Source organism: Psychrobacter sp. M13 (assembly GCF_030718935.1).
Taxonomy (GTDB): domain Bacteria; phylum Pseudomonadota; class Gammaproteobacteria; order Pseudomonadales; family Moraxellaceae; genus Psychrobacter; species Psychrobacter immobilis_G.
In genome coordinates this window covers 806,475-921,817 of sequence record NZ_CP132194.1, presented here as the reverse complement: position 1 = coordinate 921,817, position 115,343 = coordinate 806,475, and the positions used below count along the sequence as shown (strand labels likewise).

The 115,343-nt window shown below is 42.1% G+C and carries 99 protein-coding genes and 1 other RNA gene (2 of these 100 cut by a window edge); 35 read left to right on the top strand and 65 right to left on the bottom strand.

Features of this window, described 5'->3' with window-relative positions:
- Positions 1-101 carry the start of a peptide-methionine (R)-S-oxide reductase MsrB gene (msrB, locus tag Q9G97_RS04010; RefSeq protein WP_305899807.1) on the bottom strand. 325 nt of this gene lie to the left of the window's left edge, so the window shows 101 of its 426 coding nt (coding positions 1-101); its start codon is at positions 99-101; the stop codon falls past the left edge of the window.
- Between the two features lie 583 nt (positions 102-684).
- Here msrB and Q9G97_RS04005 point away from each other — a divergent pair.
- Positions 685-2,394, top strand: a complete 1,710-nt coding sequence (locus Q9G97_RS04005) for an aminotransferase class I/II-fold pyridoxal phosphate-dependent enzyme (RefSeq protein WP_305899806.1) — start codon at positions 685-687, stop codon at positions 2,392-2,394.
- A 120-nt stretch (positions 2,395-2,514) separates the two neighbouring features.
- Here Q9G97_RS04005 and Q9G97_RS04000 read toward each other — a convergent pair whose 3' ends face one another.
- Positions 2,515-4,122: an inorganic phosphate transporter gene (locus Q9G97_RS04000; RefSeq protein ID WP_305899805.1), complete on the bottom strand. Its 1,608-nt coding sequence runs from the start codon at positions 4,120-4,122 to the stop codon at positions 2,515-2,517.
- A 360-nt stretch (positions 4,123-4,482) separates the two neighbouring features.
- Positions 4,483-6,117 carry an ATPase gene (locus tag Q9G97_RS03995; RefSeq protein ID WP_305899804.1) on the bottom strand — a complete coding sequence of 545 codons (1,635 nt, stop codon included), beginning with the start codon at positions 6,115-6,117 and terminating at the stop codon, positions 4,483-4,485.
- A gap of 403 nt (positions 6,118-6,520) precedes the next feature.
- Between Q9G97_RS03995 and Q9G97_RS03990 the strand changes: the two genes are divergently transcribed.
- From Q9G97_RS03990 to Q9G97_RS03970, 5 genes are all read left to right on the top strand, one after another.
- Complete coding sequence (locus Q9G97_RS03990) at positions 6,521-7,231, top strand: hypothetical protein (RefSeq protein ID WP_305899803.1); 711 nt, start codon at positions 6,521-6,523, stop codon at positions 7,229-7,231.
- A gap of 54 nt (positions 7,232-7,285) precedes the next feature.
- The gene (locus tag Q9G97_RS03985; RefSeq protein WP_305899802.1) at positions 7,286-7,996 is read left to right on the top strand and encodes a hypothetical protein; all 711 of its coding nucleotides are present in this window, start codon (positions 7,286-7,288) and stop codon (positions 7,994-7,996) included.
- 344 nt (positions 7,997-8,340) lie between these two features.
- The gene (gene ubiE, locus Q9G97_RS03980; protein ID WP_371747926.1) at positions 8,341-9,225 is read left to right on the top strand and encodes a bifunctional demethylmenaquinone methyltransferase/2-methoxy-6-polyprenyl-1,4-benzoquinol methylase UbiE; all 885 of its coding nucleotides are present in this window, start codon (positions 8,341-8,343) and stop codon (positions 9,223-9,225) included.
- 133 nt (positions 9,226-9,358) lie between these two features.
- Positions 9,359-10,075, top strand: a complete 717-nt coding sequence (locus Q9G97_RS03975) for an SCP2 domain-containing protein (protein WP_305899800.1) — start codon at positions 9,359-9,361, stop codon at positions 10,073-10,075.
- A 195-nt stretch (positions 10,076-10,270) separates the two neighbouring features.
- The gene (locus tag Q9G97_RS03970) at positions 10,271-11,929 is read left to right on the top strand and encodes an AarF/ABC1/UbiB kinase family protein (RefSeq protein WP_305899799.1); all 1,659 of its coding nucleotides are present in this window, start codon (positions 10,271-10,273) and stop codon (positions 11,927-11,929) included.
- 259 nt (positions 11,930-12,188) lie between these two features.
- Here Q9G97_RS03970 and ruvB read toward each other — a convergent pair whose 3' ends face one another.
- The 5 genes from ruvB to Q9G97_RS03945 all read right to left on the bottom strand — a co-directional run bounded on the left by ruvB (position 12,189) and on the right by Q9G97_RS03945 (position 17,325).
- On the bottom strand, positions 12,189-13,169 hold the full coding sequence (gene ruvB, locus Q9G97_RS03965; RefSeq protein WP_201573740.1) for a Holliday junction branch migration DNA helicase RuvB: 981 nt from the start codon (positions 13,167-13,169) through the stop codon (positions 12,189-12,191).
- A gap of 163 nt (positions 13,170-13,332) precedes the next feature.
- The gene (ruvA, locus tag Q9G97_RS03960) at positions 13,333-13,953 is read right to left on the bottom strand and encodes a Holliday junction branch migration protein RuvA (protein WP_201572537.1); all 621 of its coding nucleotides are present in this window, start codon (positions 13,951-13,953) and stop codon (positions 13,333-13,335) included.
- Between the two features lie 98 nt (positions 13,954-14,051).
- Complete coding sequence (gene fba, locus Q9G97_RS03955) at positions 14,052-15,089, bottom strand: class II fructose-bisphosphate aldolase (RefSeq protein ID WP_305899798.1); 1,038 nt, start codon at positions 15,087-15,089, stop codon at positions 14,052-14,054.
- 373 nt (positions 15,090-15,462) lie between these two features.
- On the bottom strand, positions 15,463-15,867 hold the full coding sequence (locus Q9G97_RS03950; protein ID WP_305899797.1) for a hypothetical protein: 405 nt from the start codon (positions 15,865-15,867) through the stop codon (positions 15,463-15,465).
- A 249-nt stretch (positions 15,868-16,116) separates the two neighbouring features.
- Positions 16,117-17,325, bottom strand: coding sequence for a phosphoglycerate kinase (locus tag Q9G97_RS03945; protein ID WP_305899796.1), 1,209 nt, complete (start codon positions 17,323-17,325; stop codon positions 16,117-16,119).
- Positions 17,326-17,626: 301 nt separating this feature from the next.
- Between Q9G97_RS03945 and Q9G97_RS03940 the strand changes: the two genes are divergently transcribed.
- Entirely contained in the window at positions 17,627-17,956 is a 330-nt protein-coding gene (locus Q9G97_RS03940; RefSeq protein WP_305899795.1) for a TraR/DksA C4-type zinc finger protein, read from the top strand.
- Between the two features lie 45 nt (positions 17,957-18,001).
- Here Q9G97_RS03940 and Q9G97_RS03935 read toward each other — a convergent pair whose 3' ends face one another.
- Positions 18,002-18,661, bottom strand: a complete 660-nt coding sequence (locus Q9G97_RS03935; protein ID WP_305899794.1) for a thiamine phosphate synthase — start codon at positions 18,659-18,661, stop codon at positions 18,002-18,004.
- A gap of 141 nt (positions 18,662-18,802) precedes the next feature.
- Positions 18,803-19,867: a serine hydrolase gene (locus Q9G97_RS03930; protein WP_305899793.1), complete on the bottom strand. Its 1,065-nt coding sequence runs from the start codon at positions 19,865-19,867 to the stop codon at positions 18,803-18,805.
- A gap of 473 nt (positions 19,868-20,340) precedes the next feature.
- On the opposite strand from Q9G97_RS03930, the gene Q9G97_RS03925 reads away from it, so the two are divergent.
- The 3 genes from Q9G97_RS03925 (at position 20,341) to Q9G97_RS03915 (ending at position 24,614) form a co-directional block, all read left to right on the top strand.
- Positions 20,341-20,976: a response regulator gene (locus Q9G97_RS03925; RefSeq protein WP_305899792.1), complete on the top strand. Its 636-nt coding sequence runs from the start codon at positions 20,341-20,343 to the stop codon at positions 20,974-20,976.
- A gap of 86 nt (positions 20,977-21,062) precedes the next feature.
- A complete protein-coding gene (locus tag Q9G97_RS03920; RefSeq protein ID WP_305899791.1) occupies positions 21,063-22,841 on the top strand; it encodes a PAS domain-containing sensor histidine kinase in 1,779 nt (592 codons plus the stop codon).
- A 69-nt stretch (positions 22,842-22,910) separates the two neighbouring features.
- The gene (locus tag Q9G97_RS03915) at positions 22,911-24,614 is read left to right on the top strand and encodes a sigma-54 dependent transcriptional regulator (protein ID WP_305899790.1); all 1,704 of its coding nucleotides are present in this window, start codon (positions 22,911-22,913) and stop codon (positions 24,612-24,614) included.
- Between the two features lie 34 nt (positions 24,615-24,648).
- On the opposite strand, the gene Q9G97_RS03910 is transcribed toward Q9G97_RS03915, so the two are convergent.
- Positions 24,649-26,157, bottom strand: a complete 1,509-nt coding sequence (locus tag Q9G97_RS03910) for a S41 family peptidase (RefSeq protein ID WP_305899789.1) — start codon at positions 26,155-26,157, stop codon at positions 24,649-24,651.
- Between the two features lie 243 nt (positions 26,158-26,400).
- On the bottom strand, positions 26,401-28,035 hold the full coding sequence (gpmI, locus tag Q9G97_RS03905) for a 2,3-bisphosphoglycerate-independent phosphoglycerate mutase (protein WP_305899788.1): 1,635 nt from the start codon (positions 28,033-28,035) through the stop codon (positions 26,401-26,403).
- 430 nt (positions 28,036-28,465) lie between these two features.
- Between gpmI and ssrS the strand changes: the two genes are divergently transcribed.
- Positions 28,466-28,661: non-coding RNA, 6S RNA (ssrS, locus tag Q9G97_RS03900), on the top strand.
- Positions 28,662-28,769: 108 nt separating this feature from the next.
- Here ssrS and Q9G97_RS03895 read toward each other — a convergent pair.
- Complete coding sequence (locus tag Q9G97_RS03895) at positions 28,770-29,444, bottom strand: FxsA family protein (RefSeq protein ID WP_305899787.1); 675 nt, start codon at positions 29,442-29,444, stop codon at positions 28,770-28,772.
- Between the two features lie 190 nt (positions 29,445-29,634).
- On the opposite strand from Q9G97_RS03895, the gene ruvC reads away from it, so the two are divergent.
- Entirely contained in the window at positions 29,635-30,219 is a 585-nt protein-coding gene (gene ruvC / locus Q9G97_RS03890; RefSeq protein WP_305899786.1) for a crossover junction endodeoxyribonuclease RuvC, read from the top strand.
- A 154-nt stretch (positions 30,220-30,373) separates the two neighbouring features.
- Here ruvC and Q9G97_RS03885 read toward each other — a convergent pair whose 3' ends face one another.
- The 5 genes from Q9G97_RS03885 to Q9G97_RS03865 all read right to left on the bottom strand — a co-directional run bounded on the left by Q9G97_RS03885 (position 30,374) and on the right by Q9G97_RS03865 (position 35,724).
- A complete protein-coding gene (locus Q9G97_RS03885) occupies positions 30,374-31,270 on the bottom strand; it encodes an META domain-containing protein (RefSeq protein ID WP_305899785.1) in 897 nt (298 codons plus the stop codon).
- A 68-nt stretch (positions 31,271-31,338) separates the two neighbouring features.
- Entirely contained in the window at positions 31,339-31,995 is a 657-nt protein-coding gene (locus Q9G97_RS03880) for a glutathione S-transferase family protein (protein ID WP_305899784.1), read from the bottom strand.
- A gap of 255 nt (positions 31,996-32,250) precedes the next feature.
- Positions 32,251-32,889 carry a peroxiredoxin gene (locus tag Q9G97_RS03875; protein WP_201572504.1) on the bottom strand — a complete coding sequence of 213 codons (639 nt, stop codon included), beginning with the start codon at positions 32,887-32,889 and terminating at the stop codon, positions 32,251-32,253.
- A 197-nt stretch (positions 32,890-33,086) separates the two neighbouring features.
- Entirely contained in the window at positions 33,087-33,833 is a 747-nt protein-coding gene (locus Q9G97_RS03870) for a phospholipase D family protein (RefSeq protein ID WP_305899783.1), read from the bottom strand.
- Positions 33,834-33,981: 148 nt separating this feature from the next.
- Positions 33,982-35,724 carry a glutamine--tRNA ligase/YqeY domain fusion protein gene (locus tag Q9G97_RS03865; protein WP_305899782.1) on the bottom strand — a complete coding sequence of 581 codons (1,743 nt, stop codon included), beginning with the start codon at positions 35,722-35,724 and terminating at the stop codon, positions 33,982-33,984.
- A gap of 376 nt (positions 35,725-36,100) precedes the next feature.
- Here Q9G97_RS03865 and Q9G97_RS03860 point away from each other — a divergent pair, with 376 nt between their 5' ends.
- Both Q9G97_RS03860 and Q9G97_RS03855 read left to right on the top strand, forming a co-directional pair.
- Positions 36,101-36,613 (top strand): peptidylprolyl isomerase, encoded by a 513-nt coding sequence (locus tag Q9G97_RS03860; RefSeq protein ID WP_201573739.1) that lies wholly within the window; start codon positions 36,101-36,103, stop codon positions 36,611-36,613.
- A 57-nt stretch (positions 36,614-36,670) separates the two neighbouring features.
- Positions 36,671-37,528 (top strand): UDP-2,3-diacylglucosamine diphosphatase, encoded by an 858-nt coding sequence (locus Q9G97_RS03855; protein WP_305899781.1) that lies wholly within the window; start codon positions 36,671-36,673, stop codon positions 37,526-37,528.
- Positions 37,529-37,618: 90 nt separating this feature from the next.
- Here the strand turns inward: Q9G97_RS03855 and orn are convergent, their stop codons facing one another.
- Positions 37,619-38,209 (bottom strand): oligoribonuclease, encoded by a 591-nt coding sequence (gene orn / locus Q9G97_RS03850; RefSeq protein ID WP_305899780.1) that lies wholly within the window; start codon positions 38,207-38,209, stop codon positions 37,619-37,621.
- Between the two features lie 151 nt (positions 38,210-38,360).
- On the opposite strand from orn, the gene rsgA reads away from it, so the two are divergent.
- The 4 genes from rsgA (at position 38,361) to secB (ending at position 41,259) form a co-directional block, all read left to right on the top strand.
- Positions 38,361-39,461: a ribosome small subunit-dependent GTPase A gene (gene rsgA / locus Q9G97_RS03845; protein WP_305899779.1), complete on the top strand. Its 1,101-nt coding sequence runs from the start codon at positions 38,361-38,363 to the stop codon at positions 39,459-39,461.
- Between the two features lie 158 nt (positions 39,462-39,619).
- Complete coding sequence (locus Q9G97_RS03840; RefSeq protein ID WP_201572493.1) at positions 39,620-40,072, top strand: rhodanese-like domain-containing protein; 453 nt, start codon at positions 39,620-39,622, stop codon at positions 40,070-40,072.
- 319 nt (positions 40,073-40,391) lie between these two features.
- Positions 40,392-40,655, top strand: coding sequence for a glutaredoxin 3 (grxC, locus tag Q9G97_RS03835; RefSeq protein WP_305899778.1), 264 nt, complete (start codon positions 40,392-40,394; stop codon positions 40,653-40,655).
- A gap of 133 nt (positions 40,656-40,788) precedes the next feature.
- On the top strand, positions 40,789-41,259 hold the full coding sequence (gene secB, locus Q9G97_RS03830) for a protein-export chaperone SecB (RefSeq protein WP_305899777.1): 471 nt from the start codon (positions 40,789-40,791) through the stop codon (positions 41,257-41,259).
- A gap of 141 nt (positions 41,260-41,400) precedes the next feature.
- Here the strand turns inward: secB and adk are convergent, their stop codons facing one another.
- From adk to Q9G97_RS03800, 6 genes are all read right to left on the bottom strand, one after another.
- Positions 41,401-42,054, bottom strand: a complete 654-nt coding sequence (adk, locus tag Q9G97_RS03825; protein WP_305900260.1) for an adenylate kinase — start codon at positions 42,052-42,054, stop codon at positions 41,401-41,403.
- Positions 42,055-42,322: 268 nt separating this feature from the next.
- Positions 42,323-43,606 (bottom strand): c-type cytochrome biogenesis protein CcmI, encoded by a 1,284-nt coding sequence (gene ccmI / locus Q9G97_RS03820; RefSeq protein WP_305899776.1) that lies wholly within the window; start codon positions 43,604-43,606, stop codon positions 42,323-42,325.
- Positions 43,606-44,250: a cytochrome c-type biogenesis protein gene (locus tag Q9G97_RS03815; RefSeq protein WP_371747925.1), complete on the bottom strand. Its 645-nt coding sequence runs from the start codon at positions 44,248-44,250 to the stop codon at positions 43,606-43,608. The genes ccmI and Q9G97_RS03815 overlap by 1 nt, the downstream gene beginning before the upstream one ends.
- Positions 44,247-44,894: a DsbE family thiol:disulfide interchange protein gene (locus tag Q9G97_RS03810; protein ID WP_305899774.1), complete on the bottom strand. Its 648-nt coding sequence runs from the start codon at positions 44,892-44,894 to the stop codon at positions 44,247-44,249. Before Q9G97_RS03810 ends, Q9G97_RS03815 begins: the two co-directional genes overlap by 4 nt.
- Complete coding sequence (locus Q9G97_RS03805) at positions 44,895-46,937, bottom strand: heme lyase CcmF/NrfE family subunit (RefSeq protein WP_305899773.1); 2,043 nt, start codon at positions 46,935-46,937, stop codon at positions 44,895-44,897.
- 381 nt (positions 46,938-47,318) lie between these two features.
- A complete protein-coding gene (locus Q9G97_RS03800; protein WP_201572481.1) occupies positions 47,319-48,653 on the bottom strand; it encodes a hypothetical protein in 1,335 nt (444 codons plus the stop codon).
- Positions 48,654-49,200: 547 nt separating this feature from the next.
- Here Q9G97_RS03800 and mrdA point away from each other — a divergent pair.
- The 8 genes from mrdA (at position 49,201) to scpB (ending at position 57,514) form a co-directional block, all read left to right on the top strand.
- The gene (gene mrdA / locus Q9G97_RS03795) at positions 49,201-51,207 is read left to right on the top strand and encodes a penicillin-binding protein 2 (RefSeq protein ID WP_305899772.1); all 2,007 of its coding nucleotides are present in this window, start codon (positions 49,201-49,203) and stop codon (positions 51,205-51,207) included.
- Between the two features lie 100 nt (positions 51,208-51,307).
- Positions 51,308-51,979, top strand: a complete 672-nt coding sequence (rsmD, locus tag Q9G97_RS03790) for a 16S rRNA (guanine(966)-N(2))-methyltransferase RsmD (RefSeq protein ID WP_305899771.1) — start codon at positions 51,308-51,310, stop codon at positions 51,977-51,979.
- Between the two features lie 195 nt (positions 51,980-52,174).
- On the top strand, positions 52,175-52,603 hold the full coding sequence (rplM, locus tag Q9G97_RS03785; RefSeq protein WP_201572475.1) for a 50S ribosomal protein L13: 429 nt from the start codon (positions 52,175-52,177) through the stop codon (positions 52,601-52,603).
- 9 nt (positions 52,604-52,612) lie between these two features.
- Complete coding sequence (rpsI, locus tag Q9G97_RS03780) at positions 52,613-52,999, top strand: 30S ribosomal protein S9 (protein WP_201572473.1); 387 nt, start codon at positions 52,613-52,615, stop codon at positions 52,997-52,999.
- Positions 53,000-53,612: 613 nt separating this feature from the next.
- The gene (locus Q9G97_RS03775) at positions 53,613-54,707 is read left to right on the top strand and encodes a lipid A biosynthesis acyltransferase (RefSeq protein ID WP_305899770.1); all 1,095 of its coding nucleotides are present in this window, start codon (positions 53,613-53,615) and stop codon (positions 54,705-54,707) included.
- A gap of 116 nt (positions 54,708-54,823) precedes the next feature.
- Positions 54,824-55,915: a tryptophan--tRNA ligase gene (locus tag Q9G97_RS03770; RefSeq protein ID WP_305899769.1), complete on the top strand. Its 1,092-nt coding sequence runs from the start codon at positions 54,824-54,826 to the stop codon at positions 55,913-55,915.
- Positions 55,916-55,950: 35 nt separating this feature from the next.
- Positions 55,951-56,808: a ScpA family protein gene (locus tag Q9G97_RS03765; RefSeq protein ID WP_305899768.1), complete on the top strand. Its 858-nt coding sequence runs from the start codon at positions 55,951-55,953 to the stop codon at positions 56,806-56,808.
- A gap of 163 nt (positions 56,809-56,971) precedes the next feature.
- Positions 56,972-57,514, top strand: a complete 543-nt coding sequence (gene scpB, locus Q9G97_RS03760) for an SMC-Scp complex subunit ScpB (RefSeq protein ID WP_305899767.1) — start codon at positions 56,972-56,974, stop codon at positions 57,512-57,514.
- A gap of 175 nt (positions 57,515-57,689) precedes the next feature.
- On the opposite strand, the gene Q9G97_RS03755 is transcribed toward scpB, so the two are convergent.
- The 20 genes from Q9G97_RS03755 to Q9G97_RS03660 all read right to left on the bottom strand — a co-directional run bounded on the left by Q9G97_RS03755 (position 57,690) and on the right by Q9G97_RS03660 (position 81,860).
- On the bottom strand, positions 57,690-59,150 hold the full coding sequence (locus Q9G97_RS03755) for a capsule assembly Wzi family protein (protein ID WP_305899766.1): 1,461 nt from the start codon (positions 59,148-59,150) through the stop codon (positions 57,690-57,692).
- 68 nt (positions 59,151-59,218) lie between these two features.
- Entirely contained in the window at positions 59,219-60,424 is a 1,206-nt protein-coding gene (locus Q9G97_RS03750; RefSeq protein ID WP_305899765.1) for a DegT/DnrJ/EryC1/StrS aminotransferase family protein, read from the bottom strand.
- A gap of 76 nt (positions 60,425-60,500) precedes the next feature.
- Positions 60,501-61,760 carry a hypothetical protein gene (locus Q9G97_RS03745; RefSeq protein WP_305899764.1) on the bottom strand — a complete coding sequence of 420 codons (1,260 nt, stop codon included), beginning with the start codon at positions 61,758-61,760 and terminating at the stop codon, positions 60,501-60,503.
- A gap of 9 nt (positions 61,761-61,769) precedes the next feature.
- Positions 61,770-62,384 carry an acetyltransferase gene (locus tag Q9G97_RS03740; protein WP_305899763.1) on the bottom strand — a complete coding sequence of 205 codons (615 nt, stop codon included), beginning with the start codon at positions 62,382-62,384 and terminating at the stop codon, positions 61,770-61,772.
- Between the two features lies 1 nt (position 62,385).
- Complete coding sequence (locus tag Q9G97_RS03735) at positions 62,386-62,982, bottom strand: sugar transferase (RefSeq protein WP_305899762.1); 597 nt, start codon at positions 62,980-62,982, stop codon at positions 62,386-62,388.
- Positions 62,983-63,001: 19 nt separating this feature from the next.
- Complete coding sequence (locus tag Q9G97_RS03730; RefSeq protein ID WP_305899761.1) at positions 63,002-64,138, bottom strand: glycosyltransferase family 4 protein; 1,137 nt, start codon at positions 64,136-64,138, stop codon at positions 63,002-63,004.
- Positions 64,139-64,143: 5 nt separating this feature from the next.
- Positions 64,144-65,289 carry a hypothetical protein gene (locus Q9G97_RS03725; protein WP_305899760.1) on the bottom strand — a complete coding sequence of 382 codons (1,146 nt, stop codon included), beginning with the start codon at positions 65,287-65,289 and terminating at the stop codon, positions 64,144-64,146.
- Positions 65,290-65,457: 168 nt separating this feature from the next.
- Positions 65,458-66,807: a phenylacetate--CoA ligase family protein gene (locus Q9G97_RS03720; protein WP_305899759.1), complete on the bottom strand. Its 1,350-nt coding sequence runs from the start codon at positions 66,805-66,807 to the stop codon at positions 65,458-65,460.
- A gap of 30 nt (positions 66,808-66,837) precedes the next feature.
- Positions 66,838-67,962 carry a glycosyltransferase gene (locus Q9G97_RS03715; protein ID WP_305899758.1) on the bottom strand — a complete coding sequence of 375 codons (1,125 nt, stop codon included), beginning with the start codon at positions 67,960-67,962 and terminating at the stop codon, positions 66,838-66,840.
- Between the two features lie 33 nt (positions 67,963-67,995).
- On the bottom strand, positions 67,996-69,018 hold the full coding sequence (locus Q9G97_RS03710; RefSeq protein WP_305899757.1) for an NAD-dependent epimerase: 1,023 nt from the start codon (positions 69,016-69,018) through the stop codon (positions 67,996-67,998).
- The gene (locus tag Q9G97_RS03705; protein WP_305899756.1) at positions 69,015-70,184 is read right to left on the bottom strand and encodes a nucleotide sugar dehydrogenase; all 1,170 of its coding nucleotides are present in this window, start codon (positions 70,182-70,184) and stop codon (positions 69,015-69,017) included. The genes Q9G97_RS03710 and Q9G97_RS03705 overlap by 4 nt, the downstream gene beginning before the upstream one ends.
- A gap of 62 nt (positions 70,185-70,246) precedes the next feature.
- Complete coding sequence (locus tag Q9G97_RS03700) at positions 70,247-71,371, bottom strand: RimK family alpha-L-glutamate ligase (RefSeq protein ID WP_305899755.1); 1,125 nt, start codon at positions 71,369-71,371, stop codon at positions 70,247-70,249.
- A 2-nt stretch (positions 71,372-71,373) separates the two neighbouring features.
- The gene (locus Q9G97_RS03695; protein ID WP_305899754.1) at positions 71,374-72,327 is read right to left on the bottom strand and encodes a N(5)-(carboxyethyl)ornithine synthase; all 954 of its coding nucleotides are present in this window, start codon (positions 72,325-72,327) and stop codon (positions 71,374-71,376) included.
- A 10-nt stretch (positions 72,328-72,337) separates the two neighbouring features.
- Entirely contained in the window at positions 72,338-73,606 is a 1,269-nt protein-coding gene (locus Q9G97_RS03690) for an oligosaccharide flippase family protein (protein WP_305899753.1), read from the bottom strand.
- 12 nt (positions 73,607-73,618) lie between these two features.
- Complete coding sequence (locus tag Q9G97_RS03685) at positions 73,619-74,650, bottom strand: NAD-dependent epimerase/dehydratase family protein (protein WP_305899752.1); 1,032 nt, start codon at positions 74,648-74,650, stop codon at positions 73,619-73,621.
- A gap of 24 nt (positions 74,651-74,674) precedes the next feature.
- A complete protein-coding gene (gene tviB, locus Q9G97_RS03680; protein WP_305900259.1) occupies positions 74,675-75,949 on the bottom strand; it encodes a Vi polysaccharide biosynthesis UDP-N-acetylglucosamine C-6 dehydrogenase TviB in 1,275 nt (424 codons plus the stop codon).
- A 12-nt stretch (positions 75,950-75,961) separates the two neighbouring features.
- A complete protein-coding gene (locus Q9G97_RS03675) occupies positions 75,962-77,992 on the bottom strand; it encodes a nucleoside-diphosphate sugar epimerase/dehydratase (RefSeq protein ID WP_305899751.1) in 2,031 nt (676 codons plus the stop codon).
- A 68-nt stretch (positions 77,993-78,060) separates the two neighbouring features.
- Positions 78,061-80,268, bottom strand: coding sequence for a polysaccharide biosynthesis tyrosine autokinase (locus Q9G97_RS03670; RefSeq protein ID WP_305899750.1), 2,208 nt, complete (start codon positions 80,266-80,268; stop codon positions 78,061-78,063).
- A gap of 73 nt (positions 80,269-80,341) precedes the next feature.
- Positions 80,342-80,773, bottom strand: coding sequence for a low molecular weight protein-tyrosine-phosphatase (locus Q9G97_RS03665; protein ID WP_305899749.1), 432 nt, complete (start codon positions 80,771-80,773; stop codon positions 80,342-80,344).
- A gap of 13 nt (positions 80,774-80,786) precedes the next feature.
- Complete coding sequence (locus tag Q9G97_RS03660) at positions 80,787-81,860, bottom strand: polysaccharide biosynthesis/export family protein (protein WP_305899748.1); 1,074 nt, start codon at positions 81,858-81,860, stop codon at positions 80,787-80,789.
- Positions 81,861-82,228: 368 nt separating this feature from the next.
- Between Q9G97_RS03660 and rluB the strand changes: the two genes are divergently transcribed.
- Complete coding sequence (rluB, locus tag Q9G97_RS03655) at positions 82,229-83,152, top strand: 23S rRNA pseudouridine(2605) synthase RluB (RefSeq protein WP_305899747.1); 924 nt, start codon at positions 82,229-82,231, stop codon at positions 83,150-83,152.
- Positions 83,153-83,213: 61 nt separating this feature from the next.
- On the opposite strand, the gene Q9G97_RS03650 is transcribed toward rluB, so the two are convergent.
- Genes Q9G97_RS03650 through Q9G97_RS03640 form a run of 3 tightly spaced genes read right to left on the bottom strand, consistent with a single transcriptional unit; the run spans position 83,214 to position 85,151 of the window.
- Positions 83,214-83,753 carry a hypothetical protein gene (locus Q9G97_RS03650; protein ID WP_305899746.1) on the bottom strand — a complete coding sequence of 180 codons (540 nt, stop codon included), beginning with the start codon at positions 83,751-83,753 and terminating at the stop codon, positions 83,214-83,216.
- A gap of 9 nt (positions 83,754-83,762) precedes the next feature.
- On the bottom strand, positions 83,763-84,410 hold the full coding sequence (locus Q9G97_RS03645; RefSeq protein WP_305899745.1) for a hypothetical protein: 648 nt from the start codon (positions 84,408-84,410) through the stop codon (positions 83,763-83,765).
- A 12-nt stretch (positions 84,411-84,422) separates the two neighbouring features.
- A complete protein-coding gene (locus Q9G97_RS03640; protein ID WP_305899744.1) occupies positions 84,423-85,151 on the bottom strand; it encodes a hypothetical protein in 729 nt (242 codons plus the stop codon).
- 281 nt (positions 85,152-85,432) lie between these two features.
- Between Q9G97_RS03640 and Q9G97_RS03635 the strand changes: the two genes are divergently transcribed.
- On the top strand, positions 85,433-86,035 hold the full coding sequence (locus tag Q9G97_RS03635; RefSeq protein WP_305899743.1) for a LysE/ArgO family amino acid transporter: 603 nt from the start codon (positions 85,433-85,435) through the stop codon (positions 86,033-86,035).
- 108 nt (positions 86,036-86,143) lie between these two features.
- On the opposite strand, the gene Q9G97_RS03630 is transcribed toward Q9G97_RS03635, so the two are convergent.
- From Q9G97_RS03630 to Q9G97_RS03615, 4 genes are all read right to left on the bottom strand, one after another.
- The gene (locus Q9G97_RS03630) at positions 86,144-87,526 is read right to left on the bottom strand and encodes an NAD(P)-binding domain-containing protein (protein ID WP_305899742.1); all 1,383 of its coding nucleotides are present in this window, start codon (positions 87,524-87,526) and stop codon (positions 86,144-86,146) included.
- Between the two features lie 126 nt (positions 87,527-87,652).
- Positions 87,653-88,294 carry a MarC family protein gene (locus Q9G97_RS03625; RefSeq protein WP_305899741.1) on the bottom strand — a complete coding sequence of 214 codons (642 nt, stop codon included), beginning with the start codon at positions 88,292-88,294 and terminating at the stop codon, positions 87,653-87,655.
- 441 nt (positions 88,295-88,735) lie between these two features.
- Complete coding sequence (nadC, locus tag Q9G97_RS03620) at positions 88,736-89,632, bottom strand: carboxylating nicotinate-nucleotide diphosphorylase (protein ID WP_305899740.1); 897 nt, start codon at positions 89,630-89,632, stop codon at positions 88,736-88,738.
- A 362-nt stretch (positions 89,633-89,994) separates the two neighbouring features.
- Entirely contained in the window at positions 89,995-90,951 is a 957-nt protein-coding gene (locus Q9G97_RS03615; RefSeq protein ID WP_305899739.1) for a hypothetical protein, read from the bottom strand.
- A gap of 260 nt (positions 90,952-91,211) precedes the next feature.
- Here Q9G97_RS03615 and nadA point away from each other — a divergent pair, with 260 nt between their 5' ends.
- The 3 genes from nadA to Q9G97_RS03600 all read left to right on the top strand — a co-directional run bounded on the left by nadA (position 91,212) and on the right by Q9G97_RS03600 (position 95,296).
- Positions 91,212-92,351, top strand: coding sequence for a quinolinate synthase NadA (gene nadA, locus Q9G97_RS03610; RefSeq protein ID WP_305899738.1), 1,140 nt, complete (start codon positions 91,212-91,214; stop codon positions 92,349-92,351).
- A gap of 1 nt (position 92,352) precedes the next feature.
- Positions 92,353-94,248 (top strand): L-aspartate oxidase, encoded by a 1,896-nt coding sequence (gene nadB, locus Q9G97_RS03605; protein WP_305899737.1) that lies wholly within the window; start codon positions 92,353-92,355, stop codon positions 94,246-94,248.
- Between the two features lie 94 nt (positions 94,249-94,342).
- Complete coding sequence (locus Q9G97_RS03600; protein WP_305899736.1) at positions 94,343-95,296, top strand: phosphatidate cytidylyltransferase; 954 nt, start codon at positions 94,343-94,345, stop codon at positions 95,294-95,296.
- 11 nt (positions 95,297-95,307) lie between these two features.
- Here Q9G97_RS03600 and Q9G97_RS03595 read toward each other — a convergent pair whose 3' ends face one another.
- From Q9G97_RS03595 to Q9G97_RS03585, 3 genes are read right to left on the bottom strand one after another with little or no spacing between them, the layout of a single operon-like run.
- Complete coding sequence (locus Q9G97_RS03595; protein ID WP_305899735.1) at positions 95,308-96,111, bottom strand: SDR family oxidoreductase; 804 nt, start codon at positions 96,109-96,111, stop codon at positions 95,308-95,310.
- Positions 96,112-96,120: 9 nt separating this feature from the next.
- Positions 96,121-97,308, bottom strand: coding sequence for a patatin-like phospholipase family protein (locus Q9G97_RS03590; RefSeq protein ID WP_305899734.1), 1,188 nt, complete (start codon positions 97,306-97,308; stop codon positions 96,121-96,123).
- The gene (locus tag Q9G97_RS03585; protein ID WP_305899733.1) at positions 97,305-99,917 is read right to left on the bottom strand and encodes an alpha/beta fold hydrolase; all 2,613 of its coding nucleotides are present in this window, start codon (positions 99,915-99,917) and stop codon (positions 97,305-97,307) included. Before Q9G97_RS03585 ends, Q9G97_RS03590 begins: the two co-directional genes overlap by 4 nt.
- Positions 99,918-100,159: 242 nt before the next feature.
- On the opposite strand from Q9G97_RS03585, the gene Q9G97_RS03580 reads away from it, so the two are divergent.
- Complete coding sequence (locus Q9G97_RS03580) at positions 100,160-101,071, top strand: lysine exporter LysO family protein (protein ID WP_305899732.1); 912 nt, start codon at positions 100,160-100,162, stop codon at positions 101,069-101,071.
- Between the two features lie 43 nt (positions 101,072-101,114).
- On the opposite strand, the gene Q9G97_RS03575 is transcribed toward Q9G97_RS03580, so the two are convergent.
- The 5 genes from Q9G97_RS03575 to Q9G97_RS03555 form a co-directional block, all read right to left on the bottom strand.
- On the bottom strand, positions 101,115-101,735 hold the full coding sequence (locus tag Q9G97_RS03575) for an OmpA family protein (protein WP_305899731.1): 621 nt from the start codon (positions 101,733-101,735) through the stop codon (positions 101,115-101,117).
- 70 nt (positions 101,736-101,805) lie between these two features.
- Positions 101,806-103,083, bottom strand: a complete 1,278-nt coding sequence (locus tag Q9G97_RS03570; protein WP_305899730.1) for a hypothetical protein — start codon at positions 103,081-103,083, stop codon at positions 101,806-101,808.
- A gap of 30 nt (positions 103,084-103,113) precedes the next feature.
- Complete coding sequence (locus tag Q9G97_RS03565) at positions 103,114-103,755, bottom strand: PIN domain-containing protein (protein ID WP_305899729.1); 642 nt, start codon at positions 103,753-103,755, stop codon at positions 103,114-103,116.
- 37 nt (positions 103,756-103,792) lie between these two features.
- Positions 103,793-105,052, bottom strand: coding sequence for an FAD-dependent oxidoreductase (locus Q9G97_RS03560; protein WP_305899728.1), 1,260 nt, complete (start codon positions 105,050-105,052; stop codon positions 103,793-103,795).
- 37 nt (positions 105,053-105,089) lie between these two features.
- Positions 105,090-106,337, bottom strand: a complete 1,248-nt coding sequence (locus Q9G97_RS03555; protein WP_371747924.1) for an FAD-dependent monooxygenase — start codon at positions 106,335-106,337, stop codon at positions 105,090-105,092.
- 451 nt (positions 106,338-106,788) lie between these two features.
- Between Q9G97_RS03555 and Q9G97_RS03550 the strand changes: the two genes are divergently transcribed.
- Positions 106,789-107,931 carry a PhoH family protein gene (locus Q9G97_RS03550; RefSeq protein ID WP_305900258.1) on the top strand — a complete coding sequence of 381 codons (1,143 nt, stop codon included), beginning with the start codon at positions 106,789-106,791 and terminating at the stop codon, positions 107,929-107,931.
- 147 nt (positions 107,932-108,078) lie between these two features.
- Positions 108,079-108,636: an rRNA maturation RNase YbeY gene (ybeY, locus tag Q9G97_RS03545; RefSeq protein ID WP_305899726.1), complete on the top strand. Its 558-nt coding sequence runs from the start codon at positions 108,079-108,081 to the stop codon at positions 108,634-108,636.
- 28 nt (positions 108,637-108,664) lie between these two features.
- On the opposite strand, the gene Q9G97_RS03540 is transcribed toward ybeY, so the two are convergent.
- Positions 108,665-109,549: a mechanosensitive ion channel family protein gene (locus tag Q9G97_RS03540; RefSeq protein ID WP_305899725.1), complete on the bottom strand. Its 885-nt coding sequence runs from the start codon at positions 109,547-109,549 to the stop codon at positions 108,665-108,667.
- 351 nt (positions 109,550-109,900) lie between these two features.
- Here Q9G97_RS03540 and Q9G97_RS03535 point away from each other — a divergent pair, with 351 nt between their 5' ends.
- Positions 109,901-110,842, top strand: coding sequence for a hypothetical protein (locus Q9G97_RS03535; RefSeq protein WP_371747903.1), 942 nt, complete (start codon positions 109,901-109,903; stop codon positions 110,840-110,842).
- A gap of 122 nt (positions 110,843-110,964) precedes the next feature.
- On the opposite strand, the gene Q9G97_RS03530 is transcribed toward Q9G97_RS03535, so the two are convergent.
- The 4 genes from Q9G97_RS03530 to nuoL form a co-directional block, all read right to left on the bottom strand.
- Positions 110,965-111,786 (bottom strand): ferredoxin--NADP reductase, encoded by an 822-nt coding sequence (locus Q9G97_RS03530; RefSeq protein ID WP_305899724.1) that lies wholly within the window; start codon positions 111,784-111,786, stop codon positions 110,965-110,967.
- A gap of 211 nt (positions 111,787-111,997) precedes the next feature.
- Positions 111,998-113,476, bottom strand: a complete 1,479-nt coding sequence (locus Q9G97_RS03525; protein WP_201572386.1) for an NADH-quinone oxidoreductase subunit N — start codon at positions 113,474-113,476, stop codon at positions 111,998-112,000.
- A 3-nt stretch (positions 113,477-113,479) separates the two neighbouring features.
- Positions 113,480-115,108, bottom strand: coding sequence for an NADH-quinone oxidoreductase subunit M (nuoM, locus tag Q9G97_RS03520; RefSeq protein WP_305899723.1), 1,629 nt, complete (start codon positions 115,106-115,108; stop codon positions 113,480-113,482).
- A 1-nt stretch (position 115,109) separates the two neighbouring features.
- On the bottom strand, positions 115,110-115,343 hold the 3' end of the coding sequence (gene nuoL / locus Q9G97_RS03515) for an NADH-quinone oxidoreductase subunit L (protein WP_305899722.1). 1,641 nt of this gene lie beyond the right edge of the window; 234 of the gene's 1,875 nt are visible here — the last part of the coding sequence; its start codon lies off the right edge, out of view; it ends in the stop codon at positions 115,110-115,112.

Genomic DNA, 115,343 nt, shown 5'->3' with positions numbered 1-115,343 from the left:
TTCTCTCGCATCACATGATACTCATCACTCGTTAAACGCTGCTTCCAATCGGCTTCCGTTAACTGCGCGATTTCGTCTTTGTTAAGTTGCTTGTCTTGCATGAGTTATCCTTATATTATCGTTTACCTAAGAGCTTAATATTTGAAAGCTTGTTATCTAAAAAGCTTAACTTGTCTAAGATATGGTAGTTATGGTCTGTGTTACAAGATGAGATCAGTTATTTTTACCAAACTTAAACGCAATTAATATTTATTTTTTGGGAATTATAATCGAGTTGTATCAGCAGAAAATCACTATTCAATAGCCCAAAACAACAGTGACGCTTTGTGTAAGTTAGGTTATAGCCTCCGTTATCATAAAGCTTTACTTTAGCGAGGTTTTCAATACAATTCTTAATAGGATAAATGCAAGTAAATCTTGCAATTTTATTATAATAAACCGCTTGCATACTTATCGGAAATGCAATAATATCTTGCATTATGTGCTGAATGAAGTTTAGGTATTTATATCGGCTTTAGATATAGAGTGAGCTACTGAGCTTGTTTTTGGACTAAAAATTATAATAAGTTAGTTATACAATAAGAAATCAGAGTATGTCCTAAATCTAAGTATGTCTTAAAAATAAAGTACGCAGTATGTTCTATTCAGTCTTTAGATCAATGGTTTAAAAAGGGTGAGATGATAATGAAAGACAGTCAAGATAAGTCAGCCCAAGCTGAGCGTTTGGTAGCACTGCGCCGTGCTAAGGGCTTAACAGCAGCGCAGTTAGCAAAAGAGATGACAGACGCTGGCGCTAAAGTGAGCCGCGGTGCTATCTCTAACTGGGAGCGTGGCACTAACGGTATCGTATCATCGAAGCTGCCTACCTTGGCTCGACTATTAGGCTGTAGTGAAGGCTATCTACTACGTGGCGATATCAACGATAACCCTGATAATCTCTATAACTCGCATGCTGACATTAGTAACGATAACGATCAATCAGCGACCAATGTAACCTTAGCGGTTCCTACTGATACTCAACCACAAGATCAGTCTCAATCTGAGCAAACAACCAATAATAATGTTAAAAATTCACAGTATAAAGCTATGGAAGGTAAAACTATGAGCATTCTCAAAAAATCCGATAAACTACAGAACGTTTGCTATGACATTCGTGGTCCACTACTCAAAGCGGCCAATCAGATGGAGGCAGACGGTCAACGTATCCTTAAATTAAACATTGGCAATCCTGCGCCGTTCGGCTTTACAGCGCCGCATGAGATCATACGAGATGTGGCAATGAACCTGACGGAAGCCATTGGCTATTCAGACTCACAGGGTATCTTTTCAGCGCGCAAAGCGGTATTACAATACTATCAAGCTAAAGGGTTTTTATCGGCGGTTGACGTTCGTGATATCTATTTAGGCAATGGGGTGTCTGAGCTTATCGTGATGACAATGCAGGCATTGATGAGCGATGGTGATGAAGTGTTGATTCCTAAGCCTGATTATCCGCTATGGACAGCAGCGGCTAACCTTGCGGGCGGCAAAGCGGTACATTATCGCTGTAACGAAGAGGATAACTGGCAGCCTGATATCGAAGATATCAAATCTAAGATCACTAGCAAAACTAAGGGCATCGTTATTATTAACCCTAACAACCCTACTGGTGCCTTGTATACTGACGAAGTACTCAAACAGCTCGTTGAGGTCGCAGTAGAGCATGATTTAGTAATCATGGCTGATGAGATTTATGATCGCGTTCTTTATGATGATGCGACGCATACCCCTATGTGTACTTTGACCGATCAAGCGCTAGTTTTATCCTACAGTGGGCTGTCAAAATCGCATCGTATCGCAGGTTTCCGTGCCGGATGGATGATGGTTTCTGGTCAGAAAAGCCATGCTACCGATTTTATTGAAGGCTTAGATATGTTAGCCTCTATGCGTCTATGCTCAAACGTACCAGGCCAATATGCTATTCAAACAGCGATGGGCGGCTATCAAAGCATGAAAGAGCTGACCTCTCCTAAAGGACGCTTGACTAAACAGCGTGATCTAACGACCTCTCGCCTAAATGCTATTCCAGGTATCTCTTGTACTAAGCCTCAAGGTGCATTTTACTGCTTCCCTAAAATGGATCCTGCCATTTATCCTATCGAAGATGATATGCAATTTATGATGGATTTATTGGTCGACGAAAAAGTATTAATGGTACAAGGTACGGGCTTTAATTGGGATACGCCTGATCATTTCCGTGTAGTATTCATGCCGAATTTAGATGAGCTTGAGAATGCTATGGATCGCTTAGATCGCTTCTTCGCCAAAAAACGTAAGCAGTATGGTACGGACAAAGTGGTCAATGATCAGGCGAAAGACTCTAAAACTTCTAAACCTGAAACCGCAGATGCTTAAGGCTTAATGGCTACTTGATAGGCATGTTATATGGATTAAAAAAACGCTTAGCGATACATTATCGCTAAGCGTTTTTTATTCGGCACTATTTTCTTAACGGACAACGATACTAAAACTGACCTAAAAAATCTGTATTAAAATCACAAAGCTAAGTGCTGACATAATAGCTGCCGCCGGTAGAGTGATAACCCATGCTAAGCCAATAGGTTTCATCAATGCCCAATTGGTATCTCTATTAACGATACCGATACCTAACACAGCACCTACTAAGGTATGAGTGCTCGATACTGGTAAGCCCATAGTGGACGCACCCATAACCACAGCAGCAGCCGCAAGCTCCGCTGAAAATCCAGAAGCAGGATGCATTTTAGCCAAATTAGTACCGACGGTCTGAATGACTTCTTTACCAATGAACCAAAGACCGACGATAAGCGCGACACCAAAGGTTAGCATGACCGCAGGAGGTACAGCTGCTTCTGATGCAATACTATTAGTACGGATGACATCCATAATCGCCGCAAAAGGCCCAACTGCATTGGCAATGTCGTTAGAGCCATGACTAAAGGCAAACGCCGACGCGGTGAATACCTGCATCCAGCTAAACATAATAAAGGTCGCTTTGGTCAGGTCTTCTTTGTGCTTACCACGAATACTCTTGGTATAAACAAAAGTCGCCAGCCATACCATCGCAGCGACCATACCCATGATTAAAAAGCCTTGCAAAGTCGTCATATTATTATTGACGTTTTTGAGACCTTTGAATATCACCAATGAGGACATAACTGCCCCGCCTGCAGCAGCAATGATAGGTACCCATTGCTTAATGGCTTTTAAGGTATCTAAATTACTACGCTCATTCTCAATCTTATAGAGGCTCTTGTAATAGTCAGTCTCTAAATCTTCAACGACACAATCATCGTCTTTATAGATTTCTTGGTCACGAAGCATAGCTGAGGTATAAGCCAATTGCTCAGACTCTGTCATAGCCTCCAAAAATACTTTGTGCTCTTGCTTTAGAGCCTTTTTATTATCTTTTAAAGTGACAAGATAAGCCTCTGTTCTATCATTATACTCAATGATGTTTTTCTTAATCTGACTATATAATAAATAAGAGATCAAGCCGCCAAGCAGTGGCGATAGCACCCAAGAGATAGCAATAGTGCCGATAGTGCCCCAATTCACTGTTGAGAGCGCCATTTCGGTACCCCCTAAAGTGATACCTAGCACAATAGAGCTACCGACTACCCCGCCGATGATGGCATGGGTCGTTGAAACAGGCAAACCCTTACGAGTTGCAAATAGTAGCCAAAACGCAGCAGCGATCAAAGCTGAGAGCATGACATATATGAACTGATTGGGACTGACGGCCAAACCGTCCAAATCAACAATACCGCTACGGATGGTATCGGTTACTTCACTGCCTGCTAGTACCGCTCCAGACACCTCAAATATCGCAGCTATTCCCAATGCTTGGGGGATCGTTAAGGTCCCAGCGCCCACTGAGGTACCAAAAGAGTTGGCGACGTCATTACCGCCAATATTGAATGCCATAAAGACACCAAAAGCAGTAGCAGCAAGAAACAATGAGGTCTGCTGATGCATGGTGTAGTCAAGGCCCCACCATAAAAAATAGCCCGTCATACCAATTAACAGTATGGCAAAGAATATATTGATTCTCATGGAGCCGACATCTTTGGTTGATGCGTTAGAACTGCTACTATTACCCATAGATTAACACGCCTTGCGTAAGCTGAATGATGGCTCTACGATTGATGCCGTTACCTTGCTATTTATACGATAATTTTAATAAATACAAAACATAAATAGCAGCGTAACGTAATGATATTTGAGATAAAAAAGTGAAGTATAATGCAGGCCATCTTAACTATGCCCAAGCAAAAACTTCGGGCATATTATAAAGCTTATTGCCGTAATAATGTTTTATTTAAGACTTCACTAGGATTATTTTTCTATAAAGTGATTTATTACAAAAATAGGGCCTGTCTGAACCTTCGACCCTATTATGTTTATTTTAAGACCGTTGTCAAAGTAATTGTATGACCCAGCAAACGCGCCTTAATAAAAACCTTAAGCTTTTATCATCGCTTCAAGCTGCTTGATGGCGTGATCCAACACTTGCAAACGCGCACTACGCTTATCGTTAGTTGCAATAATGCACCAAGGCGCAGCTTCAGTGTCAGTACGTGCCAGCATATCAGCTGCCGCTTGCACGTAGTTGCTCCAGTTATCACGATTGCGCCAATCATCATCGGTGAGCTTAAACTGCTTGTGCGGCGTATCGGCGCGAGCCTCAAAGCGCTCTAATTGCTCCTCCTTATCAATCGCCAGCCAGTATTTGATCACCAGCGTTCCTGCATCGGCCAAGTCAGCCTCAAAGCGATTGATTTCATCATAAGCGCGCTGCCACTCATGCCCCTCGGCAAACGCTTCAATACGCTCAACCAATACTCGCCCATACCAAGTACGATCAAAGATGGCGATACGGCTAATGCGATCGGTTTGCTCATTGGGCAGTCGCGTCCAAAACCGCCATAAATAAGGATGCTGTAGCTCATAAAGCATCGGTGCACCAATGTTATAGATTTGATATTCGCGTGGATCAAGTGGCGCTACCATGCGCTTGATAGCGCCGCCTTTGCCAGCTGCATCCATACCTTCAAAAGCAAACACCACATGACGACCATCTCGAGCGCGTATGAGCTTGGCAAATTTGGCTTGTTTGTCTGCTAGCTGCTTTTGATAGTCTGACTTGTCCAAATCAGGGTCTTTCATCTTGGTTAACGGCTTGGGAATATCAGCAGCCATAAACGTATTAGTATGGCTGGTAGATTCAGCTGGCTCGTCAGCCAACGGTTCAGAATCAGATTCACGACTACTCGCTAAGGCTCTTTGCATCGCTTGCAATACCTCGTGACAAAAGCTAGTAGTGGCTTGCTCTTTATCGCTACCATCTATGATGATCCAATCGCCCTGCTCGCGTAATAACGCGGTGGCAACCTTATTGAACTGCTCGACTATCTCAGTATCATTCCAGTCAATCTGATACAAAAACTGCGGGTCTACGTCATCATCATTTAGTCTCTCTTTTAGGGTTTCGGCATCGATATGAAACCAGCATTTTAATACTTTGGTTTGATTAACCGCCAAGTCGCGCTCAAAAGCGTCGAGCTGATCCAGCTGTTGCTGTAGATAGTTTTGCCACTCAGTGATAGGTAGCGCTGATAAATTAGCTGAGCTTTCGCTCTTTTTATCTTCACTTTCACTTATCATGCGCATGATGTTATATAGCAGATCGGCATACCAGTTACCAAAATACACCATCACATCGCCGTGGCGCGGCATAGCTTGCGTATGTGCTTGCCAAATAGGTTGATAATCTTGTGGTGGATAGCCGATAGTCGCCTCGACTTTTAAGAGGCGCGGATCGACCCACTGGCGTAATTGCTTGACCGCACTACCTTTGCCTGCCTGCTCCATGCCATTGACTAACACCAGTAATCCTGTGGGCTTATTGGTTGATGACGGCGTTTGCTGGCGAGTGGCACGCAGCGCAAATTGAGCGGTGACTAGCGCCAGCCTTAGCTCATCTTTATCTAAGGAGAACTCGCTCAAGGGATTGGGCGTTAGTCGCTCATTGACGACTTGTGAGTCAACCTGATCATGGGTTGCTGAAACTATTTGCTTGGACTTATTCTTCGGCATAGTTAGACTCCTTATATAATTAAGCTCTTTATAATAGTTAGGCATTGATATAAGTGGGCACTCATTTGCATAAGTAGGCAGTTATAGGCTCAACCTACTTTTATGCTTCAGACTTAATAATAGCATTCACCTTATCCTTATAAAATTGTGCTATGTAACAGTTTGGCATTTGTATTAGCCACGCTTTTCTTTTACTGTTACTTATACAGAATATCCATAATAAATATTTATACCTATTCTTATACTTATAGTTACTTTTAGATAGTTGATTGCTTACTTTTAGAGCTGACGTTTTTATAGCTAAAGATTTATTGTGGTTTATTATTTATGTTTTATAGCTTAGCGTTCTACGGTTAAATGATTTGAGGGTTTAACGGTTTAAAATTATATAGGACTGGCTGTCATGACTGCTTTTGTAGAGTTACAACAACACTTAAAGCGTTACTGGGCGTTGCCTTATCATGATGATCCCAAGCTTAATACGGTACTCAATGAAGTACAAGCGTTGCAGCGTCTACGCATTCAGCATACGCATAGCGAATTATTTGCGCATCCTAACCATCAGCTGATGGCAAACTACTTTTTGACTCAATTATATGGTGGTAAAGAGTTTAAATTACTTGCCATCCAACTAGCGCGGGTTTTGCCCAAAGCCAAAAAGCTTGAAAGTTTAATAAAAGAGTCTGCTTTAACCACAGGTAGCATGGCGATTGAAGCGGCTGTTTTGGCGGTTGAGTTGGATTTAAATTTAGCCCAGTGGCTCATTTCTCATGATCTACCGGCTAATGAGCACAACATTATGCTCGCTTATAGTACGCTTGATGAGTCCGATGCGCGTCGTAACCAGATCAATAATCTAAAAGAGGTCTGCTACCGTACCGATAAATACTTAAATTCGTTCTTTTTGCATAAAGCCTTTCAGCTCGCTAAGAGCACGGTTTACAGACTTAATTATCAGCTGCTCTACGACTTTGTCGAGGCAGGATTTGACGCTATGAAACCATTGGATAGCGTTAGTAGTTTTATTGACCCATTTTGTGCGCGCGAGATGATGATTATTGATAGAATACAGCAGGATAAAGACGGCAAGATTAATCCGTTTACTGTATTATAGACGGTTTCATTTCAAAGTTTTTCACATTCAATAAAAGCAATAGGATTATCAATTATGGCCGCTCTAAAAGAACTACAACGTCACTTAACGCATTATTGGGCACTGCCTTATCATGAAGATCAAGCACTTAATGATAAGCTCAATGAAGTACAGGCTTGGCAGCGTGCCCGTATCCAAGCCACGCATCGTGAACTGTTTGAACAGCCAAAAAATAAGCCTATGGCCGATTACTTTATTACTCAGCTTTATGGCGGTGATGACTTTAAACTATTGGCTAAGCAGCTAGAGCGTATCTTGCCAAAAGCCAAAAAGCTTGAGCGTTTGGCTAAAGAGTCTGCCTTGGAGACGGGCAGTTTGGCTATTCAGGCAGCTATATTAGCCATTGAGTTGGATATGCATTTAGCACAGTGGCTAATCGCTAATGATTTATCAGTGAATGAGGATAATATGCTCGCCGCTTATCGCGGTGTTGATGAAGCCGATGAGCGCCGTACTCAGATCAACACTCTAAAAGACGTCTGCTATCGTACTGATAAGTATTTAAATTCATTCGTGCTGCGTAAAGCGTTTGGATTAGCCAAGAGCACCGCCTATCGCCATAATTATCAGCCTTTATATGACTTTATGGATGCAGGTTTTGCGGCGATGAAACCCCTTAAAAGTGTTGGCAGCTTTATTGATCCGTTTTGCAAGCGTGAACTTGAGATCATTGATCAGGTTCATGCCACTGATAATGACGGCAAGATAGCAGCGTTTGAGGTATGATAGCCTGACCCTAATAAGAAAAATCTATTTAATCAAAACTAGCCGCAATATACAGCTGGTTTTGGTTAAAAAACTATACTTTAAAACCCATACTTTATATTACCCATTCTTTGTATTATAAGTGAAGAGATAACTTTATGAGCGACCCTATCAATACGAACGCTACAGATACTAGAACTACTTCTCAAAGTCAGATCCAAGACAAACTTATCAAAGATAGCATAGCTCAGCAGCAGAATATCAGCGCGCAAGCCCAAGCGCGTCAAAGCCCTTTACCTACTGCGGATAGCTTTACCCAAGTGGCAGACTTGCCCCTTGGCGCGCCTCAGGGTCAACAAACAACGATGCCTGACAGTGAAAACAGTAATCATAAAAAGGCGCCAAGCAGTAAAGATGGCGCACCTATTGCGAATAAAGCCGCTACCCAGCAAACACTCTTCAATCAGCGTGATGATATTAACAATCCGCATACTGCTGACACTGACGGCGCTGAGCAAACTCATTTTGGCTACAAAACAGTCAATAAAGCGGAAAAGCAAGCTCGCGTCGCCGATGTGTTCACCTCAGTTGCCAAAAAATACGACATTATGAATGACTTGATGTCATTTGGTATTCATCGCCTGTGGAAGCGCTACGCTATTAGCTTATCAGGCGTTCGTGCAGGTCAGCACGTCTTAGATATCGCTGGTGGTACGGGTGATTTGGCTAAAGTATTCAGCCGTGAGGTCGGTCGTAATGGTCATGTAGTGTTGTCTGATATTAATGCGGCGATGTTAGAAGTGGGTCGCGAGCGCTTGATTAATGCAGGCTGCAATAACGTCGACTTTGTACTGGCTAATGCTGAAACGCTTGCGCCTTTTGAGGATGAAAGCTTCGATTTAGTCACCATCAGCTTTGGTCTGCGCAACGTCACCGACAAAGACGCTGCCTTAAAATCTATGTATCGTGTCCTCAAGCCAGGCGGTCGTTTATTGATTTTGGAATTCTCAAAGCCTATTTTTGAGCCTTTATCTAAAGCCTATGATCTATACTCATTTACCGCGCTGCCGATAATGGGCAAAATCATCGCCAATGATTCTGAGAGTTATCAGTACTTGGCGGAGTCTATCCGTATGCATCCTGATCAGCAGACACTTAAGCAAATGATGGAACAGGCTGGGTTTGATAATTGTGATTATCATAATTTAACCGCAGGTATTGTAGCGGTGCATCGTGGCTTTAAAGCTTAATAGCTTTGTAATATAAAAGCCTTACAAGCTAAAAGCGTGAGGGTTTGATAATTAGAAAACGTAATGACAGCTAAAAAACCCAAACGCTAAGCTGAGTTTGTAAGATCAATTTAATTTAATAGGTGAGAGTCTTATGATTACGGTATTCTTATTGGCTGGTGCCGAAAAGCTCATTAATATCGCTATTGCTAGTGATGAAATCACCAAAGCTGGGCTGGTACCTTTGGCAGGTAAAGTACTACGTTTAGATATGGCGCTGCCTGAAATTCATTTGGATATTTTATTCAATCATGATCGTCTGCGTTTTGAGCCTGTGACGACGGTTAGTGTATTTGAGCCGCGTGGTGGCAAGAATGTTGATGATGCCGACTCTTACGATGAGCGCGCCCGTGCCGATGCTGAGCTGGCGCGTATCGGTCATAGTAGCCCTGACTGTACTATTACCGTTGATAATCCTGCGCAGCTCCTGAACTTAATCCGTGGTGCTGAGGGTAATCTGCCTATTGCAGGAGATTACACAGTACTGATGCAGTTAAAACAGCTGATAGCAGGTTTTGATCCTGATGTTGCAGGTCAGCTTGAGCCTATCATTGGTAAGCCTATGGCCAGTCAATTGCAACTGCTTATCAAACAGCTGAAGTGGAGCTTACGTCATACCGCCAAACGTGCATTCGACGATGTGAGTATCTGGGCTAATGAGGTCGCTGGTACTAATGAGCCTGATCCTAATGATAAAGCTGAGGTCAATGATCTTAAACAGCAACTGCTAAAACTTCGCGCTGATATTGAGCGTGAAGAAGCAAGATTAATGGCGATCAAGATTGAGCAGGCAAAACTTAGAAACAGTTAGATTTTAGTAGTTCATTTTAAGTGCGAACTAGAATCTTATATGAATTTTTTATAATAATAAGTTTTGCGTAGGGTGGGTTAGCTCAAGCGTAACCCACCAAATCAACCTAGCTATGATTTGCTAAAATAGCGTATGAAAACCCTATTTAGCTAACCGTCATCTATAGAAAGTACTTATTTAGAGTAATCAATACCCATGCTTTTATCCTATCAAAAACGTCTCCGCGAGCTATTACACATTGCAGCGAAATATCGCATTGATACTCATATTTCAATCGAGGACGCGCCGCAGTTACGACCGATAGCGCGCTTAATCCGTATGCATCCTGCTGCTTGGGGTAAGAAGCATCAGCCTAATGGCATTAAGTATGCATTAGAAGACATGGGCACGCTGTTCCTTAAATTAGGTCAATTGCTCTCGACTCGTCGTGATTTAGTGCCACCTAATATCATCGATCAACTGGTACAGCTGCAAGACAAGGTTAAATCCTTTGACCCCAATATTGCTATCGCGCAAATTCAAGATCCAAAGCATGGTTTGGGTCAGTCTATCGAGACTTTATTTGCTCGCTTTGATGTCAAGCCTTTAGCTGCTGCTTCTATCGCGCAAGTCCATAGCGCCGCCCTACACGATCAGCGTGAAGTAGTGGTCAAAGTAGTGCGCCCTGATATACGTGACACTATTATTACTGATTTTGAGCTGTTGCGCGAGCTTGCCAGCTGGGTATCTGCACGGGTTGAAGCGGCACGGGCTATCCATATTATTGACTTAGTCGAGGACTATCGGCAGGTCATGCTCAATGAGCTGGACTTGACGCTAGAGGCTGATAATACCACTAAGATGCGCAATAACTTTTTAGACTCAGCGCTGATGTACGTACCCGAGGTCTATGCTGCCGCCAAAAACGTCATCGTTATGGAGCGTATTCAAGGTGTGCCGATCTCACAAGTTGAGCTATTTGATAAGCTAGGTTATGACCGCGCTATCTTAGCGAAAAAAGGCTTAACGATATTCTTTACCCAAGTGTTTCGTGATAACTTTTTTCATGCTGATATGCACCCAGGCAATGTCTTTGTAGAGACACCACCTGTTAGCCTCTTAGGCAATGATGCGCAGCCTGCCAGCTTGGGCTATGAGCCACGCTACATCGGTCTTGATTGCGCTATTATGGGTACATTATCGAAGGATGATCAGCTGATCGTTGCCCGTATGTTACTCGCGGTTATGAATAATAACTTTACCGCAGTAGTCGATATTGTGAGCCGTGCAGGCTGGATACCGCCCAGTGCTGACAAACACGCTTTGATGCGTGATATGAGTCGCACGGTTGGCCCTATGCTGTCAAAATCTATCAATGAGATTGATTTTGCTGGCGTCTTGATGCAGATATTAGATATCGCGCGTCGCCACCATATGAGCATTCCACCGCAGCTGATGCTACTACTCAAAACCTTGGTACATGTTGAGGGATTAGGTCGCGAGTTATATCCCGATCTGGATATTTGGTCACTTGCGAAGCCTATCTTGAGTGGTTGGATTAAAGAGCAGCTCGATCCTGTGCGTAATTTACAACAATTACGTCAGCAGTTACCAGAGATTTTATTATCCGCCACTGACATACCTAAACTGCTAGATCAAGGCTTGCAAAGTCTAGCATCGCAAGGCTCAAGGCAAGACAGTCAACTGCGTGAAATCCAACAAATCCGCGCTGATATGCTCAACGATCGTCGCCGTGATTGGATCGCCTTGGCAGGCTTTGGAATAAATATTGCCATCGCCACCCAAGTGGAATGGTTTGCACCGATATTTTATATCTTGGCCGTATTATTTGTTATTTGGCGTATCTTGGCTTAGTGTTATTGAGATAGAGATTAATCTAAAAATATGTATTGTACTGTTTGCAAAAATAGAGTGGGTGTAGGGTGCATTTTATGCACCGGTGGTTCGTGATAGCGTCATTATCGGTGCGATGGAGTGCACCCTGCAAAAGCTACAAAACACATATGACGAAATGCCTTAAAAAACACTAAGATGTCATTACATAACAAAGCGCCTACTTCAATTATATAAAGTAGGCGATTTTTCATAAATAAGAACACTTTTTAAATACGTATTACAGCATCTGATCGATAGCCATTTGCGTTAATACCCGACCACGAGCAGTGCGTAGTACGTAACCTTGCTGAATCAGATAAGGCTCAATTACATCCTCTAATGTTCCGCGATCCTCAGCCATCGCTGCCGCCACCGCCTCAACCCCAGCAGGCCCTCCATCGAAGCGCTCATGCAAAATCTCGATGTAGCGACGATCTAGATGATCAAGGCCGCGCCGATCAACTGCCAGCATATCAAGCGCACTACCAGCGATAGCACCATTGATACTACCGTCACCTCGAACCTCAGCATAGTCGCGGACACGGCGTAGCAATCTATTGGCAATCCTAGGTGTCCCACGGGCGCGGCGCGCAATCTCAACGGCGCCATCTTGGCTCATAGGGACTTTCATTAGCCGAGCGGCACGACTGACGATAGTCGTCAAATCCTCGATATTATAAAACTCTAAACGCTGAACGATACCAAAGCGATCACGCAACGGTGAGGTCAATAGCCCTGCTCTTGTGGTCGCAGCAACTAATGTAAAGGGTGGCAAATCAAGCTTGATAGAACGCGCCGCTGGCCCTTCACCTATCATAATATCCAGCTGAAAGTCTTCCATCGCAGGATAGAGTATTTCTTCAATGACCGAGCTCAAGCGATGGATCTCATCGATAAATAGCACGTCACCCTCTTCTAGATTGGTTAACATCGCTGCCAAATCACCTGGACGCTCAAGGACAGGTCCCGAGGTTGAGCGCAAATTGCCACCCATTTCACGAGCAATAATATTAGCAAGCGTAGTCTTACCTAATCCTGGCGGACCAAAAATAAGGGTATGATCCAGCGGCTCATTGCGGCCACGGGCAGCACCGATAAATACTTCCATCTGCTCACGCACTACAGGCTGACCAATGTACTCAGCCAGTAAGGCTGGTCGAATATTAGAATCAGGCGCATCGCTCGCGTCTGATAATGGATTGATCAAGCGGTCTTGCATCATAGTATTTATCATCGTGTGTAAATAGATTATAAAAGAATATCAATCAGCATAACTAAAGCTTGCTTGTAAGTCATGCAAAACATCATAAAATCAGAGCTAGAATAAAAATAAGCGACAATTAGTGTCGCTTATAGCTGAATCAAGGCTTAAGTAGCAGATATCAAAAGCGAGAGAGTTGTTTTAAAGTCGCTTTTAACAAACTTTGAGTATCTGTAAAGGTTTCGCCGTCATTTTTGGCCGCTTTGATGGCTTGCTGAGCTTCGCGCTCTTTATACCCTAAGCTAATCAGCGCGCCTTCCACCTCAGCGATGATACTGCCCTCATTAGAGATTGGCGTAATTTGAACATCAAACTCCGAATTGCTATCGTCAACTTCGATATTTTTAAGCTTGTCTTTGAGCTCAATAAGCAGACGTTGAGCGGTCTTTTTGCCGATACCTGGAATACGCATGAGCGCGGTTTCCGAGTCTTGGTCGACATGCATTTTGAGCTCAGCCGCTGACATCGCTGATAACATAGCCAATGCCATTTTGGCACCGACCCCATTAATCTTAATCAACTGGCGAAAGACATCACGCTCTTTGCGATCAATAAAGCCAAACAGCAGCTGCGCATCTTCACGCACATGAAAATGCGTCCAAATACTAGCTTGTTGATCCAATTGTAATTGACAAAACGACGGCAACGGCAGCTCGATATCATAGCCAACGCCTGACGCCGTCATAACGCAGGCCATCGGTGCCATCAAATGCTGCACTTGTCCGCTGATAAGTCCTATCATAATCTGACACCTATTATATTTATCACTCAATATCAACCATGCGCTAAAAACAACCTAATGAAAAATAATATCGCACGTTTACGCTAAAGCGCTTAACTCTATTGATAAAAGTTAACCATACCTTCTAGATTTATTGGGCGAATTTTGTGCGCTTGTCCTGCTGAACCAAAGGCTTCAAAACGATTAGTACAGATATCTGACATCGCAACCATAGACGCTTTAAAGTATTTACGCGGATCAAATTCACTTGGGTTTTCTACAAGGAATTTGCGGATAGCACCCGTTGATGCGAGACGTAAATCAGTATCGATATTGACTTTACGGACACCATGCTTGATCGCTTCAACGATTTGCTCAACAGGTACACCATAAGTCTCACCAATATTACCCCCATTTTCATTGATGACTTTTAGCCATTCTTGCGGTACAGACGATGAGCCGTGCATAACCAAATGGGTATTAGGAATACGGGCATGAATCTCTTTCACCCTCTCAATCGATAGGATATCGCCTGTCGGTGGACGAGTAAATTTATACGCGCCATGACTAGTACCGATGGCAATTGCTAGTGCATCGACGTTAGTGTCTTTGACAAACTGCTCAGCTTCATCAGCACTAGTTAATAGTTGCTCATGATCCAGCACGCCTTCTGCGCCAGAACCATCTTCTTCACCTGCCATACCCGTCTCAAGGCTACCCAAGCAACCAATCTCGCCTTCGACTGATACGCCACACGCATGTGACATTTTGACAACTTCACGGGTCACGCTAGCATTATAGTCATAATCCATTGGCGTCTTACCATCTTCGCCAAGTGAGCCATCCATCATCACTGATGAAAAGCCGAGCTGGATTGAGCGTTGGCATATAGCAGGCGACATACCATGGTCTTGATGCATCACCACTGGAATATGTGGCCACTCTTCAATAGCTGCGGTAATCAAGTGGCGCAAAAAAGCGGAACCTGCATAACCGCGTGCACCCGCGCTCGCTTGTACAATAACAGGTGAGTCGCAGGCGTCAGCTGCCATCATGATAGCGCGCATTTGCTCTAAATTATTGACATTAAAAGCAGGAACACCGTAGTTGTGCTCAGCAGCATGATCTAAAAGTTGACGTAAGGATATTAAAGCCATATAACGCTCTCTATTTGATTTTGACGACTGATATGAAAGTGTGGTTTTGATAAATAGTTCTGAGTGGTATTTTGACGGTTTATGGGATAACCGACTCTACCTTTATTAGCGCGGTTAATTATAGCAAAATTTAGCCCTCACTCGTAGTGGATACGCCTGTATTTTACTATCTACTGAGTTTTAGATGATCAATGCTCAATGATAAGTTGAACCCACAACATATCGGCTATAAAATATTGAGTTATAAAGTTATGAACATAAAAAAGCCTTGGAATATCCCAAGGCCTTTTTAGTACTATTTTATTTTATAAACTGCTATCACAAAAAGAGCCGTCAAATAACTACATCTAACATCAGATAGCTATTGCTAAAATTAGTACTGTTGATCAGTTGGCGCATTGCCTTCTGCATCAGCTTCGATATCAGATGCACCATTAGCAACTGAGCTTGCGCCATCAGCAACAGCTCCAGCAGTCGCTGCAACCGCTTTGTTAGTACCTTCAGTAATAGCTTCGCCAGCATTAGCAACAGCGTCCGTAGCTGCTGCACCCGCAGTATCAGCGCCATCAGCAATCTCAGCACCTGTATTTTGAGCAGCAATCTCAGCTTCAGTTGCAGCGGCTTCAGTGTTAGCAGCGATATCATCGCCAGCTGAGTCAGCAGTATCTACCGCTTCAGCAGCAGTCGCTTCTGCTTCATTTTCTGTTTGTTGGCTACAGGCAGTAACTGCAAAAGTACCAGCAAATATAGTGGCAAGTAATAAATGACGTTTTAACATAGTAAACCTTCAAGATAAATAAATAAATAATAATGCATTCGAGCATCGGTAATGGCGCTATTCTATAACTAGCAAATAAGACATGCAATAACAATATTAAATGTAGTAACAATATGAGAACAAATAAATACTACTTAATAATCATTATCAATTAGTTGTATTATATTAGGCACTTAAACCAGCAGCACTGCTATATGGCAGGTATGGTAGCTAATCTTAACTACCAAAGTGCTATCGATATTTTTAGCTTTAGAGCTCTAAAGCTGCTACTGCTGGCAGAGTTTTACCCTCGACAAACTCTAAGAAAGCACCGCCACCTGTCGACATATAGCTGACGCCATCAGCAACTTGATACTTGTCAATAGCGGCTAAGGTATCGCCGCCACCAGCGATTGAAAATCCTGCGCTGTCTTGTACCGCTTGCGCTAGTATTTGTGTCCCTGCACCATAGGCATCGACCTCAAATACGCCAACAGGGCCATTCCACAAGATAGTCTTAGCCTTGGTAATAGCGACTGCTAATTGCTTGGCGCTTTGCGGTGCAATATCCAATATCATATCATCAGCATCAATAGCATGAACCGCTTTTATAGTCGCAGTAGCTTTTTCTAATGACCCTGTAAAGTCGGCAAAATCAATATCACATTTATCCGCCACGACTACATATTCAGGCAATAAAATTTCAGTCTTGGTCATAATATCTCGGGCGGTATCGAGCAGATCTGGCTCATACAAAGAGGCACCAACGCTATGACCTTGCGCGGCCAAAAAGGTATTGGCAATACCGCCACCAACGATAATCTGGCTACATAACGTAGCCAAACTATGCAGTACCTCAAGCTTAGTCGATACTTTTGATCCACCTACTATGGCAAGCATAGGCTGAGCGGGTGTCTGTAGCGCTTGGCTCAATGCATCAAGCTCAGCGGCTAGTAATGGCCCTGCACATACCGTCTTGCCCGTTGCACGCATCGCCTGAGTGACGCCTTCTGTTGAGGCCTGAGCACGGTGCGCGGTACCAAAAGCGTCCATGACAAACACATCACAAAGACTAGCATAACGCTTCGCTAATGTAGCATCGTTTTTCTTCTCGCCTGCATTAAAGCGCACGTTTTCTAGTAATATGACTTCCCCTGCCTTAATAGCGACTTCTTCATTGAGATAATCACTATTGAGCGCGACTGGCTGACTCAGTTGATCGCCTAATTTTTCGGTTAGATAGTCGGCAACAGGTGCTAGTGAGTAAGCAGCTTCAAACTTGTCTTCGGTTGGACGACCTAAGTGCGAACAAACAATCACCGCAGCGCCTTTGTCTAAAGCCATTTTTATCGTCGGTAGGCTCGCTTGCAATCGGGCGTCGCTCGCCACTTTACCAGCTTTAATAGGGACATTTAAATCCTCACGAATCAAAACGATTTTATCGGTTAAATTCAGCTCACTCATACGTAAAAAATTCATTACAGCTCCTATTGATTCAGTTTTATAATAATAGATATATGGGGAGTATCTTAATGGCGTGTAGTGTAAGCTTGAGTCGGCTATAGCGTCAACTGATGCGAAAAAAATTATCTTAATGACAATTTATCTCTTTTATATTGAATTCACTGTAGATGTTTTTTCTCAAAGCTGTTTTTGAGGCATAGTGATAAAGTAGAGAAATTGATCGCAGTAACATTTCGTGGTGGTAGTCTCTTAAAGGCGCCTTTATGATAGTGCTGTAAACAATAACAACTACGAGCGCCATTTTTAGGAGAATCATATGAGTACAGATTTTGATCAGGCCAAACAAAAACTACTACAGCTTAAAGAAGAGTACCAGACTCGTATCGATACCATAAAGGATCATATCCAAAATCCGCAAGATGAGCTTAATAAAGATTGGGGAGATCAAGCAATCTCTATCCGTCAGAATGATACGCGTCAGCTCCTAGCGGCAGAAGCACACCAAAACCTCATCTATATTGAAAATGCTTTGAGCCGTATCGAAAACGGTACTTACGGAGAATGTGAAGTATGCGGTGAGGAGATACAGGAACAACGCTTAAAAGCTGTGCCTTATGCTACGTTATGTATGGATCACGCTGAATAAAAATGAGTGTCCCATAGAACTAAGCCTATAAAGCTGAGTAAGAAGTTAAGCAAGCGTTTGCCAGATACTAAGCGCTTGCTGCCACTGCTGACAACGCTGCGCTATCTGCTCTACTGTTAAGTCCATAATATCCCCGACTACCGCAATATAAGTCAATGGCAAGCCTGCCAGCTGACCAATATTTTCTGCGCTAAGTCCACCAATCACACATATATTTAGCGGTTTATCTAAGCTTAGCTGACAGCCAGCATTGAGCTGCTCGCGACTAATAATACTCGCTTGAGGTTTAGTCATTGAGGCAAATACGGCACCCATCGCCGCATAATCTGCGCCATCCTCTAGTGCTTGCTTTACGAGTTGACTATCACCATGGCAAGTACGACCAATGATTTGATCGGCTGCTATTAACTGTTTCGCTGTGCTTATGTCACCATCGCCTTGACCTAAATGTACCCCTACACCCAGCTTAGCGGCTAGAGCGGTATCGTCATTAATAACGACGGCAACCTTGTATTGCTGGGCTAAAGCAATAATTTCTAGCGCTTCATCGTAGAGCTGCTGCGAGCCATTAGGCTGTGCTAGTACTTGCTTGCGTCTTATTTGCACTACAGCAATAAGATTAGTTGCAAATGCGGTTTTAAGTTTGGTTAACAGTAAGCTGATGTCGTCATCGTTAGTCAGCAGGTATAGTTTAGGGATTATCATTGGTGATGTTTTCCTAGCCATTAAGCGAGCTTTAGTACGTTCTTTAACACTTTTTTATAAGAGTACATTTTCAACAAAAAATTTAAGCAAAAAAAAGGCGGTTATAATGATAACTGCCTTTTTTATAAAAGAGCTACTATTCTATACCGTACGACGTGACGCCAAACTGTTTAAGATATTCTTAGCATCACCCCATCGTGTTGCTGAGCTATTGGCACCCAAAATGACGATAATAGCAGGACGGTTATTGACTCGGGTCTCCATCACTACGCAGCGACCTGCTTCATTAATAAAGCCTGTTTTGGATATACCGATTGGGTAATCGCCTGAACGTACTAAACTACTGGTATTATTCGCTGAATAAGTACGATTACCGCTTGAATAATTAGAGACATAGAAGTCATAGCTCTTAGTAGTAGAAAAACGACGAATCACATCGTAGTTGCCAGCCGCACGCACTAACTTAACGAGATCATTCGATGAGGCGACATTACGCTTATCAAGACCCGTTGGATCACCAAAATAAGCGGTCGTCATACCTAAATCTTGTGCTTTGCGGTTCATCGCTCGTATAAAGGCATTGTAACCACCAGGATAGTTACGCGCTAAGCTCTTAGCCGCTGGGTTTTCTGACTTCATTAGTGACATCAGCAACATCTCAGCGCGATTCATACGATCGCCTGATTTGAGCCGTGAGCTGGCACGTTTGGGTCCTATAAAGTCCTCTGGATCGAGAATAAGCTCTTCACGCATATCGAGCCCAGCATCTAGTACGACCATCGCAGTCATAACCTTAGTGATACTAGCCATAGGACGCGCGATATCCGCGTTTTTCTCGTAGATCGACTCACCAGTCTCAGCATCGATGACTGCTACACTGCGCGAGTCCGTACTGATAGGCAACATATCGCTGCTGCCAAAGCTGCCACGGTAGGTTGTATTGTAACTGTTATTACGGCTACCATAACTATTCGCATTAGTGATATTAGTTGTACCATAGCCATTATTGACTTTTTTGATAGCGGAGCTGTTGTTTGAGCTGTACATGATATTGCGTGCTTCAGATAAGCTATCAGCCCCGCCCCAGCTAACACGCGCACTAGACTCATTACCATTAATGGTTAATGCCGCTTGCGCAGCGCCTCCCAAACTCAATGAAATCATAGCAACTAGTATTTGCTGTTTGGTTAATGGTAAATTTGTCATTCTTCCTCCAAATAGGAATAGCGCTCTAGTAATATAGACCATAGCGTAGATGATATACGTAGCTATTATAAAAACGAAAATGTTTCGATAATTACCCTTAAGCCTTACAAAAATGGTAATCGCTATCAAAATATTACAACGTAGCTATAATGACTCACAATGATAGTAAAAGCCTTAATACGATGCTTTTGTATTTTTAGTGTATCATGGTTTATATTTAAGTTTACTATTATGAGCTAACTTGATGAATTTTTTATGGTTGTTGTTAAATTTTATTACAGTTTCTTTAGCTATTAGCAATATTGATTAACATTTCGGTAATAAATTCCATTTTAAAGAGTTATAGTCAATAATTAGGAGTAGGCTATCTTGAGCTGCAAAATTTGATTGATTAGTATCTATTGTTTAGGATTAAAGTTTGATAACTTATAATTAGTAATAAATTATAGTAATAACATAATACGAGTAACAATATGATTCGAGTGTTAGTAGTAGATGATCATGATTTAGTTCGTATGGGTATCAGCCGTATGTTAGCTGATAGTCCAGATATCGAAGTCGTTGGTGAAGCAGATAGCGGTGATATGGCTATAAAGCTTGCTAAACAGCTTATCCCTAACGTCATTCTTTTGGACGTTAATATGCCTAATATTGGTGGGCTTGAGGCTACCAAACGCTTAGTACAATTGAACATAGGCATCAGAATATTGGCAGTTAGTAGTATGGCTACTCAGCCTTATCCATCGATGCTACTCAAGGCAGGCGCTCATGGCTATATCACTAAAGGCACACCACTTGATGAGATGATACGCGCGATCAAAAAACTCAATCAAGGCGGTCGTTATTTCAGTCATGATGTAGCAGATCAGCTGGCTGAAGTGTTGTTATCCGATAAGGCCGCTTCACCTTTTGACTTATTAAGCGACCGTGAAAAGCAAGTAGCTATGATGGTCGTTAACTGTCAAAGCCCTCAGCAAATCGCTGATCAGTTATTTGTCAGTGTAAAGACTATTAATACTTATCGTTATCGTATTTATGAAAAAGTAGGTGTTGATAGTGATGTTAAGCTTACCCATATGGCAATTCGCCATGGACTTATTCAGCCTTAATCAAGCTCTTAAAAAGGTTGCTCAAGCTTAGAATTATTATCGTGATGTGACCTCTTTACTGACTTATTTTTTATTTTGGCTATTTTATGAAACCTGCTTCTACAGTCATAGCTTTTGTCATCACTTATTTGCAGCAAGGCGAGACGCTACCCTCAGCACAACTGCGCCGACTAGGCATGGTATATAATAGTTATCGACTCATCGTTAGCCTATTTTTACTGTTGATGATTTATGTGACGACGCAAGCCGATAACAGCATCATGCTGCCCAGCCTCTTACAGTTAACGATACTTATTTTTTATGTCTTGTTTAGCCTTATATTATTTGGCTTATTCTCAGTAGTCCCTCAGCAGCCACGGCGTCAGCTATTGCTAGGGCTGTTTATGGACGTAGTCGTTTTAAGCTTACTACTCTATACCAATGGCGCGCCTGATTTGCAACTGACTATGCTGTACATGGTAGTGGTAGCAGCAAGCTTTATGTTATTGACAGGTACTCAGGCGCTGATCATTACCTTACTGGCTATCATTTTTATTATTTATCAGCAGTTTTTCCATGCGATTGCTAATAGTATGAATTTAGCCGATCTAGGAGATGCCTTACTGATATCAGCCAGCTTTTTGGCAGTAGGGTTTTTGAGTTGGTCGGTCTCTCAGCGCTTAGTTCATGTAGAGGGTATGGCCTTGCAGCAGGCACTAGAAGTGGCTCATCTCAATGCCATTAACCAAGAAGTCGTCAGTCAGATGATTAATGGCATAATAGTTGTTGATAAAAAACGTATCGTGCTGGCAAACTTGGCCGCTTATCAGCTCTTAGGTATAGAATCCGATCCAGCCGCCAAACCTACCTTTAGTTTCCGTCTTAATCAAAATGTAAGCACGACAACTAAGCCATTTAATAATAATAAAAAGCGTATTATAAAAGCTTATGACCCCTTAATAGACTTTCAAAAAAAACTAACTCATGAGCATAAATCTTTGGTTGAGAATTATATAAATTTAGCAAACAATCAGTTGCGTACCTTTATCTATGATCTGCCAAAAAGCATTAGTGCTACTAATGCTAACAAATTACGTATTCAAATCATCCCTTTAAAAGATAACAGTCAGTTGATGCTATTAGAGGACTTGCGCCGTGAGCAAACCAGTGCTCAACAATTAAAACTGGCCTCCTTAGGACAGCTTACGGCTAGCATTGCTCACGAAATACGCAATCCTTTAGCGGCTATCTCACAGGCCAGCCAGCTGTTAATAGAAGACATCGATGAAAACTATGGTTCAGATGACACCGAGTCGTCAATGACAACGGATAATACAGGCAATCATGAGCTCTATAAGATGATATTTGCCCAAACCAAACGCGTCGATCGTATCATTGAGGATGTGTTGAAATTATCGCGCCAGCAGCAGCCACAACGTCAAACCATAGAACTTATCGAATGGATGCCGCAATTTTTGGATAATCACTTTCGCAACCATGATATTACACTGAATGTTCGTACCACTATTGTTATCCAGTTTGATACGCATCAGTTAGAGCAGATTTTTATTAATCTAATTAATAATGGATTGCGCTATAGCAGTCGAGCTCATACGCAAGCTGATGTTACGGTTGAGATCTACGATAGGCAGAACGATGTTATAATCGATGTTTTAGATACAGGAATAGGTATCGATAATACTAGTGCAGAACATCTATTTGAGCCATTTTTTACTACGGATAAAGCAGGAACGGGCTTGGGTTTGTATTTATCTCAAGCTTTTAGTGAGGCCAATTATGCTCAGCTTATCCATGTTCCAGAGCATGCAAAAACTTGTTTTCGCTTGATAGTACCTGCCGCTGTTTCTATTGTTGAAATTGCCTAACTGCTAAAACTGTGTTGAAAGTCGTGCGTTTTAATCATCCTAATTGTTTATATCTATATGAGGTTATACATGACAGCAACTGCCTTAATTGTTGATGATGAAGTGGATCTATGCCGATTGATGCAAATTACGCTCACCAAGATGGGCATACAGTGTGATGTCGCCTATACGCTGACCCAAGCTCAAGATTATTGGAAAGATAATAGCTATGACTTTTGCTTAACAGATCTCAAGCTTCCTGATGGCTCAGGGCTAGATTTGGTTAAGCAGATCAGCAATAGCTCCACTACCCCAGTCGCTGTTATCACTGCTTTTGGCAGTATGGATTTGGCTATTGAAGCGTTGAAACTAGGCGCTTTTGATTTTGTTAATAAGCCCCTTGAGCTGCCACGGCTACGTCAGTTGGTAGAAAATGCTTTAAAGGTTTCTCGTCAAGACAATGATATCCAAAGCCAGAGCACTCAGAGTCCTGAGCAGCAGTTATTAGATAGTCGTTTAATTGGTAACGCTGAGGTCATGCAAACGCTTAAAAAGACGATACTAAAGCTCGCGCGCTCACAGGCGCCTGTGTTTTTATCAGGAGCCTCAGGGACAGGTAAGGAGGTCGTAGCTAGATTGATTCACGACTTGAGTCCGCGTTGTGAAGGCAGTTTTGTACCCGTGAACTGCGGTGCGATTCCCTCAGAGCTGATGGAGTCTGAGTTTTTTGGTCATAAAAAAGGCAGCTTTACAGGAGCAGTTGCTGACAAGCAAGGGCTATTCCAACAAGCGAACGGCGGGACTCTATTTTTGGATGAGGTCGCTGATTTACCGCTGCCTATGCAAGTCAAGTTGCTGCGTGCTATTCAAGAAAAGACCGTACGCGCTATCGGTGATACCAAAGAGCTTCCTGTCGATATCCGTATACTCTCAGCGACTCACAAAAATTTGAGCCAGTTAGTAGCAGCGGGCGAGTTTCGTCAAGATTTATATTATCGTATCAATGTGATTGAGCTCAAACTGCCAGCACTGAACGATAGGCGTGACGATATTCCAGCTTTAGCGGAGTATTTTTTAGGGCTTATCGCTGAGGAGTGGCAATTAGAGTCAGCCCCGCAGCTGTCAGCGCAAGCTTATCAACGCTTACAAGATTATGCTTTTGCTGGCAACGTCCGTGAGTTACGCAACATACTTGAGCGAGCAATCACCCTTTGTGAAACTGAAATTATTGATGTCAGTCATTTAGGTCTAATGCCCTCTAGCGAATCAGCGCAAGTGATAGACTTGCCAGTAGTAGAGCCTGATCATAGCAACGATACTGATAACGCAAAAGCTGATGTCAAGGCCGTGACTAACGTTAAGACTGCTACTCATCGCATTGAAAGCAACGTCAAGAGCCGTAATGATAATTCAGCTACGGGTAACCTACATCCTTATCGTTTCGCAACTAACGCTTACTCCAACTCGATCAAAGCCTCTAGTACTGTGAGTGGTGCTCAAAAACCTAATGATAATGCTCAAAAGCCTAGTAGTGGACAGAACGCGCCCGAGCAACCAGCTAGAGATGTAGCAAATAACCCTATCTCTCTTTTAGATTCCTCTATAGATGACGACATTCAACTACCAGCGAGCAGCTTAGAGATCTACCTACAAGATCAAGAGCGACGCATTATTGTTGCCGCTCTCAAACAAACTGAGGGTAATAAAACTCAAGCAGCGGAACTATTAGGCACTAGCTTTCGCTCTCTACGCTACCGTATGAAAAAGCTTGAGATCGATGAAGATATATGCTGATTAGTAAATTAGTTATTGTAATTGGGGCGTGTTGCTAAGTTGGTTGTACAAAACGAATACCTGGCATAGTTATTTGTTGACGCAGTAACTCAAGACCGAGCTGCTCCCAATCAATTTCAGTTGTCGATAAATCTATATCAGGTTGTACCCCAATACCATCTATTTTTTCACCATTTGCCGTTAAATAATGAGCAACGGTTAGCTTGACGGCTTGCTCATTATTGAGCGGTATCACCGACTGTACCGATCCTTTGCCATAGCTGACCTCACCCAAGATAATAGCGCGCTTTTGAGTTTGCAGGCTACTGGCCAAAACCTCAGCGGCAGAGGCCGAATAACGGTTTTGCAGTACTATCACAGGTAAAGGTTCAAGAAGCGCGGTACCTCGAGTAGATAAAGTGCGCAGTGCGCTTTGACGACTTTTTATCTGCACCACATCGCTATCAGACATAAACAAGCTAGCAACTTGTACCGCGGCTGTCAGTACACCACCTGGATTATCACGCAGATCTAATAGCACCCCTTTTACAGGTGCATTCAGATTAGTTAGGCTTTGTAATACTTTTTCACGACTATTATTCTGGAAAGTTGGTAGCTTGATAATAGCTATGCCATCGACCAGACGCGTCTCAATCTCTTGTGGGTGATTATTATTGCGCTGCAAGCTAATAGTGCGTTTACGGCGACCCGCTTTTGAGATCACCACATCCACTTGCGTGCCAGCAATACCTGATAATAGCTGTACGATATCATTGGTTTGCTTATCTTCATCTAATTTGAACTCGTCTATTTGATGGACATAGTCACCGATAGTGATGCCCTTTTTATCCGCAGGCGAGTCATCTGTCACCTCAGTCACCACCCAATAGCCCTCATCAGCGCGATAGACTACTTTGATTCCGATATCCCCTACATCACCTTCGGTGAACGCGCGTAGATTCTCGTAAGCTTCAGCGTCCAAAAACTCGGCATGACTATCAAGCTTAGTCAGCATACCACTCATAGCATTGCTGAAGAGCTCCTCATCATTTACCGCATCTATATAGTCACGACGCACCAAATCCACTACGGCCACAAATGTTTTTAATGTTTCAGGGGAGATAGCCTTTAATGAGACTTGCGCCACATCCTCGGGAATATCAGTATCTAAGGTATCCTCGTAATCACTGCTATCTACTAGTGGATTGCTACCTATATCGCCTGTATCGTCATCGTTCATCCAGTCATCGGTCTGATCAGCAGCATCCACCATATCATCGATATCTGACAAATCATCAGCACCATTGTCTACCGGAACCTCATCGCTTTGCAGGTTAATAAGCTGCAAATTCGCTGTAGGGTTGTCAGCCTTTTTGCCTATTACTGCGCTCGGCGCTGCAATCACAGCTTGCGTAGTTAAGCTTGCACTACTCAAGATCACCGCAGCTATAGCATATTTTACAAAAGCTAACTGGAAGGTCTTAGGACTCAAGGTGTCAAAACTTAAAATATCAGAACTTAAGCTAGTCGGAGTTTTTGACGCTTTAAAATCAGATAAAGGCATGGCTATACTCATTTATAATAGAACTCATTTATAATAGAAAAGACACTTATAAGATAATACTTATGACCATTATAAGGCATATATACCCTAAATACGGCTTTAATGAAGGGACAGACTAAGGGGTATCATCAATTAAAAAAAGCGAAGATAATACTTATCTTCGCTTTTAGACCTACTTATTTAGCTTTTCTAAATGACATCTCTTTTTGAGTGGTCGTCATCAGATCAAATAGGCATTGACGCTTACAATGCTTGAATCAACAAGTTCTCACCTGTCATCTCAGCTGGGACATCCAAACTCATCAACGACAAGATAGTTGGCGCTACATCGCTTAGTCTACCGCCTTTACGGACTTGTAGCTTTTGCTTGCCAATATAAATCAGCGGCACATGCTCTGTAGTATGCTGAGTATGTACTTGCCCGCTATCATAATCTTGCATCTGCTCGCAATTACCGTGATCCGCTGTGATTAGCATATCGCCGTTTGCTGCGCGAACCGCCTGCTCAACTCGGCCCACACAGACATCTAATGCCTCAACCGCTTTTACAGCAGCGTCAAAGATACCCGTATGTCCGACCATATCACCATTGGCATAATTGACGATCAATACATCATATTTGCCTGATTCAATAGCGGCTATTAACTTATCAGTAACTTCAGGTGCGTTCATCTCAGGCTGCAAGTCATAAGTTGCCACATCGGGTGAAGGTACTAAAATACGCACCTCGCCTTCAAACTCCTCTTCACGACCACCGCTAAAGAAAAAAGTCACATGAGCATACTTTTCGGTTTCAGCGATACGTAGCTGAGTTTTATCCTGCTGTTGTAGATACTCGCCAAGCGTATTGCTCAATGACGTTGGATAATAAGCAATGCTGGTCTTACTATTATTCTCTAGTATATCTGAGTATTTAGTGAGCATAACAAAGGCGGCAAGTTTTGGCTGTTTATGACGGGCAAACCCTGAAAACTCATGATCTGGCAATAAAAAGGCTTGTGCCAACTCACGCGCACGATCCGCACGAAAATTCATAAAGATAAGCGCATCATTATCATCGACAGTAAATGGCGTCTCACCATGCTCAATCACTGTCGTTGGACTGATAAACTCATCAGTCTCGCGAGCTTTATAAGCCGCTTGCACAGCACCATCTGCCCGCGTTGAGATTCGATCAGCCTTACCTTCGGTCATTAGCTCATAAGCTTTTTGTACCCGATCCCAGCGATTGTCACGATCCATAGCATAGTAGCGGCCAATAATGCTAGCAATCTGTACGCGCCCCTCGTAATGAGCATTGAGCTTATTAAGATGATCGCGCAAGCGATTGATATATTTGTCAGCGGACTTAGGCGGGGTATCACGACCATCTAAAAAGCAATGCACAAAGACATTTTTGGCACCGTGTACCAAAGCTGAATGACACATGCCCTCGATATGATCCTGATGCGCATGGACGCCACCATCTGATAACAAACCCATAATATGTACGTTACCACCAAGCTCATTAGCAGCATTGACAGCGCCTACTAGTGCCTCGTTTTTGTAAAAGTCACGGTTAGCCACCTCGCTTGAGATACGCGTTGAGTCTTGGTACAGAATACGTCCAGCGCCGAGGTTCATATGACCGACCTCAGAATTACCAAACTGACTTGGCGGCAAGCCTACATCCTCACCTGAAGCTGAGATTAGTCCGTGCGGATACTGCTGATATATCCTATCTAGATTCGGTGTATTTGCAGCAGCAATCGCATTGTCATTGTCATCTTCACGATGTCCAAATCCATCTAATATCATTAATACGTGTGGGGTCTTAGGTGGGTTTTTAATTTGGCTTTGATTAGAGTCATTAGATTCTGATGGTTGCTTACTGGTCATAAATTTGCGCTCCTCAAGGGGATGAACGTCACTGATAAGTTAAAGGAATCAAAGTATAAAGCTAGGGTCTGTTGAACATTCGACCGTGGCACTGACAGAGACTATGTATCTTAACACAAATATCAAAATTGCCTAAAATTCAACCTTTTTTATTATCAAATACAAATTGTTTGCAGTTATGACATTTATAAAAAATATCGTCAATTTCTTGTAGTGAGACATAGTAGCAACCTACGAAATTAGCTCCGTTAATCACTAACAAGGTTGAAAACTATCAATCAAATTTTGGCCGAAGCTTATGACTTATAAGTATTAAGCTCTCGTTATACTGGTCATACATTTAGATATCAATAAAGCTCAGTTATATTTAGTGAACAAATCCAGCTATAAAAATGGACTTGCAATTATGTATTTCATTGGGTAATATTGAACTATTCTGAAGTGTTAGCGAGTGGATGCTATTTCCCTGAGCCGATAATGCTTTACCTGGATGTGCTACCTATCGTTTCATTGTGTATGCCTGCACTGCTTGCAGTGTATCAGGAAACCTGCCGAGACGATGACACATCCGCCCTGAACTTCACGGTTCATGGGTCACCATCCCACGGCGGCACTTCGGTTGTTATATTCGATTGTTGAGTAGAACCCTTTATAGGAGCGACACTTAATAGTCACTAAAAAGCCCCTTTCATGTTATTGAAAGGGGCTTTTTTTATGCGCTACTAGATAAATAATTATTCATCATTAGCCGACTTAGTGATCTTTTTGACATCTTTAGGAATGTTTTTGGCAGTACCATCGATGGTAGTATGCTGCTTGAAGACATTGCCAAATTGGTTTTGCTGCTGATTACCACTGACATCACCAAAAGGGTTTTGTCCCGCTCTATCATTAACGTCACCAAAGGGATTTTGACCACTCATGCCGCCGAATGGGTTCTGTCCGCCCATACCACCAAACGGGTTCTGTCCACCCATGCCACCCATACCACTGGCACCACCCATTTGCTTAGCCATCATCTCCATCATTTTTTGCTGATTGTTCATGACATAAGTATTGGCCATATCTTTGAGCTTTTTCTGCACAGGCGGTAATACGACTAGTAGCGCTAATAAGTCACTAATGATCCCAGGTATTAGTAGTAAAATACCAGCGACGGCCATCGCTACACTCTTGAGCATAGTAGACTCTTGCGGGCGCATTGATGGATTCATCATACCGCCTGCTTTCATCTGCTGCGCCATGGGATTCAGTGATACCATGCCTTTGCGAATAAAAGAGATACCGATGACTGCTGCCACAATAAACCATGCAAACACTAGCCAGCCACTAATAGACTGAGCCAACAAGTACCAGACCAGCATCTCAATGATAAACCAAACGATGGCAATACCTACTATCTGACCCATAAACTGTCGTCCTATAAAATTAAACTGAGATTAAGCGTTAAATAAAGCGTTGAATAAAAGGTTAAGCAAATTAAATGGCTTAACTTATCCTCTATATGGGGATGGCTTGCTATACTATCAAACTTGTAGCAAATATTTAAACCCTTATGAGTTAGATATAAAACTAATTACAATCGTGAATTGGAAGATTATGGCAATTATCATCGGAATAGATCCCGGCTCGCGTATGACAGGCTATGGTATCGTGCAACAAACAGGCGATAAGCTGACCTATATCGATGCAGGGACTATTCGTACCGATACCAAAGAGATGCCTGAGCGTCTAAAACGTATTTTTAATGGCTTAACGCGTATTACTCAGCATCATATTAAGTACGCTGATGAGCCTATCTATACTGCTATTGAACAAGTATTTATGGCAGAAAACCCAGATTCAGCGCTAAAGCTGGGTCAAGCACGCGGCGCGGCTATTGCCGCTATGGTAGCCTTAGATTTAGAAGTGTCAGAATATACCGCTAGGCAGATTAAGCAAGCGGTTTGCGGTTATGGCGCAGCGGCCAAAGAGCAAGTCCAAGAGATGGTTTGTCGGATCTTAGCCCTAGATTTTGTACCACAGCAAGATGCGGCTGATGGACTAGCTTGTGCCATTTGTCATGCTCATTCAAGCCATTCTATGAATAAACTGATCCTCAATAGCGCTATGCGCGGTCGCGGTGCCTCTAAAAAGAAAGGTCGCTGGCGGCTAACAGAAGAGGACTTAGGTAATTTGCGATAATGCATTAGCGCGCCATAATTAAAAATATTTGAATCGTTTAGCTTTTGTAGTATCTGCCATGCGCACTAACCATAAAGTTATAATTATTCATCGGTGCGTGGAACGCACCCTACGCATACTACTTATAACCTGAATTTTATGACGTTCATAAATACTATTTAACGGCCGTTCGCTCTATAATGGTATCCAATACATACGCGTATTGCGAATCTATGTTATCTACTAATACGCTATCCACCTCTGTTTTAAAACGTTTTAGGCGCAGTACTTCATTATGAGTATCATCGTGCTCATAGCCATCAATGACACCTGCAAACTCGACTACCTCTCCCTCGGTCGTTTTTATGCCTTGCTCATCGTAAGTAACAGGTCTAACTTGCAGACACAGCTGCGCGTTATTGTCTGAGCAAGGTTTGCTCTGCGCATCTACTGCCCAAAATACCGTATCGCTTTTACTATTATATTTGGCTTGTGCCGTCATTCTACCGCTCCAAACCAGCGTTACTGAATTGCTAGTCACTTGGGTCAGGCTTGGCGTTTCACTGGTTGTTAGACTGACTGTGCTATCGCCTTGCATTAACTCGTTCAGCTGGTTTTCTACGGCGTCTAGTTTGCCACAAGACATCTTGGTACTCATACCGTCTTTAACGTTAAGCATTTGCTCTTGTAGCTTATAGACGGCGCTGATGGTATTACAACCAACGTTATAGCTGATATTATTTTGACTTTGACTATCAAAGTTTAGCATGACCTGCTCTTTGATCGTCGTCAATGCAGTGATAGGCTGATTATTACTATCCACAGCAGAAGCCAGCGACCAGCGGTAGCTGTCAAGGGTATCTATCATCGCTTGCTCAGGAGTTGCGCTATCATCGTCAGTCATATTCGTTGTCGTCTGGCTATTATCTTCAGCTACCACCTCACTAGTGTCCGCTGTCGTTCCCAGTTCAGCTTCTTGAACTTTTGCAGTATCGTTACAGGCGCTTAAGGCTAAACTTGCTACCAATAGACTTGGTATTAATACTCTTGCCGAGCTCATTATTGGTTTCATAATCACTCCTCTTTCAGTAATAAGATACTACGATGTTAATAGGATGCTGTTAGAGCATATGACACATTCTAGTCGTTGCTAGCTTTGGCTTTGGCCATATTCTTGATACTGAAGCGCTCATTCATCATCTGATAAAAACGGGCAATGTTCGCGCCATGATCAGCAGGGTTTACCTTAACGACTTTGCCAAAATCAAGTCCTAAATACAGCACAATATCAGCAAAGGTAAGCTGGTCTGTGACTAAATAATCACGATCTGTTAAGGCTGTTTCAAAGTATGGTAGAGCCTTGATGGCGCGAGCAATAGACTTCTCAACAAACTCAGGCACTTGATCAACACGCTGGGCTTTGGAGGGGTGACTGTGCTGAAAGGCCAGCATAAAGTTATAAAGCACTTCAAACTCAGCGACACGGCGCATGGCACAGATTTGTGCTCGTTGTACCACATCGTTACCCATCACTGAGCGCTCACCATAGACCCGATCTAAATACTCACAGATCGCTTGTGAATCATTTAGCACCGTACCATCATCCAAGGTCATCGTCGGCACAGTCTGCATAGGGTTCATTTTGCTAAAGTCATCAGTCGTATGCTCGTTTTGTATAATATCAATATCTACAACATCAAGATCGTCCATGTCATCGATATCAATACCTTTTGAAGCCAGTAAAATGAGAGCCTTGCGTGGATTTGGCGCGGTACGCGTAACGTATAATGTTTTCATAGTATGGTCCTAGGAGTTAGTCATAAAATGTGGCTGATGAGCGTTTATCGTTATAGTTTTTCTGACAAAATCGAGACCCAGTCAAAAATTAGTAGCCTTGATATTTGAACCTACGCTTTACATCATAGCAAAAGCTTTTCACTACTTGTTAAAAAATCACAAAAGCCCCACAACCTGAGGCTATGGGGCTTTTATTAAATAGTCATCTTATTGATTGTAAAGATAAATATTTTGCTAACTATTAAGTTTTTATACTTATTTATTGGGTGCAGGCGTCGTACGCAAATACGGCTTAATTTCAGTATGACCTTTTGGATAGTTTGCAGCGATATCTTCGTTTTTGACGCTTGGTGGAATGATAACATCATCACCATCTTGCCAGTCTACTGGGGTAGCAATGTTATATTCGTCAGACAACTGAATCGCATCAATCACTCGAATGATCTCATCAAAGTTACGACCACAACTGGCAGGATAAGTTAAGGTCAGACGGATCTTTTTATTAGGATCAATAATAAAGACACTTCTGACCGTAGCCGTCGTACTAGCGTTAGGGTGCAGCATGTCATATAAATTTGCGACGTCTTTATTTGGATCAGCGATAATTGGGAAGTTTAGTTCCGTTCCTTGCGTCTCGCCAATGTCTTTTGCCCAAGCGTGATGATCGTCGATGCCATCAACAGAAATACAGATTGGCTTAACCCCACGCTTTTGAAATTCGCCATTGAGGGCTGCTGCGCGACCAAGCTCGGTGGTACATACTGGCGTGAAATCTGCTGGATGCGAGAAAAACACTACCCAGTTGTCCCCTGCCCAGTCATAAAAATTAATCTCACCATCTGTGGTGTTTGCATCAAAATTTGGGGCGCTATCGCCAAGACGTAAATGTGCCATAACTGAATCCTTAGTAGTGAGCGCTGATCTGATGTAGCGCTTAAATTATTATCATTGACGCACTCAGCTATTGTCTAGCGGTGCGTTTGGAAATCTATTCAATCTTAACAAATTGGTTATGAATGTCTTGTGACAGATTGTAATGCCGTTATTCTATTTCAGGCTAAGCAAAAATATATTTTTGTGAACCTAATATTCTAAATTACTATTCCTGAGTCCCAAAGACAAAACTCCCCAAATTTACCGCGTTTACTACTACCACCTGCTAACTTGCCAGCATCTGTGAGTACCAGCTCGCCCTCTTTGTCTTCTAAGTAACCCGCTTCTAATAGTTTACTATTTAGTTCCTGAGTTTTAAGCCCTAACTCTTTAGCTAATTTTGCTGTGGTCAATTTTGAGTAATTAGGTGCGGCCACTTCCACAGGTTTCGTAGTGGCGGTTACCGCAGTCTCGCCATCAGCATTTGCGTTTGACGTCGCTTTATTATCGGAGTCGCCTACTTTTTCAAGCGACATCCGCACCTCATCACTGATACGGATAATGCGTTGCGCTTCTTCGTAAGTATCCGCGTATAACTTAGCGTCATCATTACGGTAAATCAGCACGCCCATCTCATTGTTATTCACTTGGCTAAATTCGTATAAATTGAGGCTAGTGATAATACATTCGTTTTCATTTAAATAGCATTTAGCATGGAGATTTTTGCAGAAGCTAGTGCGAATAAAGGTTAAATTTTTGAGCCAATTGATCTCTTCCGGATGTAAGTCGTTTTTTCCATAAACAATACGGATATCAATCTTAAGACGATTGCGATCTTCTAATAACTCTTTAATACGCTCATTCAGCTTTAGGTAAGGACTGATAATGATTAACCTGTCAGAGGCGTTTTTTATCAATTCTTCTAAGTGATAAGTGGTGCCACTGCTATTTAAAAATTTTGCCATATCGAACCCTCAATATTTTTTATTTATCATTACGACTATAAATCAGAAATTCCATGCTTACAAAAAAGCCCACCTCAAGCTTACTTGAAATGGGCTAATCTTTAAACTACTATTGTCTAGTAAATTTACACTATATTATCGTTGTCGATTAAGCAGGCTTATAACTATCGCGTAAGCTGACGATTTGGTTAAATACGGGTGTCTCATTGCTATGCTCAACGGCATCTGAGATAAAGTAGCCTTCACGCTCAAACTGAAAGCGCGTGCCTGCATCAGCGGCTACCAATGACGGCTCAACTACCGCACTAAGCTCAGTTAATGAGTTAGGATTTAACGCTTCATGAACGTCGCTAACACTGCTCGGATCTTCAACACTAAATAACTGCTCGTACAAACGAACCGTCGCTGGAATGCCTTGGCTAGCTGACACCCAATGAATGACGCCTTTCACTTTACGACCTTCAGGATTTTGACCTAGCGTTGTCGGATCAATAGTGGCTTTTAGCTCAGTAACATTCCCTGCGTCATCTAGTACATGCTCAGTCACTGCTAACACATAAGTATTACGCAGACGAATCTCGCTCTTCTCTGGTGACAGGCGCTTATAGCCTGCTGGCGGCTCAAGCTCGTAATCACCTTGATCGATATACAAGTCTTTGGTAAACGGAATCTCGCGCTCACCCATATCCTCGACATTAGGATGCTTAGGTTGAGTAAGCCATAACGTTTGGCTGTCCTTATCAAAACGTGCATTGACGCTATCCGCTTTGAGGGTCTCCCACTCTTCAACCGCTTCATCAAAGTTAGTAATCGTCACCTTTAATGGCTTTAATACTGCCATACCACGCGCGGTCGTATCGTCTAGTGACTGACGAATGCTAAATTCAAGCAAACGCATATCAACCACACTATCCGCTTTGGTAACGCCAACTCGATCACAGAAGTCACGCAGTCCCTCAGGCGTATAGCCACGGCGACGCATACCGGCGATAGTTGGCATGCGTGGATCATCCCAGCCGCTAACAATATTTTCATCGACTAATTGTTTGAGTTTACGCTTACTGGTTAGAGTATGATCCACATTTAAGCGCGAAAACTCATACTGATGTGGCGGTATATCAAAGCCAATCTTCGCCACGATCCAATCATAGAATGGACGATGATCTTCAAACTCTAGCGTACAGATCGAATGGGTAATACCCTCATGGGCGTCCGATAGCGGATGAGCAAAATCATACATCGGGTAGATGCACCATTTATCGCCCGTCTGATGATGCTCTTGATGCATCACGCGATAGATAATGGGATCACGCAGATTCATATTAGCGTCAGACATATTGATTTTGGCACGCAGTACGGCTTTTCCATCCGCATATTTGCCGTTTTTCATGTCATCGAATAATTTTAGATTATCTTCAACGCTTGCCTCGCGCTGCGGTGAAGGCTTGCCTACCTCATTGAATGAGCCACGATTGTCTTTTATTTGCTCAGGAGTTTGCAGATCGACATAGGCATCACCTTGCTCAATCAATTGCACCGCCCACGCATGGAGCTGGTCGAAGTAGCTAGAAGCATGTAGCGCCTCTCCTGCCCACTCAAATCCCAGCCACTGCACATCCGTCTTGATATTATCGATGTAGTCCTGCTTTTCGGCAGTCGGATTGGTATCGTCATAGCGCAAATGACAAATACCACCGAACTCCTCGGCCACGCCAAAGTTAAGGCAAATCGACTTCACATGACCGAGATGCAGATAGCCGTTTGGCTCAGGTGGAAAGCGCGTGACTATCTGCTTGTATTTCTCTGCTTTGACATCTTCACGAATAATATTACGAATAAAATCGTTTTTTGGCTCGTTCTTCAAATCTGCATTATTGACAGGTTTATTCATTGCTCATTGCTCCTAGGCAATTTGACAGTTCATCAATTTATAAAGTGTTTTGTAAAAAATAAAATTAAAAAAGGGCTACTTTAAAAAAGGCTGCTTAAAAGTGATGGATAATAGAAAGTTGCGTTATTCTATCAGCTTTTGCAAACTCATTAACAGCCAGATACATGACATGTGCTAAAAAAGCCGTTAGACTAGCACCTAAATTAAGATTGACTCTTATGAGCTAAAAGGAAGATCTATGCATGCTATCAAAACATTCGGGTTTGCCAGCTTATTTGCCCCTTTATTTATACTAGGTTGTACTAGTACTAATAGTACGATCGCTTCACAAGCTCAGCCCAATTTAACATCCAACACCAACAACCAGGAAACAACTATGAGCAATATGCCAGTAGTAGAGTTAGAGACTTCAATGGGTAACATCACTATTGAACTCAATGAAGAAAAAGCACCAAAAACAGTAGAAAACTTCTTAAGCTACGTAAAATCAGGCCAATACGAAGGTACTATTTTTCATCGCATCATCGACGGCTTTATGATTCAAGGTGGCGGGATGGATGAACAGATGAATGAGAAGCCGACTAATAAGCCTGTTGAAAACGAAGCGGATAATGGCCTTAAGAATGACAAAGGCACTATCGCTATGGCGCGTACCCAAGACCCTCATTCAGCAACCAGCCAGTTCTTTGTTAACATAAAAGACAATGATTTCTTAAATCATAGCGGCAAGAATGCGCAAGGTTGGGGCTATACCGTATTTGGTAAAGTCACGAGCGGTATGGACGTCATCGAAAAAATGCGCGGCGTACCAACAGGTCGTTTCGGTATGCATGCTGATGTACCAAAAACACCGATAACGATTAACTCAGCTAAAATTGTCTCTGAGTAATTTTGAAATCATTGCGAAATTGCTGATTGATAAACAACTATATTAGGATAGAGATAAATGCAAAGTTTTGAGCATCTAATGACGAGCCGTCCTCATCAGGTGCGGCAAGTATTGGTTAGTGATTTGCATTTATCACTAGAGGAGCCTGCCCTTGTGCAGGCTTTTTTAGCGCTGCTAGATGACTGTTTAGCACTGCCTGCGCTTAAGCGTCTATTTATCTTAGGCGATTGGTTCGAGGTGTGGCTCGGTGATGATGCTTATTTAAGCTTGTCAGATGACGCACGACAGAGTCATTGGCTAACCCCGATGATTGCTAAGCTAAAACAGCTGCGTATAAAGGGCTGTCATATCTTAGTGATGCATGGCAATCGAGACTTTTTATTGGATCAGTTATTTTGCGATTTATTCGGCGGTCAGCTCATTTATGAGCCTTATTTTATAAAAGTTGGCCAGCAGTCTTTTCGTTTAGAGCATGGCGACGCGCTGTGTACGGACGATAAAAAGTATCAGTTTTTCCGTAAAATCATACAGCATCGCTTTACTAAATGGTATTTGCTCAACAAGTCTTTAGAGAAGCGCTTAACTATCGCCGATAACATCCGCACTAAGAGTAAGCAGAATAATACCAAAAAAGCAGACTATATTATGGATGTGAATGAAGGTGCTGTGAATAGAGCTATTTATCACTCTAATGCGCTGCTACACGGCCATACGCATCGCCCTGAGATTCATCAAAGCGATGAGGGCAAGAGTCGTTATGTGCTAGGTGACTGGCGCTTGCTTGATACAGACACACGTAAGCCAAAAGTAAGCGCCGTCATTGGCGCAATTACTGCTAAGGGTGCGTTGGACGACTATATTAATAACGACAGTGCTGAGTTTGACTTGGTTGAGTTTCGATATTTAGTAAGGTAATTGTAGGGTTCGTTTTACACACCGTTTGAACAGCTATAATCAAGAATTGGTGCGTAAAACGCACCCTACAAAAAACGCAAATAACTGATTCTAATCCTCAGCAATCAATTTAAAAAAGTGCTGACGATAGTGTTTAAGCTCGCGGATAGAGTCGCGAATATCATCAAGCGCTAAATGACTGCCGCCTTTTACAAAATCCTTTAGAATATCAGGACGCCAGCGAAAGCAGAGCTCTTTGATAGACGATACATCCAAATTACGATAATGAAAGAATCTTTCAAGCTCTGGCATTTGCCGCGCCATAAAGCGTCTGTCCTGACAAATAGAATTGCCACACATCGGCGACTTACCTTGATCGACCCATTTATTCAAAAACTTGATAGTTTCCGCTTCGGCCTCAGCCAAAGTCACTGTGCTACGGCGAATACGATCAACGAGTCCTGATTGACCGTGTTGCTTAGTATTCCAGTCATCCATACCGTTTAAGATACGATCGGACACTTTTATAGCAAACACAGGCCCTTCGGCTAATACGTTTAGGTCTTGATCGGTCACGACTGTGGCAATCTCAATGATTTCGTCATTTAAGGTATCAAGGCCAGTCATTTCTAAATCTATCCATACCAGCCCTTTTTTGCCTTCATTTTTGATCTTTATCTTGTTGGGATGGTCTGTGCTCATAAGGTGTCCAATATTTATTATGCGTAAGTATTGTGCTCAAGGGGTTACAAAACCACTGCCTGACGCGATTAGTTAAAGCTGTATGTTAGCAAATTTTCACGTTACAATTGAAGCTATTTTGATTTAGCATCACTTTAAATAGGCAGTCTCTATGGCTTTAATTCGACAACGCAAACTGACCAAACAACAAATCCGTCGCATCGATAAACAGCAGCTAGAGAGTCAAGATAGTATTGACGATAGCCTGATGGATGGCGTGGTTATGGCGCATTATGGCAAGCAGCTCGAGGTACAAGTGACGAGTCTACCTGCTGTGATTCCTGTGCAACCAGAGATTGGCCCTGATGATCCTGAGCCGTTTTGGCAGGCGCTGGCACTTGGCGACATTTGGCGTTGTCATGTGCGCACTAATTTGCCGATGCTAGCAGCAGGTGATCAAGTACGCTGGGGTGCAGACTCCAATACAGGCTTTGGGCGTATTGAGTCAGTCAAACCGCGGACGTCGATGGTGTCAAGGCCTGATCGCTACCATAAGCTCAAGCCTGTCGCGGCTAATGTCGATATTTTAGCGATAGTATTTGCCCCGCTGCCAGCCGCTGCGCCGACTTTGATAGATCGTTATTTGGTCGTTTGTCATCACGCAGACGTGCAGCCTTTACTCGTGCTAAACAAAGCGGATTTATTACCAGAGGACGATGCCGATACTCGTGAATTGCTGACTCAATATGCCGCCCTTGGTTATGAGAGTGTATTAACCTCAGTGGACTGTCCAGAAAACGTCGCAGCCAGTCAAGATCAGCAAGGTTTAAGCGAATTAAAGCATTACATTGATAAAAAGCTGGTTATTTTTGCGGGTCAATCTGGTGTTGGTAAGAGCAGCTTAATCAATGCGTTATTGCCAGATTCAGCGCAAAGCGTCAATATCATCTCGGACAATTCAAAACTAGGTCAACACACAACGACCACAAGCCGTCTGCTACCTTTTAATCCTGATGATTTGACTCAAGGCGGCATTGTCGATACGCCTGGTATTCGCGAGTATGGTATCTGGCATCTGACTCCTGATGATATCATTTCAGGCTTTATTGAGCTGGCCCCTTTGTCTGGTCATTGTCAGTTTCGCGACTGTCGCCACACCCACAATAGCAAGGGCTGCGCGCTATGGGCCGCAGTGGCGGAGGGCCAAGTATTACAGCGTCGTGTTGAGAATTTAGTCACTTTGACTCAAGAGGCTGACACTAAACCGTATTAGATTATTCTAGAGCTGTTTATTAAGGTTATATAGCAGCTCTAAGCTTTGCGTTTTTGTGCCCGTTTACTATAAAGCCACTAGTCGGTATAATAGCGCCTTGTTCACTCAGGTTAGCTGTAGCTTACGGTTAATAGAGCACCTATTTTTGGAGAGACGTTTTGGATCGTGCATTAGAATTCGTGGGCAACCACCCGTTTTTATTTGGTATTTTAGCAGTGCTTGCCATACTGTTTTTTACTATTGAAAGCAAACGTAGTGGCAAAAAGATTTCGGCCAATACGCTTGGCATGATGGTCAACTCGCAAAACGCACAGCTTATAGATATACGCGCTAAAAAGAAATATACCACAGGCTATATTCAAGGCAGTCGTAACATTCCTTTTACGGAATTAAAAGAGCGTTTGGATGAAGTACGCGCCATTGAGCATCCTGTTATTATTATCTGTGATATGGGAGCAACGGCTGGTGCTGCGGTACAGATGATCGCCAAAGAAAACGTTTATCGTCTAGAGGGCGGTATCGGCGGTTGGCAAGCAGGTGGTATGCCGCTAGTTGGTCTGAAAGATACCTCTAAGGCCAAGGGTAAAGGCAAACCTAGCCTGCACAAATAGCGGGTCGTTATAACTAGAGCTATAAAAGACATCTTATCGCTAGATGTCTTTTTTTATCGCTGACTTTTACACAGAGGTGTGACTTTTCAGTGATAGCGTTATGGTTAGTTTTACTCTCTGCGCAAGATAGTTGTTAATTTTGCCTGTTTTATGCTTGAATTAATATGGCTTAGCCCCACTTTATACAGGACAATAGACAAATACTAGCTCAATAGTTATTCAAGCATTGACCAAAAACTGGCTATAACTATTATATTTTTTATACTATAAAAAGTATTGTGCTACAAACTAATAATTATTAATCTATCGAGGAATTATTATGGCTGTTTCTGTAAAAGTTTATACGACCCCTATTTGCCCTTACTGCTCAAACGCTAAACAATTATTAAAGAATAAAGGCGTTGAATATGAAGAGATTGGCATGCATGATATAAGCAGTGACGAGCGTCGCGAGCTGATGAAAAAGACCAATAACTATCGTACAGTACCGCAAATATTCGTCGGTGATACTTTTGTCGGTGGTTTTGATGAACTAAATCAGTTCAATCAACAAGGCAAGCTTGACGAATTATTAGCAGGTTAATTTGCTATAACACTACCATTATTAATATATAGCTTTTTATTATGGTAGTGTTTTGTTGTGAAAGATCAAACACGCCCTAACCCTTAACCTTAATTTTTGTCCAACTATTTGACCAACTACCAGAGGAATTATCATGGCTGACGAACAAGCGCAACCACAATTAGCACTAGAGCGCATCTACGTAAAAGATATGTCATTAGAAGTGCCAGGCGCAGAAGTTTTTACTAAAGAGTGGAATCCTGAGTTAGATATTAACTTATCAAGCAATGCCGAAAAGCTCGACGATGATCATTATCAAGTGATTTTGACCGTCAGCGTTACTGCTAATAATTCTGATGAGCCCGCTTTTATCGCTGAGGTGCATCAAGCAGGTATCTTCTTGTTAAAGAGTATTCCAGAAGACCAAATCGGTCAGATATTAGGTGCTTATTGCCCTAATGTCTTGTTCCCTTATGCTCGTGAAGTGATCAGCGACATCGTCACTCGTGGTAGCTTCCCGCAGTTGTTATTAGCGCCCGTCAACTTTGACCAAGCCTACGCGCAAAGCCAAGAGCAAGCAGGCGGCTTAGACAACGCAAAGATCGACGCCGAAGGTAAAGCTTAAGTTTTAAGCAAAATTGAATAGATTATAAAAGCTGTCACTTTATTTGAGGTGGCGGCTTTTTTATGGATGGTAAGTTAAAACAAAAAAACCTCGATATTTAATCGAGGTTTTTAATTTGCAGACACTATAAAATCAGAAAAACTAGCCTTTTAAAGCGCTCAAAATCTGCGCTTTAACAGTATCAATAGCTTGGGTACCGTCAAACTTGTCATAATCAGGCGCATCAGCACCCTCTTTGGCTTTATCTTGATAAAAGCCGACTAGCGTTGAGGTTTGCTTATGATAAGTGGCTAGACGCTCACGAATAGTTGACTCTTTGTCATCTTCGCGCTGGATTAGAGGCTCACCTGAGACATCATCGATGCCTTCTACCGTCGGTGGATTATGATCGATATGATAAACTCGGCCTGAGCCTGCATGCTGGCGACGACCCGATAAGCGCTTGACGATCTCATCATCAGGCACACTAATCTCAACCACATGATTGATCTTAACCTCAGCATCAGCCAAAGCTTGCGCTTGTGGAATAGTACGCGGAAAACCATCAAAAATACAACCATTGACGCAGTCAGGTTTGGCGATACGCTCTTTGACTAGATTGATAATCAAATCATCAGAGACTAAGCCACCAGCGTTCATGATGCCTTGCGCTTGCTGACCGAGCTCGCTGCCCTCTTTTATCGCTGCGCGTAGCATATCACCTGTTGAGATCTGCGGGATATCATACTCTTTTGAGATAAACTGAGCTTGAGTACCTTTACCTGCACCTGGTGGTCCTAGCAAAATAATACGCATCATTATACGACTCTCCTTAACGAGTAAATTTAAAATAAAGAATAAAACGAATAAATAAAATAGTTCAATCCAAAAAAGTCACGCTTACCTTACCTTGCCGTTTTGTAAAGCTCAAGACTTTTTAGTAAAAAGGTAATGGATAGCTATGACTCATGATTCATATATAAATATTTATAACAATCAATTGCGTTCTAAAAGCAAACTCAGTACGCAATTTTTATCAAAAAACCTTATAAGCTATTCTCAAGCATTGACCAGCTTAAGGCACTTAAGGCACTTGCTGATTAATCTCGACATTGACTTGATTTTGCTCATTACCAATCACGACTGGATTACCTGATAGATCACCAGACTCAGCAATAGCATTACCGCTATGGCTAATACGAGCGACCACGGCTAACTGAATTTTGTCAGCGCGCGCAGAGGCTATCGTACGCTCAGGCATCATCGCATCAAGATCGCTTAGGCTGATACTAGCCTCGCCTTGCTTAATCACACTAATAGGCAAGCGCTTGGCAGCAAACGGTGGCCCACCATTGACATCACGAATAGCCACGAACAGCACATCATCCGCTTTTACCAAAGGCAATAAATTGGCATTAATAGTGACCGTCACCTCAATACCTGCTGCTGCTTGCTGTTCTTGCATATCTACGTTAGCGCTGAGCTCATCAAGGCTAGCTAAAGCCCTAGTATGATCTCCAGGCTTAGCAGCGATATTAGCACGTAAGCGCTTAATCCAGCCTTGGGCTTGTTCATAATTACTACTACGCGCCTCACCCATCGCCATCAGCATCTGTGCGCCTTCGTGCTGTGGGTTCTTGGCTAGCACATCTTGTAGTACACGGCGGCTATTAGCATCGAGCTGACCTTCGTTAGCAAAAAAACTAATCTGCGCATAAGTTGTAGCAATCTCTTCGTTATCAGGTGACAGACGATAAGCCCGTGATAACGACTCTATAGCAGAGTCCGTCGCCTCAAGCGATAAGAACAGCTCTGATAAGCGCATCCAACGATTAGGGTCATCGGCATGCTGGTGTACATTGCTCTGCATGGTCGTGATCAGCTCTCGCCCATCATCGCTGATCGCCCAAGCGGGTGGCTGATCGATCTTACCTGTTAATAGATCGTCAGCGACTTGACCGACTCTATCCTCGCCCGCCCAAAAGTCAAATACAGGCGTACGGTCACCGATTAATAGATAAGCCATAGCGGTTAACGCAGGTACCCAAACGATCAATAGCAAACGACTTTTAAGTCCTGGAGTGACCATAGGCGCAACTTGGCGCTGGGCGTCTAGTAGTTGCCTCTCAAGCTCAAGCTTTTGGTTTTGATAATGATCATCATCGATAGTACCAGTATCTTTATCGACCTTGAGCTCAGCTAAGCGCTCACGAAAGACGGTGACATTGATGTCGAGGAGCTGATTATCAACTGCATTATGCTGCAATCGCTTTGAGCGCAGCCAAGGCATAGCCACGACAATGGCTAAAACTATAGTAATCAATAAGCCTAGAGCAATAAATAAGCCCATAGTAGAAAATAGGGTCATTATCTGTCCTCCGTGCTTGTGATGTCTTGAATAGTATCCGTTGAGCTACTATTGAAATCAGTAATGTTTGAATCAGTAGCACTTGAATCAAGGTTACGGGATAATAGCCGATCGAGTTCGGCCTTTTCACTAGCCGTTAGCGGTGTAGTCGTGTGTTCAACTGAAGGGCCGCTTTGACCACGAGCGGTGAGCTGGCGACGTCGGCTTTGCCAAAACCAGCCTCCGATAAGTACAACTAATAATAGGGGCGGAAAAAACCATAATATCCATGTTGACGGGCGTACTGGCGGCTTATAACTAATAAAGTCCCCATAACGCTCTTGCATATAGTCACGAATCTCACCATCGCTACGATTGTCTCGAACTAAGTCATAAGTTTTTTGCTTAAGATCTTGGGCGATAGGCGCATCAGAGCCTGCAAGGTTTTGGTTTTGACATTTAGGGCAACGTAGCTCTTCGATTAGACCGCGATACTGCGCTTCTTGCTGTACTGAGTCAAACTCATAGACATCGATTGCGGCATAAGCTGTGACACTAAATACAAACGCTAATATAACCGTAGCTAGAGCGGCTGTGAATACACTTGCCAGCTTAAATAGTGAATTGCGTTGAATAGAATTGAATGATATTGAATTTGACATTATTGACAGACCTCCGCGACTTGAGTGGCATCAGGAGCCGTCGAATTATTGCTTGCCTCATTCAGCACCGTCAGACAGGGAATGACGCGTGCTTGCCAATTGGCTTCATTGATTTCGCCAATGATATGCTGACGAATGACTCTATCGCCATCGACCACAAAAGTCTCAGGGGCACCCGTCAAGCCTAAATCTAGCGCAAACTGTCCAGACGAGTCTTGAATCGACATTGAGAACGGATCGCCGCGCTGGTTTAGATAGCCCAGCGCATTACCGATCTCATCTTTATAGTTGATACCAACAATATTGACACCGCGCTCCTCAAGCGTCATTAAGAACGGATGCTCGACAATACAAGTCGGACACCAAGAGCCCCAAACGTTGATCAAGAACGGCTGCTCAGGCAAATTATCATTGGTCATTATCCGTGTAGTATCCGATAGCAGCGGCAACTCAAAAGCGGGCACTGAGCGCTCAAGAGCCGTATTGGTCACAATCTCAGTAGGCTTACCCAAGCGCGCATACAACATCATGATTAGTCCCAAGAACACGATAAGCGGAATGAGAAACCATAGCTTCATCTGCTTTTTTTTCATGGTTTTTACTGGTTTAGCAGGCTGTTCATTATTAGAGCTATTGTTAGAGGTCATCTAGCGCTCCTCCGTAGTCGATGTCGCTGCTGGCGCAGTTACTGGAGTTGCTGTACTATCTGCTGTCATAGCATTTGGCGCAGCGGTTAACAATGGCGCTTTAACCTTTTTGATACGGTAGCGCTTATCCAGCATACTGATCAGGCCACCTAAGGCCATAATGATCGCCCCCAGCCATATCCAACGAATCAACGGCTTGACATAAATACGTATCGCCCACTGATTGCTGCCATCAGCGATAGGCTCACCTAGTGCGACATATAGATCTCGCATCAGGCTGGCATTAATAGCCGCCTCAGTCGTTGGCATGGTACTAATAATATAAGTACGCTTTTCAGGATAAAGGGTCGCCACATCGCGACCATTTTTACTGACATCAACCTTTGCTTGAGTGGCATCAAAGTTACTGGCTTTTATCTCTTTAAATTCGGTAAGCGTAAAGTCATAACCTTGTACATTCACGGTCTCCCCTGGTGCCATCGCCACATCGCGCTCAATACTCAAACTGCTGGTAAAAGCCACACCAATGACGGCGACTAACACTCCAACATGAGCGGTTTGTTGACCCCAATAGCTCAGACGCAATTGACGCAAGCCTTTGACCAAACTAGGCGCGTTTTTGGTTTTATCTCTAAAATCAACCCCCATCCAGAACAGCACCCAAAAGCTCACAGCTAATGTGACGCCAATATTAAGCATAGAAGATGGATGAACAAAATAGGCAATGATAGCCGCTAACACCAAGCTACTGGCCGCTATCACCAGACCTACGCCTAATAAGGGACGCGTGTCTTTTTTCCAGCGAATGTTAGAGCCCATACCCATCGCAATTAATAGCAGCCACGTTAGCGGTACAAACAGCGCATTAAAGTAGGGAGAGCCGACCGACACTTGACCTAAATTAAAGGCATCAGCGATGATCGGATAAAGCGTTCCTAGTAGGACGACTAAGGTTGAAATTAGAATAATCGCGTTATTAATCACTAAGAACGACTCGCGTGAGATCAGCTGATACTGACTCTCAACGGTCAAGCGCCAACCGCGCACGGCGAACATCAGCAGGCCACCACCAATGATAACGCCTAGGATAGCCAAAATCACTAAGCCACGAGTTGGATCAGCGGCGAATGAATGCACTGAGGTAATAACCCCTGAGCGCACCAAAAAAGTGCCGAGCAGGCTGAGCGCAAAGGCAAAAATAGCCAGCATAATCGTCCACGCTTTAAAGACCCCACGCTTTTCAGTGACTGCCAGCGAATGGATCAATGCTAGACCCGCCAGCCAAGGCATCAGTGAGGCGTTCTCTACAGGATCCCAGAACCACCAGCCGCCCCAGCCCAGCTCGTAATAAGCCCACCATGAGCCCAAAGCGATACCAATAGTCAAAAATCCCCAAGCCGCTAATGCCCAAGGTCGTGACCAGCGCGTCCAGACCGCGTCTAAACGACCTTCCCACAGTGCCGCCATACAAAAAGCAAAAGGCACGACCATACCGACATAGCCCATATACAGCATAGGCGGATGAATAATCAGCCCAAAATCCTGCAATACAGGGTTAAGATCACCGCCATCAACGATTAGATTGGGTAGAGTACGATCAAAAGGCGATGAGGTGAAAATCAGCATCGCCAGCATCATGGTCTGGACGCCAGCTAATATCACTAATACTCGCGCGCGCATAGATAATGTCAGGCCACGGCTAAAATAGGATACCAAGGCACACCAAGTGGCCATAATAGTCATCCATAGCAATAGCGACCCTTCATGACCACCCCAAGTCGCTGAAAGCTTATAATACCAAGGCAATAGCGTATTAGAATGCTGACCGACATAGACCAGACTGAAGTCATTATAATAAAAGCCTGCCATCAATGAGCCAAAAGAGATAGCCATTGCCACAAACTGCGCCCAAGCCAAACTTGGTGCCAAACGCTGCCAAGCCACTCGCCCTTGCATAACCCCGATCGTTGGCAATACCACTTGCAAAATCGCCAACATAAAAGCGGCCAGCAAGGCCAAATAACCTAATTCTGTGATTAACATACGGTCTAACCTTGTTATACGCTTACAGTCTGTGCAGCCGCTTGATGAATCGAATCAAGACTGTAACTGCACTAGCCTATTGCGAATATTATTTTAGTGCGACTGGTTTATTTTAAATGCTGTTTTAACTGCTGGTTTTAAATGACTTTTTAAGTCACTTTTTAAATGAATAAACATTATTAGATATTGAGCAAGACTTTATGACAGCTAACTGATTTGTTCTAGTATTTGATGGTGATTACGATCGATGCCTTCAACACTTTGCTATAAAAACGGTTAAAAAGTGAGTCATAACCCCTCTATCATAAAAATTCGGACTTAAAGAAAACTTTAAGTCCTAAAAAAGCAAGTTTTAAAAAACTTAAAAAAAAGAAGCTACAATTAGCTTACCGCTGGGAAGAATACCAGTATCAAGTGTAGCCAGCCTGCCAAGAATCCTGTAAGCCCTCCCAACACAATCAAGGTCAGCTCATCTTCTTGAAAGGCTGGTCGCAATAGATTTTGGAACTCATGCGGCGACAAGGCACGAATACGATCTCGAAATAGACCAAATATCTTACTAGCGCGGCTCTCATTAAGCTCAGGATCACGCATCGGTATCATAGTGGCATTGATAGATTTATCAATGATAGTGTTCTTTAATTGACCAAATTCACGGCGACCCAGTCCCATACGTAAAGTGGTGTTGACTAATGGCGAATCCAATACCTCATAAAGATGCGACTTCATCAGCTCACGCGTTTGTGCGGCACGATCACCATACATCATCTCATTCATGATGTTCTCTAAAGTGACTAAATCTTTGACCACAATCTCAGCAAATACTTCAGAGACCTCCTCTTGACGCTTCATAAAGCCGCCCTGCCAGCGAAATTGTGCGACATGAGGGCGCTGTAAGGTAATAAAAGGAAAGCCTTTACGCCAGCTAAAGAACTTAAAACAAGGGATAAATTTAGGTTCAATCGGATTAAACACCATCCAAATCGCAATCCAATTGGTCAACAACCCCCAAACTGCTGCGAAAAAGGGCACGGTCCAATGCACAGGCACCATCAAAAAGATAAACATCTGAATAATGCCAAAGATCAAGCCGATGAGCGCACTGATATGCCAAATAAAATTGATCTCATGCTGACCGACTTTAAGGAACATATTAACCATCAAACGCCGATCGCTCTCCATCTTATTAACGATCATCTGACGCATATCGACTAAATCCTCGACATGATAGGTCAAGTCCGTCACTAGCGACTGCATGATGGCTGGCAGCTCTTGGTGCGCCTGCGCATAAAGACGGCGTTTGAGCGCATAAGGGATATTATTCCATAGGGTCTCTGAGCGCTCAAGCATAATCTCATCAATGAGTGACTCAAGATTTTGATCGACGGTATCTGTGATAAATACCGCCATTTGCTCAGGCTCCATCGCTTGAAAAAACTCATCAAGCGAGCCTAACTTGGATAATGTCTGATCAACAATCACTCCTGATATCTTGCCCGCCTTACGCGGCACGATACCTTGCCAGCCGATACCAGGCAAGCCAAAAAAGGGAAAGTTAGGAATACGAATACCCCAAAACTTAATAGGGTAAAACAGCATTTTTAGTGCCATCCATACGTGTACCCAAGTGACAAACGCGGTCACAGGCGGAATAGTCAGCATGGCAAGGAATTCTGGATGCTCAGCGAGCGTCTGCCATATTGAAGTTGCAACCATGACTGTTTATGCCCCCAACGATTATCGTTACTCTATTGTTTTATTGTTTTATGGTTATTAGCGTTGTCGTTATTGAATTTGTCGTTATTGAACCAGTTATTAAAACCGCTGTTGAATGAAACATAGCTGTTAATAAACAGGATAACTGCGGTAAAATAAAACGCCTGATTTTAACATACTTAGCATTTATTAGCACGGCTTACTAGCGCTCATAAATGACTGCACAAGTGATGATTGTTAACGTCATTTTCTGCTGAACCTTGAATAACGCTGTCAGCTGACCCATTACTTCTATTTCAGACATAGGTTATTGTTTTAATTACATTAATATAGGTTTAGCACCTTAATGGATTGGATGTTAGCTGCTTTCTATTTAACAGACGCTAATCGCTGTGCCAAGTAGCACAGAACGTAGGTTGTTCTGTTATAATTCGCTAGCTATACCGATTGCTTATCATTTATTTCAGATTTTGATGCTTCTATTTTTGATTACTTTTATTTTTGGTAAAAGTATTGGCTCAGCTAATAAACAGGATGTTATTTTTACATGAATAAACCGCTTGCGCCAGACACTGAACAGGTCAATCGCATCTTTATGCACCGTATTATTATTCTTGGTGTGCTTATATTTGCAGGCCTCAGTGGCTTGCTGCTGCGTTATGGTTATTTGCAAGTTTATGCTCATGAGCAGTATCTGACCCAAGCAGATAACAACCGTATCAAGCTCATCTCAGCACCGCCTAGTCGCGGTTATATTTATGATCGTAATGGTATATTGCTCGCTGATAATCAGCCTGTATTTACTGCGATGCTCAGCCCTGATGAGGTAGTAAACCCAGAGCGAACCTTGGCACTGCTCGCGCCTATTTTTGACTTAAGTGATACGGATATTACTGATATTTTGGCTCGTATTAGCCGCAGTAAAAATGACCCTGTGACTATCAAGATCGATGTCACTGAGCAGCAATTGGCGCAGTTTAGTGAGCGCAAACCGTTTTTTCGGGGTGTAGATATACAAAGTAAGCTGACTCGCTCTTATCCTTATGATGAGCTATTCGCGCATGTGATCGGTTATGTCGGCCGTATTAATGATAAAGAAAGCAAACGGATCGATAAAGACCGTTACGCAGGTACGGATCTGATTGGCAAGATTGGTATTGAAGATTTTTATGAAGATATCTTGCTCGGTCAGCCCGGTTATCAGTCAGTAGAAACCGATGCGCATGGTAATATTTTGCGCCAGCTTGAGTCTAAAGCACCAACGGCAGGTAATGACATTACTTTGAGCTTAGATTATGGCTTGCAAACCGTAGCCCAGCAGCAGTTAGATGGCAGGCGTGGTGCGATTGTCGCCATCGACCCCAAAAACGGCGATGTTTTAGCCTTTGTCAGTAACCCAAGCTATAATCCAAATCCCTTTATATCAGGAATATCGTTTAAAGATTATGGTGAACTACGAGATGATCTCGATCAGCCATTATATAACCGTGCATTGCAAGGTATGTACCCCCCTGCTTCTACCATAAAGCCCTTTGAAGGATTAGGGGGTATTCATTACGGTCTACGTAATTGGGAGACGACGATTTATGATCCTGGTTACTTTAGCTTACCAGGTGACAGTCATCGCTTTCGAGATTGGAAAAAAGGTGGTCATGGCACTGTAAACCTCAAAAAATCAATCATGATGTCGGTCGATACTTATTATTATAAACTGGCTTATGAGATGGGTATTGAGCGCTTGCATGATTGGATGTCAAAGTTTGGTTTTGGTGCACAGACTGGTATTGATTTACCCAATGAAAAATCAGGCATTATGCCCTCAGCGCAGTGGAAAAAAGAAACCTATGATAAAGGTTGGCTGCCTGGTGAGACCATCTCAGTCAGTATTGGTCAAGGGTATTTTTTAGCCACGCCATTACAGGTTGCTAACGCCACTGCCATGACTGCCAGTAAGGGTCAGCATATTACCCCTCACCTTCTCAAAAGTAGCGATGGTAGCGCAGCGGTCAACGTTATCACTAAGCCTGATGGCAAGATTGAGTACAATGGTAAACCCTCGGACTGGTTACGTATGCATGATGCGATGGAAGATACCGTCAAAAATGGTACCGCTCGTGGTATTTATACTCCAAGCTATCGTATCGCAGGCAAGACAGGAACGGCACAGGTCAAATCTATCGCTCAAGGTAAAAGTTATAATAAAAGCTCGCTTGATAAGCGTCATTGGGATCATGCTTGGTTCACAGGGTTTGCCCCTGTTGATAATCCAGATATTGCGCTGGCAGTATTAGTCGAAAATGGAGGTGGTGGCAGTAAAGTAGCGGCTCCTATCGGTCGGGCGCTATTTGATTACTGGGTAATGCAGCGCAAAACCAAACCTATTCTACCGCCCAGCGCCGATCAGCTGGCTATTATTAAACGCCAAAAGGCCGTCGATAAAGCCGCGCGTGATGTGATACGCGACCAAAGACTAGCATTAGAGGAAGAAGCTAAGGCAGAAGCCGAAGCGGAAAAAGCCTCTGCTGCTGTTATAGCGACAGCAACTAGCGGATGAGATTATTAAAAATAAACCTCAGTCCACAACAACTCATGTTAATTTAAAGAGTGCTTACAATTTTTAAAATCACGCCATTACGCATAAAGATAAAATCATTATGAAAAAGCCAACATCATCCCGTAGTCATAAATCTAAAACTAAAAACCAAGATAAATCTGCTGGTGACGTTCGCATTATCGGTGGTCAGTTTAAACGTCGTCTGGTCACTTTTATTGATGCCGATGGCCTGCGCCCGACGCCTGATCGATTGCGTGAGACCTTATTTAATTGGCTATTAGCCGATATTCACGGCGCACATGTGCTCGATAGCTGCGCGGGTAGCGGAGTGCTAGGCTTTGAGTCTTTATCAAGGGGCGCGACGCACTGCACTTTTATTGAATTTAACCAAACACAAGCTAAACGTCTTGAGCACAGCGCCCAGCAACTCAAACTCGATACTGATTATTATAAAATAATAGCGGGAGCCGCTGAGCAAGTATTGCTTCAAAACCTTAGTTTTGATCGTCCATTCGATATCGTCTTTATTGATCCGCCTTATATGCAGGATCTATGGCGCCCGATTTTAAACGCTTTGATCGAACAGCAATTAATCGATACTACTAGCCTTATCTACTTAGAAGCGGATAAAGACTTGACTGAGCAATTAACAGACTTAACATCGATACTGCAACAAAAAGTAGCCACAGCAGACTTTCAAGGTTTTGACTGCCTTAAACAAACCCAAATTGGCCAAGTTGTTGCTGGACTTTATCAGCTTACCTCGTCATAATCGAACCTCTTTATCATTTAAAATGATAATAAAGGCAAAAACCTGCTGAATATGACTCATTAATAAGCGGTAGGCAAAAATAAACCCCAATGCAGCTTGCAACCATCTGCTCTACTGCTTATAATGTGCAGTCTGTTTTTTGAGAGCCCCGTTCCCAGCTAAACTCTCAACGAATTCTAAATTTAAGGTTTTATCATGAAAACACTTAGTGCAAAACCAGCTGATGTGACCCATGACTGGTTTGTCGTAGATGCTGACGGCAAAACTCTTGGTCGCCTAGCTACTCAAATTGCTACTCGCTTACGTGGCAAGCATAAGCCCTCGTTTACCCCGCACGTTGACACTGGTGACTTTATTGTCGTCATCAATGCTGACAAGATCACGGTAACGGGCAAAAAAGCGCAAGACAAAAAGTACTATCGTCATACTGGTTATCCAGGTGGTATCAGAGAAACTAACTTCTCTAAGCTGCTTGCAAAGAAGCCTGAAGATGTTTTGCATAAGGCTGTTAAAGGTATGCTTCCAAAGGGTCCTCTTGGCTATGCAATGATTAAGAAGCTGAAATTGTATGCGGGCACAGAGCATCCACACGCCGCTCAGCAACCTAAAGAATTAGACATCTAAGGATATACTATGGAACGCAATTACGGAACTGGTCGTCGTAAGACTTCTACTGCTCGTGTCTTTTTATCTAAAGGTACTGGTGACATCAAAGTTAACGGCAAGCCACTTGATGAGTACTTCAGCCGTGAGACTTCACGCATGGTTGTTCGTCAGCCATTAGAGTTACTTGACTCTGCTAGCGCTTATGATATCTATATCACTGTAAAAGGTGGTGGTATCAGTGGTCAAGCAGGCGCTATTCGCCACGGTATCACTCGTGCATTAGTTGAGCTTGACGAAACCAATAAGCCTGCGCTTAAAGCTGCTGGTTTTGTCACTCGTGACTCACGTCAAGTTGAACGTAAGAAAGTTGGTCTACGTAAAGCACGTAAACGTCCACAATTCTCGAAACGTTAATCAAAGCTATTGCTTATTTATTTACCGCTACTCTGTTGAACGCATTATTAGTTTATTAAGACTAGCAACAATAAATAAAAGCATAGATTTGCAAAACCTTATAAGTGATTTATCGCTTATAAGGTTTTTTTATGAGCGAAGGAAAATCGAACATATCGATAGAATGAATAGATAGACTGCTATATTAAACTGTAAAATATAGATTAGCTTTAAATTAAAACAAAAATAGTTAACGTCGCGTAGGCTGTGGCTTCAGCCCAGCAAACATTATGCAAAATCAAAATATTAAATAATAAAAATCGTATTATAAAATTAATATTAAAATGTGTCTTATTTAATGATATAAACAAAAGCGCTGGGCTAAAAGCGCCAGCCTACGGCATAATCTAAATCATTAAAATGATTTGATATTGCAATGACCTATAAGATATAAATCGATTCTTAATTCAACTTTAAGTAGCGTGGGTGGCAACCCACGGATAAATAAAGAAAACCAATTCATTAGCAAACTTATAAAACTCAAACAACCTTAACCACCATTTTAAAAACCAGCTTGCAAAGTCAGCAGTGCTACCCCATCATAAGAGCAACTTTTATTACTAGTATCCCTTTTATGAAAGCGCCTGAACAATACGACCCTAGCAAAGCCAACTCACAAGATGTTCCGCCAGCTGGAGGTCACAAATCGCCAGATCGTCCAGCACCAGCTATTCCCGCTGGTACGCCGACGATTACCCAAACCCATAAGCGTACCGCTAAGGCTCACAAAAAAGCTTTTGAGTGGCAGTTTTTACTGCCCAAATACTGGGCTATCTGGCTGCTATTGGCTATTGTGTTTCCTATGATCTATTTACCGCTGCGTTTACAGTTTTGGCTGGGGCGTAAGCTGGGTATCTTGATATATAAGCTGGCAGGCTCGCGACGACGTGATACGTTGATCAACCTTAAATTAGCCTTTCCTGAAAAACCAGCAGTTGAACGTGAGCTAATGGCGAAGCAAGTCTTTGTCAATCAAGGTATTGGGGTATTTGAAACCTTGTGCGCTTGGTTCCGCCCAAACGTCTTTACCCGTACGGTGTCTATTTCAGGCTTACAGCATTTGGTTAATGCACAAAATGAAGGTCGTGCGGTTATCTTATTAGGCGCTCATTATACGATGCTCGATCTGGGTGGATTACTCTGCACTCAGTTTTTTGCAACCGATTGCATGTATCGACCGCAAAACAACGCGCTACTTAATTGGTTTATTTACAATGGTCGCACCTCTATCTTCGGTAAGCAAATCTCAAGCCGTGACATGCGCAGCTTAGTGGACTCTATCAATAGCGGTCATGTGATTTGGTACTCGCCCGATCAAGATTACGGTCTAAAACAAGGCGTCATGGCGCCCTTTTTTGGGGTGCCAGCCGCCACGATTACGGCCTCAAGACGCCTTGCCAAAATGGGTAACAAAAACAACCCACCTGCGGTTATGGCGCTGCATACTTATCGGCAAACACCAGATAATCTCCCTAAAGGCAAAAGACCGCATTATCATCTAACCATTACCCCAGCTTTGGATGGTTATCCTAGCAATGATGAAATCAAAGATGCTACGCGCGTCAATGAGATATTAGAGGGTTTGATACGCATTGATCCGACGCAGTGGATGTGGTTTCACAGGCGTTTTAAGAATGGGCCTAATGGGCGTACTGACATTTATAAATAGTCGCTACACGCGATATTAGCTAATGCGTAAATTTGTTATACTTTACCCCTATTTATTAGCGTCAAATTTTTATAGCTACCTTTTAATATTATTATAAATACAATAACGGATCTTTTATGAGCGACAACACTGCTAAACCTGCTACTACCGACACTGCTACTGATAATACCAAAGCTAGCAAACGCATCTTAACAGGGATTAAACCAACAGGTACGCTACATTTAGGCAATTATGTTGGCGCGATTCGTCCTGCTATTGAGTCTATTCAAAACAGCGATGATGAGGCGTTTTTCTTTTTAGCGGATTATCATGGCATTATTGGCTGTTATGATCCTGCGGTGATTCATGAATCGACCAAATCGATTGCCGCGACTTGGTTGGCCTGTGGCCTTGATCCTGAGCGCGTGACCTTTTATCGTCAGTCTGATGTGCCTGAAATACCAGAGCTGGCTTGGGTGTTGAATTGCTCATGCGCCAAAGGGCTGATGAACCGTGCCCACGCCTATAAAGCCGCTGTCGATGTCAACGTAGACAATGATGTCGATGCTGATTTAGGCGTGACGATGGGGCTATTCGGTTATCCTGTGCTGATGGCGGCTGATATCTTAATGTTTAATGCGACCCACGTGCCAGTAGGCCGTGATCAAGTTCAGCATATCGAGATGGCGCGTGATATCGCAGGTACTTTTAATCATCGCTATAAGCCGCTGTTTACCTTACCTAATGCCGTCGTCGATGATGATACACCATTATTAACGGGCCTTGATGGACGTAAAATGAGCAAAAGCTACGGTAATACTATCCCGCTATTTGGTGAGATGAATCCGCAGGTCAGCTCAGAGAAGCAGATGCACAAAGCGATTATGAAAATAGTGACTAACTCTCAGCTACCTGATGAGCCAAAAGACCCTGATGATTCAGCTATTTTTGAGATTTATAAAGCCTTTGCTACCGCTGAGGAGGTCGCTGTTATGCGTGAAGCCTTTACTACAGGTATTGGTTGGGGTGATGCTAAGCAAGCACTATTCGATAAAATAAATACTGAGATTGCCCCGTTTCGCGAGCGCTATGAGCAGCTGATGAATAACCCTAAAGAGCTTGAAGAAATCTTGCAAATGGGCGCAGACAAAGCCCGTCGTCATAGCCGTAAGCAGCTAGATAAAACTCGCCGCGCTATCGGTATTCGACCGCTTGCTAAGCTTAAGTAACTTGAGTCAATTGGATAACTTAGGTAGCCAAGCGCATGCTAACCAATACTGAACTCTCAGCTAAGAATATCATTGTAGAGTCTAGCACTGGCTCTAGCCATCATCATGAGCGCGATATAAGCTTACGTATTTATCAGACACCTGTGCAGCAGCTGCCTGACGATCTGTATGTACCACCGCAAGCTTTTGCGATTTGGCTTGAGCAATTTGCAGGGCCATTAGACTTTTTATTATACTTAGTCAAAAAGAACAACTTTGATCTGACCCAAATGCCAATACTGCCGATTACCGAGCAGTATTTGGCTTATATTAGTCAGTTAGATCACGAGCATTTTGAGCTGGCAGGTGACTATCTACTGATGGCCTCAACCCTAATCGCTATTAAGTCTGAGCTGTTATTACCCAAACCACAAACGCCAACCGATGAGCGTGACCCCAAGGCTGAACTTATTGAACGCTTGGAAGCTTATGCGCAGATAAAAGGCGCAAGCCAGCGCTTAGATACGCTCGTACGCCTTGAGCGCGATGTTTTCTTAGCATTGGTCAGTATGCCTGACCACGATATTATGCAAGCTGAACTGCCTAGCTACTCGCCTAACCTGCTTATTGAGAGCTTATTTAAAATGCAGCTGCAACCTGATTATCAACTGCACGCCCATACCATAAAAGCCGATAGCGTCACGCTCGCCAATCGTATTGCTAGTATCAGTCGCCAGTTAAGTGGCGATGGCACGCGCTCTTTTCATCAGCTATTAGATAAAACCCAAGGTAAAATCGGGGTGGTGGTTAGCTTTGTTGCAGTATTAGAGCTAATGAAACGTCAGTTGGTTGGGGTTATGAACAATGATAAAAACGAGCCTTTAGACCAATTAAATTTGGCATGGTTGGCGTAAGGTGTTATTAGGTGTAGGGTGTGGTTAGCGCAGCGTAACCGGCCTATCAAATTAAATTTTAAAAAGGCGGGTTACGTTTTATCTGCATTCTCTACGCGAATTTAATAAAACTAACCACACCCTACACATCTCGATAAAAATTAAACAAAAAGAGCAACTCTCAATGGCTAATAGTAATGCCGAAAGCCACAGTCATAGCCTGCATATCGAGGTACTACTACACGCCTCCGAAACACCACTTACTGCTGCTGATCTACAAAAACATCTTAGCTTATCCAACAAACAGCTCGAGCAAGCCTTAGCTATTCTGCAACAACGCTTGGCGACGGGCGTATTGCGACTAAATCAAACCGCTAGCGGCTATCGCTTGCAGATCGCCGATAGCTACAGTGGGCTCATTCAACAAGCATTCCCGCAGCGCCAGCAGCGCTTAAGCCAAGCGCTATTGGAAACCTTAAGTGTCATCGCCTATAAGCAACCCGTGACTCGTAGTGATATCGAATATGTGCGCGGGGTGACGTTATCGAGCAATATGCTACGCCAGCTATTTGATAAAGGCTGGATAGTCGAGGATGGCTATAAAGACACTTTAGGACGCCCTGCTCTATTACATACTACCGCGCAATTTTTGGATGCGTTTGGGCTGAACCATTTAGATGAGCTACCACCGATGCCAGATTTGGCAGCGATAGGGTCAAGTATCTAATTAGCAAAATGCGCAGCAAAGTAGGCGTAGGGTGCATTTCATGCACCGATGGTTGATAGTAGCGTCATTATCGGTGCGCGTGGCGCATCCTACAAAATCTAAAAGTATTTTAAAAATCAAAAAGCTGGGTTAAAAACCCAGCCTACATTTATAAAAATTTACATTGCTGAATAGTTTAATAAGCCTTAAGCTCAAGACCAACGCCGACACCGATATCGGTTGATTGAATATCCGAATCGACTGCCCAAACTCTAGAATTAATGCTCACTAGCGGCTGCAATTGATGCTCCCATGCGACATCAATAGCGGTGATCTTATCCGTATTCGGAAAAGCTTGATTATCATTTTCATCGGATTGATTGACTTTAGCATGTTGCAGCTTAGCATTGATAAAGTTACTCTCATCAAGCCATAATCTACCACCAACAGCGATACTCTCGGCATCACCGCCCAGCGCATATCCTAATGGATAGCCATTCTGATAGTAGCCATCGGTATAAGTTCCATGGTCATAAGAGACGCCTCTGACCTCGCCACTGGTACGGGTATCAGTATATTCTGCATAGAGCTGATAAGGCTTACCGTAAGCAGCAGAGGCATAGTCCGCACCTGCTAGATACATGTTTTTAGAGGGCAGACCACCTGCTTCATCTTCGCCTATATACTGTGCATAGACGCCAGCTGGTACATTAATCAAGGGCGCTAGGCTCACACGAGCATCAAAGCCACCCAATTGATTGGCAGGATCTTCACCAATAACTGCCCCATTATCAGCGTTATCTTTGGTTCCTAGGATAGCATCAGTAAAAGAGCTAAGGCTCTGCGGACGTCCCTCCCCGCCCCACATAAAGCTGCGTGATGCACCAACTTCTAACCAAGGCAACGGCTGGGCAGTCAAACGTGCACCAAACAGCTTAGCTTCTGGTATAGCCTCATAATCATCAAGTTGCCCTGCAAATAGCTGATACTGCCAAGGGCCGACCCATGATAAATACTGTGAAGTAGGCGCTGCTTGCTGATCACGCTGCATAGTGAATCCAGCCACAGGAATACTAGCATCACCGCGTATCAGACTACCATCATGCCCAGGCCCCCACCATGCTGGTATCTGACCTGCAATTAACCACTGATTGGCAAAACCGCCTGCGACATAAGAGCCTTCAAAGCTCACATCAGAGCCGTCTTCGATCAGCTTATCGTTCTTCAGATTGACTTGCAGATTAAATTCTAAGTTCTCTTCGCTCAGGCCTATAGAGCCGCTGATCTGCTGTCCTGCCAGCTTATCCTCACCAAAGGTCTGAGGTAGCTGCTGACGATTGGTTTGCAGATTAGCCTCAATATCAGCATGTACTAGAGAGTTAGGGTTTTGCTTGAGGGTAGTATAGACCGATTGAAGTATCTGCTGCTGGGCAGGCGTTACGGCATTAGCGGTGCTAAGACCACGCTTGATCTCATTAGCCGTCAATGGCCAAGTGCTGGTACTGATCTGGGTCACGCCTTGCGTATTCAGCCAATCGATATCAGCCTTTAGGCGCAAATCATTCATGTATAGATTTTGTGCGGATGCAGTAGTCGGCATGATTAAGGCTAACAGTATCGTACTGGCGCTCAGTAAAGGGAGTAACTTGTTGTTCATGAGAATTTGCATCCGTAACTGTGTGTGGTAATAATCTGATAGAGTAAACCAGTATATATTATTTATCTTTAGTTAGAGTCAGCCATTTTGCTAAATACGCTATGAATAGCGCTTACGGTTTGCTCAATCTCAGCAGTAGTCAAGGTTGGATGTACCAAAAACATCAAGCTCGTCTCACCTAATTGCTTAGCTACTGGCAGACGCGTTTCAGGACGCAGACCTGTATTATCAAAAGCTTTTTCAAGATAAACTTCCGACGCTGAACCAGAAAAGCACGGTACTGACGACTCATTAATCTCAGCGATAATGCGATCACGCGACCAGCCTTCGGGCAGATTATCTGGCTGTACATAGACATATAACTTATAATAACCATGGGTACAATCCGCAAACGCTGGCATGTTCTCAAGCCTAGGCACAGATAGATAGCCTTGCGCTTGCCAGTTATCACACTCGTCCAATATAGCCTGTGCATTGGCGGTACGCTTCGCGGTCCAATCAGCCATTCTCGTTAATTGAATACGGCCAATCACCGCTTGCATCTCAGTCATACGCCAGTTAGTACCGAAGCTCTCATGCAACCAGCGATAGCCTGGTGGATGCTCAGTCTCATACACCGCAGCATAGCTTTTGCCATGATCTTTATATGCCCACATCTTACGCCATAACTGCTCATCATTGGTGGTGACCATACCGCCCTCACCGCCAGTGGTCATGATCTTATCCTGGCAAAAGCTCCACGCACCAACATGACCGATGCTACCGACGCTACGACCTTTATAACGCGTACCATGCGCTTGCGCACAGTCTTCTATCACATACAGATTATGCTGCTCTGCCAGCGCCATGATCGCATCCATATCACAAGGCCAACCCGCTAAATGAACACAGACGATTGCCTTGGTGTTATCTGTAATGACCGCAGCGATAGTCTCAGCGGTAATATTACCTGTCGCTTCTTCGACATCAGCAAAGACAGGTGTGGCTCCGGCGTTCACGACTGAAGAGATACTAGCAATAAAGGTACGTGGGGTAACGATTACTTCATCGCCTGCGCCGATATCTAACGCTTGTAAGGCAACGTCTAATGCCAACGTACCATTACCCATCGCAATGGCATACTTGCTATCAGCCCATTTAGCGAACTCCGTCTCAAACTGACGACACTCTTGCCCTGTCCAGTAATTTACCTTGTTGGATAATAATACTTGACTGACCGCATCCGCTTCTTCTTGAGTAAAGCTTGGCCAAGGTGAAAATGGGGTGTTTAGCATAGCAAAATGGTTACCTTTTATTTCATAAGTACTGATTTCTATTCATAGAGAAACAGTATAGGGATTAAAAATAAGTTTATTCATTATAATAATTTTGCAATATGTAAGGTCTTTTACCACTTCTCTGAGGCGGAATATCTTCAACAAAATCTATAACTATTTGGGCATCAGAACCTAGGATGTCCTTATAGATCTTAATAATTTGCGCTTCATCGACTTCTCCATCTATGACTAGTTTTAATTTATATAATAATTTGTGCTCTTGTGAGAACTGATATTGAACAATGTTACTGAGACCAATTAAAGATTTATTAATCTCGAAGGAAGAAACCGTTTCACCGTTTGTATTTCGAATTACAGCGAGTCTTCTACCTTCAACACTCTCTATTTTAGTAACTATACCTTTTCTTATTTCAGAAGGTTTAGCTAAATCACCAGTGTCATAGCGAATTAAAGGCATTGATTTATTAAATAAATCCGTTACTACAATCCTACCAATATCACCCATCTCAACAGGTTGGTTATTGTCAAGAGATAGTATTTCGATTAAGAAATTACACTGATTCAAAGAAAAGAAATCACCAGTTAAATCTTCGATACCTAAGACACCGAACTCATTGGTTGTATATCTACTTACAGGATTACATTTAAAACTCTTAGTTATTGTTTGACGCATATCACTAGTTAGCACCTCAGATACTGTAATAATACCATCCATAGGTAAAATAATATTTTTTCTCTCTAAATAAATTGCTAATCGAGAAATAGCAGATGGATAACCTATAATAACTTTAACTTTTTTGTTTTTAATAGTTTGGATTGATTCTCTGCACCATTCCTCAGTTAAGTCTTTTACTGTAATAGTTACTTGGTTCTGTAGTAATTGTAAAAACTTTGGTTTTTTCTGAGCCATAATATGAGCATGTTTTACCCCTAAATCGAAATTACTACTTTTTCCAAAGTAATATATCTCAGCAATTATTTTACGACGCTTTTCAGAGTTTAAATAAAAGGTAAAAGGAGTGCCATAAGAACCACTTGTCGTTACTTTGTGCAAAGAGTCGATGCAGTCTTTATAAGGAATAGATATAAAATCATCGTAATTCCGCTTAATTACAGACTTATCTAATACAGGATAATCTTTAAAGTCATTATATTTTTTGTAGGTATCATAGTAAGGCGTGTTTTCCACAGCATACTGTGTAATAGCTTGTAATCGCGAAGGTTGGGCAGGGAAGAAATGATTGAATTGGCTTGTTAGATCTGCCAAGTTTGCGTTTAATGAGCCATTTTTTAGTTGGTCTTTGACTATATATACTAACTTTCTAATGTTCATTTAATGTTCCTATGGTTTAGGTCTTGCAGGTACACCAACAACGGTTATATTTGGTAAAACATCTTGAACTACAGCTGCTCCTGCACCAATGACGGCATCCTCACCTATCGTAATAAGCTGACGGACACTTGAACCAACCCCTATCCATGCACGATCGCTTATATGAGTACCGCCTGCTATTCTAGCACCAGGACAAATGTGTACCGCATCTCCAAGAGTGCAATCATGTCCTACGCTGCTACAGGTATTAATAATAGCACCTAGACCAATAATACAGTCTGGATTAATTACCGCACCAGCGACAACAACAGATCCTAGACCGATTTTAGTATATTTGCTTACGGTTGCAGAAGGATGAATTAATGAAACAATATTCGCCTGAGCACTGTGTAATTGCAGTAGTTTTTGTTGTCTAATCTTATTGTTACCGATAGCGACAATCACGCCTTTATAACTTTCTAAGTTATCTAGCAAATCTTCAGTATTTCCGACTATCTGCCACACACCATTATGTTGATTATCAGGCCAAGCATCGTCGAAGAACTCAATACTACTCCATCCCGTAAGCTCTGCTATATCTGCTAGCACCTTGCCATGACCACTAGCTCCTAAAATGGCTAACATATTAGTCTCTACTTCCTGTAAATCTAGTCATAGAGACATTCTCACTAGCATTTACGCCTTCTCTTATGATAACTTTTTTTAGAGTTAAAAAGATGACTTTTAGATCAATTAGTAAGCTTTGGTTCTCTACGTACCAAGTATCTAGCTCAAACTTTTCTTCCCAACTAATTGCATTACGTCCATTTACTTGAGCCCAGCCTGAGACTCCTGGACGAACATTGTGACGACGAGCTTGCGTTTCGTTATATAAGGGCAGATATTCCATTAATAGAGGACGCGGCCCAACTAGACTCATATCTCCTTTGATGACATTCCACAACTCAGGTAGCTCATCAAGGCTTGTGGAACGTAAGAAGTTGCCGAACTTGGTATACCTCTGCTCGTTGGGCAAAGGATTACCTTCATTATCATAAGCATCAAGCATAGTGCGGAATTTTATCATCTCAAATGGCTCACCGTGGAGTCCAGGTCGAGTTTGCTTGAATAGAATAGGTGACCCTAAGTTCTTTTTAACTTTATAAGCAGTAACGGCTAGTACAGGAGATAGCGTTACTAATGCAGCGCTGCTCGCGGTTATATCTATTAATCTTTTAAGCATTATCAATCCTATTACTATCTTATAAATTCATCTCATTTATCATAATGTTGTTGACGCTATGAACATCAAATTTATCTTCTGCGATCTTACGTGAAGCTTTGCCCATTGTGCTGATAAGCTCCGGGTTAAGTATGAATTCTTCCATTGCCTTCACAAGTCCGTCTACGGATTTGACAGGTACTAAGTATCCATTATAGCTATCAACCACAGTTTCGCGACAGCCAGGCGCATCAGTCGTTATTACGGGTCTTCCCATTGACATCGCTTCTAATACTGTGCGAGGTGTCCCTTCGCGATAAGAGGGGAGTACATAGATAGAGCTTGCAGCAATCGCAGGTCTAACATCATCTAAGCGACCCCAGAAATTAAGCAAGCCTTGATCTACCCACTCATCGAGCTCTTGCTGTGAAATAGCAGTTGGGTTTGAATCTATTAGCCCAACTAAATCAAAGTTAACTTCAGGGTATTTGTTTTTAATTATTTTCGCAGCGTTTGCATATTCACGTATCCCTTTATCAGCCAATAAGCGCGCGATTAGTAAGAACCTAATTTCAGGTTGTTTATTACTGACAGGCAATGGTGCTATATTGTATTCGGAGGTATCGACACCAGAGCCATTAACGATTGTAGTAGGTGTTTTATTACTAATTAACTTAAGCTGTTTAAACAGATTAAGATCATCTGGGTTCTGGAAAAACACTTTATCCGTTTTGGATAGAGCTTGGCGATATAGCTCGTGAATAATTTTTTGAAAATAATTTCTCTTACCGGTCTCTTCTACTTGCTGAAAAGCATAACCAAGCCCAGTAATTAGGGCAAACCTATGAGGTACTTTAGCTGCCCATGCGGCTAACGTTCCATAAATGACAGGCTTGATAGTATAAGCCAGAACGTATGTAGGTTTAATATCTCTCATTAGAGTATAGAGAGACTTTAACGTTTTTGCGTCAGCTAAAGGGTTAGTCCCTGTGCGCTGCATAGGGATATTATGAGTAATGTAGCCTAAAGACTTTAGTTCCTTTGAAACCTTAGGGTAACTTTTAAGAAGGGGCGTGGCTATATGAATTTCACAACCTTTATTCTTAAGGGCCTGAATTAAATGGCCACGGAACTTTAAAACTGATACTGGGTGACTAGCTATAACTAAAAATTTCATAAGTTTCAGTGCAGCCTTCTTATTTTAGAGTTAGAGTGCATAGTTAATAATAAATAAATAATCACAGGCATGAACATCCATTTTTGACGAGCTGCAATACCCAGGTTTTTTAAGCCATAGGAAAGCATAATCCATGTGATTATAACGTACAAAAGTAGCCAAAGATTCTCATTCTTAATTATAACTGTAAAAGAGCCTTTAGCTTTATAAACTATATATGTAATTGTTATTAAAAGAAGACTGTTTTCAATACTAGCTATGAATGCTATTAAACTATGCGCCTCAAAAGGGAAAGGCCTGAAAATATAGGAGAACATTTTAACAGGCAGTATCATTGAGGAAGTATCAATCGATGATCCCCCTTGCATATTAAACCCTGAACGTGACTCGTAATAATCGCCAATGCCGTCTAGAGACGCTTCATCGAGACCAGCATACTCTTGAACAAAGTTTAATGATACTACCGCAAAGATACTAATAATTGGCAATGTCGATGCTTTAAATAGTATATGTGCTTTTGATTGTATAATAAAGTAGACAACGAAAGATACGAGCATAGCAAATGCTACATGCGGTCGTACCATAAACATTATAAAAAAAGATAGAGCTAAAATTAGGAGTTTGAATTTACTATTAGAGGTTGTTGCATATATTAACAGGCATACAGATAAAAACGAGAAAGCATCTTTGCCTAGACCTGAGCTCCAATAACTCATAGAGGGTACAAATAAGAACATTAACCAATATTTAGATATCGTATTAAAATACTTTTTAATAGATAAGTAAAATAGAACTATACCTAAACTTCCTATAAAGTTATAAATCAGGGTGGTATTCAAGTAACTGAAGTCAAGACCCTTAGAAAAAGTTCTACTAAATAAGTATACAAATGGAGAGCCCGGATAGAAAGGATAATCTAAATCACCTTTAGATATCCTAAAATACTTTAAAGAATCAGCTAGTGCTCCAGGGCGACTAGTTAAAATAAAATAAGTAAATGAAAAAATACTATGCCAAAAGTAGATTAATGAAACAATTAGTATATCTTTCTTTCGCTTAACTCCTATAATAAACAATAAAAAGTAGGCAGCTATAAGTATAACCATACTAAGCATATTTTGAGTGAAACTGAAGTCACGGTATATAATCATGCTAGCTAACCTAATTTATTTTTGTGATTCTAAACTTACAGATTCTTTTATTCAATATATTCTTAACTATATTAGGCTTATAAGTCATATTACTACTCAATGTCTCTTCCAAGTATCGCTAATTTACCTTTTTCTAAGTAGCTAAGAGGCAGTAGATGCTTAAATATACTAATTCTCTAGTAAGTTTTTAACTATCCGAAATTTGCCACTTTTCTCAGTAGGTATTTCATCTACTACTTTTAAACTAATTGACATTTTAGATCCAAATCTTTCTTCTAAAGCTGCTAGAAAGTTTTTCTTTTGACTGTTAGTAAAGTATTTAGTAGCAGTCACTAAAATGGTCACATGAGAAAGATCTTCTTGGATAACTTGAAAGTTAATAATCCCTTTAATATCTTTGGTACTATTACTGATATTACCTAAATTAACTTTACCATGGGTCGGTGAGAGAATGTAATCAGAGGCACGACCCTCAATTCTTTCTACTAGTGGAAATAGTGATCCACAACTACACTTCAAATCAGTTGTAGCCATCTTAATACTATCACCAATACGGTATCTCACTAAAGGAGTGCCATGAGTAGTAAAAGACGTAACTAGTATTTCACCCTCCTGAGAAGGTTGCATGTCCTTATCAACTACTTCGAATATACCTGTAAGAGGATGTATATGTAACCTTCCTTGCTTACATTCTAAAATGAAAGGTGCGCCTTCGGAAGAAGCATACTGATCTACTAGTTTACAGCCAAGGACTCTACTGATAACCTCCCGGTGTTTGGGAAGTACGGTTTCTGCTGTTGGGAAAAACACTTGCACTTTGTTTTTAATACGCAATCCACGACTGTCGGCAATTTGACATAATTCATAGACGCTCGAAGGAAAGCCAACAATAAATTCAGGAGAAAACTTATTTAAAGAGTCCCAATAAATATCAAAATTATTACTATTGATGTGAAAGGTTGAATAGAAGCGAATTTTATTTATGAAATCATAATGAGAACAAATTCCTTTGTTAATATCATTCTCAGATATAAGATTTTTACCTGAAAACCAAGCCGTTTTTTTACCTAGCTCATAACCATGCTGAGCTCTAAAATGATCAAGTATTGCAAAACGTTCTTGTAAATCACTTTTAGTATAGATAACTTTCATTGAAGCGCCAGTTGTACCACCAGTAAGACTGATTAGGCCTCGGTTCTCACTTAAGGTTTTTATACTGTCTAAGTTATTTACAATATCTCGTTTATTCAATACCTTATTAGATGTTAGAGCTGAAAAATCATAGTTTTTATACCAACTTGAATTTTTTTTAACAAAACTAAAAAAACTTTTTTTCTTCTTGGCTACTTCTTTATCAAGTTTATCTTGACTGAAGTTTTCAACTTTAGAATAATATTTTCGAAAATACTTATATTTCCCACTATGTCGAATTTTATACTGATAGGTATTGTAAGCTGTGATTGCAGTATTCTGAAATATATAAGGGCTCAATAAGACTATCTTTTCTTTAATCGACATTTAAAAAACTCCTCAATAATTGTATTAGCTTTAAATGCTACTCCAAACCTTATTATATCTTTCAATCATTAATGAAATACTGAAATTATCAGTAATATGTTTTCTTGCCAAAACTTTCATTTTATTCCACTGGGCAGGAGTTTTCTTTAATTCTAAAGCTTTCAATATTGCGTCAGCAAGTAGTTTATCGTCATTTGCCTCCACTATCCAACCATAGTTATCTATTATAACTTTTGAGTCTCCTATATCTGTTGCAACACATAAGGTTCCACAAGCCATTGCTTCTGCCAAAACATTCGGAAAGCCCTCTCCTGATATAGAACTCAGAATATTGACATCTAAAGCATTCATTATAGAAGGTATATCCGATCTTTGATCAAGTAGAATAATATGATCTTCTAACTCCAAATTTTTTATCAATGATTTAATATTTTCATTATTATTGTTAAGATCACGACCTACTAATATAGTCTGAAAATTACTATTGTGATCCTTGACCAATTTCAAAGCTCGCAGTAAACCCTGATGGTTTTTATTAGGATCATATCTAGCTACCATGCCTAACAAATTTGTATCGTCAGCTATATTTAATTCTTTTCTGATTTTGTTTCTCGATTCTATATCCGTATTGAACTTCTCAAAATCATAACCATTACTAATCACGGTCATTTTACTTTTGGGATATCCATGTCCACCATAATCTTTGTATGTCTTCTCTGAACAACATATAATTTTCTTAGGAATGATCTTGCTTACTGCCATACAAGTCATAACTACTGCATTTGTTTTTATGTTAGATGCTCTAAACGTCAAGTTGCTATGTCGAATATTCCAGACAATGTTCTTGTGACCTGATAACTTGGATACTAAGCCTCCAATCAAATCTGCATGTGACATCCAGGTTTGAACTACATCTGGTTTCTCATTTTTGATAATTTTTTTTAATAGTATAAGTGGAGATAAAGAAAGCTTACCGCGACTTAGTTCTAAATAATAAGTTTCTATACTATGCTCTTTTAATAATGACCCATATTTTCCTTTACCCATCAGGGAGATCACAATATGCTCATTTGCATGATCGTGAGTGACTAGACGATAGAGAACACCTTCTGCACCACCGTTATTTAGGCCCGTTATTATATGTACTATCTTCATATTTTGAGTCTCTTAGATTTAATAGAGAATATATTATTCTGCGTTATTTAAGTAATAGTCTCTGTACCATTTAACAAACTTTGAGATACCATCCTCAATAGTTGTATTAGGCTTAAAATCAATATCGTTTATAAGTTCATCTACATCAGCGTAGGTAATAGGCACATCGCCAGCTTGCATAGGTAATAAATTTTCTTGGGCTTTTTTCCCACAGGCACTTTCAATAGCGGTTATAAAACGGCGTAACGTAATCGGCTGATTATTACCGATGTTATAGACTTTATAGGGCGCGGTGGCAGTCGAGGTCAGTGATGATTTAGAAGTAGGTACTTTATTTATTAGACGAGTTATACCTTCGACGATATCATCGATATAAGTAAAATCTCGTTTCATCTCACCATTGTTAAAGACATCAATAGTTTCACCAGCGAGTATCTTTTTGGTAAAAGAAAAATAAGCCATATCAGGTCGACCATAAGGTCCATAAACCGTAAAGAACCGTAAACCAGTGGTAGGAATATCATACAAGTGACTGTAGGTATGTGCCATTAGCTCATTGGATTTTTTGGTAGCAGCATATAAACTGATAGGATAGTCGACACGATCATTAGTACTAAAAGGTTGCTTAATATTCATCCCATATACAGAGCTTGAGCTAGCATATAATAAATGCTTAACCTTAGTCTGTCTGCAACCTTCAAGAACATTCAAAAACCCTACCATATTAGAATCCATGTAAGCATTTGGGTTTTCAATTGAATAGCGTACACCAGCTTGTGCCCCAAGATTTATAACGATATCAAACTCATAATCAACAAATAAAGCGGACATTGCTTCACGATTAGCAAGATCAAGCTTAATAAATTTAAAGAGCTCAGCTTGAGGATGGTTGCCAAGTACTTTTAGGCGTTCTTGCTTCAAGCATATATCGTAATAGTCGTTAATATTATCAATACCAATAATAGTATTTTTGTTTTCTAATGAGTTGGCTTCCAAAAGAGCTTTGATTAGATGAAAACCGATAAATCCTGCTGCACCTGTAATGAGTATTTTCATTCGTCACCTCCAAAGATATCCCTAGTGTAAACTTTATTCATGACATCATCTAAATCACTGGATAATCTATTAGTGACAATAACATCGCTTAGTTTTTTAAACTCCTCTAAGTCTTTAAAAACTTTGGAATTAAAAAATTCTGATTCATCTAGTACAGGCTCATATACTATGACCTCTACACCCTTCGCTTTTATACGTTTCATTATTCCCTGAATAGCGGAAGCTCTGAAATTATCTGAACCCTCTTTCATGACTAATCTATATATACCAACTGTCTTCGGACTCATTGCTATAATTGAATCTGCAATAAAGTCTTTTCTTGTACGATTTGAGTCTACAATAGCTCTTATAATATTATTAGGAACTTCATCATAATTAGCTAACAGTTGCTTTGTATCTTTGGGCAAACAATAGCCGCCATAACCTAATGATGGATTATTATAATGGCTACCAATACGATCATCTAAACAAACACCTTCAATGATTTGACGGGTATCCAATCCAAAAGATTGAGCATAGGTGTCAAGCTCGTTAAAATAAGCAACACGCATAGCTAAGTAAGTATTAGAAAACAGCTTAATCGCTTCTGCCTCTGTAGAATCAGTAAACAATATAGGACTATCTTTTTTGATTGCCCCTTCTATTAGCATTCTCGCAAACAACTGAGCTCTATCAGACTTTTCTCCTACAATAATTCTTGAAGGATATAGGTTATCATAAAGCGCCTTGCCCTCACGCAAAAACTCTGGAGAGAAAATTATATTGTTTGTTCCTAACTGCTTTTTGATATTTTCAGTAAAGCCGACTGGAACGGTTGATTTGATAATCATTATAGCTAATGGGTTAATTTCTTTAACCTGATTGATAACTGACTCGACACTATCAGTATTAAAGTAATTGGTCTTAACATCATAGTTGGTAGGTGTCGCTATAATGACAAAATCAGTGTTCTGATAAGCTTCATTTGGATCAAGAGTCGCTCTAAAATCTAGGTTTTTTTCACTTAGAAATTCCGATATTTCTACATCTTGAATAGGAGAAATACGATTATTCAATAATTCGACTTTCTCAGGCAATATATCGATAGCAACAACTTCGTTATGTTGTGCGAATATCATTGCATTAGATAATCCAACATATCCAGTACCTGCAACTGCTATTTTCATAAGTTAGACCTAAAAACTATATAATTAAAATAATCAAATATTGCTCGGAGAATATATATACACTAAAACTGTCGTTCTATTATATTTTTTAGAGTCAATTCCTGTACCCAAAACCTTCCTTCTACAAAATCGTATTCATTTGCAGATTTTCTAATATACTTTCCCGCTACATCATTTATAGCTAACTGTTCACAGCTATCTACACCAATAAAGACTGATGATTCAATAATTAAAAATTGTTTTGTTTTTTCGCTATAGACAAAGTCAGTAGCCAAAAAATTTGAACCGAAAGCTTTATACACTTGGTAAGCTAATTCTAAAGCCTCTACAGGGATTTCCTTCTTTTGGTAATTACCTGCACCTGATGCTCTAAAATCTCCTTCGTTTGGGTATCGATAGTATCCAAAGAGATCCTCTCCAACACACATGATCCGCAAATCATAAGTCGCATCTTCAATAAAATCCTGAAAGTAGACATACTCTTTTTGATTTATATATTTAAAATAAGTCTCTTTGCCCTTATAAGAGAAAACTTGGTTAACAAGCTTTTTTGCTTCTTTCAGATTGTCAATTTTATCAACGCCATAGGAAGCAGAACCTGTAGTTATCTTTGAAATTATTGGAAATTTAGCTTTGGCTAAATAATCTAATGTTTCAGATTTAGAATGACTAATGAATGTAGGGATAGATGGTAGATCATGCAATTCATATAAGTAATTTGCTCTTATCTTGTTCTCATAAGACCAAACTTCATTATAACTAGGCAGGCATTTCTTACCCATTTGTTCTAAGATATAGATCTTTCCTTCAGCGATTTCTTGCGTGGAGGGGTCAGAAGATGTATTCCAGACTATTAGATCAAAACGTTCGGCTTGCTCCATCCAATTTGAAAGTAAAGGATTATAATACTCATAAACAATATTATTATTCTTTAAAAATCTTTCATACTTTGGATAGTAATCTCTTTCTCTAGTTAAACCTATGTCTGAATAGCTATCGGCACCTTTTACCAAACCTACTACTATAGTAGGCACTTTGTCTAGCAGTACTTTTTCTGCTTTTTCAAGATATTCATCAAGCTCAACACTATTCATTAGATCATTAGTCGTTTTATTTCGATACTTTGTATATGCTTTTTTAAGCAACTTATTAGATAAAACAACATCTCTTATATACATTTTAGACATGACTATCTTCCTTGAAAATCATTAATACGTTGATCTACAATTTTACCTGTATCTATAATCAATGCTGCTTGTGTGACAGGATTAATAGTGCCTTCAATCATATTATCTAGATAGGTAATAATACTTTCGCTCAAACTATGTGAAATAGTTTTGTAGAATAATGTGGGTGTATGGTCAACCATGTAATGTACAACACCTTCAACTTTATATATCGGATCTTCTAAAGTCGTTGGAGTACAGGTTTCAATACCTCCGTTTCTATCGCAGGAGATGTCAATAATCATAGACCCTTTCTTCATTCGCTTTAGATCTTCTTTATACACAATATGGTCTTTACGGTTTGTATCCCATAAAATAGCATTTACGATGACATCATACTCTGCGATTTCTTTTCTTAGTAGAGCTTCTGTATGACGATTATACACCGTAACTTCAGCACCCATCATAGTCAGTATCTTTAAAGCACCACGGGCTATGTTACCGCGCCCTATTAAAGCAACTTTTGTGTTGTAAGGAAATAATCCATGTAATGTGTATGCATGTATAATCGCAGCTTCACCAGCAATTTCATTATTTCGCCAAAAGACATGTCTACCTTCGTCAAACATATCCTCCCAAGCATAAGCAGTAAGCTTTTTATTAATTAAAGTATCCGTTATATCTCGATTTTGAACAGCGTGCACCCATCCAAAAATAACTTGGCTATCTAATTCATTGAGATATTTAGCATCACCAATTTTAGGATCACAAATGATATCTTTTCTAAGAGTTTCTTCACGAGATGCAACATTTATACCCGCGTTGATGTAATCATCATCACTATATCCTAGAACCTCTCCATAACCATTTTCGACATATATACTATTAGGGTTTCTAAAATGAGCTATGTCAGATGGCACTAGCGCACGACGATTTTCATTTGACTTATCACTTATTGGAAAACCTACTGTATTCATTTGATGCTTCCTATATCTTGTTTAAATTTAAAGAAAGTGATTTTTTACTTATAATCTTATACATAGCAAACGCACTACTACCCATTAATAATTGTGCAAACGCAATGTTTATTGCGCCGCCTATCACACCTAAGTTGGTTATAAGTGGATAAGAAGTCAACAAACCAACTAACGATATAATAAATGTTAGTTTCATAACAGTTTTATCATAGCCCCTTGGTATCAAAAAGTTTGTAGAGTAAATACTATAAAATACGATACAAGTGACGCCAAATACCAAAATAAGAAATATGTTAGAAGATAACGGATCAGATATTCCCATCCATCCTAGTATATACTTATGCAAGATAACTAGAATAATCGCTAGGGCTGAAAATCCAATCATGTAAAACTTACTAAATAAATTGAACTTATCTTGTCTACGTACCAAATAAGGAAATACTACGGTGGAAACAACTGAATTTAGTACACTTAACACGTTTACAAGTTGTCTTACTGCCCCAAAAACACCAGCAGCTTGCTTCCCTAGCAACATCCCTATTAAAAACGTAGTTGTATTATTGTAAAAATTAGGCATAAATTGATTAATAAATAAAGGAAAACCAAATTTTAGATTTTTTATTATGCTATTCTTTTTTACTAACTGAACTGACAGTTTGAACTTCTTGACAATTAAAAAATGAGACAGTATGGCAATAAACACATACCCTAGACCGAACAACAGAGGATAAAGCCAATAATCCTCAGGTGATTTGATCAATATAAAGACACCTATAGTAAAGCTTCCCTTAACGATCAAATCTAATATAGTGATATAGCCCATCTGCTCCACACCTCGGAAGAACCATTCAGGGAACATCGTCTGCCCAATCAACATTAAGCACATTAATAAATATACTAGTAAATCTTCTCTAAATTGAGGCACGATCATGACAGCAGGTATCAATATACTCAGTGAAAACAATAATAGATAAAGCTTTGACGCCTGTGTCTTACTGTAAATAAAGCTCAACTGCTTACGACTGCTCTTATGCCTTGCTATTTCTCGTGTCGCTGATAAATTAAAACCATAATCTGTTACTGATTGAAAATAAGCAATCAAAGATAGTGCCAGTACAATTGCTCCATATTGTTGAAGCCCCAACACCTTAATCAAATAAGGCAAGGTTATAAAAGGCAGAACAGCATTGACTAACTTCAAAACAGATAATGAAAAGAAGTTCTTCATTAGCTGTCTAATATCCTCAACCTGTAATGCCGTGCGAATTTTACGAATCATAAAGTTAAGTCACTATTTTTTCAGAGACTTAACATACCAAGGCATAGCTTTCTCTATGCCCTGAATAATATTAAACTGCGGCTCATAGCCTAATGCATTTTTGATTTTACTAATATCTGCCTGACTATGACGCACATCTCCTTCACGGAAGTCTCTATACACAGCATCTTGAGTATAGTCCACCCCATTGAGTGCTAAATTTTCTTGTAGCGCTGTGAATAGAGTATTGAGCGTGGTACGCCCACCGACCGCTACATTATAGACTTGATTTTTAGCCTCATCACTAGCCACGGCTGCTAATATATTGGCCTGTACAGCATTTTCGATGAAGTTAAAGTCGCGACTGGTATCGCCATCACCATTAATAAATACCTCATCGCCTGCGATCATCGCTGCCGTCCACTTAGGGATGACTGCCGCATACGCGCCATCAGGCGTTTGACGCTTCCCAAAGATATTGAAGTAGCGCAAACCAATAGTGCTAAAACCATAAGTACGGGCAAACACATCGGCATATAGCTCATTGACGTATTTGGTCACTGCATAAGGTGATAAAGGGTTACCTATATTTTCCTCGACTTTGGGCAGTGCTGGATGATCACCATACGTTGAGCTACTGGCTGCATAAGTGAAGCTAGCGACTTTGGCATCACGAGCAGCGACTAGCATATTTAGAAAGCCTGAAATATTGGTCTCATTAGTTGCGATAGGATTAGCAATAGAGCGAGGTACAGAGCCTAGAGCAGCTTGATGTAATACGTAATCTGCACCTTTACACGCTGCTTGACAGTCTGCAAGCTGACGGATGTCACCTTCTATAAAATCAAATCCTTCCCATTGCTCAGCACTGACTAACGACTGCACCTCATCGAGATTATGCTGAAATCCTGTTGCAAAGTTATCTAACCCAACTACTTTCTGATTAAGGAGCAGTAAAGTCTCTAATAAATTAGAGCCAATGAAACCTGCTACTCCAGTGATCAACCAAGTCTTAGGTTCAGTCAATATTGTTTGTTTTACTGCTTCGTACGCGGTAGCTGTCATAATCTTCTCGTATTGCTGTATAAGTTATAGACGGATATCAGTTTCATCTTTAGTAAAGATATATTTAAGATCATAAAGGACATGATCATCCTTACCTAATGCACGTATGTTATCTATACCCATATCGATGAACTGCTCATGGGCAACCGCTAAGATGATACCATCGTATTGATCGGCAACAGGCTTATCGATAGGCGTAATATCATATTCGTGCTGAGCCGAGGCACTATCTACCCAAGGATCGTAGACATCAACCTCGATATTATACTCTTCTAGTTCATGGACGATATCTATAACCTTAGTATTGCGTACATCCGGGCAGTTTTCTTTAAAGCTAAGCCCTAAGATTAAAACTCTCGCACCTTCTACTTGAATGCGCTTTTTGATCATGGTTTTGACTAGTTGAGTGACGACATACTCGCCCATGCTGTCATTTAAACGACGACCCGCGAGAATAATCTCTGGATTATAGCCGATAGCTTGCGCCTTATGAGTTAAATAATACGGATCAACACCGATACAATGACCACCGACTAGACCTGGGCGAAATGGTAAAAAGTTCCACTTAGTACCCGCAGCTTCTAGCACTGCCTGAGTATCTATGCCCATCTTATTAAATATTACGGCAAGCTCGTTAATTAAAGCAATATTGACATCACGTTGGGTATTCTCGATGACTTTTGCCGCTTCTGCTACTTTTATAGAAGACGCTTTGTGCGTACCAGCAGTAATGATAAGGTTATAGACCTCATCAACAAGGTCAGCAATCTCAGGCGTCGATCCGGCTGTTACCTTTAGAATATTAGTCACGCGGTGCTCTTTATCACCTGGATTGATGCGCTCAGGACTATAACCTGCATAAAAGTCTTGATTAAATGTCAGACCAGACACTTTTTCTAATACAGGAATACAGACTTCTTCTGTCGCTCCTGGATAGACCGTTGACTCGTAAACCACGATGTCATCTTTTTTGAGTAGACTACCGATAGCTTCTGACGCTTTAATTAACGGAGTAAGGTCAGGCTGCTTATAGTCATCTATCGGGGTCGGAACCGTCACGATAAAAAAGTTACAGTCTTTTAGCTCACTGATATTTGAGCTATACGTTAAATGGGCCGCTTGCGCTAGCTCTTCACCGCTAACTTCCAAGGTATGATCAGTACCTGCTTTGAGAGCCGAGATACGCTCATCATGTATATCGAACCCTACTACTGAACGATGCTTGCCAAATTCTACAGCTAAAGGCAATCCTACATAGCCTAGACCTATTACTGCTATCTTAATGTCGTTAATGTTCATCATAATTTATTATCAACCTAGTTTTATTGTTTGACTTATTTTTGCTATATACTTATCCGTACCAGTTCTATCGTTACTGTCATCTTCTGCGGGCGTCCCTTCCTGATATCCTACCACAAAATGCCTAAACTGCTCTTTTAGCCATTCTACATCATATAATTTTGCTTTATCAGCTAGCTTAAACAAAATGTCTTCAAGATCGTTTAATGGGAAGCTATGCTCCATCGCTTGCATAATCAGCGGATGATCAGTATCTTCAACATTGTCTTCACCGATGATCAGCTCTTCATAGAGCTTTTCGCCAGGACGTAAACCTGTGAATATTACTTCGATATCGCCTTGAGGATGTTCATCATCTTTAACTTCAAAGCCACTTAGCTGGATCATCCGCTGTGCTAGATCTACTATCTTAACAGGATCACCCATATCTAATACGAATACCTCACCGCCTTTAGCCATCGCGCCAGCTTGGATAACTAAGTTGGCAGCCTCTGGGATAGTCATAAAGTAACGGGTAACATCAGGATGAGTCACCGTAATAGGCTGACCTTTTTCGATCTGCTTAGTGAACACAGGTACTACTGATCCTGATGAACCGAGCACATTACCGAAGCGTACCATACTTATACAGGTTTCAGTATTACTACTATCGTGGCTCAAGCCTTGACAAACTAGCTCAGCTAAGCGTTTGGATGCGCCCATTATATTAGTCGGTCGTACTGCTTTATCCGTCGAAATCAGCACAAAGGTTGCAACTTTTGCTTCGATAGCGGCACGCGCACAGTGGTAAGTGCCTTTGCTATTATTGATAACCCCTTCAAAAGGATTCGCTTCGACGATAGGGACATGCTTATAAGCAGCAGCGTGATAAACCGTTTGGATCTGATAACGCTTGAGTATGCGTGTCAAATGGTCTTGATTGGTCACATTACCTATCATTGCGACAACGTCGATGCCTTTATAAATATCTTTGCTCGCGACTTTGGCGATCAGCTCTTGGTGGATACTATAAAGGGCAAATTCAGATAACTCATAAAGCACCAAAAGCTTAGGCTGGTTTTTTACAATCTGTCGGCATAGCTCACTGCCAATAGAGCCGCCCGCACCTGTCACTAGCACACATTTATCAGTGATATTGAGCTGTAACAGACTGGCGACTGGCTGAACGGTTTGACGGTCTAAGACATCTAGGATATCGACCTTGCGCATACTGCTGACCGTAACTTTGCCATCCGCGATCTCTTCTAGGCTTGGTAGCTCTTTTATCTGAATAGAGATGCCGGCAAGCTTATCGATGATCTGTCTTTTGCGTGAACGGCTGATAGAGGGAATCGCTAAAAAGACTTGCGAGATATTCAGCTTTGACACGATTTCTATAAGTTTATCAGCACTATAAATACGTTTGCCAAATACATAAGCATTATCTAATTGAGGGTCATCATCAATGAAAGCAACTACATTATACTTATGCGAGTTTTTTAGTCCCTCTAATAACTCTTTACCCGCCTCCCCTGCACCATAAATAAGCACATCGTCATAATCATCCATATTGCGAGGGTGCTGACGTTGACCTTGCAGGCGTGCCAATAACTCTCTAATGGTCAGACGACTATTCCATAACCAAATAAAAAATAAAAATAAAAATAAAATTGGAACCGCACGAGGAATACTTGGTGCCAGTTGAAAATATAATGCAGTTTGTGCAATGACAATTAATACGAAAAACAATTGTAGAACATTACCCATAGAAGCATAAAAAAAGCTACGAGCGATGCCTTTATAAAACCCAATGACATAGAGTCCTATTACTGGAATAGAAGCATATAAGCATAGGCTCAACAGACTTATATGGCTACCTATATAACCATATCGTGCTGCAATAGCAAGATATAAGCAAACGACAGCCATAATAAAATCAGCTGAAATTAAAATAGCTCGCTTACTACTGCGCGGCAGGGCTAATAAAGAATCAGCAGTATGTTTCGACCAGCTATTAGCCTCATCATTCTGCTGAGTATTAATACCTTTTGATTCTATAGACATAGTTGGCAACTGTTTTATTCATACTCTAGAAACTTGCTTAATAGTATACGGAACTAACAAAACAATAGTTATTTATTATTACCATAGGCATAGCTGTAATGATAGCTATACTTACTCATTAGACCTTGTTGCACATCATTGAGAATAATACCATCGACTTGGATATTGGCCTTGTTCATCTGCTTCATAGCATAAACGACTTGACCCTCAATGGACTGATCGTAACGCGTTACCATCAGCACCTTGTCAGCGTACTGTGACATAATTATGGCATCTGAGGCCGCTAATAAAGGAGGAGAATCAATAACGATATAATCATAATGCTCATTAAGTTCAGTCATCATAGCGCTGAACCTATCTCCAGATAGTAGCGACGCTGGATTATGTGGGTGCTGACCTCTAGGTATAAAATCAATATTGTCTATAGCTGTTGGGTGAATGACATCGACTAGATTGACACCTTGCGCTAAATAATTACCTAAACCATTATCTTGAGTCATATTGAACATTTTATGCAGCTCGCCTAGACGCATATCAGCATCGACAACTAGAACTTTTTTGTTGAGCTGTGCAAATACTTCAGATAGGTTAGATGAGATAAACGACTTACCCACTCCTGGGCTCTCGCCAGTAATCAAGATGACTTTGGCACGTTGACCTATTTTACCTACTGTTGGCATACCGAACATTAAATTGGTTCTTAGACTCTTTATCGCTTCATAGCTTAAGCTATTACTATCGGCATGAGCTAACAAAAGGTTTTGAGACTTTTTACTCTTACCTAGTCGAGTTAGCAAAGGTGAGCGCGGAATAGTGGCAATGACTGGCACGCCGGTTTTGGCTTCGAGGCGTTCAGGATCTTTCACTGCATTTCTAAGTAGGCCTTTGATCAGAGCTAAGATAGTACCGATCATTGCCCCTAACAAAGTCGCTAGTGTCCATATTAATAGCTTTTTAGGTGCAATGGCATTGAAAGTATTAATAGGAAGATCAATAATCCGTGCATAACCTACTTGACCTGCTTTGACAATCTTTAGCTGCTCATAATTCTTTAATAAAGTGAGATAGATCTCTCTATTAATCTCAGTATCTTGTGATAGCTTTAAGAACTCTCTCTGTACTTCGGGCAGTCCTGTAATAGTGTTATCAATATCTTGTTTCCGCGCATTTAAGACTCTAAGCTGATCATTTATCTGAATAACTAATGGATGCTCTTCTGTATAATAAGTTGTTAGATCGGCTTTTTTAAGCTTTAGCTCGTTGAGCTGAGCATCGATCTGAGCGTTTTCAGATAGCAAGATTTCAGCCTCTTGACTAACATCAATAGTACCGTTCTCTTTACGAAAATCATTAAAGACTGCTTCAGAATCTTCAAGCTTTTCCTTTAGTAACGGAATCTGAGTTTCCATAAAGGCAATTGTTTTGGTTGTCTCTTCAGAGCCACGTGATTGGTTTTGAGCAATGTATGAGCGGATGACTTCTTCTAGAATTAGGCTGGTTTGTTGTTGGTTAGGTCCTGTCATCGATAGCTGAATGATACCTGTCTGCTGGCCTTTTTCCCCAACTGTCAATGAGCTGTTTATAGCGTCAGTAGTCCGCTGTAACGATTGTTTAGAGATAATAACGGGATGCGAGTCATTAGGTAAGTCAGTCACTGTGATCTGAATCTGACCATCTACACCTTTGAACTGATGAGCTTTATCAAGCTGACCTTTAAATTCGTCGAAGCCATTACTCAGCGTAAAGCCTGACTCAGATCTTACTAAAGTAAAAGCTTGATTGAGATAACCCTGAGAGACATTAAACTGGCTGATTCTTGCCTGACCATCTTCAGTTCGAAGATTGACATCCTCAGTTGTATTAATTTGAGTATCAGTACGATTGCTCTTGATTTTATCAATATAGCCAATCTCAGGATCAGATAAGCGGATACGCAGATTCAGCAGATTAACCACTGGCTCTAATATCATTCGTGATCTGATAAGCTCTGTTTCTGTTTGGGCTTTGTTAGATTGAGGAGCGACTAAGTCTGAAATATCGCTACCAAGTGCTGAGATACCTGATGAATTATCTTCTATTTGTATTAATGCATCAGATTTAAAGGTTGGATTAACATAGCGCCCATAAAGCACCCCTACTATTAGACCCAATATAGCCAGTAGCAAAATAATCTTCCAGCCTCTCAATACCACCCAAAGCAATGCCAGTAGATCAATATCATCATCGTTAGGATTACTATTAGTCGAGTTAGGTGCTTTTTGAGAATCTGTAGTCATATCTATAGTATCGTCATTTAAAGGTAATTATTGGTTATTAACTGCTTAATATCTATTATCCATCACTGGGACTTTAGCTTATTTTCTTATGCCATGGCTCAAGACTTTCAACAATGTCTTTTCTAGCCATTTCAAACTGTGCTAACTCGTGTTTGTAAGGGTCAGCTATGTCTTTGTCATTCCAATGACCAATCTTGAAAGTTTTGCCACGACAATGCGGCCAACGCTCTTCAATCCACTTAGTTTGACCATCAGACATCGTAAATATCAGATCTGCTGTCATCACTAGTTGCTCATCGATTTGCTTGGCAACATGATTCGACATATCTATGTTGTAGGGATTCATGACTTCTTGCGAATTAGAGTCAACGGGATTACCCACTAAAGCACCAAGACCTGCAGAGTCAATATGTTTGTTTGGATACTTCTCTTTAAGTAGTGCCTCGGCTATAGGGCTACGACAAATATTACCCACACAGACTACTAAAATATTATTAAAACTCATATTATAATTTAACCTATAGACCTGAAAGGGTATTGATTGCTGATGTAGATGGTAAAAGTGCACTAAGAACACGATTCCAGCGCGTCAGACCAGTAGGATCGACATAAACAATATCATTAGGTCGCATCTCAAAACGATTGGCTAAAGGAAAGCTAGTAAGCGATTGCATATCGACGTAATAGATATTGGTTGAGGAGTACCCGACGTTATCACGAACCACATATATTTTAGCAGCGTTGGCCGTAAATGATTTCAGTCCTTGTGATTCACCTAATACTTGCGCTAAGCTGAGTCCTTGCTCCAGTATTGGCACAGGTGCAACTTTACCAAATTCACCCAGTACGTAGACTCTATTACGATCTTGGCTATTGACGTGAATAGAATCACCATCCTGCAGATATATTTGATTACCTGATGAGCCTATTTGCCGTAGAGCTTGCAGGCCAATATTATAGTTTCTACCGTTACGGTTCAATACTAGACTATTTGAATCACCAGTAGCTGTAGCACCACCTGCCATAGAAATAGCACTATACAAGGATACAGGTGCATCATTAATAGCAAACTCACCAGGCTTGTTGACTTCACCATCGATGAAGAACTTATTGCCACGGTAGTTAATAATTTGTACTTGTGGATCAGAGTACTTTAGGTAGCGCTGGAGCTTACTTTGTAAGGTAGCCGTAAACTGTGGCACGCTCATGCCGCTGGCTTTGATTCGTCCTATTAGTGGGAACTGTACATAACCCTGCTGATCTACAGGATAACCTGTTTCACTAGCTTTATTCATGTCAGGATAACCAACAAGCACAATGCTCAAAACATCACCTTGAGCGATACGATATTCTTTCTTAGTAGAGCTATTAATAAGCTGATAGATATCATTACTGGGTGTTGATATTTGTGGTGCTGGCAATGTGGCTAAGCTTAGAGGCTGCACATTGAACTGTAGCCCGTTCTCAGCTACAAAGCTACCTACTGGCGGTAAATCACCCGCTTGTAGACCAGAGTTGATAGTTGCACAGCCGGATAACAAACTGATTAGTAGTAAGCTGGTTGCACCTAATAGCTTAGAGGATTGACCCATAATAAAAACCTTTATAAACCCTAGGAATAGATAGTAGTTACCAACAACCAACCAAAGCTGTCTTTATATAAATATCTTATCTGTATTACAAAAAAAGCCATAATAGCATAATTGGTTACGAATTAATAAACTCTTATTAATTAAAAAACACATCTATTATCTTTAATATTCGCATTTTTGATCCAAAAATATATGAGTTCTTATAAACAAATATCCTTTAGTACTTTAATAGTGCTCTAAAATTATAACTATCAAAAGCTGTATTATAGCTATAAATAGCGTAGAATAGCGACCTGCGCATAATGCGTATTATCTACCCTATTCACTACATTGAGAAATGTAAACTATACCGATTCAAGGATATCGTTATGCAAGATGAAAAACTGCAAAAAGCCCTCGCTCGCATGGGTCTTGGCTCACGCCGTCAGATGGAAGAAGTGATAAAAGCGGGTCGTGTCAGTGTCAATAATGGCCCTGCTACTATTGGCGATCGGGTCAGCCCTGGTGATGAGATTCGCGTCGATGGTCGTCAGATCAAGTATACCGCTGAGAGCGAAAAACGCCGCCGCGTTATTGCCTACTACAAGCCCGAAGGCGAGATTTGCTCAGCTAATGATCCAGAAGGTCGTCCAACGGTATTTGAGCGTTTGCCAAAACTGACTCATGATCGCTGGGTCATGGTCGGTCGTTTGGATATTAACTCATCAGGGCTGCTATTGTTCACTAATGATGGCGAGATGGCGCATCGCTTGATGCATCCGTCTAATGAGATTACTCGCGAATATGCAGTACGCGTATTAGGCGAAGTCACTTCTGAGATCGCTCGCAACCTGACTTCTGGGGTAATGTTAGAAGATGGTATGGCGCAGTTTGAAGATATCAAAGACGGCGGCGGTGAAGGCGTCAATAAATGGTATCACGTCAAGCTCAAAGAAGGTCGTAACCGTGAAGTACGTCGTCTGTTTGAGTCTCAAGGTCTCAAGGTGAGTCGTCTATTACGTACCAGCTACGGTAGCATTGCTCTGCCAAAAGAGCTTCGTACCGGTCGCTTTTTGGAGCTTGATAAAAAAGACATCAATACTCTGACGGACTTAGTCAATATGCGTCCGCGTTATGGTACAGGATTGCATGGCGCGGCCAAAGAGAAGCAGGAGCGTATTAAAAACAAACCGCTCAAAGCGCGTCGTAGTGAGAGCAATCGTAATACTGGTACTGACGGCAAGCCCAAGACTAGCGGTAGCCCTGCTAGTCGCGGTTCGCGCAATACTCGCGATCGCAATAATAAACGCTAGATCAAGCTAGAAATAAAAAGTGCTCAATGATTATTTATCATTGAGCGCTTTTTATGATCTATTAATCATGACTATCCATATACTGCTTCATCACTCGTAGATCTTGCAAATTGTTATTTTCAATCTGTACCAATAAATTATCTATGCGCTGCTCAATATTATCTAATAAGTTTTGCAAAAGCTGATTGGCCTCAGCCTGTTTGTCAGTGTCACTGCTCACGCTAACTAAATGATGATGGCTGGCTAGCATCTCTGCTAAGCGTGTATGTAATAGCTTATGCAGTACAAACTGCTGCTCTGTTAGCGCTGGGGTAATGTTCTGCTGCTCTACAGATTGCTGATAGCTTTGATAGAGGTCTATCTTTTTATCGATGTATTGTAGCTGACGCAATTGTAACTCTGAAAGATGCGTTAGATGGTGCTTATTCAAGCTTAGATTCCGCCAAACTAGAGTATCTACAGATAAACGAGCTTGTGGGTTTTGATAGGTGAGTACCCCTGGCGTAATACCAACCGCCTTATGCAGCGCATGCCAGCCTTTTTTAGTTAAATAAAAAACAGTTACGGTACTGAGCACGCCCATACCTAGCAACATTAGCATCTTTTAAATTTAATCCTTAACGCTATCTATAACGATAGTGCGATTATTATCTGTAGCGTCTATATTGGCAGGGTTAGTAATCATATCAATCGATTGACGTGCTTGATTTGGAGTGACTGGCGTATCAAAGCGCTGTTGCAAGTAGCGATTGGTCGCTAGTAGTTTTTGTCCATCTTGATGATAAGAGGCATTGAGCAAGTCATCGAATTGCACATTGATCGTGCCTAGTACATCTAAGAGCGCCTCTTTACCTGTGACATTAGAGTGCTTAATTTTGGTAGTATCAGCGCGCCCGCCATCCAAGTCATGCAAACGGCGATAATCAGCGACCGCTTGTGGGATATGGCGATCCATTAAGTTTTGGATCATGATATAAGTTTCATTAACCGTATCTTTATCATCGATCTGCCCGTCATTATTAGTATCACCATAGATAAGACTTAGCTTTTCGCCTTTTTCATTGATCTGAGCAAGAGCGGTTCTTACATCAGCGGGCAGGCTTTTTTCGGGAATATAACCCAATTGTGGCATAGCTTGATATTCTAGCATTTTAGGGGCGGTAAGCTTTTTGACACCGCGATAGCCCAAAAACAGACCCGCTGCTGGCAGTACCCCATATAAAACAAACATGACTAACATAGCAGTGACTTGGGTCATTAAGGCTTCCTTTTAATTTTGCGTACGGCTTTTGACATAACGATGGGTTGAGGCTAACCGATTGAGTACGGTCTGATGCAGCTCATCTAATAGCTCATCAAGCTCATAGTCGATCTCTAAAAATAAATCGGTCAGCATATCACCTGCGGTCATACTACCTTGTGCAAAATTATTCCTAGTGCGATGCGGACTAAAACGCAGTAGCTGCTCATAGTGATGCAAGGCTTCAGGAATGCTCTCTTTGACCAGCTTATCTATCACAAACTGACGCTCATTGTGCTGCTGCTGTTGCTCATCATTTAGCTCTTCGCTCCAATCACGATAGCGCTTGAGCTTGCCATTGATACGATCTAATATCGCAACCGCTTCGATAGGCATAGCGTTCAGGGTGGGCTCATCAACCACATCAATAAGTTCAGTCATAATCGGGCAGCGTCCATGTTTCAATGTCCATAGGGTATCAGGGTCAAACGGAGGGCGATTGGGCGAGCGCCATACTGCGCGATTGGCCAAATAGCGATCGGTTAAAGGCGTCGGCGAGCGAATATCATTGACTTGTGCTAGAGCGTCACAAATTCGCTCAACGCGTTTGGGAGCCCTCAGAGCAATATCCGTAACTTGTTCATCTCTGCCGTCAGTCATTATCTCAGCCGTCTGCTGCGCATTTTTAGCCGCTTGCGTTGGTAGATCATCATATCCTTGTGCAAATGACTGTAGCATTCTTGCTAAACTTACCACCATAGCCTACCCTGCTCCTCACTGTGAGAGCTAATACTGTTAATATCAACACCTTTGCCAAGGCTCTTATCTTGGTTCCATCTCTAAGCTAATATCTAAAACCAGCTAAACTAGCCTAGCATTTATAACGGTTGTAAAAGCTAAACTAACAGCGTATCTTACCAGTTTTTTGTGACTCTGCCAGTAAGTAAACGTCAACACTCTAAGCTAAACTGTGTCCCAGAATACGCCTTGAACTATGACTTAAAACTTTCACTACGCTATTTTAAGAATGACTCTATCTTATGAATCTTATAGATTATACTTCTGGGTTTTTGCTCGGCCTATCCTTAATTATCGCTATCGGCTCACAGAATGCTTTTGTTCTCAAACAAGGATTAAGGCGTGAGCATGTATTTATAGTTTGCCTGTTTTGTGCGGTCAGCGATGCCCTACTCATCTCTGCTGGGGTCGCAGGGTTTGGCGCGGTTACTGCGCGCTTCCCGCAAGTGGTGACTATAGCCAAAGTTGCAGGGGTTATCTTTTTGTTGGGCTATGGTCTGCAAAGTCTCTATGCCAGTATGCGCATATCACATGCACTCGATACTGAGGGAGCGGTAGTAACTAGTCTAAAAAAGGCGATATTACTTTGTATCGGTTTTACTTGGCTCAATCCGCATGTCTATCTAGATACTTTGGTGCTAGTTGGCATGGTTTCAACAGGCGCGGACAGTAAATTACTGTTTGGGCTGGGCGCTGTTAGTGCCTCGTTCTGCTTTTTCTTTGCGCTTGGCTATGGTGCGCGCTTGCTTAAGCCGTTATTTACCAAACCAAAAGCGTGGAACATATTAGATGGCTTGGTTGGTGTGTTAATGCTGTATTTAGCATGGCATCTTTATAGTAGTTAATATTAAAAATAATTTTATTCATAAAATTCAAAGGTAATAAAAAACCAAACACTCTATTTAAGGATGTTTGGTTTTTTATAACTCACTCAATTATTAATAACCGAGTTTTTAAGAGGCTTTTTTGCGCTTGGTTGGTTTAACAAAGGTTAAGTTCAAAAAGTGTTCAAGCGAATCATCAAGGACATCTAACCAAGGCTCTGGTAGCTCTGGCGCTAGCGTACCTGTCAAAGTCGAACGATAGGCTTTTTCTCTAAAGCCCATAATGTTACTGACTTTATCGATCTGCCACTGCTTTAGGATATCGGCCTGCTTTTCTACAGCAAACTCTGGATAGTCCGTAGAGTTGGTCAAATCACGGATATAGCTGGCTTGAAAATCAATTGAATCGTTAACCGTTACCGTATCATCGTAAGTCGCTAACCAATGATTCTCATCTTCTGTACGAGTCGCTAGATCTGGCAAGTCGATCTCACCCATCATCACGTCACGAGCATACCAAGCCTGCGCATCGAACATGTTAAAGGTAAAGTACTGATCCTGCATACCTAAGTAGATAAGCTTTGGATTAGGCTGCCAAAAGATCCCTTTGTAAAGGTTTGCTGGATATAGGCAGTTATGCGTTTGCAAACGTAATTCGTCTGGCATAAACGGGAAATGGAATAGATAACCTGTGCACATAATAATGGCATCAAAAGTCTTACTGCTACCATCGGCAAAATACGCCACATCGCCTTCAAAATGGGTGAGCAGCGGCACCTCTTCAATACCTTCTGGCCAGTCGTAACCCAAGGCTTTGGTACGGTAGCTAATAGTCACTGACTTAGTTCCGTACTTATAACACTGCGTACCAATATCTTCTGCTGAATAACTACTGCCTACGAGTAAGATATCCTCGCCTTTAAACTCTAGCGCATCACGGAAATCATGCGCATGTAAGACGCGACCAGGAAACTCTTCTAAGCCTTCAAAATAAGGCATATTCGGCGTTGAGAAATGACCTGTAGCAACGACCACATAATCGAACTCTTCTACTTCTTGTTCACCAGTCTTATGATTCATAACGGTGACGGTGAACAACTGTGTTTCATCATCAAAAGTTACCCAACGCACGGGGCACTCAAAGCGGATGTACTTTTGGATATCTTGCTTATCAATACGACCCATAATGTAGTCTTTTAAAACTTCACGAGGCGGATATGATGGGATAGGATTACCAAAATGTTCTTCAAACGAATAATCAGCAAACTCTAAACATTCTTTTGGGCCATTCGACCACAAATAACGATACATACTGCCGTGAACAGGTTCACCATTTCTATCTAAACCAGTACGCCAGTTATAATTCCACATACCGCCAATAGCATTTTGTTTCTCATAACAAACTATCTCAGGCAAATTGGTAGCACCCGCTAAACGAGCTGCTTCAAAAGCACGTAATTGTGCTAAACCACTAGGACCTGCACCTAAAATAGCAATTTTTTTGTTGTTCAAGATTCACTCCTGTTAGAATATTAGATCAATATTATAACATATTTTTATACCTAAACCTAAATTGGCTTATCATAGGTAGTTGATAAGCCATTGAAAAACAATCATTCTAATGGTTTTGGTAAAGCCTTATAGCAAATCAGGAAACAGTGTACGTAAACCGCTGACAATAATTTCGATAGATACCGCCGCTAGCAGCATACCCATAATTCGGCTCATAATATTAAGACCTGTATCACCTAGTACGCGGCTGATACGCCCTGCTGCCATTAGCGCTAAATAGCAAAACAGGCTAATCAACAGTCCCGCGATAATGATAGCGGATACTTGCAAAATACCTGAGACTTGTGAGGAGTAAATAATAACCGTTGAGATACCGCCAGGCCCAATCATCATCGGAATAGCGAGCGGCACAACCGCAGCGGCTGTCGTCGGTGGCGAGCTAGTGACATGATCAACATCGAAGTTTTCTTGATCGGGTTTGACCGGATTACCATCGCCGTTCATCATATTAAGCGCGATTAAAAATACCAATATACCGCCTGCTAGCTGAAACGAGCCGATAGAGATACCTAATGCCTTGAGTAAAGTCTCGCCTGCTACGGTAAAAAAGCTAATAGTGATAAAAATAGTCAAACAAGCAATACGCGCCACTTTACGTCGATTGGTCATCGAGTAGCCGCGGGTTAAGTCCAAAAACAAGGTTAACGCGCTAAATGGATTGATCAGTACCATAAAAGCTAAGATAATTTTGATAATTTCAGTGTTCACTAAACGCTCACTCGTCTATTGATAACTTCTTATTAAACATAAGTTTTGGCAAAAGAGAAGGCCACCGTGCAATTGCAACGATGACCCCATATTTAATTAGCAGCGATAGGCTATCGCCGTGCTATTTTGCGCATTGTACCATAGGCGGATAAGTGAATTAAATCATTACCTTTGTGTCATTTATGACTCACTGTTCGATACACAAACCTAGTGAAATCTCAGCGTAAATTAAGACCTATTAATACACTACTCTCAACTAGGATTAATTTTTGGCGTAGGCTGGGTTTTTAACCCAGCATTGATACTTTGTAAGAGATTAAAGCTGGGTTAAAAATCCAGCCTACAAAGATCTATATTAAGTTGAGAACGGAGTATTCATGTAAAAACCTACCTTTACTAATATGGCTATAGCTCATTAAAATATTGCTGACTAAAATAAGCTTAAGCACTAAAATCAAGCCCAATATCTAACGCAGTAGTACTGTGGGTCAAATAGCCCATCGCGATAAAATCAACACCTGTTGCGGCGACGGCTTGTACGCTCTCGGGCGTAATACCGCCAGAAGCTTCGGTTTTAGCGCGGCCTTTACAAAGTTCGACGGCCTGCTGCAAAATATCGGGCGCCATATTATCTAGCAATACTAAGCTGACGCCTGCTTCCAGTGCGAGCTTTAACTGCGCTAAGGTATCAACCTCAACCTCTATCGGTATCAGATGTCCTGCAAACTCTTGCGCTTGCTTGATAGCAGTCGTAATATCACCTGCAATGGCAATATGATTGTCTTTGATTAGTATCGCATCATCTAATCCTAAGCGATGATTACGACCGCCCCCGCAACGTACGGCGTACTTTTGCACAATACGCAGACCTGGAATGGTCTTACGCGTACAAGTGATCTGCGCAGGATAATCGGCTACGCTATCGAGGATCTGCTGAGTCGCTGTCGCAATACCACTTAAGTGCGTCAAAAAGTTCAGAGCCGTACGCTCAGCGGTCAAAAGGTGTCTGGCATTACCGCGAACCGTCGCTAATACGGTATCAGCCGCTACTCGCTCACCATCGCTCACGCATGCTACAAATTCAATTTGGCTATCAACCAACGCAAAGGCTAAACGTGCTAAGTCCATCCCGCAAATGATGCCAGCTTGCCGTGCGCGAATTTGTAGTTGCGCTTGTCTGTTTGCTGGTATGGTAGCTTGCGAGGTCACATCGCCGCGCCGACCTAAATCCTCTGCTAATGCAGCTGTCACTAAAGGCTCTAATAATACTCGATTCAATGCGGGCTCTGCATACTTGGCTGGTTCTGAATGCTTCGCTGACTCTACTTGTCTGCTCATAATTATCTTTTAACCTATTCAAAGTTAATTAAACTCAAAATGAGCATAAATATAACGTAAAGTAAGCATGCCTGCAAGAGTTGTTGATTATTTATATAAAAAAGTATGTCATTCTTATCTAAATTTAAGCTTTGTTATCTATCACTTTATATTTTAACTTTGCATGTAATCGATACTAAATAATACATTTACGTATTATTATGCCGCGCAACTGGTATCAATTTTTATTGCTTGCTGTGTCTACGCTGACAGAGGCTGCTGAAAACAGATACCCGTCACGCTGTAACGTTTTTATATCGGACTAACTATACCTGTTGTTTGTTTTATCAAAATACGAAAAGCTTACATTCACCTCACTACAACTACTTGCGTTTGGGCAGTTTGCTGTCCATAAGTAGGCTTTGCAGCTCGATATCATGAGCGAAGCGATACAGCTTGGCAGGGCGACCGCGCTGGGCGCTACTACTCTCCCCTGTAGGCACTACTAGATTTTGCGAGTCAAGTAGACGGCGGAAATTTTGCTTATGTAAGCTCACGCCTGATAGTGATTCAATACTTTGTTGCAACTGAGACAAAGTAAACACCTCGCTCATTAGCCCAAAGATTAATGGTCGGTATTCTATCTTGGCACGCAATCTGGAGATAGCGGTCACGATGACTCTTCTATGATCGTAGTACATCGGCATACCTAGTAGCTTCGCCTGACCAGCCGCTAGCTTATCTGGCTGATAGTTAGGCGCTTCTGGAATTAATTCCGCTTCATAGAGCATCTCGTAACGTAGCAAAGCGTGCTCAGTCACCCACTCATGAGCGCCGATACCCCAACATAGTCCAATACGTTGCTGGCGGCGCTTCTTAATAAGATCACTCTCAGCACTCTTAGCCCATGCCTCAAGAGCCGGTACAATCAGCTCAGTAATCACGATAGGTCGACCTAGCAAATGATTCTCCCAAGGGAAATAATCATACCAATCACGCCAAATCGCTGCGGTCTGTAGCTGTGCCGTCTGAGTTTCTTGCACCAGTCCTAAATAGCTGACATAGACCAAGGCATGACCGTCGATGTTGCGTCTATTAGTATCGACAAAGGTATACAGCTGCTCAAGATAACCCATTGGCTGCTGAGTTTGCTCTTCTACCCATTGGCGCACACCCGCTTGTAATGAGCGATGCAACGGCATAAGTGGCCCATTAGGTAGAAGCTTACCTTGATCTACTGTCAATACTCGTGCGGTATGATCAGTAATAGCAACCAGCACGGCAACGACTTCGGTAGTGCCACTGCCCTGTTGGTGCGCATGTGAATAAGACATAGTCATATTTTACAATTACTCTCATTAATTATTAATTATTAACGCTATCGCCATAAAAAAACATGCTAATCAGTATAGCCTGAATAACCTTTTCAAGGCGCTGTTTATACTTTTAAAAGACAAAGTCATCATCGTCAAAGCTATTTTAAAGCAAAATAATATAAAAATAACTTGTATTAATGCTCAAAATGAGCATAATTAAATCAACTTACTTATTTCGCTCATTGTTTCTTCATCTAAAATATTAATCTCAAAAAGGGTTCACTATGACGACTTATCCTTATGACGCGCCACTACTTAGCACTGATAAACGCAACGCCATTCAGCTTAATATCGAATATGCCAAGGCTAAGATGCCTGCAGATCTGCCACGCGCCAAACGTTTAGAAGTTGAGGCTAACATCAAGCGATTACTTATTGATAATAATGCCGTGCTGGTCGCTCACTATTATGTTGACCCTTTTATCCAAGACTTGGCACTGGCAACAGGTGGCTGTGTCGGAGACTCGCTAGAGATGGCGCGCTTTGGGCAAGCGCACAGCGCTCAGACTTTAGTCGTCGCAGGCGTACGTTTTATGGGCGAGTCGGCAAAGATTTTGAGTATGGATAAGACTATCCTCATGCCAGACCTAGAGGCTGAGTGCTCGCTGGACTTAGGCTGCCCAGTTGATGAATTCTCAGCGTTTTGTGATGCTCACCCAGAGCGTACGGTAGTGGTCTATGCTAATACTAGTGCCGCAGTCAAAGCACGGGCCGATTGGGTAGTGACCTCATCGGTTGGCATCGATATTGTCCGTCATCTGCATGCGCAAGGTGAGACTATCATTTGGGGTCCTGATCGCCATTTGGGTCAGTATATCGCGCAAGAGACAGGCGCGGATATGCTGCTATGGCAAGGCTCTTGTCTGGTGCATAATGAGTTTAAGGCGATAGAGCTTGAGCAGTTAAAGTCTGAGCACCCAAAGGCCAAAGTATTAGTCCACCCTGAATCACCTGATAGCGTCGTCGCGCTCGCTGATGTCGTCGGCTCGACCAGCAAGCTACTACAATCCACTTATGAGCTAGATGCGGATACTTTTATAGTAGCGACCGATTTAGGCATCCTGCATGAGATGCAAAAGCGCTCACCAGAGAAACGCTTTTTGGCAGCGCCAACGGCTGGCAAGAGCGCCAGTTGTAAAAGCTGTGCCTTTTGTCCTTGGATGGCGATGAATGCGTTGCAAGGGGTTGAGCAGTGCTTAATTAATAACAGCGGTGAAGTCTTACTAACGCAAGAGATGGCAACAGCTGCACGCAAGCCACTACAGCGTATGCTCGATTTTGCTGCTAATAACAATCAACGCGTAGCAGCTAGTGGCGATATAGTCAAAGACCGTGAGCTGTTTGCTGATGTTGGGGCAGCCTAAAATGATTTCTTTAGCTAATACTAAGGTGATTTATACTGATGTCCTAATAATTGGCGCAGGACTGGCAGGTCTCAGTACCGCGCTGGCTTTACCCAAATCACTTAAGATCATCGTATTAAGCAAAGCTGACTTGCAAGCGTGCTCAAGTCATTATGCCCAAGGTGGTATCGCGGCAAGCTTAGCCAAAGACGATAGCGTCAGTGACCATGTTGCTGATACCTTAATCGCTGGTGCAGGGTTATGTGCGCCTGACAATACTGCTAGTATTCTAAGTCAAGGTCGGCAAGCAGTGCAGTGGTTATGTGCTCAAGGTGTGCCTTTTACTCAGATTCCACTGAATGACACTAATCGTCTATCTAATACTAATACGACTACAAATACTAGTGATCTGCATTTGACTAAAGAAGGTGGTCACGGCTGTCGGCGCGTGGCACATGCTGATGATGCTACGGGTCGCCATATTATGCAGGCGCTCATCGCAAAAACACAATTGGCCACTAATATCACTATTTTACCTTTTCATGAGGCTTTAACTTTATTAACCAAGTCTACAGACGCTGACAATAAACTTGTTAATAACAAATCCACTAATAACAAGTCCGCTAACCAGAGCCATCAGCAGCACTGTTTTGGGGCGATCGTTTTTGATCATAGTACTCAGCAGCAGCTGGCTATTCATAGTCGCGCCGTGGTTATGGCCAGTGGCGGATTAGGTCAATTGTTCGCTCGTGCCAGCGCGCCTAATGTCTGTGTCGGTGATGGCGTTATGATGGCATGGCAGGCAGGCTGTCGCCTTGCTAATTTAGAGTTTGTACAGTTTCATCCGACAGGTTTGGCACTAGCTGATAGTAGCTTTCTAATATCAGAAGCGCTGCGCGGTGAAGGCGGATACCTGTCTTGCCCGAAGACTGGCGAGCGTTTTATGCTAGATATTGATGAGCGTGCAGAATTAGCACCGCGAGATATTGTCGCGCGTGCGATAGCAGCACAAATTGCAAGTAATGGTTTGGGCTTTGTACATTTGGATGTCAGTCACTTGCCAGCGACATTTATAAAGCAGCATTTTCCGCAGATTTATCAGACGCTATTAGCGTTAGGATTAGATATCACCACTGACCCGATTCCCGTTGCGCCAACCGCCCACTATAGCTGCGGCGGTATCGTGACTTGTAGTAGTGGTCTAACGGATGTACGAGGATTATATGCCGCTGGTGAAGTGGCGTATACTGGTCTACACGGGGCCAACCGCTTAGCCAGTAACTCGCTATTAGAATGCGTAGCCGTTGGACGCAATATTGCCGCTCATTTGCCAGCTTACTTAACAGATTATCAATGGTCATCCCCTATAGTTGAGGACTATGAGCGAATAACTTTATCAATCAAGAAATCAGCAATCACACCTTTTAACACGTTTTCTCACACTAAAAGCGTTACTACTGATATTGCTGATACAGCAACTATCAGCGCTGAGCTAAAAGCCTTAATGAGCAGTCATCTAGGTATTACTCGTCATGCCAAGCAATTAGAGCGAGCATTACGACAAATACAACAGTGGCAGCAAGATATCACCGCTATGAACCATGATAAATATGATCCATGGAATGTAGAGCTATCAAAGGAAACCTTAACGGCCAACCCTAGTTCTGCTACACTTAATGAATTAGACCGCTTTCAACTGGCACGCCAGCTACAATTAGCAACTTTGATTGTGCAATCCGCTTATCAGCGCTGTGAAAGTCGTGGTGGTCATTATCGTCAAGACTATCCTAATATGGCAAGCCGGCCCAAAATTAGTATCATTATGCCAAGCTCAGCGGATATAGTAGATAGTGAAAACTGGTACTATAAGACTAAAAGTGCTAATAATGACGATCTACAAGCTGCGAGCTTTGTTTAAATAGTTTAGATAGACAGTCACTTTTGGTTTATAACGGTCGCTATCTTCGCAAGCTTTTATGTGTCCTTGAATATCTAATTAGAGCGTTACTACCATGACGACTGATACCCTATTTATTATTGGATTGATGACAGTGGTTAGTGTCGTTTGGGGCGCACTTGCCTTGCCAAAACTGCGTAAGCGTCTGCCAACTATTTATCTGATTGCGCGCTCGTGGTGGTGGATGTTAGCGGCGCTTTGTAGCTGTTATCTCATTGCCAAAATCACTCGTCATAGCGAGCAACCCTATCAATACTTGTTGGTAGGTTTTTTTGTGCTGATTGGTCTACGCGGTAGTTATGAGATAAGTCGTCTCTGGCGCTTAGAGAGTAAGGAGCGGCTCATTGTTAAGCTACAAGCTCGTGGTCTACAAGCCAAAGTCGTCGCTATTCCCTACCCAAGCAAATTCACCGTTAATGACTCAAGCAATATTACTATCTCAAATAGTGCTACTAGGCGTAATTATCTTAGTCCTCAGCAGCCAAACCTTATTCAGCCCTATGCCTATCTAAATACTTTGGATATCACTTTTGGCTTGGCCTTTATGTTACTCATTATCAGCTTAGTTTGTTTGCAACTGCTAACTTGGCAGCGCGGTGAATACGGAATATTACTGTTTGTGTTATTCGCCAGTCAGTTTAATGATATTGCGCAATTCTTATGCGGCAAGCTATTTAAAGGTAAATGGTTTAAACGCGGGCTTGCCCCTAGAATCAGTCCCAATAAAAGTATCGAAGGCGCTGTGTTTGGTAGCTTATTATCAGCTTTGCTAGCTACTTTATTAGGTATTTGGCTAACGCCTTTTGCTTGGTGGCTATGCTTTGTAGTCGCTTATGGACTAGCGGTCAGCGGGATTGCAGGAGATTTATTAGAATCCGCCTTTAAGCGTCAACATGGGGTCAAAGATACAGGAACTATGCTGGCAGGACATGGCGGCGTGCTGGATAGGATAGATAGTTTATTGATTGGGGTGCCGTTATTTACAGTAGCTTATTGGGTTTTTGGTTAGACGACAGCTTATTAATTATCTTTATCTACTTTGGCGCGTAATAATCGATTTAACAGCGGTTTAGGAAGATGGTTTAAAGCGTGAACAATATAGCGCATAGGCCGTGGAAATACGCCAAGCTCTACATTGTTATCGATAGCTTGCATGATATGACTGACTGCCTTATCAATACTAATAATAAACGGCTTATGGCTGGCATCACCGTTATTCAAATCGCGTAGCGCTTGAGTGTCAATATAACCCGATGCAATGCAAGTGACTTGAATATGAAAAGGGGCGAGTGCTATCCGATAGGCACTACTCGTAGCTATCATTGCTCGCTTGCTCTTGGCATAAAGGCTAGCATAAGGATAGTCGAGAGTACCCGCAATCGAGGCGATACAGAGTAAACTTAACTTATCAGCATGAGCTTTGTCTCCCTCTAAAGCTTGGCTTTTTAACTGCTGACTGGCCCAGCTAAATATATCTTGAAAAGCTTGCAGATTAATCGCTAAAATCTGCTCGCTATCGACTTGATTTAGGGTATGCACTCGCTCATTAGTATAGCTACCTGCACTATAAATAAGTCGCTCAAAACGTACCTTAGATAACTCTGTCATTAATCTCTGACGCTGTATCAAGTCCGTTAAATCACAGCGATAAGTCCTAATATCAGGATGCTCAAGATTAAGCTTGGTAATCTTATTTTCATTACTTCCAACTATGGTAACCTGCCAGCCAAGCTTTTGATGCTGCAAAGCCAGCGCTAATCCTATACCGCTAGTGCCGCCTATTACAATGAGGTGCGGGGCATCATCTTTGATTAAAACACTCATAGTTATCGCTTATAATTGCTGCTGCTGGATATAGTCAGTGGTGCGCTGATAGCCATACTGCCATTGCGCTTGCATCGTCTGGACAAAGCCATCGTAATCATGATGAATCAGCGCCACGGTCATCTGCTTAATACTAAAGCGTTTGCGCACTGAGCCGATCAATTGCTGACCATTATCCGCGAACGGTAGCCAATGGAGCTGGCTGTTATTTTGCTTGTTGTTTTCGCTGTGATGTATAGTTGGTGGTAAGAAATCATGCACTTGCGCCAAGCGCTGATTGGGATCAAAGCCAAAGATGCGTTGAATCGCAGGAGCTGCCAGCCAAGAATCATAACCTGCTTTGGTTTCCGCAAATACCGTATCGGCAAGCGTACAAGCCAGCTCAATAGGCGTCAGATTAATTACCCCACCTAAGCACCAACCCAAATCTTGATCATGTATCGGTGGCAGGTAATACATATCCGCCATCGATGCGCGTACCGCCGTTGCTATATCCCACTCGGTAATTATCTTTACTGACTGATTGATACGTCCGTTAGCAAAAGCATGGGCAGGCGATGACAAAGGGTTTTTAAAAAAATGGCTATCTGCTAGTGATAAACGTTTTGACGCAAAGAGTAATTCTTGTAGCTGAGCTGTATTATTAGTCAAGCTTGAAGCACCAACCGTTTGTCGTAAACGACTAGCAATAATCGCTATATCTGGCGCGGTACTGGTAAAATTACCGCTGCTTTTTTCACTTGGCAAAAAGCGTAATAGCTCATCAAGCCACTGCGTTTCGTTATCAACTCGAAACATCGCTAGTTGTTGTAGCTCGTCTATTAGCCGCTCATGATTGTCTTTACCTTGATAGTGCTTATGGCGAGTACTATTACGAGACAAGCGCCAACGCTCAATAGCATTCAAGCTATAACGTAGTTTTAGTTTAATAGTCGCCTCAGTAGCATCCACATGCCTAATGGCTTTGATGACTCGATACAACTCACGGCTATAAGCCAGCTGTTGCAACTGCTCAGGGTCAGGCGCTATTTGTACTAGCAATGCCGCTAGACTACCACCGCAAGTACCAAGGATGATATCTGGTCGCAGATCATGCTCAACTAATGCCGCATAACTGCCTAAATAATAACCAAAGCGTGAGCCGCCGCCCGAGAACAGCTGCACGCGCTTATAAAGTTTATTTACCGCGTCACTCATTGATTATCAGCCTGGCTTTTTTTATTTGGCTCAGCTAACTTAGAAACGTTGTTGTCTACTACTTGACGCTTTTTAGCTAATGACACCGTAAAAATACCAAAGCGATCAATGCGCATCGCCACTTTTTCAAAACCTGCATCATCGACCAGCTGATCCATTTCAGCTTGTGAGCGACAACGCATGACCCAATCACTACCCCGATGATTATTTAAGGTTTTACTAATAAACTCTTGCTCAGGATGCCAAGGCTGATTGGTGTATAACAAATAGCCGTCAGCTTTTAGGCTAGCATATATTCCTGCTAAAGCTGTCGCAGGTAAAGTATTGTCTGAGAACAATTCAAATACACCAGAGGCAATAGCGATATCGAATTTTTTATCACCCTGCTCAGACTGATAGCTGGCAGAATCAAAAGCATCCTTTTTATAAGCTAGCACTCGATCAGCCATCGCTAAGCTCTCGGCTTTAGCTTGTAGCGCTTGGATGTTATGTGAATCATAATCACGCAGTTCAGCTTGTAGATTATCGAACTGGGTCAATAGATCAAAAACATAGTAGCCATGACCACTGGCAATGTCTAATAGCTTAAATTGCTGAGGCTGATTTGCTATGTCATTGTTTGCTTGAATTTTATCAAGCGCCTGAGCTGCTAACTCTAATATATGCTCACGGCGAATACGAATGCCTTGCCAGCCAATATTACTCAGATAGAACTTATCGACGGCTTGTCCAATCGCGCCTTTACCGCTGGGTTGATTATAATAGACATGATCGAGCGAGTTGCCCGAGTCAAAGCCATGCTCAAGTCCTGTAGCAATAGCATCGCTGATATGACCGAATTTTTGCATAGCAAAGCGCGTAATAGCAAAGCTTGGGTTAAATGGCTTAATCGCTAACCGATCGACTTTATCTTTACTGGCGCTATTCAAATGCGCGCTACGTAAATTGGCACTTGGCGTATCGCTACTAAATAGGTGCTCGGCGAACTCAATACAATCAGCAATAACATCGGCTTTATTAGTCTCATGAAAGATCGCATGATAGCTATCGGGATAGAGCTGCCAGCGCTTATTATCAGTATTAATCGCTTCATAAAACTGGCGCTCAGCTTGCTTATCGACCACGTAGTCTCTACCCGCACAGAGTACAAAGGTCGGCACAGTAATCGCTGCTGCATCATCAAGTAAGCGCTGTCCTGTCGCATGAGTATCGATCAATAAGTCGGTTGAAATACTATTCGATATCAGTGGATCGGCGTTATAAGCTTGCTGAGCTTCCTTATCATGGGTCAATACTTGCGCTTTTACATAGCTACTCACCCGTGACATCAGACCCAGCACACGAGCAACTTTTAACGAAGGGATCGCAAACGGTATATACAAACGAATACTAAGCGCGGGTGTACCTAAGATCATCCCGCGAATGTTAGGCGCATAATCGTGCACCCAAGCGGCGGCTAATACCGCACCAATACTGCTCGCGACTACTAGCGTATCTTCGATAGCAATACCCGTCTGACTGATAACGAGCTGCACAAAATCCTCTAAATCACGCTCCAGCTCAGTGACACTTGCCGCATGATCTTTGATACCGCCTGAGCGCCCATTACCACGCGCATCCCAAGCAAAAACTTGATAGCCTGCCCCAGCATACTGCTCGCCAATCTCATTTAGGCGTCCTGAGTGCTCATGCCCTCTATGCAAAAGAATGACTTGTCGTAATGGCTGGTCTGTATTTTTAATCTCAGCTAATGGCATTGCACTTAAAGAATAAGTCAGCCAATAACGATAAAAAATCGCTGTGCCATCGTAAGCGTTATAACAGCTCTCGCCTGTGATGACTTGGTGCATATCTGCGTCTAAAGAAGGGGTTGGCATAAGGTTAAACTCCGAGGGGTGACTAGCGATAGAAAGCGCGTTATTTTCAAGCCTAGAGATTGGCGGGTTACGCAGTAGATAAAGCTCCGCTATAAAACGCATACGATTTGAACAAGTCTTGAGCAGTAACGCTTGAGTCAATAACATTAACGGTTTAAGCGTTAACGTCGCAAATGGTAGCTTTGTACCTATCCAAGTACCCATAACTCCTAGCACCAAAGCCCGATCACTTTTGCCTAGAGGCCCTTGATTGGCTCGCTCTTTAAAGCTTATATTACTGATAACAGCCAGCAGTTCAGTGCTAGTACTGAGCATATTAATAATGACAATATAATGCTTATTAATATACGAATTAGATTCAACAAATCCTAATTTATGAGCATCCGCTTTAATATTATTAAGATGCGGCGACAGACTGGCTATCAAAGCCGTATCAGCAATTATATCACCTGCCTCATTGAGCCACGCACCAAGCGTCGAGGCCTGCCCATGCTCGCGCGCCATCATGCCATCAATGGCATTAAGTCCCATCCGCACAAACAATGAGGTCGGCAGTAGCAACCATAGTCGCGGCTGGCTTTGCGCAGGTCTATAGATCATATAGGCCGTACCCACACTTAATACTAGCGCTGATACTGTCACCTGATTGGCGGTAAATTGACGCTCGACTAGCGCATCGCTGAGCGGTCGTAATTGGTCTTGAAATTGAGACTTAAGCTGGTATAAAGACATAGATTTGGCTAACACTTCACAAGCAGAATGCTATTAATGTAGCAGCAAACATCGGTGAGGTAAATGCTTAACTGACTTTGTCAAAAGTGATATCGATTACTATAGAAACCTGAACAATTTTACTGACGCATAGCAGTGTATGAGATAGCTTATGATACAATTCTCAGCCTATAAAAACACCATGTCCTTATTTAGGGTCTGTTGAACATTTACAAATAAGTCCGCTATTTCGAGCCGCCCGTATGGAAAGTCTACTCACCCTAGTTTTAGTATTAACGCCATTATTTATTGGCTTTGCCATTCCCTCCAATCATAAGATGACCGCCTTTGCTGATAAAGGGCTGACTTATTTAGTATTTATTATCTTAACATTAATTGGGATTGAGCTATCACAAGTTGAAGGCTTGGGCAGTCAAATAGGTGAAATAGCGCTCTATGTCACCGTATTATCGATACTCACTATCGGCACTGGTCTATTTGGGCTAATGCTATTTGACCATCTGAACCCTTGGGACGCCAAAAAACCAAGCGTAAAGTCAAAAGAGCATCGCGTCAGTATTCGCGGCAGCTTAGTACAAGTGGTTTGTGTGGTGATTGGTATGGTGATCGGTTATTTCTTGCCAGCAGGTTATATGCCGCCTGAAAACACGATGACTATTATGCTAATGATATTAATCCTATTGGTCGGTATTGGACTCAAAGGTTCAGGGATTACGCTTAAAGAGGTGCTACTCAATAAGCGTGGCGTAGAGATGAGCATTATTTTTACAGTGGCGGTATTGGTTGGTGGGCTATTATTTGCGCTGATATTCGCTGATGTATCATGGACAAAGGGCTTAGCACTTGCTTCAGGATTTGGTTGGTACTCGCTATCGGCTATCGTGATGACTGATGCTTATGGCGCAATTTGGGGCAGTGTGGCGCTATTTAATGACTTAATCCGTGAGTTCTTTGCGCTGATATTTATCCCCGTGTTTATGCGTAAATATCCTTCTGCGTCAGTCGGGCTCGGTGGTGCGACTAGCCTTGATTTTACCCTACCAATTATCCAGCAATCAGGCGGATTAAAGGTTGTGCCATTAGCGATTAGCTTTGGCTTTATTATTAATATTGTCTCGCCTGTGCTGATGGTTTTATTTTCGTCTTTGGGATAAGTATAAATTTTGATAATTCCCTTACTATTTACCAAAGCGTCATCTATTTGTTATTCATGCTAAGTGGTTTGCGACAGTTATCGTTATACTCCATTCTAACATCAACTCTTTGATCTATTTTGCTATCCTCATAACTTTCACTAGACGCTTTTGATCTTTCGCTGCCATAATGAGCCGTTTCAATCTGCTTAGGATTAACCTGATAATTCATAATTATATAATTTTTGACAAATTCAACACGATTCTTTGCTAGCGTTTTATTTCTTTCAGTATCCTCATACTTGCTAATGTGTCCACTCAATATAATAATGCATTCCTCATCTACATTTGCAAAGCCTTTAAGAGTTTTAAGAGTAGTAGCACTAGGTTGGCTACTATTCATTGGAAAAGGAAGTATACCTCCATAGAAATGACCTTCTAATATATCTACAGATATTGGACAACCTCGCTCATCCGTGACTACATTAGTTGGCGTTTGTGGACACTCATCTATATCATCAAACACCCCATCGCCATCTGAATCAGGAATATCTGCTTTCATAATCATAATAGGTCTATCTTGTGGTGTGGTCTGAGGCGCTACAATTTCGATAGATTGACAGCCTACTAGACTGGTAGATGCCGTTAATAATAAAGCGCTGTAGCATTTTATTTTAATAGTCATAATCATTCTTCCTTGAAATGGTTAAAAGCTGCTTTTTCTATTTAGGGTAAGTTCATTAAGCGAAATATCATTACCCCATCGGCAAGCCTTTATCCACCTGACAAGCGCTATCATGCCACTCTACAAACTCATTAATAGCTTTTAGGGCTAAGCGGTTATTGCCCTGTTGAGCACCAAAACTTCTTACATAACAACAAGCTTTATAATTTTTAGCAAAATTATCATAACGCTCAATCCATTGCTGACGCGCGTCTAGTTCAGCTTGCTGCTTTTCAAAGTCGTCATACTGCTCTTCATCCATCGCATCAAGTCTTTCATCTAAGCTAACATCATCAAGGCTGGTATCGATAAACCAAAAGTTATTAGCAGGAATTTGTTTGTCTAATTTATTGTCATTAACCTCAGTCATCCGCCAAGGCTTAGCTGTTAGACGCGCCCGAAAGCACTGCTGCATTTGGCATAAGCGTGCATAGTTATCATCGGCGTGGAAGTATTTGAACCACTCTGCAACGATATCATCGCTTGGCAAAATAGTAGCGTGAGTGGCGATAATGCGAAATCCAGCAGGAGTTTCATACAGTCGAAACTGCTCATCTGGATGACGAATAACTCGCTTCCCAATTAGACCCGTCATAAACGGCTGTAGCTCAGCTAAGTGCGTCTCATACTTTTGCTGGTTTTCCTGGTAGTGGGCTTGCTCATTCTTGCTGGCTTGCCGCCATAACAATGCCGTACCAATGAACATCGGTATAATCAACCAAGCCCACGATAGCGACTGCCAAGCTATAAAGCTCGCTATGAGGATCGCCATAATAACAAAACCCCAAACTTGCAGTTTCATGGAAGCTGATTTTTTCGGTGTATTGATTGATGATTTATTGTCAGAAAGCTTTATGTTTGTAGACAGTGTAGGCGTTGCGTTGATAAATCTATCGTAGTTGGTATAGTCGTTAGGATATATATGAAGCAGTAAATCAATAGTATCAACATCGATAATGGCAACATTATTGACGTTAGCGACTTGCGCGCCATAGCTATTACGCGTGACGATTACTTGAGTGGTTGATTTATTGTTAGAAAAGATGGACTTGGAAATGATCGCTTCACGTATCGGGATGACATTGCTTTGGTTATACTGCTCCGCGCGTTCACGACGGACGATATCTTCACCAGCCAGCCAGCGCTTATGCGCCTCAATAACTCGCTCCTTAGCATGAATAAGAGCATCGGCTTGACTAACATCTGACCAGCCATAGCGCTTGATAGTAGCTTGTTTTAAGGTGCTGTTAGTTTCAGGTTTTGCATCAAAGCGCTGCTTATGTTGCGCCCAGTATTTAGGGATGAGCATGGGGTTTGCCTAATCGTTTTAGTTAGATTTTTATATTTTGTAGCTAAGCTTATTAGTATTGGATACTATTATTACTTTATTATTAACCATCTGTTTAACGACATTATCAATTGCTTTGGGGTCTTCATCGCGTAAATAGCTTTTAAGATAATTTATCAAGCTTGATTTTTTTGAGGGTCGAGTGCTTATAGGTTTTTCTCTTATTGATGCTATTGCGCGTTGATATATCGTAGCAGAACTTTTGTTCTTTTCTGCTTTTGGCGTAGCAGTAGTGATAGTAGCCACTTTATCCAACTCATCATTAGGATAAAGCTCATTGGTATCTGCTAAACGCACAATATCCAAGCCATTATAAACAGTGTTTAGATGCTCAACTAAAACATTATAACCACTATCTCTGGCTACAATACAAATACTGGCTTGAGGGTCAATCTCAGATATTTTGCCCAAATAAAACGATAAATAAAAATCTAATGCATTTTTACCTACATGCTGCATCTTAATGATATGCACATTTTTATTATCGAATCCAAGCAAGGTTTCCACCAACTCAAGCGGTAGACTTTTCTGCTGATTAACGCCTAAAAACAACCATACATGACACTCATTTGTGTTCATAGTATCGAAGTTTTTTGGTTGAATGCTTTCATAGTCAACTAAAATATGCTTCATCAAAATATTCTTATTATTTGCTATTAGTTACAGTCGCTCAAACCCCACTCGCCTGCTTGGCAAATAGCCGCATTAACGGCTTGATTTTGCTAACCGCTGACATGCCTTCATTGCGGATTTGCTGAATAGGACGGGTTTGTGCCAGCTCGCCTGCGAACAGCCAGTTCAATGCTGAGAAGCTATGCATCATCAGACTATTATGCGGACGACGCGCACGTTCATAAGTGCGTAAGGTTTGACTTGCGCCCCACATCGTGCTACCACTACGAGCAAAGTCATGCTCTAGCTGCTCATATAAAGCTTGTACGTCTAACATACCTAGATTCAGCCCTTGTCCTGCCAGCGGATGTACGCCATGCGCAGCGTCACCTATTAATACTAAATTATCAGCGACATAAGACTTGGCTTGCTGAGCGGCTAACGGAAAGCTAGCGATAGACTCAATTTGATTAATATCTCCTAGCTCATAAGTGCTAGCGGCAGCGAGTTTGTCCGCGATAAAGCGTGGCGATTCGTCTAAGAGTGCTAAGGCTTGATTACGTGGCAGGGTCCACACCACCGACTGCCAATGTTGCGGATTAGCTTTATCTTCATCGGTTATATCTGCTAATGGTAATAATGCAAGCGTTCCTGTAGGCAACATCGCTTGACGCGCAGTGGCTTGATGTGGCTTAGTCGTTTGAATCGCACAGCAAATCGCCGTTTGCTTATAGTCCAGAGTATCTAGACCAATGCTTGCTTGCTTACGTACAAACGAGCCACGACCATCAGCACCGACGACTAACGCGGTCTTGATAACTTGGTCATTATCTAAGCTGACGCTATATCCTTGCTGTGCGCCAAGCCAGTCCATTGCCACGACCTTATGACCTGCAATTACTGTTAGATAATCGCTGACATCACTACCGCATAAGCGTTGGCTTAGCGCATGTTCAATGACGAGTGGCTCGACCATACTACCGAGCATTGGCGCATGATTATTATCATCATTAGGCTCACCAAATAGCAATTCGCCAATACCATTCAACTGCCAGACCTGCATTTGCGAGTAGTCTGCTTTGCGTTTTGACGCGGTTATCTTTTGCCATGCGCCCACGTCTTTTAGTAGCCCAATACTCGCTAGGCTCAAGGCATAAACCCGAGCATCACGCTGACTTAATGCTTTATTCCAAGTCGCTTCATCACGACTAGGTGCAGCATCGACTAGGGTTACTGGACTTTTGGCTTGTGCTAGTTTTAGAGCGAGTGTCGCGCCGACAATGCCGCCACCGATAATAAGAGTATGTGGGGTTTTCATAAGTTATCCTTTGAGCTTTTCTATTTTTATAAACGTATTAAGACTTCAATCCCATCGCATAAGTGGCAACTAATGGCTTGATATTAGGTAATTTATCAAAGGCCACTAGCGCTACATTACGCGCCAGCTTAATCGCAGGATTCGGATGAGTAAAGCCGTGTACTACTGCATCACAAAAGCGAATGACGCGTTTTTGATCGGTTTGGCGACTTTTTGCATAGCGTTTTAATAAGCTAATATCACCGATATCAGCGCCTTTCATTACTTGCGTACTCATCATTTGCGCCAGTACGTGCGCGTCACGCATACATAAATTAAAGCCTTGTCCTGCCACTGGATGTAGCGTGTGCGCCGCATTACCCATAATCACACAGCGACCATCGACTTGTGATTTGGCTAGCACACGAGTCAACGGATAAGCACCGCGACGACCTGCCGCAGTGAATTTGCCAGCACGCTCGCCAAAAGCTTGTTGCAACGTCGCCAAAAAGTGCACGTCATCTTCTAAATACTGCTGCTCCTCCCCAGTAGGACAGACCCAGACCACTGAACGTCGATGACCTTTTTGATAGTCGTCATTGCCATCACCATCAGGATCCGTCAATGGTAATACAGCTAGTGGACCTGCTGGGCTAAAGCGCTCAATCGCAGTATGCTCATGTGGCATAGAAGTCTCGACTACCCCAACGATAGCCGTTTGCTGATAGTCATAAGTGCTAATGCCGATGTCTAATAGCTGACGTATATTGGAGTCGCGCCCATCACAAGCAACCAGTACACTGCCCTGCAACTGCTGCTCATCTTCACTACCATTATAGTAACTAAACGTCAGGGTGACGCTGTCGCTCTGCTGACCAATAGTGACCACTTCAGCATTATCTATAATCGTAATCAAAGGCTCGTTTTGCGCGGCTAATAATAGCTTACGTCCTAACCAAGCGTTCTCCATAACTTGCCCAAAGGATTCAACACGCTCATCTTTTTTATTTAATTGCGCCTTTCCAAAGCTACCTTGCTCACTAATCTGCACCGCATCAATACGACAAGCATGACTTTGTAGCTCACTCCATAAGCCTATCTCTTGATAAATCTGTACCGTACGCCGTGACAAAGCGGTATTGCGACTGTCCAAATAATGGCTACGGCTGCGATCATTCTCAGGACCGATCTCAGGATAGCTGTTTTTTTCCAGCAACGTACTGGCGATACCGTGATGCGCCAATAGCAAGGCAAACGATAAGCCGACATGACCGCCACCGACGATCAGTACTTGCTGATCCGTCAATTTAGCACTGTCTTCATCAGCATGATGGCTAGATGAATTATCAGCCGTTATAAAATCAGAATTTTGCATCATAAGTCCTATTATAAAATGAATAAATGTCACTTATCATCGTTATATTACGATTTTGAATAGGGTTGTTGAACCACTATAAACTGGTTAATAGAGTAGCATAGATTGGCTTTTTTTCTGTGCGCTTAACGCTACTGAACAGCCTTTAGCATAGCTTGTGAGGTGCTCTGCTCTTAAGTAATATTATCATCAAGCTGAGTGGTTGCAATCTATATACAAAATGGCGTTGTTCAACACAGCTCATAGCTTGAAATTTAAATATTATCAACCATAATGAAAGTAAGATATTCATTCACCTTAACCTTATAACTTAATAATCATTTTATCTATTTAGCCTGCTTTATTAGGCAAACACCATAAGGATAATCGCTTGACTGACTCTATGAGCCGCCATGTAATCTTTGAACACCTCACCCAAGCTCATCTTAAAACCATGCTTGGCGAATATAATAACCATCTGAAATATGTCCAAGATCGCCTCGATGTAAAAATAAGCCAACGTCAAAGTGACTTTTGTGTCAGTGGTGATATTACGAACATTGAGCGCGCAGAGCGTATCTTATACAAGCTGGCTGATGAGGCGCAAAACTCTAAAGACATTAGCGCTGAAGAGCTACATCTTATTATTCAGTCTAGTATCTCACGTGACCAAGATATCGCTGATGACAGAATCGCCAAAAGTGCTGCTAAAAATGCGGATAAGAATAAGAAAAAAGGCGCGGCTTTCAATGAAGAGGACTCAGATGGTACTGACGGAGAGAGCGTCGATGACTTTACACCAATTAGTTTGCGCACTCGTAAAGGTAGAATCATCCCACGCGGTGGTAATCAGCAACGCTATGTTAAAGATATCTTAACCTCGGATGTATCTTTCGGTATAGGCCCTGCGGGCACAGGTAAGACTTATCTGGCGGTCGCTTGTGCGGTCGATATGATTGAGCGTAATGAGATTGAGCGTATTTTACTGGTACGTCCTGCGGTAGAAGCGGGCGAGAAATTAGGCTTTTTGCCAGGTGATTTAACCCAAAAGATCGATCCGTATTTGCGTCCACTATATGACGCACTCTACGAGATGATCGGCTTTGAAAAGGTTGCCAAGATGATTGAGCGCCAAGAGATTGAGATCGCGCCACTCGCTTATATGCGCGGGCGTACTTTAAATAACTCGTTCGTGATTTTGGATGAAGCGCAGAACACGACGCCTGAACAGATGAAGATGTTTTTGACTCGGTTGGGCTTTGGCTCGCGCGCCGTCATTACAGGCGATATCTCACAAGTTGACTTGCCACGCGGTACCAAGTCAGGTCTGGCGCAAGCGATGGAGATTCTAAAGGATATCGAAGAGATTCGCATTACTAAGTTTGACTCAAAAGATGTGGTACGCCATCAATTGGTACAGCAAATCGTTGAAGCTTACGATATGTTCGATGAAGAGCAATTGATACTACAAGAGAAGCAAAAGCGTGAGCGTATCGCTGAGCAAGATCGCCGTGCTATTATGGCTAATGCGGCGGCTAGATTGTAGTTTTACGTTCGAGTATAGCTTTTTAAAAATAAAAACCAGACCTTTGTTAGTCTGGTTTTTATTTTACGGTCATAAATTGTATAGTCATAAAACAAAGTTACAATATCATGAGACACCTATCTATATTTTAAAGCGAATAATACGATTATGAATAACAATGTAAGCGGTAACCAAATAACCATCAGCGCCAATGAAAATAGTGACGATAACCTGCTCACCGACCTCTATACCGAACAAACGATACAAGCTGCGCTAACAGCGACTTTGGAATACGTAGATGCCCATATCAAAGATGGCCTTGAGCTACCCTACTTTGCAGAGGTCAGTAATGAGCTGTGGCAATCTAAGCCTAAAGCATTAGATGTTTATATAACTGATGTTATAGAGGGTCGCGAGATAAATATGGAGGCGCGCGGCAAAGATTATGCTACTAATATTTTGTCTTATCCCAGCGAGATACCAGCGAGTGTTATTGAGCTGATGCCGACTGTCCCTTTGGGGGAATTGATTATCTGTCATGACGTGCTAGTGCGTGAAGCGGACGAGCAAAATAAAGCCCTAGCGCAGCACATTACCCATTTATTGATACATGGCATATTGCATTTGCTAGGCTTTGATCATGAGATTGGACAAGCTGAACAGGAGCAGATGGAGCGCTTTGAGATTGCTATTTTAGAAGGATTAGGCTTAGCTAACCCTTATTAATAATAAACTCAGCATCAATAATCAATCTTTAGTCACCGGTATCTTTAGTCATCGGTATCTTTTGTGATTGATCCATATTTGTTATCATCTGATCCAAGCCTTTGATATGCACACTACGCTGCGGGAAAGGAATATCGATTTTTTCACTGTCAAATACTTCTTTGAACTGTTCGAGCAAATCACACTGCATTGACCACCAATCAGCGTTAGTCGTCCAAACATTCAAGGTCAAATCAACCGAGTTATCACCCAAATTAGTCACTCGTACGATAGGCTCTGGATCGTTAAAAGAAACAGGATTCTCGATAGCTAGCTTTAATATTAGATCTTTGGCTGTTTTAATATTAGCATCATAGCCGACACCGATAGTGATATCGACACGTCGATTTGGGAGAGCAGTATAATTAACAACGGCTGAGGTAGTGATGCTACTGTTTGGAATGATAACGTCATGGTTATTGATAGTAGTTAGATGGGTATTGACCAAAGTAATCTCACCAACCGTGCCTGTATAACTACTGATTTGCACATAATCACCTTTTACGAAAGGTTTGAAGGTGACAATCATGATGCCCGCGGCAAAGTTTGATAATTGATCTTTTAGCGCAAGACCGATAGCCACTGCTGCGCCACCCAAGATTGCGACTACTGAGGTAGTATGCACGCCCACTTGATTGAGTGCGGCCAACGCCACTACGACCATCATCACGCCATAAATCAAACGACTTAAAAAGTTAGCGGCGGTCACATCTAAGTGACTACGCACCATGATTTTATTAATGAAAGTAGTAGCTTTTTGTGCCAGCCAGCGCCCGACGATAAATATCGCAAGCGCAATCAGCACCTTAAATAATAAGCTCAAAGCGCTATCTGTCAAAGTAGCGACATCTATCGTAAATCCTAAAAATTCCATAGTAACTATTACTCTTAGTTTAAAACGTGTTGAGGCGTATTGACGCGCTGCAATTCAGTGGCTAAATATTCAATCGGTGCTATCATAACATGCAGGCTAATTAGACGGCTACAGCTGCTACTCGCTTTATATTCAGCGCTGCTAATTCTTTAGCTATCAGCAGTGCTCATTTGCAAAGAATTCAACACGCCCTAAATATTAGTGTCGTCTTTGTTGTTAGAATGTTTAGCTGATTTGCTACAATGAACCTGCATCAGTTTTGTGTCTAACCGTTTTGCTATATAATAATTTTTCTTACTGCTTTGCGACTGTCAGCAAATCTGCCAACAATCGACTACAAGGATTAACCGCTTGATCTATGATAACCGTGACGACCTAAATAGCACCGATAATGCAAGCTATAGCCGTGGCAAGCGTGGTAGCAAACGTAGCACTGATACCCTAAACGAATTTGATGATTTTATCGAAACGCTAGGCTATCGATTTAGTGAGTCTTTTACCAAGGGCTGGGATAGCCTTACCCAATCTCTCAAAAACCTATATGGCAAAACCACTGACAAAATCGAAGATGAAATCGCCCTGCCAGTGGCACAAAAGTATGTTAATGATGCGCTGCAAAAGTTCGTCACCGATAATGTTAATGCTATTTTGGAGATACGAGTTGAGCTACATGAAAAGTGGTTTCGCCTGTTTTGTACGATCAATGTTGCGGGTATTTACGTCGAAGTTGCTAGTAACTTTAGGCTAGTGCATGTGCAGATAGATCGTAACGTACAGCGCTTTGTATTTGGCCAGCTCACCTTTACCGATGTGCTTAATTTACGCTGTGAGTCCTTTGTCAAACGCCAAGGCATCAAGCTTGCGGTTTGGTTTTATCACAAAGTGCTCAAAAAAGACCCCTTAGGCGTGATCTTAACTTATATCAATATCGCCCGTGCTAAAGAAGACATTATATATTTAGATATTCATCGCTGGCTGAAGAATAATGAAAAAATCATGAGCACCTTGCATAAAGTGCAAGTGAACTACGGTGAGGTTGAAGAAGAGCAGTTGGTATTAAAAACTCAAGTCAACTATCGTGATTTATTAGGCGGCAGTAATGGCGATAACATCATTAGCGAAAAGGACAATAACAGCAATAGTGACAGTACAGTTGACGTCATTGATGCTGATAATAAAAAACAGGCGGAGCAAGTACAAGCGGACTATTATGGCGGCGAGGCAGAGCCTGAGATGATGAAAGGTCCGATCAACCCAATTGGTGATGCGACTGAACCTAGTAAAGAAGCTTAAGCTTCTTTACTAGGTAAAAAATCCACCAGTATGTAAACAATAAAAAGCCGCAATTTTTCTAAGATTAAAGACAGCTTGCGGCTTTTTGGGTCTATATTGGACTATTAACTCATCAAGCAAGCTTACCAATAATTCTCAACCGCAATATTTCCCTCTCCGCGACGATTCATCACAAAGCCTAAAGTTTTCAGGGTCTCCTTAGTATCCTCTACCATATCAGGATTGCCACAGAGCATGACATGAGCACTGTCCGTGTCCAAAGATATACCTGCCCGCTCCTGCAAGCTATTATCCAATAAAAGCTTAGGCAAGCGCTCGGTCAAAGCGCCCTCCATCGGCTCGCGAGTCACTATCGGTACGAATATCAGCTTAGCAGGATCATCAACTAAAGCACCAAAATCTGCCTCCAGTTGCTGAATTTTATCTAAATAAGCTAGCTCTTCTATGGTACGTGCACTATAAGCCAACACGATATGCTCGTAATCTTGCCACGTTTGCAAGTCTTGCAGCATAGATAAAAATGGCGCAAGCCCTGTACCTGTGGCTAATAACCATAAATCTTTGGGTTCAGGCTTCTGATAACGCGCTAAAGTTAAAAACCCAAACGGCATTGTATTTAGTAACAGCTCATCACCGACTTGCAAATGCTGCAACTGCGAGGTAAACGCGCCATCAGGAATCACAATAGAGAAAAACTCTAGCACTTCATCGAAAGGTGATGACACAATAGAATAAGCGCGAAAGATGTCCTCATTAACTGCTTCATCAACGGCTGACTGTTCATTATTTTTGTAATATTGCAGCTGGCTCGGGTTGACCCCTAAGCGTACAAACTGCCCTGCGGTAAATTTGAAGCTATCGGGACGGGTGACGGTGAAGCTAAATAAATTAGGTGTCCAAGTGGTCTTACTAAGCACAGTCACGCTTTGAATATTGTCACTCATAATAGTTATCACTCATAATCGGTAGTCAGTTTTGATAATTATATTCGGGTACTTGATTGCTAATCATTAGTCATGCGGTCGTAAAAACTTAAATCAACTCACTTTGAAATGAAACAGTAAAAATCAAAAAGGCCAGCCTGCGCTAACCTTTGTTATTGATCGACTGTTATTGATAACAGCCTAAAATCGATTGAACTTTAAAAACTTTAACTTACCAAATACGAGCCAATGTAGACCATTCGATCATCGTACTTGGTAAGATGCCAAAGTACACAATGACCAAGGTAACCGCAATCACCATAATACCACCAGTGCGCACACCCCAATGCCCTACTACGTCAAACTCGATAAACTGTTTAGGTCGCTTAAAGAGTGTTAGCATCACTCGCAAGTAATAGAACAGTCCGATAGCACTACCGATAATAATCATCGCGGCTAAGAACCACTGTACGCCTTGTACCGCTGCAAATATTGCAAATAATTTGGTAATAAAGCCTGCGGTCAGTGGAATACCTGCTAGAGATAACATCATAATAGTCATCGAGGCTGTCAATACAGGACGACGCCAAAAAAGACCTTGATAATGAACTAACTCATCCGCCTCACCCGAAAGCCTAAACGGACTAGACATCAAGGTTACTACACCAAAAGCACCAATAGAGGTAAAGGCATAAATCGCCATATACATTGTCGAGACGCTATCAGCACCAGGGCCAATACTGACGATAATAATCAATACATAACCCATGTGAGCGATAGATGAATAGCCTAGTAAGCGCTTAAGATTGGTCTGGCGTACGGCTAATAAGTTACCTACTAAAATAGATAAGGTTGCCATCACTGTGATTAGTATTTGTACTGAGGGCAGCGCCAATAGCTGCGTATCAAGTAAAAATCGAATGGCCAAAGCCATCATGGCCACTTTGGTCACCGAAGCTAAGTAAGTCGCAACAGGTGCAGGTGCACCCTCATAGACATCAGGCGTCCAAATATGAAACGGCGCAGCTGAAAGCTTAAAGGCAATACCGAACATCATCAAGGCTGTTCCCAATACCAGTAGCGGTGACTGATACATAGTCGCCAGCTGCAAGCTAATAGATTTAAAGCTCAGTGAGCCCACTTGCGCGTAGATAAAGGCCATACCCATAAGCAGAGTCGCTGAGGCGGCAGCTGATAGCACCAAATATTTCAGACCTGACTCAAGCGATTTGCTACGTAAAAAGGTATAGGACAACATACCGTATAAGGGTACAGATAATAGCTCTAAGCTCACGAAGAAGGAGGCCATGTGTTGCGCGCAAACCATTAAGAGCGCACCAACTGTTGACAATAGCATGAGCAAATATAGCTCATCTTTATTGTCGCTATAACTGACCATATAAGCATAAGAGAGCGTACAACAGGCCAGCGCACAGATAAAGATAATGAGCATATTGAACTGCGCAAAACCATCGACTGCAAATAGCTGACCAGCCTCTAACAATACAGGTGCACTTTCTATATAGCCTGTCATCTGACCGATCAAGATAAACAGACCGATATTGAGACCAACTACTGTGATCGTGCCCGTGATAAAGTGCGAGCGCTTAATAGCAATGGCAATCATTACTATCAGCACGGTAATCGATACGGCAATTACTGGTGCATAAGGCATCAGCCCCATCAAATCATTCATCATAGACTCATTCATGACTTAACGTGCCTCCATTGCATCAAGCAGTTGTGACGCATCGACTTGAGTGATTTCACTATAAATATAAGCATTATTGATCCACTGCATCGCATGGCTTGAAGTATCTAATATTGGCTGTGGGTAAAGCCCAAGCCATACTAAACCTACTGCCAACACCAGCAATAATGATATCTCGCGCCGTCCTAAATCTTTTAGGCGCCGTTCAGGTAGACCATGATCTTTGGTTTCACGTCTTGCAACTTCTTTGGTAGTATTAGCCCCAAATAGCGCTCGATACACTAGTAGTAATGAATACAAGCCTGCTAATACTAAGCTGAATGTCGCAAATACTACAAACACAGGATACTGAGCAAATGAGCCAAATAAGATCATAAACTCACCAATAAAGTTACCTGTACCAGGGATACCTAATAGCGCAGCACAAAAGAACATCAATAGCGGCGCATAGTAGCGAAACTGCCCCCACATACCACCCATCACAGTGATATCGCGCGTATGCAAGCGCTCGTAGAGCTGACCTGCCATAATAAATAGCGCCGCTGAGCTAAGACCATGTGCGAGCATCTGTACCATCAAGCCTTGTAAGCTAAGCAACGTTCCTGCATAGATAGCTAAGACGATAAAGCCCATGTGCGAGATACTAGTATAGGCGAGCAGGCGCTTCATATCGGTCTGCATAAAGGCCAGCCACGCGCCATAAAAGATGCCGATAGTACCTAAAGTCATAGCGATTGGGGCAAACTCTTGCGAGGCTGCTGGGAATAACGGCAGTACAAAACGAATCAAACCATAAGCCGCCGTCTTAATCAGTACCCCTGCCAAGTCAACTGAACCTGCTGTTGGCGCTTGCGCATGCGCATCAGGTAACCATCCATGAAACGGGATAATCGGTAGCTTAACCGCAAAGCCAATAAAGAAGCACAGCATAATCGGATATTCCCAGCCACCCATAGAGGTGCCTAGTAAATCATTATAATTAAAGCTATAGCGACCTGTTTGCGCTTGACTGAACAGCACCAGTAATAAAATACCGATAAGCATGATCAGCCCTGAGAGCTGAGTATAAATAAAGAACTTAGTCGCGGCGTACTCTTTGGTTTTGCCACCGACCACATCATGACCCCAAATAGCAATCAAGAAGTAGATAGGAACCAGCATCATCTCCCAAAAGAAGAAGAACAAGAACATATCAATGGCCATGAAAACGCCAATGACCCCACCTAAACTCCATAACAAGTTTAAGTGAAAAAAGCCGACTCGGCGTTGGATCTCATTCCAAGAACAAGCAACCGCTGCCACACCCAAAAGACCAGTTAAAGCGACCATTAGCAACGACATACCATCCATCGCTAGATGAAAGCTGATACCTAGTCTTGGTATCCACGGCACGCTAAATTCTGCAAACCAAGGGGCGCTCGCTTGTGGATCAAGAACGCGATCACTCATACCATTGAAGTTGCCATACTGCCATAGCACTAAAGACAACCCAAAGGTCAGTATCATACCAATCAGAGCGATCCAGCGCGGCAAGCGCTTATTATGACGCTCAACCAACCAGCATAATAACCCTGCTATAAATGGAATGGCAATCAGTGCAGGTAGCATCCACGTTTGTTGTAACTCTATCATCTTATACCACCGTCATCATTACCAGTACCAAGAGTACTGCCATTCCCAAGCCAAAGCTTGTAGCATAGCCTCGAAGTGACCCTGTTTGCGTTTGTGATAATATTTTATTACCTGCTGATGCCAGCGCTGGTAATATCAACCAAGTCTTATCAACGGGATCAGTTTTGAACAAGCGACCAATCAATAAAAAGGGTTTTACAAACACCAAATCATACAACGCATCAAAACCCATACC

Coding starts and splice junctions, on each gene's coding strand:
- Q9G97_RS03770 (WP_305899769.1), top strand. CDS start 54,824: ATGAGCGACAACACTGCTAAACCTGCTACTACCGACACTGCTACTGAT.
- Q9G97_RS03855 (WP_305899781.1), top strand. CDS start 36,671: ATGCAAAGTTTTGAGCATCTAATGACGAGCCGTCCTCATCAGGTGCGG.
- Q9G97_RS03940 (WP_305899795.1), top strand. CDS start 17,627: ATGAGTACAGATTTTGATCAGGCCAAACAAAAACTACTACAGCTTAAA.
- Q9G97_RS03895 (WP_305899787.1), bottom strand. CDS start 29,444: ATGGGTCAGATAGTAGGTATTGCCATCGTTTGGTTTATCATTGAGATG.
- Q9G97_RS03550 (WP_305900258.1), top strand. CDS start 106,789: ATGAGCCGCCATGTAATCTTTGAACACCTCACCCAAGCTCATCTTAAA.
- Q9G97_RS03995 (WP_305899804.1), bottom strand. CDS start 6,117: ATGCCGAAGAATAAGTCCAAGCAAATAGTTTCAGCAACCCATGATCAG.
- Q9G97_RS03525 (WP_201572386.1), bottom strand. CDS start 113,476: ATGAATGAGTCTATGATGAATGATTTGATGGGGCTGATGCCTTATGCA.
- Q9G97_RS03775 (WP_305899770.1), top strand. CDS start 53,613: ATGAAAGCGCCTGAACAATACGACCCTAGCAAAGCCAACTCACAAGAT.
- Q9G97_RS03805 (WP_305899773.1), bottom strand. CDS start 46,937: ATGTTAATCACAGAATTAGGTTATTTGGCCTTGCTGGCCGCTTTTATG.
- Q9G97_RS03925 (WP_305899792.1), top strand. CDS start 20,341: ATGATTCGAGTGTTAGTAGTAGATGATCATGATTTAGTTCGTATGGGT.
- Q9G97_RS03725 (WP_305899760.1), bottom strand. CDS start 65,289: ATGATTATATACCGTGACTTCAGTTTCACTCAAAATATGCTTAGTATG.
- Q9G97_RS03590 (WP_305899734.1), bottom strand. CDS start 97,308: ATGAGTGACGCGGTAAATAAACTTTATAAGCGCGTGCAGCTGTTCTCG.
- ubiE (WP_371747926.1), top strand. CDS start 8,341: ATGCCTGACAGTGAAAACAGTAATCATAAAAAGGCGCCAAGCAGTAAA.
- Q9G97_RS04005 (WP_305899806.1), top strand. CDS start 685: ATGAAAGACAGTCAAGATAAGTCAGCCCAAGCTGAGCGTTTGGTAGCA.
- Q9G97_RS04000 (WP_305899805.1), bottom strand. CDS start 4,122: ATGGGTAATAGTAGCAGTTCTAACGCATCAACCAAAGATGTCGGCTCC.
- rpsI (WP_201572473.1), top strand. CDS start 52,613: ATGGAACGCAATTACGGAACTGGTCGTCGTAAGACTTCTACTGCTCGT.
- rsmD (WP_305899771.1), top strand. CDS start 51,308: ATGAAAAAGCCAACATCATCCCGTAGTCATAAATCTAAAACTAAAAAC.
- Q9G97_RS03705 (WP_305899756.1), bottom strand. CDS start 70,184: ATGAAAATAGCAGTTGCAGGTACTGGATATGTTGGATTATCTAATGCA.
- Q9G97_RS03740 (WP_305899763.1), bottom strand. CDS start 62,384: ATGTTAGCCATTTTAGGAGCTAGTGGTCATGGCAAGGTGCTAGCAGAT.
- Q9G97_RS03975 (WP_305899800.1), top strand. CDS start 9,359: ATGATTACGGTATTCTTATTGGCTGGTGCCGAAAAGCTCATTAATATC.
- Q9G97_RS03640 (WP_305899744.1), bottom strand. CDS start 85,151: ATGGTGGTAAGTTTAGCAAGAATGCTACAGTCATTTGCACAAGGATAT.
- Q9G97_RS03870 (WP_305899783.1), bottom strand. CDS start 33,833: ATGGCAAAATTTTTAAATAGCAGTGGCACCACTTATCACTTAGAAGAA.
- Q9G97_RS03595 (WP_305899735.1), bottom strand. CDS start 96,111: ATGAGTGTTTTAATCAAAGATGATGCCCCGCACCTCATTGTAATAGGC.
- Q9G97_RS03985 (WP_305899802.1), top strand. CDS start 7,286: ATGGCCGCTCTAAAAGAACTACAACGTCACTTAACGCATTATTGGGCA.
- secB (WP_305899777.1), top strand. CDS start 40,789: ATGGCTGACGAACAAGCGCAACCACAATTAGCACTAGAGCGCATCTAC.
- nuoM (WP_305899723.1), bottom strand. CDS start 115,108: ATGATAGAGTTACAACAAACGTGGATGCTACCTGCACTGATTGCCATT.
- Q9G97_RS03665 (WP_305899749.1), bottom strand. CDS start 80,773: ATGAGTTTTAATAATATTTTAGTAGTCTGTGTGGGTAATATTTGTCGT.
- Q9G97_RS03560 (WP_305899728.1), bottom strand. CDS start 105,052: ATGAAAACCCCACATACTCTTATTATCGGTGGCGGCATTGTCGGCGCG.
- Q9G97_RS03585 (WP_305899733.1), bottom strand. CDS start 99,917: ATGTCTTTATACCAGCTTAAGTCTCAATTTCAAGACCAATTACGACCG.
- adk (WP_305900260.1), bottom strand. CDS start 42,054: ATGCGTATTATTTTGCTAGGACCACCAGGTGCAGGTAAAGGTACTCAA.
- Q9G97_RS03575 (WP_305899731.1), bottom strand. CDS start 101,735: ATGACTATTAAAATAAAATGCTACAGCGCTTTATTATTAACGGCATCT.
- Q9G97_RS03885 (WP_305899785.1), bottom strand. CDS start 31,270: ATGAAACCAATAATGAGCTCGGCAAGAGTATTAATACCAAGTCTATTG.
- mrdA (WP_305899772.1), top strand. CDS start 49,201: ATGAATAAACCGCTTGCGCCAGACACTGAACAGGTCAATCGCATCTTT.
- Q9G97_RS03540 (WP_305899725.1), bottom strand. CDS start 109,549: ATGGAATTTTTAGGATTTACGATAGATGTCGCTACTTTGACAGATAGC.
- Q9G97_RS03600 (WP_305899736.1), top strand. CDS start 94,343: ATGACGACTGATACCCTATTTATTATTGGATTGATGACAGTGGTTAGT.
- ruvC (WP_305899786.1), top strand. CDS start 29,635: ATGGCAATTATCATCGGAATAGATCCCGGCTCGCGTATGACAGGCTAT.
- Q9G97_RS03735 (WP_305899762.1), bottom strand. CDS start 62,982: ATGCTTAAAAGATTAATAGATATAACCGCGAGCAGCGCTGCATTAGTA.
- Q9G97_RS03730 (WP_305899761.1), bottom strand. CDS start 64,138: ATGAAATTTTTAGTTATAGCTAGTCACCCAGTATCAGTTTTAAAGTTC.
- Q9G97_RS03880 (WP_305899784.1), bottom strand. CDS start 31,995: ATGAAAACATTATACGTTACGCGTACCGCGCCAAATCCACGCAAGGCT.
- Q9G97_RS03710 (WP_305899757.1), bottom strand. CDS start 69,018: ATGAAAATACTCATTACAGGTGCAGCAGGATTTATCGGTTTTCATCTA.
- Q9G97_RS03755 (WP_305899766.1), bottom strand. CDS start 59,150: ATGAACAACAAGTTACTCCCTTTACTGAGCGCCAGTACGATACTGTTA.
- grxC (WP_305899778.1), top strand. CDS start 40,392: ATGGCTGTTTCTGTAAAAGTTTATACGACCCCTATTTGCCCTTACTGC.
- Q9G97_RS03990 (WP_305899803.1), top strand. CDS start 6,521: ATGACTGCTTTTGTAGAGTTACAACAACACTTAAAGCGTTACTGGGCG.
- nadB (WP_305899737.1), top strand. CDS start 92,353: ATGATTTCTTTAGCTAATACTAAGGTGATTTATACTGATGTCCTAATA.
- Q9G97_RS03565 (WP_305899729.1), bottom strand. CDS start 103,755: ATGAAGCATATTTTAGTTGACTATGAAAGCATTCAACCAAAAAACTTC.
- Q9G97_RS03745 (WP_305899764.1), bottom strand. CDS start 61,760: ATGAACATTAGAAAGTTAGTATATATAGTCAAAGACCAACTAAAAAAT.
- Q9G97_RS03685 (WP_305899752.1), bottom strand. CDS start 74,650: ATGACAGCTACCGCGTACGAAGCAGTAAAACAAACAATATTGACTGAA.
- Q9G97_RS03650 (WP_305899746.1), bottom strand. CDS start 83,753: ATGCTAATGTTGCTAGGTATGGGCGTGCTCAGTACCGTAACTGTTTTT.
- Q9G97_RS03920 (WP_305899791.1), top strand. CDS start 21,063: ATGAAACCTGCTTCTACAGTCATAGCTTTTGTCATCACTTATTTGCAG.
- ruvA (WP_201572537.1), bottom strand. CDS start 13,953: ATGATAGGACTTATCAGCGGACAAGTGCAGCATTTGATGGCACCGATG.
- Q9G97_RS03720 (WP_305899759.1), bottom strand. CDS start 66,807: ATGTCGATTAAAGAAAAGATAGTCTTATTGAGCCCTTATATATTTCAG.
- Q9G97_RS03810 (WP_305899774.1), bottom strand. CDS start 44,894: ATGACCTCTAACAATAGCTCTAATAATGAACAGCCTGCTAAACCAGTA.
- fba (WP_305899798.1), bottom strand. CDS start 15,089: ATGGCTTTAATATCCTTACGTCAACTTTTAGATCATGCTGCTGAGCAC.
- tviB (WP_305900259.1), bottom strand. CDS start 75,949: ATGAACATTAACGACATTAAGATAGCAGTAATAGGTCTAGGCTATGTA.
- Q9G97_RS03635 (WP_305899743.1), top strand. CDS start 85,433: ATGAATCTTATAGATTATACTTCTGGGTTTTTGCTCGGCCTATCCTTA.
- Q9G97_RS03715 (WP_305899758.1), bottom strand. CDS start 67,962: ATGAAGATAGTACATATAATAACGGGCCTAAATAACGGTGGTGCAGAA.
- Q9G97_RS03660 (WP_305899748.1), bottom strand. CDS start 81,860: ATGGGTCAATCCTCTAAGCTATTAGGTGCAACCAGCTTACTACTAATC.
- Q9G97_RS03765 (WP_305899768.1), top strand. CDS start 55,951: ATGCTAACCAATACTGAACTCTCAGCTAAGAATATCATTGTAGAGTCT.
- Q9G97_RS03860 (WP_201573739.1), top strand. CDS start 36,101: ATGAGCAATATGCCAGTAGTAGAGTTAGAGACTTCAATGGGTAACATC.
- gpmI (WP_305899788.1), bottom strand. CDS start 28,035: ATGACCAGTAAGCAACCATCAGAATCTAATGACTCTAATCAAAGCCAA.
- Q9G97_RS03910 (WP_305899789.1), bottom strand. CDS start 26,157: ATGCCTTTATCTGATTTTAAAGCGTCAAAAACTCCGACTAGCTTAAGT.
- Q9G97_RS03930 (WP_305899793.1), bottom strand. CDS start 19,867: ATGACAAATTTACCATTAACCAAACAGCAAATACTAGTTGCTATGATT.
- Q9G97_RS03570 (WP_305899730.1), bottom strand. CDS start 103,083: ATGCTCATCCCTAAATACTGGGCGCAACATAAGCAGCGCTTTGATGCA.
- Q9G97_RS03670 (WP_305899750.1), bottom strand. CDS start 80,268: ATGACTACAGATTCTCAAAAAGCACCTAACTCGACTAATAGTAATCCT.
- scpB (WP_305899767.1), top strand. CDS start 56,972: ATGGCTAATAGTAATGCCGAAAGCCACAGTCATAGCCTGCATATCGAG.
- Q9G97_RS03935 (WP_305899794.1), bottom strand. CDS start 18,661: ATGATAATCCCTAAACTATACCTGCTGACTAACGATGACGACATCAGC.
- nadA (WP_305899738.1), top strand. CDS start 91,212: ATGACGACTTATCCTTATGACGCGCCACTACTTAGCACTGATAAACGC.
- orn (WP_305899780.1), bottom strand. CDS start 38,209: ATGAGCACAGACCATCCCAACAAGATAAAGATCAAAAATGAAGGCAAA.
- Q9G97_RS03865 (WP_305899782.1), bottom strand. CDS start 35,724: ATGAATAAACCTGTCAATAATGCAGATTTGAAGAACGAGCCAAAAAAC.
- Q9G97_RS03915 (WP_305899790.1), top strand. CDS start 22,911: ATGACAGCAACTGCCTTAATTGTTGATGATGAAGTGGATCTATGCCGA.
- rsgA (WP_305899779.1), top strand. CDS start 38,361: ATGGCTTTAATTCGACAACGCAAACTGACCAAACAACAAATCCGTCGC.
- Q9G97_RS03875 (WP_201572504.1), bottom strand. CDS start 32,889: ATGGCACATTTACGTCTTGGCGATAGCGCCCCAAATTTTGATGCAAAC.
- Q9G97_RS03580 (WP_305899732.1), top strand. CDS start 100,160: ATGGAAAGTCTACTCACCCTAGTTTTAGTATTAACGCCATTATTTATT.
- ybeY (WP_305899726.1), top strand. CDS start 108,079: ATGAATAACAATGTAAGCGGTAACCAAATAACCATCAGCGCCAATGAA.
- Q9G97_RS03645 (WP_305899745.1), bottom strand. CDS start 84,410: ATGACCCAAGTCACTGCTATGTTAGTCATGTTTGTTTTATATGGGGTA.
- Q9G97_RS03750 (WP_305899765.1), bottom strand. CDS start 60,424: ATGCTAAACACCCCATTTTCACCTTGGCCAAGCTTTACTCAAGAAGAA.
- rluB (WP_305899747.1), top strand. CDS start 82,229: ATGCAAGATGAAAAACTGCAAAAAGCCCTCGCTCGCATGGGTCTTGGC.
- Q9G97_RS03695 (WP_305899754.1), bottom strand. CDS start 72,327: ATGAATACAGTAGGTTTTCCAATAAGTGATAAGTCAAATGAAAATCGT.
- Q9G97_RS03675 (WP_305899751.1), bottom strand. CDS start 77,992: ATGTCTATAGAATCAAAAGGTATTAATACTCAGCAGAATGATGAGGCT.
- Q9G97_RS03970 (WP_305899799.1), top strand. CDS start 10,271: ATGCTTTTATCCTATCAAAAACGTCTCCGCGAGCTATTACACATTGCA.
- nadC (WP_305899740.1), bottom strand. CDS start 89,632: ATGAGCAGACAAGTAGAGTCAGCGAAGCATTCAGAACCAGCCAAGTAT.
- Q9G97_RS03950 (WP_305899797.1), bottom strand. CDS start 15,867: ATGTTAAAACGTCATTTATTACTTGCCACTATATTTGCTGGTACTTTT.
- Q9G97_RS03945 (WP_305899796.1), bottom strand. CDS start 17,325: ATGAATTTTTTACGTATGAGTGAGCTGAATTTAACCGATAAAATCGTT.
- Q9G97_RS03615 (WP_305899739.1), bottom strand. CDS start 90,951: ATGACTATGTCTTATTCACATGCGCACCAACAGGGCAGTGGCACTACC.
- ccmI (WP_305899776.1), bottom strand. CDS start 43,606: ATGACCCTATTTTCTACTATGGGCTTATTTATTGCTCTAGGCTTATTG.
- Q9G97_RS03800 (WP_201572481.1), bottom strand. CDS start 48,653: ATGGTTGCAACTTCAATATGGCAGACGCTCGCTGAGCATCCAGAATTC.
- rplM (WP_201572475.1), top strand. CDS start 52,175: ATGAAAACACTTAGTGCAAAACCAGCTGATGTGACCCATGACTGGTTT.
- Q9G97_RS03530 (WP_305899724.1), bottom strand. CDS start 111,786: ATGAGTGACAATATTCAAAGCGTGACTGTGCTTAGTAAGACCACTTGG.
- ruvB (WP_201573740.1), bottom strand. CDS start 13,169: ATGCAAGACCGCTTGATCAATCCATTATCAGACGCGAGCGATGCGCCT.
- Q9G97_RS03690 (WP_305899753.1), bottom strand. CDS start 73,606: ATGATTCGTAAAATTCGCACGGCATTACAGGTTGAGGATATTAGACAG.
- Q9G97_RS03700 (WP_305899755.1), bottom strand. CDS start 71,371: ATGTCTAAAATGTATATAAGAGATGTTGTTTTATCTAATAAGTTGCTT.